At 67.4% G+C, this 110,531-nt stretch carries 100 protein-coding genes and 1 pseudogene (1 of these 101 only partly in view); 71 read left to right on the top strand and 30 right to left on the bottom strand.

The window, feature by feature from the left end; translation table 11 throughout:
- The 6 genes from BLA15945_RS16120 to BLA15945_RS16095 form a co-directional block, all read left to right on the top strand.
- On the top strand, positions 1 to 477 hold a 477-nt coding region (locus tag BLA15945_RS16120; RefSeq protein WP_233464237.1), incomplete at its 5' end, for an energy transducer TonB.
- A 41-nt stretch (positions 478 to 518) separates the two neighbouring features.
- Entirely contained in the window at positions 519 to 1,235 is a 717-nt protein-coding gene (locus BLA15945_RS16115; RefSeq protein ID WP_059237646.1) for a MotA/TolQ/ExbB proton channel family protein, read from the top strand.
- Positions 1,235 to 1,645, top strand: a complete 411-nt coding sequence (locus BLA15945_RS16110) for an ExbD/TolR family protein (protein ID WP_049036336.1) — start codon at positions 1,235 to 1,237, stop codon at positions 1,643 to 1,645. Before BLA15945_RS16115 ends, BLA15945_RS16110 begins: the two co-directional genes overlap by 1 nt.
- 34 nt (positions 1,646 to 1,679) lie before the next feature.
- Entirely contained in the window at positions 1,680 to 2,756 is a 1,077-nt protein-coding gene (locus tag BLA15945_RS16105; protein WP_174992909.1) for an ABC transporter substrate-binding protein, read from the top strand.
- Positions 2,753 to 3,970, top strand: a complete 1,218-nt coding sequence (locus BLA15945_RS16100) for an MFS transporter (protein ID WP_174992908.1) — start codon at positions 2,753 to 2,755, stop codon at positions 3,968 to 3,970. Before BLA15945_RS16105 ends, BLA15945_RS16100 begins: the two co-directional genes overlap by 4 nt.
- Before the next feature lie 192 nt (positions 3,971 to 4,162).
- Positions 4,163 to 6,478 carry a TonB-dependent receptor gene (locus BLA15945_RS16095; RefSeq protein ID WP_174992907.1) on the top strand — a complete coding sequence of 772 codons (2,316 nt, stop codon included), beginning with the start codon at positions 4,163 to 4,165 and terminating at the stop codon, positions 6,476 to 6,478.
- A gap of 80 nt (positions 6,479 to 6,558) precedes the next feature.
- Here BLA15945_RS16095 and BLA15945_RS16090 read toward each other — a convergent pair whose 3' ends face one another.
- Positions 6,559 to 7,518, bottom strand: coding sequence for a LysR family transcriptional regulator (locus tag BLA15945_RS16090; RefSeq protein WP_174992906.1), 960 nt, complete (start codon positions 7,516 to 7,518; stop codon positions 6,559 to 6,561).
- Between the two features lie 184 nt (positions 7,519 to 7,702).
- Between BLA15945_RS16090 and BLA15945_RS16085 the strand changes: the two genes are divergently transcribed.
- Genes BLA15945_RS16085 through BLA15945_RS16075 form a run of 3 tightly spaced genes read left to right on the top strand, consistent with a single transcriptional unit; the run spans position 7,703 to position 10,902 of the window.
- Entirely contained in the window at positions 7,703 to 8,824 is a 1,122-nt protein-coding gene (locus BLA15945_RS16085; RefSeq protein WP_407045106.1) for a M20 aminoacylase family protein, read from the top strand.
- A gap of 53 nt (positions 8,825 to 8,877) precedes the next feature.
- Entirely contained in the window at positions 8,878 to 9,666 is a 789-nt protein-coding gene (locus BLA15945_RS16080) for an ABC transporter substrate-binding protein (RefSeq protein ID WP_059237640.1), read from the top strand.
- Positions 9,667 to 9,717: 51 nt separating this feature from the next.
- On the top strand, positions 9,718 to 10,902 hold the full coding sequence (locus BLA15945_RS16075; RefSeq protein WP_174992904.1) for a porin: 1,185 nt from the start codon (positions 9,718 to 9,720) through the stop codon (positions 10,900 to 10,902).
- 47 nt (positions 10,903 to 10,949) lie between these two features.
- Here the strand turns inward: BLA15945_RS16075 and BLA15945_RS16070 are convergent, their stop codons facing one another.
- Positions 10,950 to 11,969, bottom strand: coding sequence for a zinc-dependent alcohol dehydrogenase family protein (locus BLA15945_RS16070; RefSeq protein ID WP_174992903.1), 1,020 nt, complete (start codon positions 11,967 to 11,969; stop codon positions 10,950 to 10,952).
- 126 nt (positions 11,970 to 12,095) lie between these two features.
- Between BLA15945_RS16070 and BLA15945_RS16065 the strand changes: the two genes are divergently transcribed.
- The 18 genes from BLA15945_RS16065 (at position 12,096) to BLA15945_RS15985 (ending at position 32,489) form a co-directional block, all read left to right on the top strand.
- Positions 12,096 to 13,049 carry a LysR substrate-binding domain-containing protein gene (locus tag BLA15945_RS16065; RefSeq protein ID WP_174992902.1) on the top strand — a complete coding sequence of 318 codons (954 nt, stop codon included), beginning with the start codon at positions 12,096 to 12,098 and terminating at the stop codon, positions 13,047 to 13,049.
- 29 nt (positions 13,050 to 13,078) lie between these two features.
- Complete coding sequence (locus tag BLA15945_RS37860; RefSeq protein WP_265095823.1) at positions 13,079 to 13,201, top strand: hypothetical protein; 123 nt, start codon at positions 13,079 to 13,081, stop codon at positions 13,199 to 13,201.
- Positions 13,202 to 13,271: 70 nt separating this feature from the next.
- On the top strand, positions 13,272 to 14,165 hold the full coding sequence (locus tag BLA15945_RS16060) for a DMT family transporter (RefSeq protein ID WP_174992901.1): 894 nt from the start codon (positions 13,272 to 13,274) through the stop codon (positions 14,163 to 14,165).
- A gap of 169 nt (positions 14,166 to 14,334) precedes the next feature.
- Positions 14,335 to 15,642, top strand: coding sequence for an MFS transporter (locus BLA15945_RS16055; RefSeq protein WP_174992900.1), 1,308 nt, complete (start codon positions 14,335 to 14,337; stop codon positions 15,640 to 15,642).
- A gap of 148 nt (positions 15,643 to 15,790) precedes the next feature.
- Entirely contained in the window at positions 15,791 to 16,510 is a 720-nt protein-coding gene (locus BLA15945_RS16050) for an SDR family oxidoreductase (RefSeq protein WP_174992899.1), read from the top strand.
- 136 nt (positions 16,511 to 16,646) lie between these two features.
- A complete protein-coding gene (locus BLA15945_RS16045) occupies positions 16,647 to 18,611 on the top strand; it encodes an arylsulfatase (protein ID WP_174992898.1) in 1,965 nt (654 codons plus the stop codon).
- 16 nt (positions 18,612 to 18,627) lie between these two features.
- Complete coding sequence (locus tag BLA15945_RS16040) at positions 18,628 to 19,677, top strand: formylglycine-generating enzyme family protein (protein ID WP_174992897.1); 1,050 nt, start codon at positions 18,628 to 18,630, stop codon at positions 19,675 to 19,677.
- Entirely contained in the window at positions 19,674 to 20,486 is an 813-nt protein-coding gene (locus BLA15945_RS16035) for a MetQ/NlpA family lipoprotein (RefSeq protein WP_174992896.1), read from the top strand. Before BLA15945_RS16040 ends, BLA15945_RS16035 begins: the two co-directional genes overlap by 4 nt.
- Positions 20,480 to 21,466 carry a YkgJ family cysteine cluster protein gene (locus tag BLA15945_RS16030; RefSeq protein ID WP_174992895.1) on the top strand — a complete coding sequence of 329 codons (987 nt, stop codon included), beginning with the start codon at positions 20,480 to 20,482 and terminating at the stop codon, positions 21,464 to 21,466. Before BLA15945_RS16035 ends, BLA15945_RS16030 begins: the two co-directional genes overlap by 7 nt.
- Positions 21,467 to 21,542: 76 nt before the next feature.
- The gene (locus BLA15945_RS16025) at positions 21,543 to 21,881 is read left to right on the top strand and encodes an antibiotic biosynthesis monooxygenase family protein (RefSeq protein WP_174992894.1); all 339 of its coding nucleotides are present in this window, start codon (positions 21,543 to 21,545) and stop codon (positions 21,879 to 21,881) included.
- Positions 21,882 to 22,065: 184 nt separating this feature from the next.
- Complete coding sequence (locus BLA15945_RS16020; RefSeq protein ID WP_174992893.1) at positions 22,066 to 23,751, top strand: hypothetical protein; 1,686 nt, start codon at positions 22,066 to 22,068, stop codon at positions 23,749 to 23,751.
- A gap of 432 nt (positions 23,752 to 24,183) precedes the next feature.
- Positions 24,184 to 24,702, top strand: coding sequence for an Hcp family type VI secretion system effector (locus BLA15945_RS16015; RefSeq protein ID WP_174992892.1), 519 nt, complete (start codon positions 24,184 to 24,186; stop codon positions 24,700 to 24,702).
- A gap of 92 nt (positions 24,703 to 24,794) precedes the next feature.
- Complete coding sequence (locus tag BLA15945_RS16010; RefSeq protein ID WP_174992891.1) at positions 24,795 to 26,882, top strand: type VI secretion system Vgr family protein; 2,088 nt, start codon at positions 24,795 to 24,797, stop codon at positions 26,880 to 26,882.
- A 14-nt stretch (positions 26,883 to 26,896) separates the two neighbouring features.
- A complete protein-coding gene (locus BLA15945_RS16005; protein WP_174992890.1) occupies positions 26,897 to 29,587 on the top strand; it encodes a glycoside hydrolase family protein in 2,691 nt (896 codons plus the stop codon).
- Between the two features lie 50 nt (positions 29,588 to 29,637).
- Positions 29,638 to 30,462, top strand: coding sequence for a lysozyme inhibitor LprI family protein (locus tag BLA15945_RS16000; RefSeq protein WP_174992889.1), 825 nt, complete (start codon positions 29,638 to 29,640; stop codon positions 30,460 to 30,462).
- Positions 30,463 to 30,467: 5 nt separating this feature from the next.
- The gene (locus BLA15945_RS15995) at positions 30,468 to 30,923 is read left to right on the top strand and encodes a bacteriophage T4 gp5 trimerisation domain-containing protein (protein WP_217468157.1); all 456 of its coding nucleotides are present in this window, start codon (positions 30,468 to 30,470) and stop codon (positions 30,921 to 30,923) included.
- 16 nt (positions 30,924 to 30,939) lie between these two features.
- Entirely contained in the window at positions 30,940 to 31,926 is a 987-nt protein-coding gene (locus tag BLA15945_RS15990) for a glycoside hydrolase family 19 protein (protein WP_174992887.1), read from the top strand.
- Positions 31,926 to 32,489 carry a hypothetical protein gene (locus BLA15945_RS15985; RefSeq protein WP_174992886.1) on the top strand — a complete coding sequence of 188 codons (564 nt, stop codon included), beginning with the start codon at positions 31,926 to 31,928 and terminating at the stop codon, positions 32,487 to 32,489. The genes BLA15945_RS15990 and BLA15945_RS15985 overlap by 1 nt, the downstream gene beginning before the upstream one ends.
- A gap of 1,030 nt (positions 32,490 to 33,519) precedes the next feature.
- Here BLA15945_RS15985 and BLA15945_RS15980 read toward each other — a convergent pair.
- On the bottom strand, positions 33,520 to 34,452 hold the full coding sequence (locus BLA15945_RS15980; protein ID WP_059237625.1) for a LysR family transcriptional regulator: 933 nt from the start codon (positions 34,450 to 34,452) through the stop codon (positions 33,520 to 33,522).
- Positions 34,453 to 34,658: 206 nt separating this feature from the next.
- On the opposite strand from BLA15945_RS15980, the gene BLA15945_RS15975 reads away from it, so the two are divergent.
- The 4 genes from BLA15945_RS15975 (at position 34,659) to pdeR (ending at position 43,143) form a co-directional block, all read left to right on the top strand.
- Entirely contained in the window at positions 34,659 to 35,432 is a 774-nt protein-coding gene (locus tag BLA15945_RS15975) for a putative hydro-lyase (protein ID WP_059237624.1), read from the top strand.
- An 82-nt stretch (positions 35,433 to 35,514) separates the two neighbouring features.
- Positions 35,515 to 36,813 (top strand): MFS transporter, encoded by a 1,299-nt coding sequence (locus BLA15945_RS15970; protein ID WP_059237623.1) that lies wholly within the window; start codon positions 35,515 to 35,517, stop codon positions 36,811 to 36,813.
- Positions 36,814 to 36,933: 120 nt separating this feature from the next.
- On the top strand, positions 36,934 to 40,578 hold the full coding sequence (locus BLA15945_RS15965; protein WP_174992885.1) for a hydantoinase B/oxoprolinase family protein: 3,645 nt from the start codon (positions 36,934 to 36,936) through the stop codon (positions 40,576 to 40,578).
- Between the two features lie 561 nt (positions 40,579 to 41,139).
- A complete protein-coding gene (pdeR, locus tag BLA15945_RS15960) occupies positions 41,140 to 43,143 on the top strand; it encodes a cyclic di-GMP phosphodiesterase (RefSeq protein ID WP_059237621.1) in 2,004 nt (667 codons plus the stop codon).
- 63 nt (positions 43,144 to 43,206) lie between these two features.
- Here the strand turns inward: pdeR and BLA15945_RS15955 are convergent, their stop codons facing one another.
- A complete protein-coding gene (locus BLA15945_RS15955; protein WP_059237620.1) occupies positions 43,207 to 44,070 on the bottom strand; it encodes a crotonase/enoyl-CoA hydratase family protein in 864 nt (287 codons plus the stop codon).
- Between the two features lie 182 nt (positions 44,071 to 44,252).
- On the bottom strand, positions 44,253 to 44,564 hold the full coding sequence (locus BLA15945_RS15950) for a hypothetical protein (RefSeq protein WP_217468156.1): 312 nt from the start codon (positions 44,562 to 44,564) through the stop codon (positions 44,253 to 44,255).
- A 413-nt stretch (positions 44,565 to 44,977) separates the two neighbouring features.
- Between BLA15945_RS15950 and BLA15945_RS15945 the strand changes: the two genes are divergently transcribed.
- The 14 genes and pseudogenes from BLA15945_RS15945 (at position 44,978) to BLA15945_RS15880 (ending at position 61,788) form a co-directional block, all read left to right on the top strand.
- Positions 44,978 to 45,700: a winged helix-turn-helix domain-containing protein gene (locus BLA15945_RS15945; protein WP_059237619.1), complete on the top strand. Its 723-nt coding sequence runs from the start codon at positions 44,978 to 44,980 to the stop codon at positions 45,698 to 45,700.
- Positions 45,701 to 45,722: 22 nt separating this feature from the next.
- Positions 45,723 to 48,308, top strand: a complete 2,586-nt coding sequence (locus tag BLA15945_RS15940) for an ATP-binding protein (protein ID WP_233464235.1) — start codon at positions 45,723 to 45,725, stop codon at positions 48,306 to 48,308.
- A gap of 157 nt (positions 48,309 to 48,465) precedes the next feature.
- A complete protein-coding gene (locus BLA15945_RS15935) occupies positions 48,466 to 49,743 on the top strand; it encodes an ABC transporter substrate-binding protein (protein ID WP_081051951.1) in 1,278 nt (425 codons plus the stop codon).
- A gap of 89 nt (positions 49,744 to 49,832) precedes the next feature.
- The gene (locus BLA15945_RS15930; protein ID WP_174992882.1) at positions 49,833 to 50,768 is read left to right on the top strand and encodes a carbohydrate ABC transporter permease; all 936 of its coding nucleotides are present in this window, start codon (positions 49,833 to 49,835) and stop codon (positions 50,766 to 50,768) included.
- 1 nt (position 50,769) lies between these two features.
- A complete protein-coding gene (locus tag BLA15945_RS15925; protein WP_174992881.1) occupies positions 50,770 to 51,600 on the top strand; it encodes a carbohydrate ABC transporter permease in 831 nt (276 codons plus the stop codon).
- Positions 51,601 to 51,635: 35 nt separating this feature from the next.
- Positions 51,636 to 52,772 (top strand): ABC transporter ATP-binding protein, encoded by a 1,137-nt coding sequence (locus BLA15945_RS15920; protein ID WP_059237615.1) that lies wholly within the window; start codon positions 51,636 to 51,638, stop codon positions 52,770 to 52,772.
- A gap of 91 nt (positions 52,773 to 52,863) precedes the next feature.
- Positions 52,864 to 53,673: a ThuA domain-containing protein gene (locus tag BLA15945_RS15915; RefSeq protein ID WP_059237614.1), complete on the top strand. Its 810-nt coding sequence runs from the start codon at positions 52,864 to 52,866 to the stop codon at positions 53,671 to 53,673.
- Positions 53,670 to 54,818, top strand: a complete 1,149-nt coding sequence (locus BLA15945_RS15910) for a Gfo/Idh/MocA family protein (protein ID WP_174992880.1) — start codon at positions 53,670 to 53,672, stop codon at positions 54,816 to 54,818. The genes BLA15945_RS15915 and BLA15945_RS15910 overlap by 4 nt, the downstream gene beginning before the upstream one ends.
- Positions 54,819 to 54,966: 148 nt before the next feature.
- Positions 54,967 to 56,385 carry a maltoporin gene (locus BLA15945_RS15905; protein ID WP_217468155.1) on the top strand — a complete coding sequence of 473 codons (1,419 nt, stop codon included), beginning with the start codon at positions 54,967 to 54,969 and terminating at the stop codon, positions 56,383 to 56,385.
- A 5-nt stretch (positions 56,386 to 56,390) separates the two neighbouring features.
- The gene (locus BLA15945_RS15900; RefSeq protein ID WP_233464233.1) at positions 56,391 to 57,314 is read left to right on the top strand and encodes an aldo/keto reductase; all 924 of its coding nucleotides are present in this window, start codon (positions 56,391 to 56,393) and stop codon (positions 57,312 to 57,314) included.
- A gap of 39 nt (positions 57,315 to 57,353) precedes the next feature.
- A pseudogene (locus tag BLA15945_RS15895) lies at positions 57,354 to 58,370 on the top strand (glucokinase); the annotation flags it as partial.
- Between the two features lie 183 nt (positions 58,371 to 58,553).
- Positions 58,554 to 60,524 (top strand): APC family permease, encoded by a 1,971-nt coding sequence (locus tag BLA15945_RS15890; protein WP_174992877.1) that lies wholly within the window; start codon positions 58,554 to 58,556, stop codon positions 60,522 to 60,524.
- Between the two features lie 158 nt (positions 60,525 to 60,682).
- Positions 60,683 to 61,159 (top strand): DUF3617 domain-containing protein, encoded by a 477-nt coding sequence (locus BLA15945_RS15885; RefSeq protein ID WP_059237609.1) that lies wholly within the window; start codon positions 60,683 to 60,685, stop codon positions 61,157 to 61,159.
- Positions 61,160 to 61,467: 308 nt separating this feature from the next.
- On the top strand, positions 61,468 to 61,788 hold the full coding sequence (locus tag BLA15945_RS15880; RefSeq protein ID WP_174992914.1) for a DUF1840 domain-containing protein: 321 nt from the start codon (positions 61,468 to 61,470) through the stop codon (positions 61,786 to 61,788).
- Between the two features lie 119 nt (positions 61,789 to 61,907).
- Here BLA15945_RS15880 and BLA15945_RS15875 read toward each other — a convergent pair whose 3' ends face one another.
- The 3 genes from BLA15945_RS15875 to BLA15945_RS15865 all read right to left on the bottom strand — a co-directional run bounded on the left by BLA15945_RS15875 (position 61,908) and on the right by BLA15945_RS15865 (position 62,649).
- Positions 61,908 to 62,066, bottom strand: coding sequence for a hypothetical protein (locus BLA15945_RS15875; RefSeq protein WP_174992876.1), 159 nt, complete (start codon positions 62,064 to 62,066; stop codon positions 61,908 to 61,910).
- A 45-nt stretch (positions 62,067 to 62,111) separates the two neighbouring features.
- The gene (locus tag BLA15945_RS15870; protein WP_059237608.1) at positions 62,112 to 62,387 is read right to left on the bottom strand and encodes a hypothetical protein; all 276 of its coding nucleotides are present in this window, start codon (positions 62,385 to 62,387) and stop codon (positions 62,112 to 62,114) included.
- A gap of 76 nt (positions 62,388 to 62,463) precedes the next feature.
- On the bottom strand, positions 62,464 to 62,649 hold the full coding sequence (locus BLA15945_RS15865) for a hypothetical protein (protein WP_174992875.1): 186 nt from the start codon (positions 62,647 to 62,649) through the stop codon (positions 62,464 to 62,466).
- 366 nt (positions 62,650 to 63,015) lie between these two features.
- On the opposite strand from BLA15945_RS15865, the gene BLA15945_RS15860 reads away from it, so the two are divergent.
- Both BLA15945_RS15860 and BLA15945_RS15855 read left to right on the top strand, forming a co-directional pair.
- Entirely contained in the window at positions 63,016 to 64,905 is a 1,890-nt protein-coding gene (locus BLA15945_RS15860; RefSeq protein ID WP_174992913.1) for a DUF3857 and transglutaminase domain-containing protein, read from the top strand.
- Positions 64,906 to 64,961: 56 nt separating this feature from the next.
- On the top strand, positions 64,962 to 65,129 hold the full coding sequence (locus tag BLA15945_RS15855) for a hypothetical protein (RefSeq protein WP_174992874.1): 168 nt from the start codon (positions 64,962 to 64,964) through the stop codon (positions 65,127 to 65,129).
- A gap of 70 nt (positions 65,130 to 65,199) precedes the next feature.
- Here BLA15945_RS15855 and BLA15945_RS15850 read toward each other — a convergent pair whose 3' ends face one another.
- On the bottom strand, positions 65,200 to 66,249 hold the full coding sequence (locus BLA15945_RS15850; protein ID WP_059237605.1) for an AraC family transcriptional regulator: 1,050 nt from the start codon (positions 66,247 to 66,249) through the stop codon (positions 65,200 to 65,202).
- A gap of 70 nt (positions 66,250 to 66,319) precedes the next feature.
- Between BLA15945_RS15850 and BLA15945_RS15845 the strand changes: the two genes are divergently transcribed.
- Positions 66,320 to 67,531, top strand: coding sequence for an MFS transporter (locus BLA15945_RS15845; RefSeq protein ID WP_059237604.1), 1,212 nt, complete (start codon positions 66,320 to 66,322; stop codon positions 67,529 to 67,531).
- Between the two features lie 30 nt (positions 67,532 to 67,561).
- Here BLA15945_RS15845 and BLA15945_RS15840 read toward each other — a convergent pair whose 3' ends face one another.
- The 4 genes from BLA15945_RS15840 to BLA15945_RS15825 form a co-directional block, all read right to left on the bottom strand.
- The gene (locus BLA15945_RS15840; RefSeq protein WP_174992873.1) at positions 67,562 to 68,407 is read right to left on the bottom strand and encodes a helix-turn-helix domain-containing protein; all 846 of its coding nucleotides are present in this window, start codon (positions 68,405 to 68,407) and stop codon (positions 67,562 to 67,564) included.
- 48 nt (positions 68,408 to 68,455) lie between these two features.
- Positions 68,456 to 69,013: a carboxymuconolactone decarboxylase family protein gene (locus tag BLA15945_RS15835; protein ID WP_174992872.1), complete on the bottom strand. Its 558-nt coding sequence runs from the start codon at positions 69,011 to 69,013 to the stop codon at positions 68,456 to 68,458.
- Positions 69,014 to 69,147: 134 nt separating this feature from the next.
- On the bottom strand, positions 69,148 to 69,909 hold the full coding sequence (locus tag BLA15945_RS15830) for an isocitrate lyase/PEP mutase family protein (RefSeq protein WP_059237601.1): 762 nt from the start codon (positions 69,907 to 69,909) through the stop codon (positions 69,148 to 69,150).
- A 135-nt stretch (positions 69,910 to 70,044) separates the two neighbouring features.
- Entirely contained in the window at positions 70,045 to 70,512 is a 468-nt protein-coding gene (locus tag BLA15945_RS15825) for a MarR family winged helix-turn-helix transcriptional regulator (protein ID WP_059237600.1), read from the bottom strand.
- An 81-nt stretch (positions 70,513 to 70,593) separates the two neighbouring features.
- Between BLA15945_RS15825 and BLA15945_RS15820 the strand changes: the two genes are divergently transcribed.
- Positions 70,594 to 70,962 carry a YciI family protein gene (locus BLA15945_RS15820; RefSeq protein WP_059237599.1) on the top strand — a complete coding sequence of 123 codons (369 nt, stop codon included), beginning with the start codon at positions 70,594 to 70,596 and terminating at the stop codon, positions 70,960 to 70,962.
- Between the two features lie 90 nt (positions 70,963 to 71,052).
- Positions 71,053 to 71,670: a glutathione S-transferase family protein gene (locus BLA15945_RS15815; RefSeq protein ID WP_174992871.1), complete on the top strand. Its 618-nt coding sequence runs from the start codon at positions 71,053 to 71,055 to the stop codon at positions 71,668 to 71,670.
- Positions 71,671 to 71,706: 36 nt separating this feature from the next.
- Here BLA15945_RS15815 and BLA15945_RS15810 read toward each other — a convergent pair whose 3' ends face one another.
- The 4 genes from BLA15945_RS15810 to BLA15945_RS15795 all read right to left on the bottom strand — a co-directional run bounded on the left by BLA15945_RS15810 (position 71,707) and on the right by BLA15945_RS15795 (position 75,752).
- A complete protein-coding gene (locus BLA15945_RS15810; protein WP_174992870.1) occupies positions 71,707 to 72,429 on the bottom strand; it encodes an HAD family hydrolase in 723 nt (240 codons plus the stop codon).
- Positions 72,430 to 72,452: 23 nt separating this feature from the next.
- The gene (locus BLA15945_RS15805) at positions 72,453 to 73,424 is read right to left on the bottom strand and encodes an ornithine cyclodeaminase family protein (RefSeq protein WP_174992869.1); all 972 of its coding nucleotides are present in this window, start codon (positions 73,422 to 73,424) and stop codon (positions 72,453 to 72,455) included.
- Positions 73,425 to 73,532: 108 nt separating this feature from the next.
- Complete coding sequence (locus tag BLA15945_RS15800) at positions 73,533 to 74,663, bottom strand: DSD1 family PLP-dependent enzyme (RefSeq protein WP_174992868.1); 1,131 nt, start codon at positions 74,661 to 74,663, stop codon at positions 73,533 to 73,535.
- Between the two features lie 129 nt (positions 74,664 to 74,792).
- Entirely contained in the window at positions 74,793 to 75,752 is a 960-nt protein-coding gene (locus tag BLA15945_RS15795; protein ID WP_407045105.1) for a LysR substrate-binding domain-containing protein, read from the bottom strand.
- Between the two features lie 133 nt (positions 75,753 to 75,885).
- Between BLA15945_RS15795 and BLA15945_RS15790 the strand changes: the two genes are divergently transcribed.
- The 3 genes from BLA15945_RS15790 to BLA15945_RS15780 all read left to right on the top strand — a co-directional run bounded on the left by BLA15945_RS15790 (position 75,886) and on the right by BLA15945_RS15780 (position 79,610).
- Complete coding sequence (locus tag BLA15945_RS15790) at positions 75,886 to 76,761, top strand: LysR substrate-binding domain-containing protein (RefSeq protein WP_059237593.1); 876 nt, start codon at positions 75,886 to 75,888, stop codon at positions 76,759 to 76,761.
- Between the two features lie 243 nt (positions 76,762 to 77,004).
- Positions 77,005 to 78,141 (top strand): iron-containing alcohol dehydrogenase PsrA, encoded by a 1,137-nt coding sequence (gene psrA / locus BLA15945_RS15785; protein ID WP_174992866.1) that lies wholly within the window; start codon positions 77,005 to 77,007, stop codon positions 78,139 to 78,141.
- 14 nt (positions 78,142 to 78,155) lie between these two features.
- Positions 78,156 to 79,610 (top strand): MFS transporter, encoded by a 1,455-nt coding sequence (locus tag BLA15945_RS15780; RefSeq protein WP_174992865.1) that lies wholly within the window; start codon positions 78,156 to 78,158, stop codon positions 79,608 to 79,610.
- Between the two features lie 19 nt (positions 79,611 to 79,629).
- Here BLA15945_RS15780 and BLA15945_RS15775 read toward each other — a convergent pair whose 3' ends face one another.
- A complete protein-coding gene (locus BLA15945_RS15775) occupies positions 79,630 to 80,544 on the bottom strand; it encodes an NAD(P)/FAD-dependent oxidoreductase (RefSeq protein ID WP_174992864.1) in 915 nt (304 codons plus the stop codon).
- 140 nt (positions 80,545 to 80,684) lie between these two features.
- On the opposite strand from BLA15945_RS15775, the gene BLA15945_RS15770 reads away from it, so the two are divergent.
- The 4 genes from BLA15945_RS15770 (at position 80,685) to BLA15945_RS15755 (ending at position 86,554) form a co-directional block, all read left to right on the top strand.
- Positions 80,685 to 81,125: an RrF2 family transcriptional regulator gene (locus tag BLA15945_RS15770; RefSeq protein WP_174992863.1), complete on the top strand. Its 441-nt coding sequence runs from the start codon at positions 80,685 to 80,687 to the stop codon at positions 81,123 to 81,125.
- A 250-nt stretch (positions 81,126 to 81,375) separates the two neighbouring features.
- Positions 81,376 to 81,966, top strand: coding sequence for a DUF2760 domain-containing protein (locus tag BLA15945_RS15765; RefSeq protein ID WP_059237590.1), 591 nt, complete (start codon positions 81,376 to 81,378; stop codon positions 81,964 to 81,966).
- Entirely contained in the window at positions 81,963 to 83,804 is a 1,842-nt protein-coding gene (locus BLA15945_RS15760; protein ID WP_174992862.1) for an Hsp70 family protein, read from the top strand. Before BLA15945_RS15765 ends, BLA15945_RS15760 begins: the two co-directional genes overlap by 4 nt.
- Positions 83,805 to 83,809: 5 nt before the next feature.
- Positions 83,810 to 86,554 (top strand): Hsp70 family protein, encoded by a 2,745-nt coding sequence (locus tag BLA15945_RS15755; protein WP_174992861.1) that lies wholly within the window; start codon positions 83,810 to 83,812, stop codon positions 86,552 to 86,554.
- A gap of 85 nt (positions 86,555 to 86,639) precedes the next feature.
- On the opposite strand, the gene ctlX is transcribed toward BLA15945_RS15755, so the two are convergent.
- Positions 86,640 to 87,641 (bottom strand): citrulline utilization hydrolase CtlX, encoded by a 1,002-nt coding sequence (gene ctlX / locus BLA15945_RS15750; protein WP_174992860.1) that lies wholly within the window; start codon positions 87,639 to 87,641, stop codon positions 86,640 to 86,642.
- 59 nt (positions 87,642 to 87,700) lie between these two features.
- Complete coding sequence (locus BLA15945_RS15745; RefSeq protein WP_059237586.1) at positions 87,701 to 88,780, bottom strand: ornithine cyclodeaminase; 1,080 nt, start codon at positions 88,778 to 88,780, stop codon at positions 87,701 to 87,703.
- A 295-nt stretch (positions 88,781 to 89,075) separates the two neighbouring features.
- On the opposite strand from BLA15945_RS15745, the gene BLA15945_RS15740 reads away from it, so the two are divergent.
- The gene (locus tag BLA15945_RS15740) at positions 89,076 to 89,507 is read left to right on the top strand and encodes an Lrp/AsnC family transcriptional regulator (RefSeq protein ID WP_059237585.1); all 432 of its coding nucleotides are present in this window, start codon (positions 89,076 to 89,078) and stop codon (positions 89,505 to 89,507) included.
- A gap of 35 nt (positions 89,508 to 89,542) precedes the next feature.
- Here BLA15945_RS15740 and BLA15945_RS15735 read toward each other — a convergent pair whose 3' ends face one another.
- The 4 genes from BLA15945_RS15735 to BLA15945_RS15720 are packed head-to-tail and all read right to left on the bottom strand — an operon-like array spanning position 89,543 to position 93,142.
- Positions 89,543 to 90,136, bottom strand: coding sequence for a peroxidase-related enzyme (locus tag BLA15945_RS15735; RefSeq protein ID WP_059237584.1), 594 nt, complete (start codon positions 90,134 to 90,136; stop codon positions 89,543 to 89,545).
- Positions 90,133 to 90,663, bottom strand: coding sequence for a CMD domain-containing protein (locus tag BLA15945_RS15730; RefSeq protein ID WP_174992859.1), 531 nt, complete (start codon positions 90,661 to 90,663; stop codon positions 90,133 to 90,135). Before BLA15945_RS15730 ends, BLA15945_RS15735 begins: the two co-directional genes overlap by 4 nt.
- A gap of 44 nt (positions 90,664 to 90,707) precedes the next feature.
- On the bottom strand, positions 90,708 to 92,132 hold the full coding sequence (locus tag BLA15945_RS15725) for an NAD(P)-binding domain-containing protein (protein WP_174992858.1): 1,425 nt from the start codon (positions 92,130 to 92,132) through the stop codon (positions 90,708 to 90,710).
- Entirely contained in the window at positions 92,129 to 93,142 is a 1,014-nt protein-coding gene (locus BLA15945_RS15720; RefSeq protein ID WP_174992857.1) for a LysR family transcriptional regulator, read from the bottom strand. Before BLA15945_RS15720 ends, BLA15945_RS15725 begins: the two co-directional genes overlap by 4 nt.
- A gap of 60 nt (positions 93,143 to 93,202) precedes the next feature.
- On the opposite strand from BLA15945_RS15720, the gene BLA15945_RS15715 reads away from it, so the two are divergent.
- From BLA15945_RS15715 to BLA15945_RS15695, 5 genes are read left to right on the top strand one after another with little or no spacing between them, the layout of a single operon-like run.
- A complete protein-coding gene (locus BLA15945_RS15715; RefSeq protein WP_174992856.1) occupies positions 93,203 to 93,484 on the top strand; it encodes a hypothetical protein in 282 nt (93 codons plus the stop codon).
- A gap of 13 nt (positions 93,485 to 93,497) precedes the next feature.
- Positions 93,498 to 94,691: an ABC transporter substrate-binding protein gene (locus BLA15945_RS15710; protein ID WP_059237580.1), complete on the top strand. Its 1,194-nt coding sequence runs from the start codon at positions 93,498 to 93,500 to the stop codon at positions 94,689 to 94,691.
- Between the two features lie 39 nt (positions 94,692 to 94,730).
- On the top strand, positions 94,731 to 96,542 hold the full coding sequence (locus tag BLA15945_RS15705) for an ABC transporter permease (protein WP_174992912.1): 1,812 nt from the start codon (positions 94,731 to 94,733) through the stop codon (positions 96,540 to 96,542).
- Positions 96,543 to 96,553: 11 nt separating this feature from the next.
- A complete protein-coding gene (locus BLA15945_RS15700; protein ID WP_174992855.1) occupies positions 96,554 to 97,411 on the top strand; it encodes an ABC transporter ATP-binding protein in 858 nt (285 codons plus the stop codon).
- A complete protein-coding gene (locus BLA15945_RS15695; RefSeq protein ID WP_059237577.1) occupies positions 97,408 to 98,172 on the top strand; it encodes an ABC transporter ATP-binding protein in 765 nt (254 codons plus the stop codon). Before BLA15945_RS15700 ends, BLA15945_RS15695 begins: the two co-directional genes overlap by 4 nt.
- Positions 98,173 to 98,186: 14 nt before the next feature.
- Here the strand turns inward: BLA15945_RS15695 and BLA15945_RS15690 are convergent, their stop codons facing one another.
- On the bottom strand, positions 98,187 to 98,852 hold the full coding sequence (locus BLA15945_RS15690) for a DinB family protein (RefSeq protein WP_233464240.1): 666 nt from the start codon (positions 98,850 to 98,852) through the stop codon (positions 98,187 to 98,189).
- Here BLA15945_RS15690 and BLA15945_RS15685 point away from each other — a divergent pair.
- On the top strand, positions 98,818 to 99,462 hold the full coding sequence (locus BLA15945_RS15685) for a TetR/AcrR family transcriptional regulator (RefSeq protein ID WP_174992853.1): 645 nt from the start codon (positions 98,818 to 98,820) through the stop codon (positions 99,460 to 99,462). The two genes, BLA15945_RS15690 and BLA15945_RS15685, sit on opposite strands and share 35 nt — an antisense overlap.
- A gap of 86 nt (positions 99,463 to 99,548) precedes the next feature.
- Complete coding sequence (locus BLA15945_RS15680) at positions 99,549 to 99,995, top strand: hypothetical protein (protein ID WP_174992852.1); 447 nt, start codon at positions 99,549 to 99,551, stop codon at positions 99,993 to 99,995.
- A gap of 37 nt (positions 99,996 to 100,032) precedes the next feature.
- Here BLA15945_RS15680 and BLA15945_RS15675 read toward each other — a convergent pair whose 3' ends face one another.
- Together BLA15945_RS15675 and BLA15945_RS15670 are read right to left on the bottom strand one after the other, a co-directional pair.
- Positions 100,033 to 101,454, bottom strand: a complete 1,422-nt coding sequence (locus tag BLA15945_RS15675; protein WP_174992851.1) for a sensor histidine kinase — start codon at positions 101,452 to 101,454, stop codon at positions 100,033 to 100,035.
- A complete protein-coding gene (locus BLA15945_RS15670) occupies positions 101,441 to 102,106 on the bottom strand; it encodes a response regulator transcription factor (RefSeq protein ID WP_174992850.1) in 666 nt (221 codons plus the stop codon). Before BLA15945_RS15670 ends, BLA15945_RS15675 begins: the two co-directional genes overlap by 14 nt.
- Positions 102,107 to 102,344: 238 nt before the next feature.
- On the opposite strand from BLA15945_RS15670, the gene BLA15945_RS15665 reads away from it, so the two are divergent.
- A complete protein-coding gene (locus BLA15945_RS15665; protein WP_174992849.1) occupies positions 102,345 to 103,361 on the top strand; it encodes an ABC transporter substrate-binding protein in 1,017 nt (338 codons plus the stop codon).
- A gap of 108 nt (positions 103,362 to 103,469) precedes the next feature.
- Positions 103,470 to 104,780, top strand: coding sequence for an MFS transporter (locus BLA15945_RS15660; protein ID WP_059237571.1), 1,311 nt, complete (start codon positions 103,470 to 103,472; stop codon positions 104,778 to 104,780).
- A 12-nt stretch (positions 104,781 to 104,792) separates the two neighbouring features.
- On the opposite strand, the gene BLA15945_RS15655 is transcribed toward BLA15945_RS15660, so the two are convergent.
- Positions 104,793 to 105,473, bottom strand: coding sequence for a hypothetical protein (locus BLA15945_RS15655; RefSeq protein WP_059237570.1), 681 nt, complete (start codon positions 105,471 to 105,473; stop codon positions 104,793 to 104,795).
- A gap of 525 nt (positions 105,474 to 105,998) precedes the next feature.
- On the opposite strand from BLA15945_RS15655, the gene BLA15945_RS15650 reads away from it, so the two are divergent.
- Both BLA15945_RS15650 and BLA15945_RS15645 read left to right on the top strand, forming a co-directional pair.
- Positions 105,999 to 106,274 carry a YlcI/YnfO family protein gene (locus tag BLA15945_RS15650; protein WP_059237569.1) on the top strand — a complete coding sequence of 92 codons (276 nt, stop codon included), beginning with the start codon at positions 105,999 to 106,001 and terminating at the stop codon, positions 106,272 to 106,274.
- Positions 106,271 to 106,570 (top strand): type II toxin-antitoxin system RelE/ParE family toxin, encoded by a 300-nt coding sequence (locus BLA15945_RS15645; protein ID WP_174992848.1) that lies wholly within the window; start codon positions 106,271 to 106,273, stop codon positions 106,568 to 106,570. Before BLA15945_RS15650 ends, BLA15945_RS15645 begins: the two co-directional genes overlap by 4 nt.
- A gap of 47 nt (positions 106,571 to 106,617) precedes the next feature.
- On the opposite strand, the gene BLA15945_RS15640 is transcribed toward BLA15945_RS15645, so the two are convergent.
- Together BLA15945_RS15640 and BLA15945_RS15635 are read right to left on the bottom strand one after the other, a co-directional pair.
- Positions 106,618 to 108,411 (bottom strand): sensor histidine kinase, encoded by a 1,794-nt coding sequence (locus BLA15945_RS15640; protein ID WP_059237568.1) that lies wholly within the window; start codon positions 108,409 to 108,411, stop codon positions 106,618 to 106,620.
- Complete coding sequence (locus tag BLA15945_RS15635) at positions 108,408 to 109,055, bottom strand: response regulator (RefSeq protein ID WP_174992847.1); 648 nt, start codon at positions 109,053 to 109,055, stop codon at positions 108,408 to 108,410. Before BLA15945_RS15635 ends, BLA15945_RS15640 begins: the two co-directional genes overlap by 4 nt.
- Positions 109,056 to 109,389: 334 nt before the next feature.
- On the opposite strand from BLA15945_RS15635, the gene BLA15945_RS15630 reads away from it, so the two are divergent.
- Together BLA15945_RS15630 and BLA15945_RS15625 are read left to right on the top strand one after the other, a co-directional pair.
- Positions 109,390 to 109,842 (top strand): hypothetical protein, encoded by a 453-nt coding sequence (locus BLA15945_RS15630; protein WP_059237566.1) that lies wholly within the window; start codon positions 109,390 to 109,392, stop codon positions 109,840 to 109,842.
- Positions 109,843 to 109,944: 102 nt separating this feature from the next.
- Positions 109,945 to 110,531: the start of a VTT domain-containing protein gene (locus tag BLA15945_RS15625; RefSeq protein ID WP_174992846.1), read on the top strand. The gene runs 1,432 nt beyond the window's last position; only the first 587 of its 2,019 coding nucleotides appear in the window; the start codon lies at positions 109,945 to 109,947; the stop codon falls past the right edge of the window.

Raw genomic sequence — 110,531 nt, 5'->3', positions numbered from 1 at the left:
CCGCCGGTTGTGCCGCCGAAGCCGTTGAAGCAGGCGCCGACACCGGCGAAGCCGCTGACGCCGCGCATGGCCGTTCCGCATCCGGCACCCGCGTTGTCCGCCGTGCCGCAGGCGTCGCGCGAAGCGGCGCCCGCGCCAACGGCGCCGGCCATCGCCGCTCCGGCACCGGCGCCTGCGCCCGCCGCACCTGCGCGCGAAACCGCACCGATCGGCGACGCGGCATACCTGCGCAACCCGGCGCCCGACTATCCGGCGTTCGCGCAGGACCAGGGCTGGGAAGGGCGCGTCGTGCTGCGCGTGCACGTGCTCGCGAACGGCACGCCCGATTCGGTCGACGTCCGCACGAGCAGCGGCCGCCGCTTGCTCGACAACGCAGCGATGGCCGCCGTGAAGCGCTGGACGTTCGTGCCCGCGAAGCGCGGCGACGAAGCCGTCGACGGCTGGGTCAACGTGCCGATCGATTTCAAGCTGGGCTGACCCGCCGGGCGGCCCGCCACATATCTCAAGGAACTCACATCATGAACGGTATTCCGACCACCTTCATCGTCCAGGGCGCGCTCTGGCTGCTCGTCGTCTTCTCCGTCGTCACGTGGACGCTGATCGTCGTGAAGGCGATCCAGAGCCTGCGGTCGAGCGCGCGCAACCGGCGTTACGTCAGCGCGTTCTGGGCCGCGAACAGCTTCCACGACGCGGCCGCGCTCGACGGCGCGAACAGCCCGGTGGGCGAACTCGCCGCCACGGGCTTCGACGCGCTGCGGCGCGCCGACGAGAGCAGCGCGCACGATCTCGAACACAGCTGGAGCCGCCACGACCTGCTCGAGCGCCATCTGCGGCAGCAGATCCACAACGCGCGCCGGCGCGAGGAAGCGGGGCTGGCCGTGCTCGCATCGATCGGCAGCACCGCACCGTTCGTCGGCCTGTTCGGCACCGTGTTCGGCATCATCCATGCGCTGACCGCGATCACGCACAGCGCGTCGGCGAGCATCGACGTCGTCGCCGGGCCGATCGGCGAGGCGCTCGTCGCGACCGGGATTGGCATCGCGGTCGCGGTGCCGGCCGTGCTCGCGTACAACTTCTTCGTGCGCCGCGTGAAAGCCGCATCGGCCGACCTCGATGCGTTCGCGACCGACTTCGTCACGCTCGCGCAGAAGGCCGGCTTCCGCGTGCCGGCCGCGCTGCCTGCTGCCGCACCGGCACGTCGCGCCGGCGACACCCGTCAGGAGGCGTTCGCATAATGGCCTTCTCGTCCTCCTCCGACAACGACGACGTGCTCAGCGAAATCAACATCACGCCGCTCGTCGACGTGATGCTCGTGCTGCTCGTCGCCTTCATCGTCACGGCGCCGCTGCTCAACAACGCGGTGCACGTGACTCTCCCGAACACCGTCGCCACCGCACCGGCCGACCGCAAGCCGAACGTGACCGTGAGTGTCGACGCGAAAGGCGTCGTGTATCTCGACAAGCGCGCGGTCGCGCTTGCCGCGGTGCCGGCCGAGCTGGCCGCGCTGAAAGCGGGCCGGCCCGACGTCGCGCTCGACCTGCAGGCCGACGAGCACGTGCCGTACGGCACCGTCGCGAAGCTGATGGCCGCGATCGAGCACGCGGGCATCACGCGGCTGTCGGTGCTCACCGCGCCGCGCGGCTGACGCGCCTTTCACGACTTCTTTTGCGAACGCATCCATGAGCACCACGGCTTCACACAACGTTCAGTCGATCTGGTACACGCGCTGTCCGGTGCCGACGCCGCTCGGCATCGCCGCGCATCTCGGCTGGCTCGACAGCGAATTCGCCGGCGACGGCATCACCGTGCGCGCGCTGCAGGAAAGCCAGCACGCGGCATTGCATCACGCGCACGTCGATCATTCGCTCGACAACGCGTTCCGGCAGGGCGGCAGCATTCCCGCGCTGTGGGCACGCGCGGCCGGCGCCGACACGCGCGTGGTCGCGCTGACCTGGGTCGACGAGGCACAGGCGATCGTCGCGCTGCCGGAAGCCGGCCTGACGCGGCCGAAGGACTTGCGCGGGCGCCGCATCGGCCTGCCGCGCCGCGACGGCGAGCGCATCGACATTTTCCGCGCGGCCGCGCTGCGCGGCTTCGTCAGCGCGCTGTCGCTCGACGGGCTCGGCCCCGGCGATGTCGAATGGGTCGACGTCCCGGCGTCTAACCTGCGCGCGCCGGTGGCGACGCCCGTGACCCGCGACGCGGCGTTCAGCCACCCCGCGAGCCTGTCGAGCCGGCGGCTCTATGCGGCGGAAGCGGCCGCGCTCGTGCGCGGCGATGTCGACGCGATCTACGTGAAGGGCTCGCTCGGGCTGGAAACCGCGCACCTGATCGGCGCGCAGCCGGTCGTCGACATCGGCTTTCATCCCGATCCGCAGATCCGCATCAACAACGGTTCGCCGCGCCCGCTGACCGTCAATGCGTCGACGCTCGAACGTCACCCCGGCATCGTCAGCCGCTTCCTCGCGCGCGTGACCGACGTCGAGGGCTGGGCGCGCGAGCACGAGCAGGAAGTGCTCGGCTATCTCGGCCGCGAGACGGGGTCGGGCCATGACTGGCTGCGGCTTGCGTACGGTGCCGACGTGCATCTCCGGTTGCGCACGGATCTCGACGAAGCGTCGATCGCCGCACTCGACGATTTCAAGCGCTTCCTGGTCGACTGGCGATTCCTGCCTGCCGACTTCGACGTGCGCGCGTGGATCGACCGGCGCGCGCTCGACGGCATCGCGACGCTGTCACGCGACGCCGCGCGGTGAGCACGCCGGCACGCGTTGCCGACGCGTGCCGGCGCGAGCGCTTCACCGGCGGCTTCATGCTGCTGGCGCTCGCGAGCGGCACGACGATCAGCATGGCGCAGCTCGCGACGACGCTGTATGCGCTCGCGCTCGGCGTCGACAGCGCGCGGCTCGGCATCATCGCCGCGATGGAGCCGCTCGGCATCGCGCTGATGACATTGCCGGCCGGGCTGCTGGTCGCGCGCTACGGCGCGCGGCGCGTGTACTTCGCCGCGAGCATGGGGCCGATGCTGCTCAATCTCGTCGTGCCGTTCACCGGCGCATGGCCGCTGATCGCGCTCACGCAGGCGCTGATCGGGCTGTGCATCCCGTTCCGGATCGTATCGATCAACGGTGTGTTCCTCGCGCGGCTCGCGCAGATCGGCCTCGCCCGCGCGGGCTGGTATCGCGCGGCCATGTCGGTCGGAACGGGCATGGCCGGGCCGTGGCTCGCGAGCTGGCTGATCGGCGCGCATGGCGCGGTCGCGACGTTCTGCGCCGCGTCGGCGAGCTTCGCGGGCATGGCGTGGTTCAGCCGGATGCTGCTCGGCGACGCGGAACCGCCGCCACGCGGCACGCAAACCGAAACCGGCGGCCTGCGTGCGTTGCTCGCGCTCGCCTGGAGCCGCGACGTGCGCGAGCAACTTGCGCTGGAAGCGGTGAACAGTGCGACCCGCTCGCTCGCCGGCACCTTTACGGTCGTGCTCGCCATCCAGTATCTGGGGTTGTCGCAGTCGGGAGCCGTCGCGCTGCTGACCCTGCAGGGCGTCGTTGCGGTGATCGCGCTGTTCGGACTCGGGCATGTCGCGCAGCGGATGACGGCGCACCGTTGCCATGCATTCAGCCTCGCGGGCGGCGTGGCCGGGCTGCTCGCGCTCGGCCTCGCGCACGACGCGTGGATCGTCGGCGCAGGGCTCGCCGCGCTGTGCGCCGGATCGTCGCTGCTGCATCTCGTCAACATGCAGCATCTCGGCCGTCATCCGGCCGACAAGAGCCAGGTGTCGAGCCTCTACAACCTCGCGTCGATGACGGGTGCGTTCTGCGGACCGCTGGCCGGCAGCGCGCTCGTGCCGGTGGTCGGGTTGCCGGCGGTGTTTCTGTGCTGGCTGCCCGTCGTCGCGCTGGTTGCGTTCGCGCTGCGGTTCGCTCACGCGCGGCGCGGAGCGATCCCGTCACTGCCTGCAAAGCTGTCCTGATGATTGTCGGTGCCGGTGTTGCGTGACAAGCAGTTTGCTTCGCTCCACAGATGCGCATGCAGCAACACCGGCACTGCATGCGTGCTGGAAGCCCCGTACGACGGGCCTCTCGATGCTGGCATCCGAATTGCAATAGAGAACCCGTGCGTAGCTCGCACGTGCGTTCAACCGATCAAACAGGATGACTCATCGATGTTCAGGAAAAAACTAATCGTCACCGCGCTGGGGGGACTGCTGACGGGCGGCACCGTATCGTTGCCGGCGTGGGCGGAGGACGGCGCGGCGACGGCGGGGGCGCCGGACGCGAAGCCGGCGCAACAGGCACCGGAAGCGGCGGCCACGGCCGCGCCGAAGGCAGCCCGTGCGAACCGCGGCGCGGCCGCGCGCGAAACGAACCTCGGCACGGTGACCGTGACGGCGCGCCGGCGCAAGGAGAGCATCCAGGACGTGCCGGTCGCGGTGAGCGCGCTGAGCGGCGATGCGATCAAGAACAACGAGCTGCGCGTCATCAACGACGTGACGAAGTACGTGCCGAACTTCACCGGGCAATCGACCGAAGGCCGCGAGCGGCCGCGCTGGTTCATGCGCGGGGTCGGCAGCAACGATCCGTCGGACCTGTCGCTGAGCCCGATCGGCGTGTACTTCGACGACGTGTACATCAACAGCGTGTTCGGGCAGGGCTTTCCGCTGTTCGACCTCGATCGCATCGAGGTGCTGCGCGGGCCGCAAGGCACGCTGTGGGGCAAGAATACCGTCGGCGGCGCGCTCAGCATCACGTCGCAGAAACCGACCTTCGACGTGAGCGGGTACGGCAAGCTCGGGCTCGGCCAGTACAACAGCCGGCTCGCGGAGGCCGCGATCGGCGGACCGATCGGCAAGAACGACGTGCTGGCCGCGCGCGTGTCGGTGTATCACGAGAATGCCGACAGCTTCTACACGAACACCGTGCAGCAGGGGCGCTTCGGCGGCTTCCACGACAACGCGGTGCGCTTCCAGGTGCTGGCCGTGCCGACGTCGGATACCGATTTCCTGTTCAACATCCACGGCCGCAACTACACGGGCGGCGGCAATGCGTGGCATGCGGAAGGCGCGGGGCGCGGCGGCGCGAACCAGTTCGGTTTCGTCGGGTCGAGCGATCCGTATACGGTGTCGCTCAATGCTCCGTCGAGCGATCACATCTCGTCGTGGGGCACGTCGCTGACCGCGCACTGGCGCATCAACCCGGCGGTGTCGCTGACGTCGATCACCGCGTTCGAAGGGCTGCACCGCTGGTACCAGGACGACGAGGACTACTCGCCGTTCGATGCGGCGCGTTCGCACGACCGCCTGTCGAGCCGCCAGTTCTCGCAGGAATTCCGGCTCGAATCGCCGCAAAGCGACCGGCTGAGCTGGCTCGTCGGCACGCACCTGTTCACCGAGCAACTGGCCGAGCAGGGCGCCGGCGGCGGGCTGCCGGGCTCGCCGTCGCCCGCGTACTACCATCTGACGGACCTCACGCAGCATACGCAGAGCGCAGCGATCTTCGGCAGCGTGAAGTACCGGTTCACCGACCGCTTCAACGTGACGGGCGGGCTGCGCTACACGATCGAGCGCAAGACCATCAACCTCACCGGGCTGCAGGATACCGGCAACGTGACGTTCAGCGATCCGAACAGCTGGTGGTCGCCGTCGTCGGTGTCGTCGCCGCTCGCGGTCAGCGCGCAGCAGAACCAGACGAACACGTGGCGCGCGCCGACCTGGGATCTCACGCCCGAATATGCGCTCAGCAACAACGTGCGTGCGTATTTCCGCTATGCGCGCGGCTTCCGTTCGGGCGGCTACAACGGCAACGCGTATACGCAGAGCACGGTGTCGACGGTATCGCCGGAGTACCTGACCGATTACGAAGTCGGCATCAAGAGCGAGTGGTTCGACAAGCGGCTGATCGTCAACGCGAGCGTGTTCCACTACGACTATCGCGACATCCAGGTGTTCGCGCTCGCGCCGAACCCGTTCGGCGGTCCGCCGGTGTCGACGCTGTCGAACGCGGGGCAGGGGCGTGCGGACGGCTTCGAACTGGAGCTGAAGGCGCAGCCCGTCAACAGCCTGTACCTGTTCGCGAACCTCGGGATGCTGAACACGCGCTACACGGAGTTCCGCTACGTGCCGACGGCGGTGGGCAACTCGTTCGCGCGTTCGCCGCATACGACGCTGAACGCGGGCTTCGACTATCGCGTGCCGGTGTCGTTCGGCACGCTGACGGCCGGTGGCGACGTGAACTACCGCAGCCGCGAGTACTTCAGCGCGACGCGGCAGACGATGCCGCAGCTGTGGCAGGGCGGCTATACGGTACTGAACGCGCATGTGTCGTACACGACGCCGGACCAGAAGTACATCGTGACGGGCTACGTGACGAACCTGACGAACAAGGTCTACAAGAAGCTCGAACTGCTGCCGTCATATGGCGCGTATCCGGTGCTGTACGGCGATCCGCGCACGGTAGGGATCACGCTGACCGCGAAGATCTGACGCGTGGTGCCTGCCGCGGCACCGGTGCGGGTGTGCCGGTGCCGCGGCGGGTGAGGTGAGCGGCCGGCGTCCCGCGGCCGTCAGATCAGCAGCGACACCGTCCTGAACAGCGCGAGATCCTCCTTGCGCGCGGATCGTGCATGCCGGCGGATCACCTGCAGCAGGCAGTCGATAAAGCAGCGCGCCGCGTCGCTCAGCGTGCTGCTGCGGCGCGTGACGATTCCGAGGTCGCGCGGTTCGAACGTTTCCTTCAGCGACAATGCGCGCATCCGTTCGCCGAACGGCGGCACGGCCGCGAGAATCGTCGGGCACCACGTGCACATGTCGGCCTGTTCGAGCATCGTCTGCAACATCGCGACCGACTGGGCACGAACGATGCGCCGTTCGTCGATCCGTGCGCCGTGGCGCGTGAACAGATAGTCGACGAGCGCGGCCTGCCCGTCGGCCGCGAAATTCAGCACCCAGTCGTTGTCGAGCAGGTCGTGGATCGACCGCGCGCGTTCAAGCGGGTGGCCGGCGCGCACCATGACCGACGTCTCGTAGCGCAGCATCGGTTCGCAGGAAAATTCCTGCGTGCCGCCCGGCGGCACATGCCCGAGCGCGAAATCCATGCTGCCGTCGCGCAGCAGCGGCTGCGCGACGGCGATCAGCGCTTCGTGGAGTTCGAGGCGCACGTCGGGCATCCGCTCGCGAAACAGCAGAACCGCCTCCGCGAGGAACGTCACCGTGAGCCACGGCGTCACGCCGATGCTCAGCCGGCCCTCGACGCGGCCGCGCATGCGTTCGAGATCGCTTTGCGCATGTTCGAGCTGCTTCAGCACGAGTTTCGCGTGCGTGAGCAGCGTCTTGCCGTATTCGGTGAAGCCGATGCCTTCCGGCGCGCGCACGAGCAGCGGCAGCCGCTCGCTCGCTTCCAGTTCGCGCAGCGCGCGCGTGACGGCCGCCTGCGACAGCCCCAGCGTACGCGCCGCGCCGCGGATGCTCCCAGCCTCCGCGCTCGCGACGAGCGCCTGCAACTGATGCAGTTTCATCGTACTCATGGGGCGATACCCGACAACGAAAGGTTGTCATCATAACGAAACCGCGGCTGTTCGCCGGGATTTTCGCTGCATACGATTCGGCCACGATCGGTCATCCGGGCGATCGACCCGCGGAACGCATCGAGGAGAATCGGGGTTGGACCATGAAAACATTCCGTCGGAAATGGCGGCCATCGAGACGGAGATGATTGCGCTGCGCCACCGGCTGCACGCCCATCCCGAACTCGGCTTCGAGGAACATGCGACGAGCGAGCTCGTGGCCGAATGCCTGACAACGTGGGGTTATCGGGTGACGCGCGGGCTCGGCGGCACGGGCGTGGTCGGCACACTGACGCGCGGCACCGGGAAGCGGCTCGGGTTGCGCGCGGACATGGACGCGCTGCCGATTCGCGAGACCACCGGGCTGCCGCATGCGAGCCGGCGCGACGGCGTGATGCACGCGTGCGGCCACGATGGTCATACGGCGATGCTGCTCGCGGCGGCCCGCTGCCTGGCGGAACGCGCGTGTTTCTCGGGCACGCTGAACGTGATTTTCCAGCCGGCCGAAGAAGGGCTCGGCGGCGCGAAGCGGATGATCGACGACGGTCTGTTCACGCTGTTCCCGTGCGATGCCGTGTTCGCGATGCACAACGTGCCGGGCTTGCCGGCCGGCGTGCTCGGCTTCTGCGACGGCCCGGCGATGGCATCGGCCGACGAGGTGCACGTGCGCGTGATCGGACGCGGCGGGCATGGCGCCGCGCCCCACACGACGATCGATCCGGTGGTGGTGTGTGCGTCGATCGTGATGGCGTTGCAGACGGTCGTGTCGCGCAACGTGAATCCGCAGGAACTGGCGATCGTCTCGGCCGGCTCGATCCATGCGGGCACCGCATCGAACGTGATCCCGCCGCATGCGGAGCTCGAACTCAGCGTGCGCGCGTTGTCGCCGGACGTGCGCGCGCTGCTCGAGCGGCGCATCCGCGCGATCGTGCAGGGGCAGGCCGCGAGCTACGGCGCGACAGTCGAGATCGACTATCGGTACGGCTATCCGGTGCTCGTCAATCATGCGGCGGAAACGGCCTTTGCGCGCGACGTGGCCCGCGAGTGGGGCGGCGACGCGGCGCTGATTCCGCATCTGCGGCCGATCGCGGCGAGCGAGGACTTCGCATTCATGCTCGAGGCGTGCCCGGGCAGCTACCTGTCGATCGGCAATGGCGACGGTGCAGCCGGATGCGGGCTGCATCACCCGGGTTACGACTTCAACGATGCGTGCCTGGCGACCGGCGCGAGCTACTGGATCGCGCTTGCGGAGCGATACCTCGCGTGATGCGATTGCCCGGTTTGGGGTCACGGTTCACGATTTACACAAGGAGACAGGCAATGAAACAGTGGAAGTTGATGGCGGCGCTCGCGGTGGCGCTGGCGGCAGGGACGGCGCATGCCGGCGACTGGACGGGCAGGGAGATCCGCCTCGCGGTCGATCCGACTTACCCGCCGCTTGAATACAAGCTGCCCGACGGCAGGCTGACGGGCTTCGGGATCGACATCACGAATGCGTTGTGCGCGGAACTGCACGCGCGCTGCGTGTGGGTCGAGTCGAGCTTCGACGGGATGATTCCGGGGCTGCTCGCGCGCAAGTTCGACGTGATCGCGTCGTCGATGACGATCACGCCGAAGCGGATGCAGCAGATCGCGTTCACGAACCGGATCTCGAACGCGCCGGCGCGACTGGTCGTGCACAAGGGGTCGCCGCTGCTGCCGAGCGCCGAGTCGCTGAAGGGCAAGCGCGTGGGGGTCGAGCAGGGTTCCGCGCAGGCCGACTACGCGGTCGCGAACTGGCAGCCGGCCGGCGTGCAGATCGTGTCGTACCAGAACCAGGATCAGGTGTACGCCGATCTCGTGACGGGGCGGCTCGACGCGGCGTTCCAGGCATCGATCGCGGCCAGCGACGGGTTCCTGAAGAAGCCGCAGGGCAAGGACTTCACGTTCGCCGGCGCACCGATCGACGACGTGAAGTACTTCGGGCAGGGCGACGGCCTCGGGTTGCGCAAGCAGGACAACGACCTGCGCGACGCATTCAACCAGGCGCTCGCAACGATTCTCGCGAACGGCACGTACCAGCGAATCAACCGCAAGTATTTCGACTTCGATATCTACGGCGGGAAGTAAGCGGCGCGCACGCGATGTGCGCGATCTGCCATAAATAAATAAGGAATACGGATGAACTGGAGATCGATTCTTGTCGCGATTCCGGCGCTGTGCGCAGCGCCCGCGTTCGCGCAAAGCAGTGTCACGCTTTACGGCCTCGTCGATGCCGGCATCGACTATACGAGCAACGTCGGCGGCCATGGCGCGTGGCAGATGGCAAGCGGCTTCGCTCAGGGCAGCCGCTGGGGGCTGAAGGGTACCGAGGACCTGGGCGGCGGCTACAGCGCGCTGTTCCAGATCGAGAACGGCTTCAACGTGAACAACGGCACGCTCGCACAGGGCGGCCGCATGTTCGGGCGTCAGGCCTACGTCGGGCTCGGCAGCACGCGCTTCGGCACGCTGACGCTCGGCCGGCAATACGATTCGGTCGTCGACTATCTTGCGCCGACGACCGCGAACGGGAGCTGGGGCGTCTATCCGTTCTCGCACCCGCTCGACAACGACAACACCGGCAATACGTTCCGCGTGAACAACACGGTCAAGTACGCGAGCCCGGACTTCTCCGGCTTCTCGTTCGGCGGCACCTACAGCTTCAGCAACGACACGGGTTTCGCGAACAACCGTGTATGGAGCGTCGGCGCGCAGTACGAGCAGGGCGGCCTGCTCGTCGGCGCGGCGTTCCTGAACGCGAACAACCCGGGTGCGACGTCGGGCGGGGCGATCGCCGGTTCGGGGTCGGTCGGCGCCGACGCGAATTTCGCGTCGGCACGACTGCGGATCTTCGGGGCGGGCATCAACTACACCGCAGGGCCCGCGACGGTCGGATTCGCGTACACGAACAGCAACGTCACGCGGCCGACCGCGAACGTCGGCTACCTGTTCGGCGACGAGACGATCGAACCGGTGACGGGGCCGCTCGCGGGCGGCACGGTCACGGCGATCAAGTATCAGAACTTCGAAGTGAACGGCAAGTACCAGTTCACGCCTGCATTCTTCGTCGGCGCGCAATACGTGTACACGACGGTGCGCTACGACGCGACGACGGGCGCCGCGAAGCCGAAGATCCATTCGATCGGGTTGATGGCCGACTACAACCTGTCGAAACGCACGGACGTGTACCTGATGGGCGCGTACCAGCGGATTGCCGGCGACGCGACCGGTTCGTCGCTCGATCAGGCGTATATCCCCGGCGCGGCCGATCTGTCGTCGAACGCGAAGCAACTGATGGTGCATGCGGGGATCCGGCACCGCTTCTGACGGACCCCGGCCGGAAGGCGGCGGAGGCGGCCCGCCGCCTCTTTCGATTACTGCGCGACGCGAATCACGACCTTCCCGAAATGCTGCCCCGACTGCAGGTACGCATACGCCTGCGGCGCTTCGTCGAAGCCGAACACGCGATCGATCACCGGCTTGAGCCGCTTCGCATCGACGAGCCGCACGACGTCGTCGAGCATCGCGCGGCTGCCGACCATGAATCCGTGCAACTGGCGGACGCCGCCGATCAGCGACAGCAGCCCGAGTTCCGGCCCGCCGAAGCTGCTGAGGCCGCCGATCACCGACACGATGCCGCCCATCTTTGTCGCGGCGACCGAGCGTGGCAGCGTGTCGCGGCCGCCCACTTCGACGACCAGGTCCGCGCCCACGCCGTCGGTGAGCCGCAGCACTTCGTGTTGCCACTCGGGCGTGGCGTGATAGTTGATCGTTGCGTCCGCACCGAGTGCGCGGGCGCGTTCGAGCTTCGCGTCGCTCGACGATGTCACGATCGTGCGCAACCCGGCCGCATGCGCGAGTTGCAGCGCGATGATCGAGACGCCGCCCGTGCCGAGCAGGACGACGGTCGCGCCCGGCCCCAGCCCGCCGTCGACGAACAGCGCGTTCCATGCGGTGATGCCCGCGCACGACAGCGTCGCCGCTTCGTCATAGTCGAGATGCGCGGGAATCGCGACCAGCGCGGCTTCGTCGGACACGAAGCGTTCGGCCAGCACACCGTCGAAATGCGAGCCGGCCGACCCCGAGACTTTGTGCGGCGTGGCCGGCCCGTCGATCCAGTGCGGGAAATACGTGTTGATCACGCGATCGCCGGGCTTGAAGCGCGTGACATCGCGGCCGGTTTCGACGACTTCGCCGGCGCCGTCGGCGACCGGGATCAACGCTTCCGTACCGATGCCGAGATAGTCGCCGCGCGCGAACATCAGGTCGCGATAGTTGAGGGCGGCCGAGTGGATCTTCACAACGACGTCGGTCGGCCCGACCGGGCGCGGCGTCGCGTCGATGCGCCGAAGCCCGGCAACGCCGTCGCCCGGTTTAACTTGCCATGCATGCATGTCCGCTCCTTTTCGAGATAGTCCGGACTATCATAGTGTTGCGCAGGGGGACGCATTGGCGAGAATTCGGCCAACGATTGTCGCCGGTGTGGACACAAGCCTGTCATCCCAACGGAGCGGAGTTGCATGGACGAACGGCTGAGAGGCGTCGCCGAATTTGTCGACGTGGTGGAATCGGGCAGCTTCGCGGCGGCGGCGTTGCGCCTCGGCATCACGCGTTCGGCCGTCGCGAAGATCGTCGCACGGCTCGAACAGCGTCTCGGCGCGCGCCTCCTGCAGCGCACCACGCGCCAGCTCGGCCTGACCGACGAAGGGCTCGTCTATTACGAGCAGTGCCGGCGGCTGCTGGCCGAACTCGGCGAGACCGAGGCCGCGCTCGACGCGGGTCGCCGCGAGCCGGCCGGGCGCGTGCGGATCAGCGTACCCGTGCTGTTCGGGCGGCAATGCGTGGCGCCCGTCGTGCGGCGCCTCGTCGAGCGGCATCCGCGGCTCGAAATCGACGTGTCGTTCAGCGATCGCGTGGCCGACCTCGTGAACGACGGTTTCGACATTGCAGTGCGCATCGGCGCGCTGGCCGATACGAGCGCGCTCGTCGGCCGGAAGCTGGGCGTGCAGCGCATGGGCATCTGCGCATCGCCCGCATATCTGGACCGTCATGGGCGGCCGTCGGGGCTCGACGCGCTTGCGTCCCACGTCGGCATTGCATACTCGCGCGCCGGGCAGCCGACGCCGTGGCGGATCATCGGTACGGACGGCGCGGTCCACGACCATCGCACGGCCGGCCGCCTGCGGTTCGACGACCTGCAGGCGATCGCCGATGCGGCCGCCGCCGGTGCGGGCCTCGCGTGGTTGCCGTGCTGGCTGATGGCGCCCTACGTCCGTGACGGCCGTCTCGCGCTCGTGATGGACAGCGACAGCGTGTCGGGCGCCGAGGTGTACGCGGTGCGGCCGGCCTCGCGTCATGTGCCATCGAAGGTGCGCGTGGTCATCGACGCGCTGGTCGACGAGATTCCGTCCATACTGGCGTCCGATGACGCCGATGGCGAGCGCGTGCCGCAGCGCAGCGCTCACGCTCCGTAGCGACGCGGCACGTTCGGTTGACGCGGCGTATGATCACCCGCACAACGCACTGGCGGGGGCAGGCGGTCATGAACAGGAAGCTGCAGGTCGCGATCGTCGTCGGCATCGTCGCGACCGTGATCAACGTCGCGTATCACCTGATCCGTCGATGATGCGCCGGCCCGCACGCTATCCCGGCACGAAAGCGGCGGACGCTCACGCGGCGCCGCGAGGCGAGCGCGCATGACCGCGATCGGCACCCCGATGGCCACACGCCAACCCGGCTGGCTGCGCATCGCGCCTGCACTGTTCCTGCTGCTGTGGGCCAGCGGTTTCGTGTTCCTGAAGCTCGGCCTGCGCTATGCCGATCCGCTCACCTTCCTCGCGCTGCGCTATGCATGCGTGGTCGCGCTGCTCGCCGGCCCGTTCCTGTGGCTGCGTCCGCCGTTGCCGCGCACGCGGCGCGAATGGCGCAACCTCGTCGTCGTCGGCCTGTTGCTGCAGGCCGGCTATTTCGCGTTCACGTACCTGAGCCTGAAGCTCGGCATGTCGGCCGGCGCCGTCGCGCTCGTCACGTCGCAGCAGCCGATCCTCGTCGGTCTGCTCGCGCCGATGATCGCCGGCGAACGCGTCGGCGCGCTGCGCTGGCTCGGGCTCGCGCTCGGCGCCGCGGGCGCGGTGCTGGTGATCCTCGCGCGCTCGTCGGTCGATATCGCTTCGCCGTGGGCGCTGGCCTTCGCACTGCTTGCACTCGCCTGCATCACCGGCGGCACGCTGTGGGAGAAGCGCTTCGGCACCGACGTGCATCCGGTCACCGCGAACCTCGTGCAGTACGCGGTCGGCCTTGCCGTTACCGCGCCGCTCGCGTTCGCGCTCGAACCGATGCACGTGGAATGGACGGCCGGCCTCGCCGGTTCGCTTGCCTACCTCGTCATCTGCAATTCGCTGATCGCGATCTCGCTGCTGCTCGCGATGGTGCGATACGGCGAGGCGTCGCGCGTGTCGGCGCTGTTCTTCCTGATTCCGCCCGCGACCGCGCTGATCGCGCTGGCGGTGCTCGGCGAGACGATCGGTGCGCTCGCCTGGCCGGGCATGGCGCTTGCCGCGGCCGGGCTGTTTCTCGTGATGCGTTACTGAGCGACGGGTCTCGTTCGCGTCTCACATATCGAGAAGGCGTCCCGATAATTGACGCGAATTTCACGCGGCTCCTAGACTGGCCTGCATGACGCCGCGCCTCACGCGGCGCGACGATGCCGCGCACCGTGCGCGCATCCGCACCGTCCCGCGAGACGATGGAGACATGCCGATGACCGCTGCCGCCCCGCAGTTGCATGCCGCGACGATGCGGCGCCTGAACCTGCGCCTGATTCCGTTCCTGATGCTGCTGTATCTCGTCGCATACATCGACCGGTCGAACATCTCGGTCGCGGCGTTGCAGATGAACGCCGACCTCGGCCTCAGCGCCGAAATGTACGGGCTCGGCGCGGGGCTGTTCTACGTGACGTACATCCTGTTCGAAATCCCGAGCAACCTGTTCCTCGCACGCGTCGGTGCGCGCCGCTGGATCGCGCGGATCATGATCACGTGGGGCATCGTCGCGGCCGCGATGAGCGCCGTTCATACGCCGGGGCAGCTGTACGCGATGCGGCTGCTGCTCGGCGCGGCGGAAGCGGGCTTCACGCCGGGCATCATCTACTACCTGTCCGCGTGGTATCCGCAGAGCGATCGGGCGCGCGCGATGTCGTTCTTCTACATCGGCGCGACGCTCGCGTCGGTGATCGGGCTGCCGCTGTCCGGTGCGCTGCTGAACCTGAACGGCGTGCTCGGCCTCGAAGGCTGGCGCTGGCTGTTCCTGCTCGAAGGCGTGCCCGCGCTGCTGCTCGGCTTCGTCGTGCTGCGCCGCCTGCCGGACACGCCCGCGCATGCGCGCTGGCTGCCGGCCGACGAGCGCGCGTGGCTCGAGGCGACGCTGCGCGACAGCGCACCGCGCGAGCACCTGTCGCACGGCGTCGCGCTGCGGCGTGCGTTCGGCGACGGCAAGGTGTGGGTGCTCGCCGCGTTCTGGCTGCTGCAGGCGTTCGGCACGATCGGGCTCACGCTGTTCCTGCCGCTGCTCGTGAAGAGCCTGTCCGGGCAATCGAGCTTTGCGGTCGGCAGCCTGTCCGCGCTGCCGTTCCTGTTCGCGTGCGTCGCGATGTATCTGAACGGCCGGCATTCGGATCTCGGCGGCGAGCGCGCGCGCCATCTCGGCGTGCCGATGCTGCTGGCCGGCGCGCTGCTGGTCGCGGCGATCTACGCGCCGGTGTTGCCGGTCGCGTATGCGCTGCTCGTGCTCGCGGTCGGCTTCAACTGGGCCGCGACACCGGTGTTCTGGGCCGTGACGACCGAATACGTGTCGGGCCTCACGGCCGCCGCGTCGATCGCGCTGATCAATGCGGTCGCGAACATCGCGGGGCTCGCGCTACCGCCGGTGATGGGGCGCATCAAGGACGTTACGCATTCGTACGATCTCGCGCTGCTGCTCGTCGCGGTCGCGTTGCTGGCCGGCGGCGTGCTGGCGTTGCGGATCGCGTCGCGGCGCGCGATGCCGGTCGCGGCGGGGCGGGCCGGCTGATCGACTGGCGTGTGCGTGAGGTCGACGGGTAGCCGGCGGCGACCGTACGCGTTTTGCGACGCTGCGGCACAATCGGGCGGAGCACGCGCGCGCCGGGTGACCACCGGTGCGTCGCGCCGTTTCCGGACTCCTCGTCAAAGGCACGCCCATGTCATCCCGCACTTTCCTCGTTACCGGCGCATCGCGCGGCATCGGCCTCGCGACCAGCGCCACGCTCGCTCGACGCGGCCATCGCGTCATCGGTCTTGCGCGGCATGCGCAGGGCATCGACTTCCCCGGCGAATTGCTTGCATGCGATCTGGCCGACATCGGACAGACGGCGGCGGTACTCGCGCAGATCGGCGAACGTCACGACGTCGACGGCATCGTCAACAACGCGGGCATCGTGTTGCCGCAGCCGCTCGGGAAGATCGATTTCCAGTCGCTGCAGACCGTGTTCGATCTCAACGTGCGGGCCGCGATCCAGGTCACGCAGCACTTTGCCGATGCGATGAAGGCGCGTGGCTACGGACGCATCGTCAACATCTGCAGCCGAGCGATTTTCGGCAGCCTCGATCGCACCGCGTATTCGGCCGCGAAGAACGCGCTCGTCGGTTGCACGCGCACGTGGGCGCTCGAACTGGCCGAGCATGGCGTGACCGTCAACGCGGTTGCGCCGGGCCCGATCGAGACGGAACTGTTCCGCCAGACGCGGCCGGTCGGCAGCGAAGCCGAGCGCAAGGTGCTCGCGACGATTCCCGCGCGCCGGCTCGGCACAGCCGGCGACGTTGCAGCCGCGATCGCGTTCTTCCTGTCCGACGAAGCCGGCTTCGTCACGGGGCAGGTGCTGTCGGTGGACGGCGGCGGCAGCCTCGGCGGGCGCAGCTGACGCACGGCGGCGCGGGGCGTGCCGGGCGCCGCGCATCGCATATTCCCGCGCCCCGTTAGCATGTGACGAATCCGACTTTGGGCGCCGCGCGGGCGACGCTAAGATCGCCGATCCCTTAGATCGAGCGTCAACAATAATGAAAAAGTCCGCTGCGCCGTTGCATGCTTTCCGTTTCCGTGTCGTCTGCGCCGCGATCGCCGGCGCGGTGTCGCTGGCGTCGTGCGGCGGCGTCGACAGCGATGCACCGCCGCCCCAGGCCGACGCCACGCCGACCCCGACCCAGGCCGCGAAGCGCCCGAACATCCTGTACATCATGGCCGACGATCTCGGCTACTCCGACATTCATGCATTCGGCGGCGAGATCAACACGCCGAACCTCGACGCGCTCGTCGCATCGGGCCGCATCCTGTCGAACCATCACACGGGCACGGTCTGCGCGATCACGCGCGCGATGCTGGTGTCCGGCACCGATCACCATCTGGTCGGCGAAGGCACGATGGGCGTGCCGACCGACGAACGGCGCGGGCTGCCCGGCTACGAGGGCTACCTGAACGATCGCGCGCTGTCGTTCGCGCAACTGCTGAAGGACGCGGGCTACCACACGTATATCGCGGGCAAGTGGCACATCGGCTCGGGGATCGTCGGCAGCGCGACGGGCAGCGGGCAGACGCCGGACCAGTGGGGCTTCGAGCGCAGCTACGTGCTGCTCGGCGGCGCAGCGTCGAACCACTACGCGCACGAGCCGGCCGGCTCGTCGAACTACACGGAAGACGGCCGCTACGTTCAACCTGGCCAGCCCGGGCAGCCGGGTGGCGCGGGCGGCAGCCCGGCCGTGTTCTATTCGACCGATTTCTATACGCAGAAGCTGATCTCGTACATCGATGCGAACCAGCGCGACGGCAAGCCGTTCTTCGCGTACGCGGCGTACACGTCGCCGCACTGGCCGCTGCAGGTGCCCGACCCCTGGCTGCACAAGTACGCGGGCGTCTATGACGCCGGCTACGACGCGATCCGCAACGCGCGGATCGCGCGACAGAAGGCGCTCGGCCTGATTCCCGCCGACTTCAAGCCGTTCGACGGCCTGCCCGAGACGACGGCCGCATCGCCCGCGACCGCGAACAACGGCAGCGCAGCCGCGAAGTACATCAGCGCCGTGCATTCGGCCGCGGACGGCTACAGCGACTACGGCGCGGGCAAGGTCGACAAGCTGTGGGCGAGCCTGTCGCCGGCCGAGCGCAAGGCGCAGGCGCGTTACATGGAGATCTACGCGGGAATGGTCGAGAACCTCGACTACAACATTGGCCTGCTGATCCAGCACCTGAAGGACATCGGCGAATACGACAACACGTTCATCATGTTCCAGTCGGACAACGGCGCGGAAGGCTGGCCGATCGACGGCGGCGCGGACCCGACAGCAACCGACACCGCGAACGCGCAGGACCCGGTCTATTCGGCGCTCGGCACCGACAACGGCAAGCAGAACGCACAGCGCCTGCAGTACGGGCTGCGCTGGGCCGAAGTGAGCGCATCGCCGTTCCGGCTGACGAAGGGCTATTCGGCCGAAGGCGGCGTGTCGACGCCGACGATCGTGCGGCTGCCGGGCCAGTCGCAGCAGTTGCCGACGCTGCGTGCGTTCACGCACGTGACCGACAACACGGCGACGTTCCTCGCGGTCGCGGGCGTCACGCCGCCGTCGCAGCCGGCACCGCCGCTCGTCAACACGCTGACGGGCGTCGACCAGAACAAGGGCAAGGTGATCTACAACAACCGCTACGTGTATCCGGTCACGGGGCAGTCGCTGCTGCCGGTGCTTACGGGCTCGGCAACGGGTGAGGTGCATACGGCGCCGTTCGGCGACGAAGCGTACGGCCGCGCATACCTGCGCAGCGCCGACGGCCGCTGGAAGGCGTTGTGGACCGAGCCGCCGCTCGGGCCGCTCGACGGTCACTGGCAACTGTACGACCTCGCGTCGGATCGCGGCGAGACGACCGACGTGTCCGCGCAGAACCCGTCGGTGATCGGCACGCTCGTCAACCAGTGGAAGGCCTACATGAGCAACGTCGGCGGCGTCGAGCCGCTGCGTCCGCGCGGCTACTACTGATACCGGGGACGACACGATGCGGTTCCGCTTCTGGACGACCGGCGCGGCGCTGGCCGCCACGCTGTTCGCCGCCGCGTTCGCGGTGGGCTATGCGAATTCGGCGGCGCCGGCCGGCGGCGCGTTCGACGACTTGAATCACGGCCGCGCGCTTGCGCCGCTCGGGTCGGAACGGCAGTGCGAGCGTTACTCGGGGCTGCCGGCGAAGTGGCGCGACGACCCGCAGGCCGGGATGGTGCACCTGCGCGGCGGCGCGTTCGTGTTCGGCAGCACGCGCGGCTATGCGGACGAGCGTCCGGTCGGCGACGGCCGCGCGCGCGTCGGCGGCTTCTGGATCGACCAGACCGACGTGACGATCGCGCAGTTCGCCGCGTTCGTGCAGGCGACCGGCTACGTGACCGAGGCCGAGCGGCAGGGCGGCGCGGCGGTGTTCCATGTGCCGACGCGCGACGAGATGAATGCGCGCGACCTCGCGTGGTGGTCGTGGGTGAAGGGCGCGTCGTGGCGTCATCCGCGCGGGCCGGGCAGCGACGTGGAAGGGCGCGGCAACCTGCCCGTCACGCTCGTCACGCAGCGCGATGCGTTCGCGTATGCGCACTGGCTAGGCCGCGATCTGCCGACCGAAGCCGAATGGGAATACGCGGGCAAGGCCGGCCGCGACGATGCGTCGCTCGATGCGGCGCCGCGCGATGCGCAGGGCAAGCCGGCCGCGAACTACTGGCAGGGTGCGTTTCCGGTGCTCGACACGGCCGAGGACGGACATGCGGGGCTCGCGCCTGTCGGCTGCTACGCGGCGAACGGCTTCCGGCTCTACGACATGATCGGCAATGCATGGGAATGGACGAAGGACGCGTACACGGGCCCGCATCAGTCGCACACGAACGGCGACACGGCGGCCGTCGCACCGCCGACACGCCGGCACGATACGCCGATGGTCATCAAGGGCGGCTCGTTCCTGTGCTCGCGCGATTACTGCGTGCGCTATCGCGCGTCGTCGCGCGAACAGCAGGAAGCCGATCTCGGTGCGTCGCATATCGGTTTTCGCACGATTCTGAGGGATGCATCATGACGAAGGGCTTCGTGCGATTCGTTTCCGTGTGGTTGCTGGCCGCGTGCGGCGTCGTGCATCAGGGCGCGGCCGTTGCGGCCGAAACCGCTGCACCGGCGGTGCGCGTCGGCGTCACGCGCGGCGTGCATGCGCAGATCCTGGACGAAGTGAAACGCGTCGCCGCTGCGCGAGGATTGGGTGTCGATGTCGTCGAATTCGACGATGCATCGCGCATCGACACGGCGCTGGCCGATGGCCGGATCGATGCGGCCAGCTTCGAGGATGCCCAGCAGCTGGCCGCGACGCGCACGCAGAAGCGCTACGCGCTGACCGAAGTCGCGCCGACCGTCACGTTGCCGATGGCGTTCTATTCGCGCAAGCTGAAAAGCCTGAACGAACTGCAACCGGGTGCGACGGTGGCGCTTCCCGCCGATCCGCGCGGGATGGCGCGTGCGCTCGTGCTGCTGCAGAACGACACGCTGGTGACGCTGCGCGAAAAAGCCGGTCTGCATGCGACGCTGCGCGATGTGACCGGCAACCGGCTCGGGCTGAAACTCGTCGCGCTGCGCCGCGATCGTCTGTACGCGGCGCTCGACACGGCTGCATTCGTCGCGATCGACAGCGACGACGCGGCACGCGCCGGGCTGCAACCCGCGCGCGACAGCATCAGCCTCGAGGATGCGCGCTCGCCGTATGCGAACGTGCTGACGGTGCGCGACGCCGATCGCGCGAAGCCGTGGGTCGCGCAGCTCGTTGCCGCGTATCACTCGGACGACGTCGCGCGCTTCATCCTCACGCGCTACCAGGATTCGGTGCGGCGGCCGTGGTAGAGACCTACCTGCTTGCGTGCAACGCATGCGGACGCTGCTGCAACAGCCCGCCGGCGCTGTCGTTGCGCGAGCTGTTCCGGCATCGGCATCGCTTCGTCGGCGCGCTGACGGTCCGCCGCGTGCCGAGGCGGCGGATCGGCGAGCGCTGGCGTGCGGGCGGGCGAGAGCATGCGCTCGATGCGGATGACGTCGCGGCGTCCGATGCGCTGGCCGACCGGCTGTTCCATCGCATCGGCGGCGCGCATGGCGAATGGGTCGCGCTGACGCTGCAGGGCTACGACTATCCGTCGCTCGGCCGTTGCGCGGCGCTGGCCGACGACGGCCGCTGCAGCGTGCATGCGAACAAGCCGTCGATCTGCGGCGCGGTGCCGCTCGATCCGCTGCTGCCGGACCGGTTGCAGTCGCGTGTGCTCGCCGCGCGGCGCGACGACGCGGCGTGGCTGGGCGCGAGCTGCATCGTCGACGCGGGCGCGGCACAGTCCTCCGTCGAGTCTTCCTTTCCGATTCCGCTGGTAACGGCCGGGCAGGTCGCAGACCGCGCGGCGCTCGACGCACATCGCGACGCACTCGTGTTCGAGCGCGCGGTGTGGCGCGATGCCGTGTTCACCTCATTGACCGATGGCGGGCAGGATGGGCGTCATGCGCTGTCGCGGCTTGCGCCAGGCGGCTACCTGACCGTGTCGATCGTGCCCGTCCTGCTGACGGTTGCATCGGTTTCCGCGCATTGCCGCGCGCTGTGCATCGACTTCATCGACGCGCAGCGTGCATTGATCGGCGCAAACATCGAAGCGGCACTCGCGCGCCGACGTGCCGACGACCGGCCAGCGACGCATGAGTTGCGCGGCTTCGCGCAGGCGCTCGAACGGGCGCGACTGGCGCTGGCGGCCATGCCGTCGCCCGCCGCCGGCGTGTGTGACGATGCACGAAGGATCGACGCGTGGCTCGACGACCGTCTCGTCACCGATCCGCTCGCCGCGTAGCCGCTGCGCGACGATCTCGGCATGCCGCGGGTGCCTTACACTTGGCGCTCTTTCAACCGTCTCCCATGGAGCGTGCATGTACGCGTCGACCTTCATTTTCCGTGCCGGGCAGTACGACGACGAGTTCCACCGGCTCGACCGGCAGATCGCCGACATTGCGCGTGCGACGCCCGGCTATCTTGGCGAGGAAACGTGGGAGAACGCCGAAGCGGGGCTGATCCAGAACGTTTACTACTGGGAATCCGAAGCTGCGCTTCAGCAGTTGATGCAGCATCCGGCGCATCTCGAAGCGAAAGCAAAGCAGGCACGCTGGCTGGACGGCTATCGCGTCGTGATTTCGAAGGTACTGCGCGAGTATGGCGACGGCAAGCTGACGCAGCCGCAGGCAGGACAATCCGCGTCGCCGGCTGTCTGATTCATTTCTTTCGCATTACATATAAATAACAAGCGAAGATTCCGACGCGCCCGCATTCGTCTGCGGGTTTCGGCGGCATCGCGTGCAATCAATTTTTCATCAAGCATGGCTAAGGTGGCGGGGCTTCACGTCGTCAGTCTGTCCACAACAACATCCCCACTCGATGTCGTACGGAGCCTTGTCCATGCCGAATGTCGCCTTGTCCGCGAAGCGCCGCCGCACGTTGCGCGATCGAACTGTTCCCGCCGTTGCACTCACGCTGATTGCCGCCAGCCTCGGTGCGCAGGCTGCCCCGACTGACGGCGGCGAAAGCCGCTTCGTACCGGGTTTCCTGGTGCTCAGCCGCAGCGTGTACGACAACGTGTCCGCCAACGTGCAGCCCGGCGCGATCCTGCCGCCGAACTGTGCAAAGACCACCGGCGGTTGCGGCGCGGCGTCCGGCGCGCCGAACGACGGTACCTATCCGTACGTGTGGAACAACGATCGTTACGACGGCAGCTTCGGCATCACGTCGCGCATCTTCCTCGACCAGATCACGCCGGCAGGCGGCACCGTCGGCACCCTCGAAGTGCCGAACAGCCTGCAGAAAGGCTTCGCGCACGACCAGATGGTGACGAGCTTCAGCTCGAAGTCGGAACTCGGCCTGCACCTGTCGGCCGACGGCAATTACCTGACGTTCATGGGTTACGTCGCGCCGGTCAACACGATCGACGTGTCGAACTCGAACACGCCGATCGCCGTCGATACGACGAACCCGGACGGGCAGAACTTCTACCGCGCGATCGCGCGCGTCGATCGTCACGGCCATTTCCGTTTCACCGAGACGAATGCGTACAGCGGCAACAACGGCCGCGCGGCGATCCTGAACAACCGCGACGGCCGCGAGATCTACTACACGTCGGGCAATGCCGGCAACGGTGCGAATCCGCAACCGGACAACGTGATCCTCGGCGCGGGCGCGCAGCTGATCGACGGCGCGAAGCATCGCGAAGCGCAGCAGGACCCGGGCGTGCCGACGCCGCTCGCGAGCTTCTCGGTCACGGAACTCGGCGCGAAGGCCGACAAGATCGGCAAGGACGACAACTTCCGCGGCATCGCGGTGCACGACAACGTCGTGTACTACACGAAGGGCAGCGGCGGCAACGGCGTGAACACCGTGTACTTCGTCGATACGACCGGCGCGGCATGCCCGTCTGGCGTCGGCGTGCCGTCGCCGAAGGCCGTGCTGCCGACGGCGCCGCTCGCAGTGAACGCCGCGACGTTGCAGGCGACCGGCCTGCCGAACAACATGTGCGTGCTGGCCGGCTTCCCGGCCACGCCGAACAAGACCGCGACGACGCTGTCCTACCCGTTCGGGATGTGGTTCGCCGACGCGAACACGCTGTACGTCGCGGATGAAGGCGACGGCTACACGGGGGGCGCGGACCTGTACACGCATGCGGCCGCGCAGACGGGCGCCGGCCTGCAGAAGTGGGTGTACGACGCGGGCGCGAAGCAGTGGAAGCTCGCGTACACGCTGCAGAACGGGCTGGACCTCGGCAAGCCGTATTCGGTGGCCGGCTATCCGGTCGGCAACAACGCGGCGACGGGGTTGCCGTGGGCGCCGGCGACGGCTGGCCTGCGCAACCTGACGGGGCGCGTCGAGCGTGACGGCACGGTCACGATCTGGGCGATCACGTCGACGGTCAGCGGCAACGGCGATGTCGGCGCCGATCCGAACCGGCTGGTCGCGGTGCGCGACGTGCTGCGCAACATGAGCGCGACGACGGCTGCCACCGAGAAGTTCGCGGTGCTGCGGACGGCGAAGTTTGCGGAAGTGCTGCGCGGCATCTCGTTCGCGCCGGGCACGGAACCGGGCCGGTCGCACTGACGCGGGTGATGCCCGGCTGACGCACGCGGCGTGCGCACCAGCGAACCCACGCAAAAATGCCCCGAAGGCCGGATGGTCTTCGGGGCATTTTTTGGTACTCCTGCGACGTATGTGTTCGCGATTGCTTTGATGATCGGGCCATTCGTGGCCCGGTCGGGCCAAAAGTGGCCCGGTAAATTTCTTTTACTTTCAAACGATTGGTTTTGAGCGGGCCACGAATGGCCCGATTTCCCCTCGAAAAAAACGATTTTCGCGGCTTCGCGTTCCCCGTCGCTTGTCCGAAAGGCAGGGTGTCGCTGCTAATGTTCTGATATGAAAGGATTAGTTATCGATTCACGGAGATTGGCATAGCAATTGCGTTAGCAATGCAGTCATCACTGATGGCAACACGGTCAGAGGGCCGTGTCGGTTCCAACAACAAGGACTGCATCCATGCCGACTCCCGCTTATATCAGCATTCAGGGCAAGACCCAGGGCAACATCACGCAAGGCGCCTTCACCGCCGACTCGGTAGGCAACGTCTATCAGGAAGGTCACGAAGACCAGATCCTGGTCCAGGAAGTCGAACACTTGATCGCCACCCCGACCGACCCGCAGAGCGGCCAGCCGTCGGGCCAGCGTGTGCACAAGCCGTTCACCTTTACCTCGCCGCTCAACAAGGCCACGCCGCTGCTGTATCAGGCGCTGGCCTCCGGTGAAATGCTCCCCGAAGTGGAAGTGAAGTGGTACCGCACTTCGACCGAGGGCAAGCAGGAGCACTTCTTCACCACCAAGCTCGAAGACGCCACCATCGTCCACATCAACACCGTGTTGCCGCATGCGCAGGACGCGACCAAGGCCGAGTACACCCAACTGGTCAAGGTCGCCATGGCTTACCGCAAGATCACCTGGACCCACGCCATCGCCGGCACCGAAGCCTCGGACGATTGGCGCAAGCCCCAGGAAGCCTGAGCCTGGTCCACTCCGTGCGACTGGCGCGAGCGCTGGTCGCTCACTTCAGCATGTAGATCGCCAGCCCGGTAACGGGCTGGTAAGGAATGCTCATGGTTGATCGAACCGACCTGCGTTTTACCTTCGCCGCTGGCGATGAATCGTTCGAAGTGGTGGAGTTCACGCTGCATGAGGGGTTGTCCGAGACCTTTTTGTTGCAGGTGGAACTGGCTAGCGCGAATCCCGCCATCGACTTCGGTCAGGTGTTCGACTGCAATGGCCTGCTCACGATCTGGCAGGGCGGCGCACCCGTGCGTTACGTGCACGGCGCGGTGTCAAGTTTCGTGCAAGGTGACACGGGCTTTCGACGTACCCGGTATTCCGCGGTCGTCGAGCCGCGCCTGGCGCGACTGAAGCTGTCCTCCGACTGGCGCATCTTCCAGACGTTGAGCGTTCCGGAGATTGCGCAGGCCGTGCTCAAGGCGCATCACCAGACGCTGGATTACGAGCAGCGCGTCACCGCCGAGCATCTGGCACGCGAATACTGCGTGCAGGCCGGCGACACCGATTACGATTTCATCGAACGCATCCTGCGCGAGGAGGGCTTTTTCTACGCCTTCCAGCACAAGGCCGACGGCCACCGGCTGATCCACTGCGATCGACTCTTTATCTTCGGTCGCCAGCAGGGCGAGCCGGTGCTGTATAACCCCACACCCGGCGGCGACCAGTCGCAGCCGTGCCTGCGTACGTTCGCCTATACCGAGAACGTGCGCACCGCGCGCCAGGTGCAGCGTGACTACACGTTCAAGAGCCCACGCTATCCGCACGAATATCCGCGTGAGGGCACTGACCTCGATCACCAGGGCCGCGGCTACGCGCGCTACGACTACCCGGGCCGCTACAAGCACGAACCCAGCGGCAAGGCCTTTACGCAGGACCGCCTGCGCGGCCATCGTCGCGATACGCGTATCGCGCGGGTTAGCGGCGACGATGCGCGCCTGCAGCCGGGCATCGCGTTCGACCTGACCGGCCACCCGCGTGAGGACATGAACCGCGGCTGGCGTCCGGTCAGCATCATCCATCACGGCAAGCAGTACACCAGCCAGGAGGAAGAGAGCGCTGACGCGCGGCAAGGCACGCACTACCGCTATGACGCCGTACTGGTGCCGGACGATACCGAGTGGCGCGCCGAGCCGCTGCCGCGCCCGCGCATCGACGGCCCGCAGCCGGCGACGGTGGTGGGCCCCGAAGGCGAAGAGATCTACACCGACGAGTACGGCCGGGTGAAGGTGCAGTTCCCATGGGATCGCGACGGCAAGCACGACGAGCACAGCTCGTGCTGGATCCAGGTTGCGCAGAACTGGGCCGGTGCGACCTGGGGACATATGGCGATTCCGCGCATCGGGCAGGAAGTGATCATGGTCAACCTGGATGGCGATCCGGACCAGCCTCTCATCATCGGGCGGGCGTACAACCGCCTGCAATTGCCGCCGTACGAGCTGCCGCGACACAAGACGCGGATGACGATCAAGAGCCAGACGCACAAGGGCGAGGGCTTCAACGAACTGCGCTTCGAGGACGAGGCTGATCAGGAGGAAATCTATGTCCACGCTCAGAGGGATCAGAACATCCACGTCAACCACGACGAAACCACCTTCGTGGGCAACGACCGCAGCGAGCAGGTCGAGCACGACGAAACGATCGCCATCGGCAACGATCGCAAAGAAACCGTGGGTCGCGACGAGCAGGTCACCATCGGTCAGGACCGGCGCCACGACATCGGGCAGGACGACTTCCAGGCTATCGGCCGCAACCACACGATCCACACCGGCAAGGATCGAACCGAGGAAGTCGGCAACCATCGCCGCGACAAGACCGTTGCCGATCACACGGTGGATATCGGTGGGCATCTAACGCAGCGCGTGCAGGGCCGTGCCGAACTGGAGGCGGGGCAAGCCATTCGGCATCGCACCAAGGTTGTCGAGTTGCAAGCCGGCGAGGTAATCCGCCTGCGTGGCCCCGGCGGCACGATCACGCTGGATGGCAGCGGCGTGGAGATCGAGGCCATCGCCATCCGCGTGAAGGGCCCAATGGTCCAGGATCGTAAGGGTGCTGGGCACGCGCTTTCGCTATCTGGCGATTCGGTATTCGGTGATCCGCCGGATGACGCTTTCTACCTGACCTTCTCGGGCGATGCCTAAGCACGCGGAATTTTATGGCTAACTACAAATACCCCTTCAAGGACAAGGCCGGAAAGGACGTGGTCGACGCCGATGTCTACTACAGCGCACTCGGCATGGCCAGCGGCGGCTATTACGTGTTCGGACCGTCGGGCGCACATAGCGGCATTCACTATGAGTCGGCGATGGCCAACCTACTGTCCCTCGACGAGGGCATCGGCGCCATGACCAAAGGCGAAGTGGTCGCCTACCGGATCAATCGTGACTACCCGACCTTCCCCGGGGCGGCCAAAGGGCCGACGACCGCCGAATCCACCTCGGCCGGCTTTAGTACCGGCTTTGTTCTGACACGGCATACGTTGGAATACCCGACCGGCAATAAGCTCACGTATTTCTGCTTGGCAATGCACCTGCGTTCGTTTGGCGAATACGAACGCATGGGGAGTGTGGTCAAGCGCCCCGCGTACTGGCCGGCCAAGATCTGTCGCGTCAAGGAAACCGCCAAAGAGAAACAAACTGTACCGAAAGGGGCCACCGATCAGCCGGTCATCGGTTTGAGCGTGCGTGCAAAACCTTCGTTCGCCAAAGACTCGCCCGTCCTTGGCTACCTGCCACACGGTGCTCGCTTCACGGTACTCCAGCGCGACAAACAGTGGGTCAAGATTAAGCGCGTGATCGAGAAAGCGATCGTGCCGCCATCGACCGCGCAGACGGAGGTGCCCGCCACCGCGCATAGCGGATGGGTCTCGATGAGCTGGCTGGAAGCACTAGGCCAGGCGCCGGAGGACTTTGATGTCGTGGTTACGCCAGCGAGCCCGCCGGCGGTCAAAGCTGAGGAACTGCTGGGCCACATGGGTGAGTACCGGCGAGTACAGGATCCGGGGCAGGGCCGCAAGCTGATGCACCACGAGATCATCGTCGGCCCGGAACTGCGCGCCTTTCTGGAAAAGAGTCGTGCTGCTGCGGCAAAGGCCACGCCTCAGCAGAAAACTCTGCTGCGGGTGGCGCCAGATACCCAGTTGCATAACCCGGTACTCGCACCACCGCAGGCTGGTTTGTTGCCGGTGAATACCATTGTCGCGCTGGATGGTACGCCGCCTGACGATGCGCTGTACGTCAAGGTCAAGCCTATGGGGGCGATGCAGTGGATCGACCGCAAAGCCAAGTTGCCGACGGGTGCCAAGGAGGCCAATCTGTTCCGTCTCAACGATGGGGCCGTGTACGCGGCAGCGGAAATTGTTCGCGTGCCGCGGCAGGGGACGGTCGGTCAACCTGGAGCTACGCGCTTCCGCGGGGTTTTCGTCGAGGCTATTAGTCAGACGCCCGTTTGGATCACCAAAGACACGTACGCCACGCTGGTCGGTATCCAAGGACGTAAATTGCTGACGGCCGATCTGCCGCAAGGGTGGGGAAGTTTTCCACTGACGTTCGCAGCCAACGGCCCCAAGAACGGTGTGCAGCCGCAGCATGTGTCGCGGCTCATGATGCAGCAATCGAGACCGGACAGACAAATCCCCACGGAACTACCCAAGGTGTTTGCCCTGGATGAAGCGGGTAACGGCTGGTGGCAGGTGCAACTGAAAACCAGTGGCACCACCGCCATCGGCTGGGTAGGCGAAGTGGGCCATGCTGGTGTTTCCCTGCACTCGCCGCATGAGTGGGTGGACTTCAAACTGATTGAGTCCAAGCCAACCACGGCCGCCTACGGCAGCTATTTTGCCGACTTCAAGCAGATGGAGGAGTTTCAGCGCGGGCGATTGGGAATGAAGGACGCCGATCTCGACGTGCCGCTGCGCGAAGTGCGAGCGCTGCTCGATGCCGATCACGACGGTCAGCTCACCTTGGCCGAAGTGAAGGCAGCTCAACGCGATCACGACACCATCCGCCAATTATCGCGTGTGATCCTGCGCTATCCGAGTGAGTGGAAGGCAGACAAGAAGGCGTGGGATGCCTACGATGCGCTGATTCCCCCGTCATCTAAGACGGCTTGGGAGGCGGAGAAAGCGCGTATCGCACAGTTAGTGTGGTGGGATCAAGTGGCAGGAAAAGTAAAGGGCTTTCCGGTTAAGCCGTTTGTCTTCCACATCCATCCCGTCGCCATGGCCTGCAGTTTCTCTGGATATGCGGCAAGTCGCTTGTCGCGGAAAGGTTTTTGGTTCATCTACTCGCAAGAGGCACGCGAAAACGTTTCGAATGTACTGCATTGGCCAGGTGGCGACAGTGGCGTGACTCTCGGACCTGGATATGACATGGGGGAAAGAAGTGCCCCGAGCATTCGAGGGCAAATGCTAAAGATTGGACTCTCCGAAGCCGTGGCTACCGGAATTTCAGGTGCAGCAGGTTTGACAGGTGCTGCGGCAAAGAAGTTTGCCTCGGAAAACAAAGGCCTGGTTCGGCTTGATCGCCAGCAAGAAGCGGAGTTGCTGCGTGTCGTCGTACCCGCATATGAAAAAATAGTGATAAGAGATATAGATCGGGTTCTCACTCAGAACGAGTTCGATGCGCTCACTTCATTTGCTTACAATCCTGCCGGTCGGTGGCGTAGTCTGGCGACACTGATTAATGCGGGGGATCTTAGCTCTGCCGTGAGAAAGATAAGGGAAGGGGCGTCGTCGGGTGGAGTGGTGCTAGGTGGTCTGGTGAAGCGGCGGGAAGATGAAGTTAATCTTCTGATCGATGGTCGTTACGAATTTCAAGGTGAGGCCATTTCGATTCCATATTTTTGATCAATATTGCATCTTGAAAAATCAAGGCATTTATAAAGCAAGGGTGGAGTGTGAGTAAGGTGCTCGTGGTCTTTCTATTTTTTATATCGCTACCAGTGGTGCGTGCGGGTGAGTTGCCTGGAGGGTTGATTGGGAAATGGGAGGTTGTTGAGATTCATGTGAACAAAAACTTTGGTGGGAGAGTGAATTACGGATGGGATGATCCGAGGCTTAAGTGGAGATTGTTTAACTTCAGTAGTATCGAGATATCCAATAATACACCAGAAGATGAGACGAATTGCGTGACTCCCGAGATTTCGCCGGAGGACGTGAATTTTGACGATTTCCTAAGGGTGTATCTCGGCGGATACGGAAAGAGTTCGTCAAGATCTCCGACCAAAGACTATGAACTTGGCGTGGCCGGAAACACGAACGTGCAAGTGATGCATGTGCTTTGCGGACAAAAGCATTGGAATGGCTTGCTTGGTGGTATTTACGACAACGATCGAGACAACAACGGTTCGTGGTTGCTTATGATGAGCAAACAGCGGGTGTTGCTAAGCTGGTACGACGAGACGATCTTGGTGCTCTCTAAGATCGCGTCAGGTGCCAAGCCCTCGCCCTCCTTTGCTTGCTCAAAGGCCACGCTCCCTACAGAGTGGGCTATTTGCGGGTCGTTTGAATTGGCGGGATTCGACAAGAGCGTCGATTCCGCTTATCGCGTGGCGTTGCGGGACGCGCAGCAGTCTTCGGAAAGTATTGTCGACATTCAGCGCCAGCAGCGCGCTTGGCTCAAAGAGCGTAACCGTTGTGGAAGTAATTCAAACTGCATCCAAGCGGCAATGAAGAAACAACTAGACGGGTATCGGGCCGCGTATTTAATGGAGAGTCGCTGACGATCATGAATGACGACGCGCGTTGCATTACCATTAGAGTCTGCATGCTTTGCTTCCTGCAAATCGGAGCGGTAGAGGCGGCGGAACCAAATTGCGTACACGAGCAAGTCACCAGCGGTCAGGACCGACGCCACGACATCGGGCAGGACGACTTCCTGAGCGTCGGCCGCAACCACACGATCCACACCGGTAAGGACCGAACCGAGGAAGTCGGCAACCATCGCCGCGACAAGACGGCTGCCGATCACACGGTGGATATCGGTGGGCGTCTAACGCAGCGCGTGCAGGGCCGTGCCGAACTGGAGGCGGGGCAAGCCATTCGCCAACGCACCAAGGTTGTCGAGTTGCACGCCGGCGAGGTAATCCGCCTGCGCGGCCCCGGCGGCACGATCACGCTGGACGACGGCGGCGTCACTCTCGACGCCGTGGTGATTCGGCTCAAGGGCCCGCTGATACGCTAAAGCGCAGGCGGGCGAAATGCGCGAGCGCTTGAGTTACTGCGTGGTCAAGATGCCCAGCGAATGGGCACGGAACGATTTCGACAAGCGCTGGAGCTGGCTAAAAGGCATCGAAGGAGAGAGCGCCGTTGCAAACATTGTGTTTCCGATGTGCCTGGGCGATCCGGCGTATGAAAGGCTTAAGCGCCATCACCAGGCCTTAGCGTTTTGGGAAGATGCGGTGGAGAAAGGGCTGACGCTCGAGAAGGAGCATTATCATTTTCATCCGCTGCAGTTTGTTGAGGCGTTCAAGATCTGCGGATGGCTGAGTGAGGATGAGTTAAGGCATGTATATCCAAGCACATATAAAAGAATAACTGATGGCGGGTCTGATGAGGTCGCGCCACGAGCGCTATCTGATAGTCGAAGAGAAAAATACAGAAAACAAATTAATAGAGTAATTCGAAAATACTTGATCATCCAAAACATGAAGAGAATGTCTCATTTATTTGGTCAGGGTGCGGAAGAGTCGAGAACTCTAACTTGGATGAGCGAGCAACGCACAGAGGCGAGTTGCAATCAACTATACGGAGGAAAACTTGGCAATGATCTCCCGGGAGACGGTTATAGGTATAGAGGTCGCGGCCTAAAACAGCTAACGGGTAAATATAACTACTCCGAATACTGGGTATATAGAGGGTGGATTGATCGACGTTCATTTACTGCTAACTGGTGGGCTCCTCATCATCCAAATGCCAATAGGCCAGTTATAGATGGTCCTGCACCTGATTACATTCTCAGTGACGATTTTACGACAATCGATGCGGGAGGGTGGTATTGGGAGGCAACGCCTAATCGTGGTGCGCCACATAATGGGAGCACTATAAATGTTCTTGCGGATGATAACGTAATGGACACGGCGGCCGTGCGGGCGATAACTGTTCAAATTAATGGTGCGGCTGGGGCTCTAAATAATCGTGTATATCATACGCTTCGAATCCATGAAATATTCGGCGACACTCTGTGATGAGAAAATTATTTGCGGCTGTAATTTCAATTTTACTCGCAACTCAGTATGCCTTTTCGGAGGAGGGCCGGGCGATTATTTTGCGAGGCGTAAAGTTTTCCTATCCGTCGGATTTTTATTTTGGGAGTCCGGTGCTGATAAATAAAAATGATTATGATGTAGTTGAGATAAGGGGGAAGGTTAAATCTCCGTTCCCTGTGGATAATCTAGAGCTGTGTTCTCTAGGGCTGGTGAGGTGCTCGGAGGTAACTGGTCAATATGTGATCGAGGAGTTGGGGCGACGAGTTATTTTGGGTGGATATGCTGATGAGGTTTATATTTCAAAAACTAATGGTTGGACATTGTATGAAAGTTATCCTCTGTGCCAAAATCCGGGGGTGGGTGGAAAGATTAATGGATTGGCCGGGCAATGCTATAAGTCTGTGCTTAACAACGGCGAGAAGGTTGTTGTCATTGGGGGTTTTCTTGGAGATGCAAGTTCATGTAGGCCTGACAAGAACTGCTGGAAGAGGCAAGTCATTCGATTTAGATTAATCCAGGATTCCGTTTATAAAGAAAATTAAGGATGGCTCATCTTCCTTGGTCGGTACTGCCTGTGGGCCACACCTAAGAAACACTCATCGTCACGCTGAGCGAATTGTGCGGGGCTATCACACTTGCCACGCACGGCACCAGCGGTACGCTGCGGGGCAGAACGGACGAAGTTGAAGGGGCCTACAACCTCTACAAGACTCTAACGGATATGGTCACTGCGCGCCTGCTCGGCGATCTGCTGGTAGCGGCGGACAACGGCAACTGTGGGAAACAACGTAAGTTTTACCAGGAGCCATCGCAAGTCTCTCTGAGTGCCGGCTAGAGTCCTCGGGGGCAACTAGCAGTTCGAAGGCGTACGGGGAAAGCGCCGATGATGGTTAAACAGACAACATCTGCAAGGACATCATGGAGGGATCGTGACTATCTTCGTGCGACGAAGCGTGCTTATCGCTGTACTGTTTTGGGTCTCCACAGCGACTGCGGGGGAGGTCTATCGCACCGTAGAGGATAAAGAACTGACTGGTCGAAGCCCCGATCTGACTCGGGTAATCATTAGTCATAGGTCGTTTTCTGTCTACAAATCCTTGGGTTGTCGTTTAATAGGCGAGCGAATCGATTTGGATGGCAGGGGCAAGGTATTTCTATTCACCACGGAAGATGCGTGTGGGTGGGGTTCCGCCCTTGGCCCTATTTGGATTGTGCGTGTGGGAAATGATCATGTTGGCAAGGTGGTTTTGGATGCCAGAGGCTACTCTGTTGTAGGTAAATCAGGGTCCTCGCGTGGGATGCTCAATATAGAAGTTCAAAGTGGCAATGCGGCGTTTATAGCAACCCAAAGCTACCGTTTTGATGGTGTGCGATACAGAGCCGTCGGTTCACGACGAGGCGCGGGGGCACCGGATGGTGTTGTTGATTGACAAAAAAGCATCGTGCTCTTTGCCGACAAAATGACGGATAGGTTCAGGCGACCGGATCGGGAAATAAAGCTGCGCCCGTCCGCGGCACCAGCGAGACATACTGTCAGGAAACCGAACAATGTAGATCGGTGCGACCCACGCCTCAAAGCGCTTCAACCAACCTCCGCGTACTCTTCTCGCAATACTCATGACACGCCGCCCGCGCGGCGATCGACGCGCCGTGCACGAACCTTGGCGCATCCGCGCGCCGCGACATCGACACGACGATCGACGGCGGCGACGGCTGCAGCGGCAGCTCGACAACCTCACCGCTTTCAATCAGCGCATCGACGAACAGCACCGGAATCGCGGCGACGCCGAAACCGTCGCGCACCAGCTGTACGATCACCGAGATCGACGGCGAGCCGGTGATGCGCGTCTCCGACAGCGGCACGCCGTGCGCGTGCGCGAGCGTGCGCACGATGTCTTCGAGTGCGCGATGGGGCGCGGTGCCGCGCCCGTAGGTGAGGATCGGCTGGCGCAGCACCTGCCGCGCGAGGCCCGTGCGCGTGTTCGGCAGCAGCCCGGTCCGGGCGATCCAGCGCACCGGGTAGTTCGCGAGCGCATCGCACACGACCGACGCCTCGTCGCTGCCTTCCACGCGGATGATCAGGTCGAGTTCACCGGCCATCAGCCGGCGCTGCAGCACGACGCTGACGTCGACGGTCAGGTCGATTTCCAGTTGCGGATAGTCGGCCGCCAGCCGCCGCATATAGTGCGGCAGCCAGCTGTGCACGACGGTCTCGATCACGCCGAGCCGCAGCTTGCCGCGCAGCGCGCTTTCGCCGGACGCGGCAGCCTGCAGCTCCTGCGTCGCCTCGACCACGGCTTTCGCGTAGCCGAGCAGGTACTCGCCGTTCGGCGTGAGCCGGAATTCACGGCTGTCGCGATCGACGAGTACCGTCTGCAGTTCGTCCTCGAGCGCCTTCAGGCGCTGCGAGATCGCGGCCGGCGTCGCGTGCAGCGCTGCCGCGGTCGTGCGGAAGTTGCGCAGCTTCGCGAGCGTGACGAAGGTTTCGAGAAAACGCGTGTTCATGGCGGTCGGACAAAAGGGTCGATGCGCAGCTTGCCGGTGAGGAAAAGTGAACGGGACCGGGGAAAACCCCAAGATCCGTTAAGAAATTCTATACAAGAGACGCAAAAAAACTCGTTGGCGACAAAATTTTTTCTTTTCTATTCTTCGCCGTATCCGATGACACGCCACCGTCATCCCGACGCCACCCCGATCTGCGACCGAACATCATGACGCCTTCCGAATTCCGCCAGTCCGTGCGCCACGGTGCGTTCCGCGGCCCGACCGCCGGCCACTGCGGCCCGTTTGCGCAAGCGAACCTTGCGATCCTGCCCGACGCGGCCGCGCACGATTTCCTGCGCTTTTGCCAGGCGAACCCGAAGGCATGCCCGCTGCTGGGCGTTGGCGAACCGGGCGCGTTCCGGATCGACGCGCTCGGCGAGGATCTCGACATCCGCACTGACGTGCCGAGCTACAACGTCTACCGTGACGGCCGGTTGACCGAGCGCGTCGAGTCGCTGGAAGCGCTGTGGCGCGACGACTTCGTCGTATTCGCGATCGGCTGCTCGTTCTCGTTCGAGGACATGCTCGCCCGCGAGGGGATCGGCCTGCGCCACGTCGAGGAGGGCCGCAACGTGCCGATGTACCGCACGTCGATCCCGAACCGTCGCGCGGGGATCTTCGGCGGCCAGCTGGTCGTGTCGATGCGGCCGATGCGCGGCGCCGACGCGATCCGCGCGGTGCAGATCACGAGCCGGTTCCCGGGCGTGCACGGCGCGCCGATCCATATCGGCCACCCGCAGGAACTCGGCATCGCGGACCTGAACGCACCCGAATTCGGCGACGCGGTGACGATCCGCGACGGCGAGCTGCCGGTGTTCTGGGCGTGCGGCGTGACGCCGCAAACCGCGCTGATGGACGCGAAGCTGCCGATCGCGATCGCGCATACGCCCGGCCACATGCTGATGACCGACATCACGAACGCGTCGCTGGCCGTATTCTGAAATCCGGGCCGGCAGAAAGACACGCATGACACACCGCACGCACGATCGCCATTCGAACGCGCATAACGACAGGAGTACCACCATGGAAAGCAAGACCCTCGCGGCGCCCGCCGCGGAGCCCGCGAGCCCCGAGCGCAGCGGCCTGTTCTCGTGGTACGCCGATGCGCAGCCGCGCGAGCGCCGCGCGTTCTGGAGCTGCAAGGTCGGCTACATGCTCGACGGGATGGACACGCAGATGCTGTCGTTCGTGATCCCGACGCTCGTCGCGACCTGGGGCATCTCGCTCGCGGACGCCGGCTTCATCGGCACGATCACGCTGCTCGCGTCGGCGCTCGGCGGCTGGATCGCCGGCATCCTGTCCGACCGGATCGGCCGCGTGCGCACGCTGCAGCTCACGGTGCTGTGGTTTGCGGTGTTCACCGCGCTGTGCGGGCTGGCGCAGAACTATCACCAGCTGCTCGCGGCACGCGCGCTGATGGGCTTCGGCTTCGGCGGCGAATGGACGGCCGGCGCCGTGCTGATCGGCGAAGTGATCCGCGCACGCGATCGCGGCAAGGCGGTCGGCCTCGTGCAGTCGGGCTGGGCGATCGGCTGGGGGCTGTGCGCATTGCTGTATGCGCTGCTGTTCTCGGTACTGCCGGCCGAGCAGGCGTGGCGCGCGCTGTTCCTCGTCGGGCTTGCGCCGGCGCTGCTGGTCGTCGCGATCCGCCGCTACGTGAAGGAGCCGGACGTCTACGAGAAGGAGAAGGCTGCGCAGGCGAAGGTGGCCGATGCGCCGCGCCTGACCGAGATTTTCGCGCCGAAGCTGATCACGACGACGCTGCGCGCGGCGCTGCTGACGACGGGCGCACAAGGCGGCTACTACGCGATCACGACGTGGCTGCCGACCTTCCTGAAGACCGAGCGTCACCTCACGGTGATGGGCACCGGCGGCTATCTCGCGATGATCATCTTCGGCTCGTGGGTCGGCTACCTGACGAGCGCGTACCTGACCGACCGCCTGGGCCGCAAGCCGAACTTCATCCTGTTCGCGGTCGGCTCGATGGTGATTGCGTTCGCGTACACGTCGCTGAACCTGACCAACGCGTCGATGCTGTGGCTCGGCTTCCCGCTCGGCTTCTTCGCATCGGGCATCTTCTCGGGGATGGGCGCGTTTCTCACCGAACTGTTCCCGACCCGCGTGCGCGGTTCCGGCCAGGGCTTCTGCTACAACGTGGGCCGCGCGATCGGTGCGCTGTTCCCGTTCCTGATCGGCGCGCTGTCCAAGCAGTACGGGCTCGGCACGAGTATCGGCATCTTCGCGGTCGCGGCATACGGCGTGGTGATCGTCGCCGCGCTGACGCTGCCCGAGACCCGCGGCCGCGAACTCGACGCCGCGTAAGCGGCGGGGCGGCCCGCCCTTCGTTTTCCTTCCCCTTTCATCGACACCGTGACACGGCGCGCGACGCGCGCCGTGCGGCGGCGTTCGTCCCTCGATTCAACGACGCATCGACCCGACATCATGACTGACCGACACCTTTCCCCCGTTCCCTCTGACGCCGCGCGCTGGCAATTCTGGATCGACCGCGGCGGCACCTTCACCGACATCGTCGCGCGCCGGCCCGACGGTACGCTCGTCACGCACAAGCTGCTGTCGGAGAACCCCGAGCAGTACCGCGATGCGGCCGTGGCCGGCATCCGCCACCTGCTCGGCCTCGCGGCAGGCGAGCCGATCACGCCCGCGCACGTCGACATGGTGAAGATGGGCACGACGGTCGCGACCAACGCGCTGCTCGAACGCAAGGGCGAACGCACCGCGCTCGCGACGACGCACGGCTTTCGAGACGTGCTGCGCATCGCATACCAGAACCGGCCGCGCCTGTTCGATCTCGACATCGTGCTGCCCGACGCGCTGTATGAAACCGTCGTCGAGATCGACGAGCGCGTCGGCGCGCATGGCGACGTCGTCGTGCCGCTCGATGTTCAGGGTGCCGAAGCGTCGCTGCGCCGCGTGTTCGACAGCGGTGTGCGTGCGCTCGCGATCGTGCTGATCCACGGCTACCGCTACACCGCGCACGAACGCGCGCTGGCGGAGCTGGCGCGCCGCATCGGCTTCACGCAGGTGTCGGTGTCGCACGAGGTGTCGCCGTTGATGAAGATGGTGTCGCGCGGCGATACGACCGTCGTCGATGCGTACCTGTCGCCGATCCTGCGTCGCTACGTCGAGCAGGTCGCGCACGAGATGCCGGGCGTGAACCTGCAGTTCATGCAGAGCAGCGGCGGGCTGACGCGCGCCGATGCGTTCCAGGGCAAGGACGCGATCCTGTCCGGCCCGGCCGGCGGCATCGTCGGGATGGTGCGCGCCGCGCGCGCGGCCGGCTTCGGCCAGGTGATCGGCTTCGACATGGGCGGCACGTCGACCGACGTGTCGCACTACAACGGCGAGTTCGAGCGCGAGTTCGAGACGCAGGTGGCCGGTGTACGGATGCGCGCGCCGATGATGAGCATCCACACGGTCGCCGCGGGCGGCGGCTCGGTGCTCGGCTTCGACGGCGCGCGGCTGCGCGTCGGGCCCGAATCGGCCGGCGCGAACCCGGGGCCGGCCGCGTACCGGCGCGGCGGCCCGCTGACGGTTACCGACTGCAACGTGATGCTCGGCAAGATCCAGCCCGATCATTTCCCGCGCGTGTTCGGCCCGCATGCGAACGAACCGCTCGACCGCGACGGCGTGGTCGCGAAGTTCGCGGCGCTCGCCGACGAAATCCACGCGGCGACCGGGCGGCGCGAGACGCCCGAGGCGCTGGCCGAAGGTTTCCTGGAGATCGCGATCGGCAGCATGGCGAACGCGATCAAGAAGATTTCCGTGCAGCGCGGCCACGACGTGTCGCGTTACGTGTTGACGACGTTTGGCGGCGCGGGCGGCCAGCACGCCTGTGGCGTGGCGGACGCGCTCGGGATGACGCAGGTGTTCGCGCATCCGCTCGCGGGCGTGCTGTCCGCGTACGGGATGGGCCTGGCCGACCAGACCGCGATGCGCGAGCGCGCGGTCGAGGCCGTGCTGTCCGGCGCATCGTTGCCGGCGCTGAACGCGGCGCTCGACCGGCTGGCCGACGAAGCCGTCGGCGCGCTGCTCGAACAGGGCGTGCCGCCGGAGCGGATCGCGACCGAGCGGCGCGTACACCTGCGCTACCAGGGCACCGATTCGGCACTCGACGTGCCGGCCGGCAGCGTCGACGCGATGCAGCAGGCGTTCGAGGCCGCCTACCGGCAGCGCTACGCGTTCCTGATGCCCGGCACGCCGCTCGTCGCCGAACTTGCATCGGTCGAGGCGATCGGGCGCTCGGACGCACCGGTCGACATTGCGCCGCTGGCGCCGCGCGGGGCGGGTGAGGGCACGACGCCGCGCGCGGATTCCGCGGTGCGCTTTTATTCCGGCGGCCAATGGCACGACGCGGCGCTGTACGTGCGCGACACGCTGCTCGCCGGCGACGCGATCGACGGCCCGGCGATCGTCGCGGAGAAGAACGGCACGACCGTCGTCGAGCCCGGCTGGCGTGCTGAAATGACCGCGCAGGGCAACCTCGTGCTGACGCGCACGACGCCGCTGCCGACGCGCCGCTCGCTCGGCACCGATGCCGACCCGGTGCGGCTCGAGATCTTCAACAACCTGTTCATGTCGATCGCCGAGCAGATGGGGCTGCGGCTGCAGAACACCGCGTACTCGGTGAACATCAAGGAGCGGCTCGACTTCTCGTGCGCGATCTTCGACGGCGACGGCAACCTGATCGCGAACGCGCCGCACATGCCCGTGCACCTCGGCTCGATGGGCGAGAGCATCCGCACGGTGATCGAGCGCAACCGCGACCGGATGCGCGACGGCGACGTGTTCATGCTGAACGACCCGTATCACGGCGGCACGCACCTGCCGGACGTGACGGTCATCACGCCGGTATTTGCCGACGGCTCGGACACGCCGCTGTTCTACGTCGGCTCGCGCGGCCACCACGCGGACATCGGCGGGACGACGCCGGGCTCGATGCCGCCCGATTCGACGCATATCGACGAGGAAGGCGTGCTGATCGACAACTGGCAGCTCGTGTCGGCCGGCGTGCTGCGCGACGCCGACACGCGCGCGCTGCTCGTGTCGGGCCGCTACCCGGCGCGCAACGTCGAGCAGAACATGGCCGACCTGCGCGCGCAGGTCGCCGCGAACCAGAAGGGCGTCGACGAGCTGCGCCGGATGGTCGCGCAGTTCGGCCGCGACGTCGTGCTCGCGTTCATGGGGCACGTGCAGGACAACGCCGAAGAAGCCGTGCGGCGCGTGATCGGCGCGCTGCAGGACGGCGCGTACCGTTACCCGCTCGACAACGGCGCGGAGATTCGCGTCGCGATCCGCGTCGACCGCGCGGCGCGGTGTGCGGAAATCGATTTCACCGGCACGTCCGCGCAGCTCGACAACAATTTCAACGCGCCAAAGGCCGTCTGCATGGCCGCCGTGCTGTACGTGTTCCGCACGCTGGTCGGCGACGACATCCCGCTGAACGCCGGCTGCCTGAAGCCGCTGACGGTGATCGTGCCGGCCCGCTCGATGCTGAACCCCGAGTATCCGGCGGCCGTCGTGTCGGGCAACGTCGAGACGTCGTCCGCCATCACCAACGCGCTGTACGGCGCGCTCGGCTGCGTCGCATCGAGCCAGGGAACGATGAATAACTTCACATTCGGTAACGAGAAGGTCCAGTACTACGAGACGATCGCGGGCGGCAGCGGCGCGGGCGACGGTTTTGCGGGCGTCGGCGCGGTGCAGACACACATGACGAACTCGCGGCTGACGGATCCGGAGGTGCTCGAATGGCGCTACCCGGTGCGGCTCGATTCGCACCGGATCCGTGCCGGGTCGGGCGGCGGCGGCCGCTGGCGCGGCGGCGACGGCGCGGTGCGGCGGATCCGCTTCCTCGAGCCGATGACCGCGTCGATCCTGTCGAACAACCGGATCCATGCGCCGTTCGGCGCGGCGGGCGGCGGCGCCGGCGCGCTCGGCCGCAACACGATCGAGCGGGCGGACGGCACGGTCGAGGCGCTCGACCATATCGGCCGCGCGCAGATGGCGCCGGGCGACGTGTTCGTCGTCGAAACGCCGGGCGGCGGCGGCTACGGCGTGGCCGGCTGATTCGAGCCCCCGGCGCGGATGCCCGCGCCGGGGGCTGAAAACATTGCAACGGACTGGGGAATAAAACCACGCATTCACGCGCAAACGGAATCAAAAATGGCCGAAAACCGGATCGCCGGAAAGCGATCCGACCCTGCCGGAACGGTGCGGAAGCGGTCGAATCCCGATATATCGGATCCGACCGGAAACGCCCGCCCGGCGGGGCTTTCGGTCAATCTCGCCGGCCCCGTTCCGCACTGCCGCAACCGATGTTTCGCACGCCGCCAATCATGAAAAATCCGGCTTGCCAATCGAGTCACGATTCCTTGACACTCTGCTCTAAATGTGAGTGCCAATCCTCATCGTCATTTGATAAGATGGCTCTCATCATTCGTTAGGCAGAACCTGCGCGCATCACGCGCGAACGCCGGGTCGCATTAGCTGGAAACAAGTACGGGACGAGGACCGCTGTCACGGCAATCGCGGCTGCCCTGCCGGGAACGCGCACTGCGCGGCCCGGGAAGGCGGTCGGCCAACTCGCCTCCGTCTACACTGTGCGTTTTTTCTGGATCGGGGCGCTCCATGGATGACGAAAACGATAGCGCGGTGCTCGAGGCGCACGTCGGTACGCGCAGCCCCTGCTGGCGCCTCGGCAGCGACAGCAATGCGCTCGAGCTGGCCGCCGTGCGCGGCCTGACCAACGTCGCCGTCGCGCTGACGGGCGAGCAGGCCGCGCGCATCCGTGCGCTGACGGGCGTCACGTCGCATCTCGTGCTCGAGATCGCGCTGTTCGGCAATCCGGTCAGCCTCCATCTCGTCGGCAAGAAGCTCAACACGACCGACTGGGCCGGCACGGCGTCGGCCTATTCCGATACGGTGTCCGTCGCGGGCGATCTCGCGCACGGGCTCGCGTTCGCCGAGCAGGTCGTGTCCGAAGTGAATTCGCTCGTCGTGATCCTCGACCGCAACGGGATGGTCCAGCGCTTCAATCGCCTGTGCGAGGAAGTGACGGGCAAGCGCGAGGTCGACGTGATCGGCCGCAGCGCGTTCGAGCTGTTCATGAGCCCCGAGCAGGGCGCGCAGTCGCGCACCAACATCACGGGCTTTTTCGCGAGCAACCAGTCGTACGCGGTCGAGCGCTACATCAATACGGTCAACGGGCCGCGTCTGTTCCAGTTCCGCAACAAGTTCGTGCAGAGCGGCAGCGGCATCGAAGAGCAGTTCCTGATCTGCTCGGGCATCGACATCACCGAGGAGCGCACCGCGCAGCAGCGGCTCACCGAGCTGGCGAACACCGACGTGCTCACCGGGCTGCCGAACCGCCATGCGATCAGCGAGCAGATCCGCGCGGCGATCGACGCGGAGAGCCCCGACACGCGCGGCCAGGTCGGCATCCTGTTCCTCGACCTCGACAACTTCAAGCGCGTGAACGATCACTACGGGCACATCACCGGCGACCGCCTGCTGCAGGATGTGTCGTCGATCATCAGCGGCTGCCTGCCGTCCGGCGCGACGCTCGCGCGGCTCGGCGGCGACGAGTTCCTCGTGCTGTTCGAGCACGGCACGCGTCCGCTGCTCGAAGCGACCGCGCAGATCATCCTCGAGCGGCTGCGCACGCCGATCCACCTCGGGCTGATGGAGGTGTACACGAGCTGCTCGATCGGCATTGCGATGCATCCGCAGCACGGCGATTCGCTCGAGACGCTGATCCGCAGCGCCGACACCGCGATGTACGTCGCGAAGGAAGAAGGCAAGCATACGTACCGCGTGTTCTCGCTGGAGATGAACCAGAAGGTCGCGAAGTACATGTGGCTCGACACGAACCTGCGCAAGGCGCTCGAGGAAGAGCAGTTCGTGCTGCACTACCAGCCGGTCGTCGATATCGCGACGGGCGACGTGCACGGCGTCGAGGCGCTGATCCGCTGGCAGTCGCCCGATCGCGGGCTCGTCGCGCCGATCGAGTTCATCCGCTTTGCGGAGGAGTCGGGGCTGATCGCGCCGCTCGGGCGCTGGGTGATGCGTACCGCGGCCGCGCAGGCCGCGGCGTGGAAGGCGAAGGGGCTCGGCATCCGGATCGCAGTGAACGTGTCTGCGCGGCAGTTGCAGGACATGAACATCGTGCACCAGTTCGCGTCGATTCTCGACGGTGCGGGGCTCAAGCCCGGCCTGCTCGACATCGAGCTGACCGAGAGCTGCTTCATCGAGGACGAGGAATCGGCGATCGGGCTGATGCGGCAGTTTCGCCAGCTCGGAGCGGAGATCCATCTCGACGATTTCGGCACCGGCTATTCGTCGCTGTCGCAGCTGTCGCGCCTGCCGCTCGATGCGATCAAGCTCGACCGCACCTTCATCACCGGCATCGACCGCAATCCGCGCTCGCAGGCGCTGGTGCGCTCGGTCGTGTCGCTTGCGAAGGCGCTGAATTTCGCGGTGATCGCCGAAGGCGTCGAAACGCATGCGGAAGCCGATTTCCTCAAGCAGCTCGACGTCGATCACGCGCAGGGCTACTACTTCGCGCGGCCGATGCCGGCGCAGGCATTCGAGGCATGGCTCGCGGAGACGAGGAAGCTCAGGCTGATCGCCTGAGCATCGTTCGCCTGAGCGTCGTTCATGAAGGGGCGCCGCCCGCAAGCGGCGGCGCCCGTCGCGTTACACCGTGCGCAGCTTCGACACGCGCCGGTTCTGCAGCATCACGAGGCGTTCCATGTACGCGAGATCCTTCGGCTCGATCGTGAACGCCGCATGCACCCATGCTTCCGTGATGTCCATCAGCTCGGAGCGCGTCAGCTGGAACACCCGCTCGCGCGCGCGCAGCATCGCGCGCACGCCGTTCAGCTTCGGCTTCATCACGTCGATGAAGGTGCGCGTCGCGAGATACGCGTCACCCGCGTCGAACGTCTGGTCGACCAGGCCGCGATCCTCGTACCACTCGGCGGCGTGCGCTTCACCGGTCGCGATCAGTTGCTCCGCAATGCCCCGATCGGCCTTGCGTGCGACGAGCGAATAGCCACCCATGCCGGGGAACAGGTTGAACGCGATCTCGGGGAACCCGAGCTTCACGCCCTTCTGCGCGAGCATGTAGTGATGCGCGAGCGCGGCCTCGAAACCACCGCCGAGCGCGCTGCCCTCGACCATCGCGATCGAGATCGCCCCGGTGCCGAAGCCCGTGTAGATCTCGTACACGCCGTCGATGCACGAGCGCGCGTAGGCCATCAACTGGTCACGCCGGCCGCTGCGGATCGCGTCGACGAAGAAGCTCAGGTCGCCGCCGACGTTGAACAGCTCGGGGACGAGCGAGCCCGTCACCCAGAAGTCGAACGTGAGGCCCGAGTCGCGTGCGACGCGCGCGAGATGGATGATGTCGGTAACGAGTTGTTGGTTAAAGCACGGCCGCGGCTCCGATCGCAGCATCATCCACATGACATTACGGCCCTCTTCGTAAAAGGCAGTCAGTTGCGACAGTTCGCCGGCTTCGTAAAACGGGCGGCACGCCGGATGGGATTGGAGTTGCATGGTATGTCCTCGTGAGATGTGGTTTTTGAAGACCGCCGCGCCCGGTGCCCTGCGGGGAATCGGGGTGCCCGCAGGGCGCCGGGGGCGAGGCATCGCCATTGTTGCGCGCACAAACTCGACGGATGTGTTGAGTGGGTCACCCGATCGCGCCGTCGGCGATCACGCGGCGGCGGGAAAGCCGGTTACACGCGAATGCATCGGTGCACGACCTGCGTGCAAGGCGGGAAGCCGGTTTCGGGCGGATTTGGCGCGGGACGGGCGTGACTTGGCGGGCTGCGAAGGTATTTCGCGTGTGAATCTATTTCGGGGCGGCCGGCAGCGACGGCGATGCAGAACGATCGTCGCTGCAACGGAAACCGGATGGCCGCGATCGCGGTGCGCGGCACCGTGACGTTGCACACGGCGCGGGCGATCGTGATCGGGGCATCGGCAACGAGACGTCGAATTCGTTCGTCATGCAGATCGATTGGCGAAATCGTCGTGGATCGATGCATGCGTCGGGCGTGCGTGACGTGCCGGTGGCCCGATCGGGTTCGGGCACGGGTCGCAGTACGGCCCGCGCACCCGGTGCAACGGCGGGGCATTCCGTACCGTCGGCTCGTCCGTCCGGGCCGCAATTCGGGCAGGGTATTCACCGATCGCGGCGCGGTTGCATCGAAATTTTTCGACGTTAGAATCCCGCGCGCGTCCTGATTGTGCCGCGCGAAGGCGCGCGCGGCGCCCCGCCCATCCTCATGCCGATGCGCGTTCACGGGAACTTGCCAGGATCGGCCCGGATCGGCCACCATTCGCTTCCGGCCCGACTGCGTCATCCCGCCGCGGTCCGGCCACATACCGACAGAAATGCCAGCTTGCACCGCGCGGCCGACCGAATCGGCGCGCGCGACCGGCTTGGAGGAGAACACCCATGTCAGAAAAACATCGGATCCTGGTGCTGGACGACGATCCGGAAGTGCGCGTCTGGCTGAAGAGCGTGCTGGAAGAGGCCGGGTTCGACGTGTCGGCCGTCGACAGCGCGGCCCGGATGCAGCAGCAGCTCGCGGCCGCGCCGCACGCGCTCGTGATTCTCGACCTGAAGCTGCGCGGCGAGGACGGCCTGACGGTCGCCCGCGAGCTGCGGCGCCGGTCCGACGTATCGATCATCATGATCAGCGGCCTGGGCGACGAGACGGATCGGGTGCTCGGCCTCGAGACCGCGGCCGACGATTTCGTCACGAAACCGTTCTCCGGGCGCGAACTGATCGCGCGGGTGCGCGCCCAGCTGCGGCGCACGATCGAGCTGTCGATGCCGCGCCCCGCGTCGAACGGCGGCGGCCCGCGCTACTGCTTCGACGGCTGGACGCTGGACCTGGCCGCGCGCACGCTGACGCACAACGGCGGCCCGTGCGCGCTGACGCAGGGCGAATTCGAGCTGCTCGCGGCGATGGTGCAGCAGCCGTCGCGAGTCTGGTCGCGCGACCAGTTGCTCGAACATACGCGCGGCTTCGGCATCGACGTGTACGACCGGACGATCGACGTGCTGATCCTGCGCCTGCGCCGCAAGATCGAGCCGAACCCCGAGCAGCCCACCTATATCCGCACGCAGCGTGGCATCGGCTACGTGTTCGCGGTGCCCGTCGTGCGCGTGTGATGCGATGCGCACGACGGTGAGGATGTTGCCGCCCTGGAGTGTCCGGGCCAAGCTGACCGCGACGTTTCTGCTGCTGTTCGGCATCACGCTCGCGGTCGTGGTGGTCGGCGTGCTCGGCATGCGCGCGAACCAGAACGCGCTCGACGAATACGAGGCGAACGTCGTGCCCGAGATCGCCCGCGCGCTCGAGCTGTCGGACAAGGTCGCACAACTCGCCGCGGTCGCGCCGAGCATGATGCTGACCGATTCGCCGGACCTGCTGCACAACGACACCGAGCTGATGCGCGGCCTGCTCGGCGATATCCGGCGGCTGTCGCCGGGCTTCGGCAAACAGCCGGGCCCCGCCGCGAAGGCGGGCGAGCAGCTCGCGGTGATCGACGATCTCGACGCGATCGACCAGGATCTCGCCCGGCTGCTGATCGTGTCGGGCCGGCAGCGACAGCTCAAGGAGGAGTTGAGCGCCCTGCGCCTCGCGAACGACCGCATCGGCGACGGCATCGCGCGCGACAAGAGCGTGATCGCGCAGCAGGCGCCGACGCTGCTCGAGATCTGGGCCCGTACGGCCGGTGCGCTGCAGGCGGCCAACGCGGCGGAGCTCGGCAGCGCGGAAAGCGACAACGAGGCACTGTGGCTGCGCGTGCGCGAACGCGCCGAAGACCGCCGCCAGCCGGTGCTTGCCGAGGCGCTGCAGCAACTCGACGGCGGCGCGCGCAGCGTGTTCGCGGTGCGCCGCGAGTTTCTGTCGAGCGAAGCGCAGACGGGTTATCTCGTCACGCTCCTGCGCGGCCACGCGGATCACCTGAGCGGCAAGTCGGCGCGCTACGTCGAGCGCTTGCGGCAGATCGCCAGCGAGCGCAGCGACAAGGTGCGCAAGGTCGCGGTCTCCAGCCAGTCGGGCCTGTTGCTGCTGGCCGTCGCGGGCGTCGTGGTGGCGTTGCTCGGCGTCGCGTATGCGAGCCGCATCCTGCACAAGCTGCAGGCGATGACGCGCGTGATGGCGCGACTCGCGAAAGGGATCACGTCCGACCGGATGCCGTCGACGCACCGGCCGGACGAGATCGGCGAGCTGGCGCGCGCGTTCGAGGTGTTCCGCACCAACCTGATCGAGAAGGAGCAACTGACCCACGGGCTCGAGTCGCAGCGCCGCCTGCAGGAGTCGGTGCTCAACTCGATGAACGACGGGGTGTCGGTTCACGACACGCACGGCAGCCTGATCGCGTGGAATCCGACCTTCGCGACGCTGCTCGGGATCGACCCGGGCACGCTGTACGCGGGCCTGTCGCTCGCGATGCTGCGGCAGGCCATGCATCAGCCCGCGCGCTGGCGCCAGGTGTCGCGCGAGACCGCGACCCGCACATCCGACGGCGCGCGCATCGCCGCGTCGGCCGAACTGCACCTGCGCGACCAGCGGACCCTCGAATTCCACTGCCAGCCGCTTCCGGACGGCGGCTGGGTGGCGGTCTGCCGCGACCTGACGAGCCGGCGTGCGGTCGAGGCCGAGTTGCGTCAGGCGCAGAAGATGGACGTGCTCGGCCAGTTGACGGGCGGCGTCGCGCACGATTTCAACAACTTCCTGGTCGCGATACTCGGCAACCTCGAACTGCTGCTGCCGCGGCTCGACGGCCAGCAGGATGCGCAGACGATGGCCGAGCGGGCGCGCCGCGCGGCCGAACGCGCGTCGCGGCTCACGCGGCGGCTGCTCGCGTTCGCGCGGCGCCAGCCGCTGCAGGCCGAACGCGTGTCGGTCAGGGCGATGCTCGCGGAGATGCTCGATCTCGTCGAATACTCGGCGGGCCAGCGGGTGGCCGTCGTGCTGGAGCCGGCCACCGACGCGATGTGGGTGAACGTCGACCGCGGCCAGCTCGAGAACGCCGTCCTCAACCTGGCGCTCAACAGCGCCGCCGCGATGCCGGTCGGCGGGACGCTGGCACTGGCCGCGCGCCGCGCACCGGCGTCCGACGGTGCGTCCGCGCCGCACGCGATCGTGCTGAGCGTCACCGACACGGGTTGCGGGATCGCCCCGGTGCTGCTCGACAAGGTAATCGAGCCGTTTTTCACGACCAAGGCGGCCGGCGAGGGGAGTGGGCTCGGGCTCAGCAGCGTCTACGGCTTCGTGCGCCAGAGCGGCGGCGATCTGCGCATCCACAGCGAGGTCGGCCAGGGCACGCGCGTCGAGCTGTGGCTGCCCGAGAGCGCGCCGCCCGAACGGCGCGCCGCGCCGGCCGTCACGGTGGCCGCGCCCGTTACCGGGCAGGCCGGTGCCCGTGTGCTCGTGGTCGACGACGATCCGGAGGTGCGCGACACGGCGCTCAGCCAGTTCGCGGCGCTCGGCGCGCGGGCCGACGCAGTGGCGACCGGCGACGCGGCATTGCGCTGGCTGGCCGAGCACGGCCCCGTCACGCTCGTGCTGTCGGACATCTCGCTCGGCGCGGGCGGCAGCGGCATCGCGTTCGCGGCGCGGCTCGCCGAGCGCTGGCCGGCGCAGCGCGTCGCCCTCACCTCGGGCCTGCCGCCCGAGATTCATCAGACCCATCCCGACTGGCGCGCCGACCTGCCGTTCGTGCCGAAGCCGTTCGATCTGGCGGCGCTCGCCGCGCTGCTGGGCTGACGCGCGACGGCGATTGTTTCGATTGTTAATGGCGCGGCGCGTTTCCGAAATTTTCGATTAACCGGACTGGAGTCTCATAGACCCACGGCACCCGGCGACGCGCTTGCGACACCGCGGCGCACGATTCGAACGATTCGAAAAAAACTGGAGACACCGAATGATGAAGCTCAAGGCAGGTTTGCTGACGATGGCGCTCGCGATGACGGCCGCCACGGCCGCCAGTGCCGGTGCGGCGACGCTGCGGATCGCATGCGGCGCAGCCGGCGTCGACCAGGACATTTGCCAGGTCTCGGCGAAGCGGTGGGCCGAGAAGACCGGCAACGAGGTCGAGTTCATCAGCATGCCCAATAACTCGAGCGAAACGCTGGCGCTCTATCAGCAACTGCTCGGCGGCGGCTCCGACAAGATCGACGTGATGCAGATCGACACGGTCTGGCCGGGCATCCTAGCGAACCACCTGATCGACCTGAAGCCGTACAGCAAGGGGCTGGAAAGCCAGTCGTTCCCGAGCATCGTCGCGAACGATACGGTGAACGGCAAGCTGGTCGCGATGCCGTGGTTCATCGATACGGGGCTGCTTTACTACCGCAAGGACCTGCTCGACAAGTACCGCGTGAAAGTGCCCGCCACGTGGGAGGAACTCGATGCCACCGCGCGCAAGATCCAGTCGGGCGAGCGCGCCGCCGGCAACGAGAAGGTCTGGGGCTACGTGTGGCAAGGGCGCGCATACGAAGGGCTGACCTGCGATGCGCTCGAATGGGTCAGCAGCTACAACGGCGGCACGGTGGTCGACGACAAGGGCCGCGTGACGATCGACAACCCGGGTGCGATCAAGGCGCTCGAGCAGTCGGCGAAATGGGTCGGCACGATCAGCCCGAAGGCCGTGCTGAACTACGGCGAGGAGGAAGCCCGCGGCGTGTTCCAGGCCGGCAACGCGGTGTTCATGCGCAACTGGCCGTACGCATGGGCGATCGCGAATCGCGCGGGCAGCCCTATCAAGGGCAAGGTCGGCATCGCGCCGCTGCCGAAGGGCGGCGCCGACGGCCGCCCGGCCGCCGCGCTGGGCGGATGGCAGCTCGCCGTGTCGCGCTACTCGCCGAACCCGAAACTGGCCGCCGATCTCGTGATGTACATGGCGAGCGCGGACGTGCAGAAGCTGCGGGCGATCCAGGGGTCGTACAACCCGACGATGCCGGCGCTCTACCGGGACAAGGACATCCTGCAGGCCAACCCGTTCATGGCCGATCTGCTGCCGACCTTCAGCACGGCGGTCGCGCGGCCGTCGACCGTGACCGGCGCGAAGTACAACCAGGTCAGCAACCAGTTCTGGAATGCCGCGCACGACGTGCTCGCCGGTAGCGACACCGCGGCGGGCGCGCTCGCGCGGCTCGCCGCCACGCTCAACCGGCTCGCGCCGGGCGGCAGCTGGCACTGAGCGCCGCGGCGCGCGATTGATCGATCGGGCCGGCTTCCGCAGGGCGCCGGCCTGACAGGAGACATCGAATGAGAACCGGAAGCATCGAAATGAGTAGCACTCCTGCATTCGTGCAGGCACCCGTGCGGGCCCGGGCCGGGCTTGCCCGCGCACGCCGGCGCCAGGCGTGGCTGCTGGTGGCGCCCGCGTTGCTCACGCTGGCGGCCATTGCCGGCTGGCCGTTGCTGCGCACGGCGTGGTTCAGCCTGACCGACGCGCAACTGTCCGACCTGTCGCAGCGTCATTTCGTCGGCCTCGACAACTATCTCGGCGCAGCGGGCGTGCTGCGCGACCCGGCGTGGTGGCAGGCCGTCGGCAATACCGTGCTGTTCGCCGTCGTGTCGGTCGTGCTCGAGACGGCCACCGGCCTCGGCGTCGCGCTGCTGCTGGACGTGCCGTCGCGGCTGCGGACGCTGCTGCGCGCGGCCGTGCTCGTGCCGTGGGCGATCCCGACCGTCGTGTCGGCGAAGATCTGGAGCTGGATGCTCAACGACCAGTTCGGGATCGTCAATGCGATGCTGATGTCGATCGGCGCGATCCAGGAGCCGCTCGCTTTTACCGCCGATGCGCGCCTCGTCTTCCCGACCATCGTGCTCGTCGATGTGTGGAAGACCACACCGTTCATGGCGCTGCTGATGCTCGCCGCGCTGCAGACCGTGCCGCGCGATTGCTACGAGGCTGCGCGTGTCGACGGCGTGCCGCGCTGGCGCGTGTTCCGTTCGGTGACGCTGCCGCTGATCCTGCCGGGCGTGCTGGTCGCGATGATTTTCCGCTCGCTCGACGCGTTGCGCGTGTTCGACCTGATCTATGTGATGACGTCGAACAGCCGGATCACGAAAAGCATGTCGATCTATGTGCGCGAACAGCTGATCGATTTCCAGCAGGTCGGGTTCGGGTCGGCGTCGGCGATGTTGCTGTTCGTCACGATCGTGCTGTTCACCATCGGCTACATGGCGGTCAGCCGCCGCCGGATGCAGGAGGCTTGACGTGAAGAAGCATCCGCTCGATATCGCGATTCACGGGCTGCTGTCGGCGCTCGTGCTGATGATCGCGCTGTTCCCGTTCGTCTACATGATCGGTACGTCGATCAAGCATGGCGATGCGCTGTTCGACACGTCGCTGTTCCCGGCGAGCCCGTCGCTCGACAACTATCGCCAGTTGTTTCGCGACCAGCCGTTCGGCGCGTACCTGCTGAATTCGGCGCTCGTCGCGGGCGGGGCGGTCGCGCTGTCGCTCGCCGTGTCGGTGCTCGCCGCGTATGCGCTCGGCCGCGTGTCGTTCCGCGGGCGCGGCGTGCTGATGATGTGCATTCTCGGCGTGTCGATGTTTCCGCAGGTCGCGATCCTGTCGGGCCTGTTCGAGCTGGTCCGCTCGCTCGGCCTGTACGACCACCTCGGCGCGCTCGTACTGTCCGACCTGATCTTCACGCTGCCGTTCACGATCTGGATTCTCGTCACGTTCATGCGCGAGTTGCCGCGCGAGCTGGAGGAGGCGGCGCTCGTCGACGGCGTCGGCGTGTTCACGCTGATCTTCCGGATCTTCATGCCGCTGCTGCGGCCGGCACTGGCCGCGACGTCGCTGCTCGCGTTCGTGTCGGCCTGGAACGAGTTCCTGTTCGCGCTGACCTTCATGATCTCATCGAGCCAGCGCACGGTGCCCGTCGCGATCACGATGATCTCGGGCGCGAGCAGCTACGAGTTGCCGTGGGGAACCATCATGGCCGCGTCGGTCATCGTCACCGTGCCGCTCGTGCTGCTGGTGCTGGTGTTTCAGCGGCAAATCGTCTCCGGCCTGACTGCCGGTGCGGTCAAGGGTTGACGCGTTTCGGCCCGAACAGGATCAAGAGGGAAAACATGAGTCAGATCAAGTTGAGCGGTCTTCGCAAGCAGTTCGGCACGACCCCCATCCTCAGCGACGTGAATCTCACGGTCGAGCCGGGCGAGTTCTGCGTCTTCATCGGCCCGTCGGGCTGCGGCAAGTCCACGTTGCTGCGGATCGTCGCCGGTCTCGAGGAACAGAGCGCGGGCGACGTATGGATCGACGGCCGCTGCGTCAACACGTTTGCGCCCGCGCAGCGCGACATCGCGATGGTGTTCCAGAGCTATGCGCTCTATCCGCACATGTCCGTCTACGAAAACATGGCCTTCGGCCTGCGTCACCTGCGCTTGCCGAAAGACGAGATCGACCGGCGGGTGCGGCTCGCTTCCGAATCGCTGCGCCTCGGCGAGCTGCTCGAACGCAAGCCCGGCGCACTGTCCGGCGGCCAGCGGCAGCGCGTCGCGATCGGCCGGGCGATCGTCCGCAAGCCGAAAGTGTTCCTGTTTGACGAGCCGCTGTCGAACCTCGATGCGGCGCTGCGCGTGAAGACGCGCGTCGAGATCGCGAAGCTGCACCGCAGCCTCGACAGCACCAGCATGATCTACGTGACGCACGACCAGGTCGAGGCGATGACGCTCGCCGACAAGATCGTGCTGCTGCGGCCGCTCGAAGGGCGCAGCGGGATCGCCAGCGTCGCGCAGATCGGCACGCCGCTCGACCTGTATCACCGTCCGGCGAGCCAGTTCGTCGCCGGATTCATCGGCTCGCCCGCGATGAACTTCCTGCCGGCAAGCGTCGCGGCGGCCGGCAGCGGCGAGGTTCGCGTGCTGGTCCGCGGCCATCCGCTCGGCGCCGACGTGTCCGGCGACGGCCTCGAGACGGGCGCCGGCGTGACCCTCGGCATCCGCCCAGAACACGTACGGGTCGGTACCGGCGCCGTGGCGGGTCAGGTCGCGCACGTCGAGCAGATGGGCGAACACACCTATCTGTATCTCGACACGCCGCTGTGCGACCAGCCGATCGTCGCGAAGACCGATGCCGCCGGCGCGCGGGTCGGCGAGCGCCTGCGCGTCGATCTGCCGGCCGCCGCGTCGCATCTGTTTCATCCGGACGGACGCGCGGCGGTACGCACGCCGCGCGAGCCTGCCGCACCGGCGCTCGCGATCGCCTGAGCGGCGCGCGGCACATCCGGCCACAGGTTTCAGGCGGTCAGGGCGCATGGCCGCTGTCGAATTGGCGCCAAATCATCGATAAAGGATAGTCATGCTAAATAAAAAACTTTCAGTGATCGTATGGAACGAGTTCGAGCACGAACGGGAGAACGCGGGTGTGCGCGCGATCTATCCCGACGGCCTGCACCGGGTGATCGCCAGCGCGCTTGCCGAGACGCCGGCGCTCGGCCACGGTGCATTGCCGCTCGAGATCGGCACCGCGACGCTCGACGAGCCCGAGCACGGCCTCAGCGAAGCGCGGCTTGCCGCGTGCGACGTGCTGATCTGGTGGGGGCACAAGGCGCACGCGAAAGTCTCCGACGAGATCGTCGAGCGCGTGCAGCGCCGCGTGCTCGAAGGGATGGGCCTGATCGTGCTGCATTCCGGGCACTTCTCGAAGATCTTCCGCCGCCTGCTCGGCACGAACTGCTCGCTGAAGTGGCGCGAGGCGGCGGAGAAGGAACGGCTGTGGGTCGTCGAGCCGTCGCATCCGATCGCGGCCGGGCTCGGCGAGTACTTCGAGCTGCAGCACGAGGAAATGTACGGCGAGCGTTTCGACATCCCGCAGCCGGACAGCACCGTGTTCATCTCGTGGTTCGAGGGCGGCGAGGTGTTCCGTTCGGGCTGCTGCTGGGAGCGCGGTCACGGCCGGATCTTCTATTTCCGCCCCGGGCACGAAGCCTACCCGACCTATCACGACCGCAACGTGCAGCGTGTGATCGCGAACGCGGTGCAGTGGGCCGCGCCGCGCGTGAACCTGGCCGACCGCTGCCCGAACTCGCCGCCGCTCGAGACGCTCAGCGAGAAGAGCGGGCAATTCGCGCACGTCGGTATCCAGCAGACCGCCGGAGACCTCGCATGAACGACGACTACAAGGTGGAACTGCCGGAAGCGGCGGCGATTGCGCGCGGCCGTCGCCTGCGCGTGGGCGTGATCGGGCTCGGGATCGGCCGCAAGCACATCGAAGGCTGGCGCGAGCATCCCGATGTCGACGTGGTTGCGATTGCCGACCCCGATGCGAAGCGGCTCGCGAAGGTCGGCGACGCGCTCGGCATCGATGCGCGCTACGCGTCGGCCGACGCGATGTTCGCGGCGGAGAAACTGGACGTCGTCAGCGTGTGCACGCCGAACAAGTTCCATCGCGAGCTGACGCTCGCCGCGTTCGACGCCGGCTGCCACGTGCTGTGCGAGAAACCGATGGCGATGAACGCGGACGAGGGGCGTGACATGCTGATCGCCGCGCATCGCGCCGGCAAGCGGCTGATGATCAATTTCTCGTACCGCTTCAGCGCGCAGTCGCGCGCGCTGAAGGCGCAGGTCGACAGCGGCCTGTTCGGCGATTTCTATTTCGGGCGCACGGTCTGGCATCGCCGGCGCGGGATGCCCGGATTCGGCGGCTGGTTCGGCACGAAGGCGCTGGCGGGCGGCGGGCCGCTGATCGATCTCGGCGTGCATCGTCTCGATCTCGCGCTGTGGCTGATGGGCTATCCGAAACCCGTGTGGGTGATGGGCAGCACCTACGATCCGATCGCGCGCGAGCTGGCGGCGCGTGCGGGCAAGACGTTCGACGTCGAGGATCTCGCCGCCGCGCTGATCCGTTTCGACAACGGCGCGACGCTCGCGCTCGAGGCATCGTGGGCGACCAACATCCAGGAAGCGGAGCTGATGGAAACGCGTCTGCTCGGCACGCGTGCGGGGCTGCTGCAGAAGAACCTGAACGAGGGCTACACGTTCGACGCGCACGTGTTCATCGAGCAGAACGGCGCGCAGTTCGACATGCGGCTGAATCCGCCCGCGGAGGGCGCGCATTCCGCGATGTACGACTACGCGGAAGCGATCCTGTGCGACGTCCCGCATCCCGCCCCCGGTGAAGAAGGTCTGATCGTGATGGAAATTCTCGACGCGATCTATGCGAGCGCGGCCGCGGGCGAGCCGATCCGCATTCACGCGCCGGGACCGGCGGCCGTCGACGCGTCGCCGGTAGTGGACCTCGACGTCGCGGGCTGACGTCGCGGGTTGGATTCGTACCGGGCCGGCGCGCGGAGCGTCCGCCACGCCGGCCCGTCGGCAGCATGACGGACGACGCAGCACATACACCTATTCGATGACGCCGCGCATCGCACGCGACGCACTGACAACGTTTGGAGACACGTTCATGATCGACGAAGCAGGCCGCGTCGCGCGCGGCCCGGCACGCACCCCGTTCAGGCTCACGCGGCTCGCCGCCGCTTTCTCGCTCGCGGTCGCATCGGCCGCGCTGCACGCGGCGCCGGATCCGGCGACGACCCTCGCCGCGGACAGCGCACCGGGCGGCCTCTCGCAGGCCACCGGCGTCGTACCGGCCGACACGAGCCCCGCCAACGTGGCGACGCCGACGCCGTCGTCGGCCTGGAACCAGCTGACGCCGTGGACGCAGTTTCACGGCTACCTGCGGGCCGGTGTCGGGACCAGCGACAGCCATTCGCAGGCCTGCTTCCAGTTGCCGGGTGCGCAGAGCAAATACCGGCTCGGCAACGAATGCCAGGTTTACAGCGAGCTGGAGATCGACCAGACGCTGTACAAGTTCTCGAACGGCATGCAGCTGTCGGCGGTGGGGATGGCGAGCCTCGTCAACGATCTCGATCGCGCGCCGACCTTCAATGGCGATCACGGCCGCGTGCGCCTGCCGCAGTCGTACGTGCAGCTCACGAACCTTCCGGGGCTCGACGACATGCGGATCTGGTTCGGGCGCATCTACTACCGGCGCAACGACGTCCACATGAACGACTTCTATTACTGGAACCCGAGCGGCCTCGGCGCGGGCATCGAGAACGTGCCGATCGGCGGCGGCCTGAAGCTCAGCTATGCGTTGTTCCGCGAGGATTACATCGACCAGCCCAACTACGCGACGCGCCACGACCTGCAGCTGTCGGGCGTACGCCCGAACCCCGGCGGCGAACTGCAGTTCGGGCTGTCGTACATCCCGGCCCGCGCGCCGGTGCTGAACACGAGCGGCGTGCTGCAGGACGCGCACGGCGGCTGGTCGTTCACGGTTCAGCACATACAGACCAACCTGTTCGGCGGCAAGAACAAGCTCGCGTTCCAGTACGGCGTCGGTCCGGGCACGGGCCTGGGCTACACGGGAACGCTGACCAACGACAACCGCTACAAGAGTGTCCGCGTACTCGACGCGTTCGACTGGCAGGCCACGCGCGACTTCAGCGGACAGGTGGTCGGCATCTACCAGCGCGACATCGCGCCGTCGGGCGGGTCGCAGACCTGGATATCGATGGGCGTGCGGCCGGTATACGCGTTCACGCAGCACATCAAGCTGCAGGGCGACCTCGGGCACGATCGCGTAACGCCGTCCGGCGGCCCGACGCGCACGCTGCTGAAGGCGAGCGTCGCGCTGACGCTTGCGATGGACCGCTCGTTCTGGTCGCGGCCGGAATTCCGCGTGTTCTACACGTATGCGCGCTGGAACCAGGCCGCGCAGGATGCGGCGGCGCCCGGCGATCCGCTGTCGACGACGGGCATCTTCGGCACGTCGCGCACGGGCTCGACCGTCGGCGCGCAAGTCGAATGGTGGTGGTGAGCGCGATGACGGAACGCTGTACGACGATATCGATGGGGGCCGATGCCGCGCCGTTCTCGCGCATCGTGTTCGGGATGTGGCGGATCGGTGACTGGGCGTTGTCGGTCCGCGCGCGACGTGAGCTGATCGAGGCGGCGCTGGAACTCGGCGTGACGAGCTTCGACCATGCGGACATCTATGGCGACTACATGGCCGAGGGCCTGTTCGGCGACGTGCTGGCCGATGCGCCGCACTTGCGCGAACGGATGCAGATCATCACGAAGTGCGGGATCCGGCTCGTGTCCGCGCGTCGGCCCGCGCACGGCATCAAGCACTACGACACGCGCGCCGCGCATGTCGTCGCGTCGGTCGAGCAGTCGCTGCGCGCGCTGCGTACCGACCGGCTCGATCTGTTGCTGCTGCATCGTCCCGATCCGCTGATGGATGCCGACGAAGTCGCCGCGACCTTCGCCGCGCTTCGGCGTGACGGCAAGGTGAGGGCATTCGGGGTATCGAACTTTACGCCGGCGCAGGCTGCGTTGCTGCAGGACCGCATGGCGGCGCACGGCATGTCGCTCGCGACGAACCAGGTCGAATGCTCGCTACTGCATCTCGCGCCGCTCGACGACGGCACGTTCGACCAGGCGCAGCGCTGGCGCTGTCCCCCGATGCTGTGGTCGCCGCTCGCGGGCGGACGGCTGCTGACGGAGGCGTCGCCTGCCGCGACGCGGGTGCGCGAGCGCGCGGCGCGGATCGGCGAGGCGCTCGGCGTGCCCGCGACGACGGTGCTGTTCGCGTGGCTGCTCGCGCTGCCGTGCCGGCCGCTGCCGATCGTCGGGTCGAGCCGGATCGCGGCGCTGCGCGAAGCGGTTGCGGCGACCCGCATCGCGCTCGGGCGCGAGCACTGGTTCGAGCTGCTGGACGCGGCGCGCGGCGCGGAGGTGCCATGACCGTTGCGATCGACACACGATGACTATTCGGGAGATGCGATGAGCGTAGCAACCCTCAACAGCGCTCCGGGCACGCCGTGCGGCCTGCGCACCGGCGAACCCCGCTTGCTGGCCGACATCGGCGGCACGCATGCGCGCTTCGCGCTGGAGACCGCGCGGGGCGGGATCGGCGACGTGCGTGTCTATCGATGCAGCGCCCATGCCGGCGTGGACGATGCGGTGCGCGCGTTCCTGCGCGACACGGGCGGCGCGCGGGTGCGGGATGCGGCGATCGCGATCGCCAATCCCGTAGATGGCGACCTGATCAGCATGACCAATCATGACTGGCGCTTCTCGATCGACGCGACGCGCCGTGCGCTCGGGTTCGACACGCTGCACGTCTTCAACGACTTCGCGGCGCTGGCGATGGCCGTGCCGCATCTGCCCGCGGAGCAACGGCGGCAAGTCGGCGGCGGGCGCGCGGTGCCCGCGGGTACGATCGGCGTGCTCGGTGCGGGAACGGGGCTGGGCGTCTCGGCGCTCGTGCGCGCGGGCGACGCATGGGTGCCGGTGTCCGGCGAGGGCGGGCATGTGTCGTTTGCGCCCGCCGATGCACGCGAAGCCGACGTGCTGCGGTACGCGCGGGCGTGCTGGCCGCACGTGTCGTTCGAGCGGCTGGTCGCGGGCCCCGGCATCGCGGTCATTCACGCGGCGCTCGCCGCGCGCGACGGCTGCGACGCACCGCGGGCCGGCGCGGCCGATACGGTCGATACGGCTGCCATCATCGATCGCGCGCTCGCCGGCGACGCACGCTGCATGGCGACCCTGGATTGCTTCTGCGGGATGCTCGGCACGTTCGCGGGCAATCTGGCGCTGACGCTCGGCGCGACCGGCGGCATCCATATCGGCGGGGGCGTCGTGCCGCGCCTCGGGGTATTGTTCGATGCATCGCCATTTCGAGCCCGCTTCGAGGCGAAGGGCCGCTTTGCCGGTTATCTTGCGAAGATTCCGACCTTCGTGATCACCGCGCTGCATCCGGCCTTCGTCGGCGTGTCGTGCCTGCTCGCCCGCGCGTTGGGCGAGGCCGGCTGACGCGAGTCCGGCTCGCAGGGTTGTATTGCGACTGTCTGCAACGCGTCGGCATGTTGAAAGCAACCCCGCGCGCGACGCGCCCTATGGAATACGCCGACTGGAAGTCGTCCCGGAACTCATTTAGTTTTAGAGGAGTGTCGCCGAGGCGTCGTGCGTTCCGGAGGAATCGTGACCGCATTCCAGAAGGTGTGGCAGTTGCTCGTCGGAAAGCCGCTCGACCCGCTCGATCCGCGCACGAGGCATGCGATCGCCGTCACGCCGCTGCTCGCCTGGGTCGGGCTCGGCGCCGACGGGCTGTCGTCGTCGTGCTACGGCCCGGAGGAGGCGTTTCTCGCGCTCGGCCAGCACCACGCGCTCGCGCTGTTCCTCGCCCTCGCGACGGCGGCGACCGTGTTCATCATCGCGCTCGGCTACAACCAGGTGATCGAGCTGTTCCCGACCGGCGGCGGCGGCTACCGGGTCGCGACGTCGCTGCTCGGGTCGAAGCCGGGGCTGGTGTCGGGCGCGGCGCTGCTGGTCGACTACGTGCTGACCGTCGCGACGTCGCTCGCGAGCGGTGTCGATGCGTTCTTCAGCCTGCTGCCGGTCAGCGCGCAGGCGTTCAAGCTCACGACCGAGATCGTGCTGATCCTGATGATGACGGGGCTCAATTTCCGCGGGATGCGCGAATCGATCATGGTGCTGCTGCCGATCTTCATCGGCTTCGTGATCCTGCACTTCGGGCTGATCGTGTACGGCGTCGCCGTGCACGGCGGCAGCCTCGCGATGGTGGTGCCCGATGCGGTGCATGAAGCGCACGGCATGTCGCAGTCGCTCGGCCTGTTCGTGCTGCTCGCGTTGCTGATGCGCGCGTTCTCGCTCGGCGGCGGCACGTATACCGGCCTCGAGGCCGTGTCGAACAACGTCAACATGCTCGCCGATCCGCGCGTGCCGAACGGCAAGGTGACGATGTGGTACATGTCGACGTCGCTCGCGTTCACGGCCGGCGGCATCATCCTGCTGTACATGCTGTGGCAGGCGAAGCCCGTCGACGGCGAGACGCTCAACGCAGTCGTGTTCGGCAGCGTGATCGACCATCTTGGGCTCGGCTCGGCGTTCGCGCGCCACGCATTGCTCGCGGCCGTGCTCGCGTTCGAGGCCGGGCTGCTGCTGGTCGGCGCGCAGACGGGCTTCCTCGACGGCCCGGCCGTGCTGTCGAACATGGCGTCGGATTCGTGGGTGCCGCGCCATTTCCGCGACCTGTCGGGGCGCCTCGTGCGGCAGAACGGCATCATCGTCGTCGGGCTGTCGAGCCTGCTGATCCTCTTGTGGACGCACGGCAACGTCGACGTGCTCGTCGTGCTGTACAGCATCAACGTGTTCCTCACGTTCAGCATGTCGCTGCTCGGGCTGTGCACGTACTGGTGGCATCATCGCAGCCAGCAGGGCTGGTTCAAGCACTTCTTCCTGTCGGCGCTCGGGCTGAGCGTGACGGCCACCGTGCTCGTCATCACGCTGATCGAGAAGTTCACGGCGGGCGGCTGGCTCACGGTGCTCGTGACGAGCGCGGTGATCGCGCTGTGCTTCATGATCAACCGCCACTATGCGTATACGCGTGCGCAGCTCGCGAAGGAAGATGCGTTGTTCTCCGGCAAGCCGCCCGAAGTCGACGAGGCGACCGCGCCGGGCAAGCCCGATCCGTCGCAACCGACGGCCGTGCTGCTGGTCGGCAAGCATCGCGGCGCGAGCATGCACGCGCTGCTGTGGGTCAACCGGCTGTTTCCCGGGCACTTCCGCAACGTGATCTTCCTCGCGGTCGGCGAGGTCGATGCGAAGGCATACGACGGGCACGAACATCTCGAACGGCTGCGTCACTCGATCACCGAAGCGCTGGACTACTACGTCGCGCACTGCCGTCGCAGCGGCATCGCGGCCGACTACCGGATCGCGTTCGGCACGAACCCCGTCGTCGAGTTCATGAACCTCGCTTCGTCGACGCTCGACGAGTACCCGAACGCCGTGTGCTTCGCGAGCAAGCTGATCTTCCGGCGCGTGAATTTCCTCACGGCCTGGCTGCACAACCAGACGCCCGTCGAGCTGCAGGCACGCCTGCACGTCGAGGGCAAGCAGATGGTGTTGTTGCCGATGAACGTCGGGTAGCGGGCGCGTGAAACGGCTCCTCCGGTCGATGAAAACGATTCGATCTGACGTGTCGCGTCAGATCGTAAGCAATAGGAAACAATGCTCCGGTTTCGCCGGAAAGGTTTGATAAGATTCGCGCGCTTCGAATCAACAACAAATCCTTTCCGGGAGACTTCATGACGATCGTCGCCACGACTGCCACCCGTTTCCTGCGCCACGGCCCGCACGCGTTGTCCGCCGCCGTGCTCGCCGGCTTCGCCATCTCGTCCCTTGCGCAGACCGTATCGCCGGGCATCTGGCACGACGACACCGAGTACACGCTGAACGGCAAGCCGTTGCCGCAAGGCACCGATCCGATGCCGGACCAGTGCCTGAGCGACGCAGACGCGAAGAACCTGCGCAAGACGATGGCCGCCCGCCTGCAGCGCGATAACGTCCGCTGCACGATCACGAACTGGGACTACGCGGGCACGACGCTGAAGGTCGCACTGTCCTGCGCGAACGAACAGGGGCGCGGCAACGGCACGGTGACGGGCGCCGTCACGCCGACGAGCTACGACCTGAAGGGGCAATTGCACGGGCAGCATGCGCAGGCTGGCGCGTACACGCTCGCGTGGACGTGGCGCGGCAAGCGCGTGGGCGACTGCAAGTAACGGAGCGAAGCGGCGCGCATCGCATGGCGCGTGCCGTACCCATCGGTGAACCTGCCGCAAGATTGCAGGCATTCAGGGTCCGTATGCTTGAATACATCACAATGTGATATAAAATCAAGGCAGGCCTTCGCGTCATCCAGCCTCCACGCCACACACGAATCCGGCCGCGCGACGCGCATCGTGCGGGGCGAACGTCCGGTTCAGAAGAACGGGCGGCGCTCACGCGCAGCGGGATGGCCACGGGGCCTCGCCGCGACCGGCGGCACGATGCGCCGTACGGTTCGCGGCCACGACAAGGGGAAATGACGATGCTGATCACGTTTCGCTCTTCCGCCGCACCCGACATCGTGATGTTGCGCGATCTGGCGCAGTATCTGCTCGGGCTGGTCGGCAAGGGGCTCGACGTCCGTGGCGTGATTTCCACCGACGAACTGCCTGAGGCGATCGCACGGCTCGAACAGGCCATCAGGGACGATGCGGCGCGCGAACGCGCACACGAGCATTCGACGCAGGCGCTGCGCGACGACGTGTCGCCGCATGCGGGCGGGCTCGCGCAGCGCGCGTGGCCGCTGCTGGACATGATGCGTGCGGCCCGCGAACAGGGCCGGCACGTGATGTGGGGCGTGTAGGCGCGCAGCGCGCGTGCCGCCTGCGGTACCGGACCTCCGCTGGAAGGCCGGCGGCTTCGTGTCGAAAGACGCGTGTGCCGTCGGCCGATTTTTTTTGCGTGGCGGGATCGCCGGCGCGATTACGAATGATGATGCGTATGCGAGCGCGACGAGCGCCGCGCGGACCTGTGCAGCAGTCTGTCGCGCGTGCGGTCGCGGCCGCGTTGGGCCGCGAAGAACAGCACCGCGAACACGAGGACCGCGAGCAGCACGAGGGTCTGGACGATACCGTTTTCCATGTCGCCTCCGGGCAGGATGGGGGACGAGGGATGCGCAACCGGCCGTCAGCCGGCGGGCGTGCAGGCGCCGGCGAGCTGCGTGTCGATGAAGCGCTTGGCCAGCGCGATCGAAATCCGGAGCGCGTCCGAGTCGTTGCGAAACACGTGATGCTTCGGGTCGAGCAGATGCGTTTCGTGGCAGCCGCGCGCATCGCGCCAGTACACAACGGCGAGCGGCTGGTACAGCGCGCCGAGCTCGAGCCCTTCGCCGGCCATCGGGTCGACGAGCGCAACCGCGCGGATCGCGCACTGGCGATAGGTCAGGCAGAGCGGCGACGCCATGACGGTCTCCGCGCCGGGCGCCGGCCGTTCCGACCCCGCGTGGTGCGTGATCGGACGAATGGGCGCCGGGGCGTGGTCACGAGAGCATCGGCATCGCTTCGATCAGCACGATGCCGAGCAGCGCGCCGAGTGCGGCGCCGACCAGTTTCGGGTGCCACCGTTCGAGATGCAGCGCCGTCAGCAGCGCGCCGAACAGGATCACGCCCAGCAGCGCGAACGCGATCACGAGGTACCCGATTTCGAAATCGTTGTTGATCAGCATGATGTCTCCTTCCCATGTCGGCGGGTCGCGTTCGGCTGTGCTTTGCCTGCGCAGCCGACGTCGTACGCCGGATGTTCCTGAATCGATTATATATCACGACATGATATAAATGCCGCTCGTACGCGGAAGCGGTTGTTGGGCGGCGATATTCGGGGGCCGAGCGGCGTGGAGTGTCGCCGTGTCCGGCCGGATGCGGCGCGTGACGGCTTCCGGCCGGACGGCTTGACGCTCGGCGGCACGTCACCCACACTGGGTCGCACGACGGGCAGGCGGCGCGGGGCCTGTCATGTGCGCGTCACGTGTGGCATGTCCCCGCACCGGTGCGCGGCCCAGGCGTCCAGCCGCGAACGCGCGGAGAGCTTCGACGTGGTGCATTTTTCTTCCCGATGGACTGGCTGCCTGCTGATCTGCGCGGTTGCATTTGGCGCGGGAGCGGCTGTGGCCGATACGCGCGACACCGGCAGCGATGCGCCCGTCACCGTCGTCAGCGATGTCCACGAATTCGTGATCCAGCACGACGGTTCGCTCGACGAGCACGACGATTCGACGCTGCGCGCGAACAACGCGAGCGGTATCGATGCAATCGCGCAGCGCTACGTGTGGTTCGACAAGAACCTCGAGAAGGTGGACCTGCTCGCCGCCGAGACGATCGACCGCGACGGTGTCGCGCATCCGGTCGACGCGGGCGGCATCCGCGACGTGCAGGAGCCGCGCTCGGCCGGCGCGCCGACGTTCCAGGACGGGCTGTTGCGCACCGTCGTATTTCCCGGCGTCGAAGCCGGGTCGAGCACGCGCGTGGCGTTCCGCAAGACCCGCACGAAGCCGGTCAACTGCGGCTACTTCGGCTACACGGTCGAGCCGTCGCGCGAGCCGGTCGACAGCCAGCGGCTGATCTTCGACGTGCCGGCCGACATGCCGCTGTACGCGGATGCGCGCGGCTACGTCGCGCTGCCGCCGGTCACCGCGAACGGCCGCACGCGCTACGCGTTCGACTACCGGCACGGCCCGTACGACCGCATCGAGAGCGGCGCGGTCGGCTACCCGACCTACGGCGACCGGCTCGTCGTGTCGACGCTGCCCGACTATGCGGCGTTCGCCGCGCGCTACCGCAACGCGGCCGTCGATCCGGCCGCGGACGATCCGGCCGTCGAGCGGCTGGCGCGCGCACTCACCGCGGGCGTTGCCGATCCGCGCGACAAGGCGCGCATCCTGTACGACTGGGTGCAGGCGAACATCCGCTACGTCGGGTTGTTTCTCGGTGAAACGGCCGCCGCGCCGCATCGCGTGACGGACATCCTGCGCAACCGCTACGGCGACTGCAAGGATCATGTCGCGTTGTTCGGCGCGCTGCTCGCGGCGGTCGGCATCCGCAGCGAGCCGGTGCTGCTCAATCTCGGGCCCGTCTACACGCTGCCGTCGGTGCCGGGCTACGGCGGCGGTGCGATCAATCACGCGATCACGTGGCTGCCCGATCTCGCGCTCTATGCGGACACGACGACGGCCGGCATCGCGTTCGGTTATCTGCCGCCGATCGTGATGGACCGTCCCGCGCTGCTCGTCGACACGGGCGTACTGTCGCGCACGCCGGCCACGCAGCCGCGCGGGCGCATCGCGCGGGTCGAGATCGATGCCGCCGGGCCGGGGGCCACGCGTTTTCATGCGTACATCGAGGACGACGGCTGGACGGCCGAACTCGAACGCAACCTGTTTCGCCGCGCGACGCCCGACCTCATCGCGCAGCTCGCGAACAACCGTCTGCGGCAAAGCGGCTTGCGCGGCCGCGCGCAACTGTCGACCAGCGACCGGCACGTGACCGACGGGCCATTCGACGTGACGATGTCGGGCACGCTCGACCATTTCGTGTGGCCCGACGGCACGACCGCGTTACCCGCGCTGTCGAGCCTGACGGGCGGCATCGCGACGCAGGTTGAAGGCTGGCTGGCCGAACCCGTGCGCACGCAGCCGTGGGGCTGCATCGGCGGCACGTTCGACGAAACCGGCGAGATCGCGCTGCCGGCCGACGTCGCGGTGACCGACCTGCCGGCCGATACGGCCGTGCACGACCGCTTCGTCGACTTCACGTCGCATTACGTTTTCGACGACGCCGCGCGTGTCGTGCAGGTCACGCGGCGGATGACGGCGAATTTCGGCCGCCAGGTGTGTACGCCGGACGAATTCACGGCGCTGCGCGCGTCGCTCGAGCGCATCGAACGCGACACGCAGGCGCAGATCGTCGTGCGGGCGAAAGGGCGCTGAACGGGCAGGGGAAGTGAGCGCATCGATGCGATCGGTCGACGCGCAGGAGGGACATCATGACGGAACGGGATCACGAGATCGCCGATCTCTCGAAGGAATTGCTGGGCCGGATCGTGCAAGGCACCGTGGCGAGCGGCGCGGTCGTCGATGCGGAGCACTGCGCGGCGCTTGCCGTGCAGTGCGCGACGGCGCTGGTCGACCGGCTGGAAGCGCGCAGCGGCTGAGCGCTGCCATCGTGCGTGGCGGTGACTTGAGCGACGCCTGGCGGCCGTCGCGAGCCTCACGCGCGACGCATCATGCTTCGACGCGCACCTCACCGTCCGCGCGCACCGCACCCGGCGGCTTGCCGACCACGCGCTTGAACGCACGGCTGAACGCGGCCAGCGAGCCGTAGCCGAGCCGGTACGCGACGGCTTCGATCGTCTCGCGGTCGCGCGCGATCCACTGCGCGGCGAGCCGCATCCGCAGCTCGGTCAGGTAGCGCACGGGCGTCATCCCGGTCGCCGCGAGAAACCGTTCGGCGAACACCGAGCGCGACACGCCCGCTTCGGTCGCGAGTTCCGCGACGCTCCAGTTGCGACCGGGGTCGCGATGCAGCGCGACGATCGCGCGGCCGAGCTTCGGCTCGCGCAGCGCCTGCACCCAGCCCGTCGCGTCGCCGCATCCGCACTCGACCCAGCCGCGCACGATGAACGCCGCGACCACATCCGCGAGCCGCGCGAGAATGCCCGCGAAGCCCGCGCGCGCCGTGCATGCTTCGCGCTCCATCGCGTCGAGCATCGGGCGGATTTCCGGGTAGCGCGCGAGCAGCGTGCCCACATGCATGAACTCGGGCATCGTGCCGACCAGCGGCTGCATGCCGCCGAGATCGAGTTCCATGCACGCGCTGAAGATCAGCGCATCGCCGGCGCCCGGCTCGGTCGTCGCGCAACGGGCCGGCGACGCACCGGCCGATGCCACCGACGCGACCGTGTCGCAGATCTTCGCGACCTCGAAGCCGTTGAGTTCGTGGCACGGCGCATCCGCGTCCGACACCAGCGCGTGCACGCGGCCGTGCGGCAGCAGGATCGCGTCGCCGGCCTCGAGCCGCATCGTCTCGCCCGACGCATCGCGCAGCAGCACGGGCCCGCGCACGACGAAATGGAACTGCGCGCGGCCCGTCACATGGCCGAAATTCAGCCCGAACGGCCGCGCGACCTGGATGCGGCGGTACTGCACGCCGCTCAGGCGCATCCCCAGCAGCAGCTCGCTGACGAGGTCGTGCACATCGGGAATCGGGGGCAGAAGAGGCTCGGACATATCGAGATTCGGACGTTCGATCAATAAGCACGGATTGTATGTCATAGACCGTCCTGACGTGGTTCCTTACGATACGCCCTCATCAGTACTTTCCCTAACCGACACGGAACCACGCATGAATCCCGGAATCTCCTCGGCCGCCTCGACGGCGGCCCCCCGCGAACCGGCCTGGGGCGCGGTATTCGCGATGGCGCTCGGCGTGTTCGGGCTCGTCACGGCCGAATTCCTGCCGGCGAGCCTGCTGACGCCGATGGCCGACAGCCTCGGCGTGACCGAAGGCGTGGCCGGGCAGGCCGTCACGGCCACCGCGACGGTCGCGCTCGTCACGAGCCTGCTGATCTCGGCGCTGACGCGCACGATCGACCGGCGGCGCGTGCTGCTCGTGTTCTCGGTGCTGCTCGTCGCGTCGAACCTGGCGGTCGCGTTCGCGCCGAACCTGACGACGCTGCTGATCGGGCGCGTCGTGCTCGGCATCGCGCTCGGCGGCTTCTGGACGATGGCGACGGCCACCGCGATGCGGCTCGTGCCGACGTCGATGGTGCCGCGCGCGCTGTCGATCATCTTCAGCGGCGTGGCGGTCGCGACGATCGCGTCCGCGCCGATGGGCAGCTACTTCGGCCACCTGATCGGCTGGCGCAACGTGTTCCTGATCGCGGCCGCGCTCGGCGGCCTCTCGTTCGTGTCGCAGATCCTCACGCTGCCGTCGATGCCGCCGAGCGGCACGACGCGGCTGCGTACGCTGATCGACGTGCTGCGCCGGCCGACCGTCGGCCTCGGGATGTTCGCGACGATCCTCGTGTTCACCGGGCATTTCGCGTTCTTCACGTATCTGCGGCCGTTCCTCGAACAGGTGGCAGGTGTCGGCGTGAACGGGCTGTCGGCGATCCTGCTCGGCTACGGCATCGCGAACTTCGTCGGCACGTCGCTGGCCGGCCGCGTGCTCGAACACCGACTGCGGCCGATGCTGATCGGCATGCCCGCGTTGATGGTCGTGCTCGGCATCGCGCTCGTCGCGCTCGGCCGTGCGCCGATGATCGACGCGGTGCTCGTCGCGTTGTGGGGGATGGCGTTCGGCGGCGTGCCGGTCGCGTGGTCGACGTGGGTCACGCGTACCGTGCCCGACGAGGCCGAGAGCGCGGGCGGGCTGATCGTCGCGGCCATCCAGCTCGCGATCGCGACGGGGGCGGCGGCCGGTGGCGTCGTGTTCGACGCGAACGGCGCGGCCGGCGTGTTCGTCGGCGCGGCCGTCGTGCTGGCGGTCGCGGTCGCGACGATCGTGACCGGCGTGCCGAAGCGCGTCGGCGTGGTGTCCGCGCTGGCGGAATGACGGATGCCGGCGGGCCGCCCGGCCCGCCGCTCAACGTACCGGCGCGTGCGCGTCGAGCAGTTGCCGGTGACGCGCTTCGGTCGCGTCGTCGGCCGGAAACATGCACTCCATGCGCAGTTCCTGCGCAGCCGCGCTTTGCGGCGTACCGACCGTCGTGATCAACGAGAAGTAACGCAGCACGACGCCTTCGTGGATAAAGCCGATCGGGATGACCGGCAGCGACGGCGCGGCGGCCGGCGCCGGCGGCGTGTTCCAGTCGCGCGGCGCATCGGGGCTGGCGAGCAGGTCGTCGAGCAACTGCCGGGTTTCGTCGTCGAGCACGCGGCCGACCGATTCGCGATGCACGCGCTGCAGCAGGCTGCGCGACACGGTGCCCCAGTCGGCCACGAACGGCCGCATGCCGTGCGGATCGAACATCAGGCGCAGCAGGTTGCGCGGGCCTTCGCGCGCAGCCATGTCGATGAAGCAGCCGAAAAAGCGCGGCGCCGCATCGTTGGTCATCAACACGTTCCAGTGGCGGTCCATCACGATCGCCGGAAACGGCTCGTGCTGCCGTACGACGCGTTCGAGCGCGCGGATCACGCCATGCATCTCCTGCGCATCCCACGGCGCTTCCGAATACACCGGCGCATAGCCGGCCGCGAGCAGCAGCGCGTTGCGCTCGCGCAGCGGCACGTCCAGCGCCTGCGCGAGCGTCAGCAGCGTGTCGCGGCCCGGCACGCTGCGTCCGCTTTCGATGAAGCTGATCTGGCGCTGCGAGATGCCCGCGTCGAGCGACAGGTCGAGCTGGCTCACGCCGCGCACGTCGCGCCAGTAGCGCAGCAACTGGCCCAGTTCGTGCGGCGGCGTGTCCGGATCGCGGCGGCTGGCGTTCATCGGGGGGGCCTGATCGTTCCGTGATCGACGCGAACGACTATATCGGACTCACGCGGCATGCGCATGCCACGCGAATGCGTCGAACGGCGCTTCGAGCGCGGGCTGCGCGACGCTGCCGACGTAGTTCGTGATCGTCGACGCGGCGACGACGGCGATCACTTCCAGCAACTGCCCGGCGCCGAATCCCGCGTCGAGAAACGACTGCCGGTCGGCGTCGGCCAGGTGGCCGCGCGTGTCGATCAGCGCGCGCGCCGTGGCCGACAGCGCGGCCAGTTTCGCGTCGGCGGGCAGGTCGCCGCGCCGGATCGCATCGACGTCGGCGGGCGCCACCCCCTGTTTCAGCGCGAGCGCGGTATGGAACGCGACCGGCCATTCGCTTGCGTTCGTCACCGCGTTGGTGAGCAGCAGCGTCTGGATCTGCGGCTCGGTGAGGCTGCTGGCATGCACGCGCTCGAACAGGCCGATGAAGCCGTTGATCAGCACCGGCGACGCGGCCATGGCTGCCGCGATGTTCGGGACGATGCCGAAGGTGTGCTGGAGCTGCCGGAGGACAGGCTTCGATTCGGCCGGCGCGGAATCGATCGTATGAAGCGGATAGGCGGACATGATGTTCCCGGGCGAGGAGCGCCGCCGGAATGGCGGCGCGACACCCGAAGCGTAAGAGCGTGCGTGTCGTGCGCCAATTACATGCAATGTAATCGTTCGATGCACACCCGGCGCGCGACCGCTCCGCGAATCCGCTAGCCGCCTTGCTTGACCATCGAAGCCAGCGTCTTCATCGCCTGCAGATACGGATAGGGCCCGTGGCTGATGCGCGCCACGCCGTATTCCGCGAAGTCGGCGAGCGTCGGCGTTTCCGCGACGCGCATCACGTTCACGGGCAGCGGCGACGCGGCCGTCAGCGCGCGAATGAGCGCCGGCGAGCGAAGGCCCGGCACGAACAGGCCGTCGGCCCCGGCTGCCGCATACGCACGTGCGCGCGCCAGCGTCGCGTCGAGCAGGCGTTCGTCGTGCGTATCGGCCGCTGCCTTGAAGAACACGTCGGTGCGCGCATTGATGAAGTAGTCGGCACCCGCACGATCGGCCGCCTGCCGTGCCGCGGCGATCCGGGCTGCCGCTGCTTCGGTGTCACGCAATTCGCCCGTTGCCGGAACACTGTCTTCGAGGTTGCAGCCGATCGCGCCGGCCTGGATGCTCAGCGTGATCGTGTCGCCGACATCGTCCGGCCGCTCGCCGTACCCGCTTTCGAGATCGACGGTGACGGGCAGGTCCGTTGCGCGCGTGATTCGTTCGAGCACCTCCATCATCAGCGCGCGCGGCATCTGCTCGCCGTCGACGAAACCGTTGGCCACCGCGACCGACCAGCTGCCGGTTGCCAGTGCGACGGCGCCCGCGTCGGCGACCGTGCGCGCACTGCCGGCATCCCACACGTTGAACAGCGCCAGCGGCTGGCCCGCGCGGTGTAGCGACCGGAAATACGCGCCTTTCTCGTTGCTGCTCATGCTCGCTCCTCCTTGTGAAGACCGGATTGGTTGTCGTGCCGAGCGATATTGCCACCGAATCGGGTGCCGTGAGGCATTCGTACGATGACAACTGACAAGGAATGGCAGGAGACCGGCAACCGGTCGCGCGCCGGTTCAGTCGCGTGCCGCCGGATCGACCGATAGCGCACGCAACTGGCCGCGCAACTGATCGACTTCGCCCGGTGCGAACGGGCGCTCGATGTCGGCATGGGTCTGCTGCCACAGCGGGAACGCGTCGGCCAGCAGGTCGTGGCCGGCCGGCGTCAGTTCGAGCAGGCGGCTGCGCCGGTCGTCCGGGTCCTGGATGATCGTCACGAGGCCGCGCCGCTCGAGCGGTTTGAGCGCGGCGGTGAGCGTGGTGCGGTCCATCGCGAGCAGCGACGCGACCGATTTCATCGGGGCCGGTTGAGGCCGGTTCAGCGACATCAGCAGCGAGAACTGGCCGTTGGTGAGGTCGAGCGGGCGCAGTGCATCGTCGAAGATGCGCGCAAGATTGCGCGCCGCGCGCTGCATGTGCAGGCACAGGCAGCAATCGCGCACCATCAGCGTCGTTTCGAAAGGAAGCGTTTCTTTTCGTGCCATGTTGCAATTGTGTTGATATCAACCTATCTTGTCAAGGTCGAGGCGCGGCAGCCCGCCGCGCCCGTCATCGGAGGAGAAGGCATGAGTGCTCAACAGCAGTTGTATCTCGCCGTATTTCTCGGGACCAAGGATAGTCCGGCCATGAAGGCGTGGGTGGCGCTTCCGGAGGAGGCGCGGCGCACGCGCGAGCGGGACGGCATTGCCGCATGGCATGCGTGGGTCGACCGTCATCGCGACGCGATCGTCGAGATGGGCGGGCCGCTCGGCAAGACCAAGACCATCGACGCGGGCGGCATCAAGGACACGGCCAACGCGCTGAGCGGCTTTACGGTCGTGCGCGCGGCGTCGCACGAGGCGGCCGCCGCGCTGTTCGAAGGCCATCCGCATTTCACGCTGTTCCCGGGCGTGGCGATCGACGTGATGCCGGTGCTGGCGATTCCCGGCGCGTGAGCGACCCGTCGTGCCGGGCGCCGCGCGTCGCGTCGATGCGCCGTGGCCGGCAGGCGGATATTTTCCCGACATTCTGGATGGAGATTGGCGATGAAGCTTTACGGATTTGCCGGCACGCGTTCGCAACGCGCGCTGTGGGGGCTGAAGGAACTGGATGCGGACTTCGAATTCGTGTCGGTCAATCTGCTCGAGGGCGAGCACCGGCGGCCCGAGTTCCTGCGCCTCAACCCGGCCGGCAAGGTGCCCGTGCTGGTGGACGGCGACCTCGTGATTCCCGAGTCGGCCGCAATCGTGCTGTACCTCGCGGACAAGTACCCGGAAAAAGGGCTGCTGCCCACCGACCCGGCGCTGCGTGCGGAGGCCTACCGGTGGGTCATGTTCGCGGTGACGGAGCTCGAGCAGCCGCTGTGGCGAATTACGCGGCATTCGTTCATCTATCCGCCGGAGAAGCGCTCGCCGGCCGATATCGAGCTGGCGCGCGAGGATTTCACGACGATGGCCGCGATCCTCGACAAGCATCTCGAAGGGCGCGACTTCATCGTCGGCGATTCGCTGACGGTGGCCGATTGCGTGACGGTCTACCTGATCGACTGGGCGAGCGAATGCCACCTGATCGAACCGTTCCCGCAACTGCGCGCGTATCTCGAGCGGCTGTATGCGCGGCCGAAGGCGCCGCAGCGGATCGCGGATGCACGCAAGGCGGCGTGACGGCGCGATGCGGGCATGCGCCGCACCCGGTTGCGGTCACGACACGTCGTCGGGGCCGCCGAGTGCGCGACACAGCATCGACAGGTCGCGCAGTGTGAGGTGCGGCGTCGCGGCCTGCTGCGGGGTGGGTTCCGTTGCCGGCCGCGGGTCGCGAACGACCCATGCGGCCTGAAGCCCCGCATTCAGCGCGCCGACGATATCGAGGTGGAAGTCGTCGCCGACGTGCAGCAGTTCGGCCGGACGCACGCCGAGTGCGTCCGCCGCCGCATGGAAGATCTCGGGTTCCGGCTTCGCGAAGCCGAATGCGCGCGCGCTGAGCGTCGTGCGGAAGAATTCGCCGCCGCCGGTCAGCCGGAGATCCGCGTTGCCGTTGGTCACGGCAATCAACGGAAAACGGGCGCTCAACCACGCGAGTGCTGGCAATGCGTCTTCATAGAATTCGACGCGGTTCCGCGCGGCATAGAACACGTCGTACGCGGCGTCGGTCAACGCGACATCTTCGTTCGCGCGCGCCAGCGCCAGCTGGATCGAGCCGATTCTCATCGCGCGAAAATCGCCGGCGAGGTCCGGGCGCAGCCGTTCGTATTCCTCACGGAGCTCGCTCAATGCCTGTTGCGTGGGCAGCACACGCCCGGTATTGGGTGCGCGCTCGATCAACCATGCGCGCAGCAGCGCCTCGGCTCGTATGACGGAAGGCCCGAACGGCCACAGGGTGTCGTCGAGATCGAACGAGACGGCGGAAACTTTGGCGAGACGCATGGCGGTTGAAAGAGGAGGGTTGCTTACCAGGGCCACGGAACGGAGGTTCCGGTGCCGTTGTCGAGGGCGTGCCGATACAGGAAGCGTGCGACGGTCAGGTCCTGAAGCGCGAGCCCCGTCATGTCGAACACGGTGATGTCGTGCGCGGCACGGTCGACCGACGCCGCACCGGCGAGGATGTCACCGATTTCCGTGCGCGGCAAATCCGGCGCCCACTGGCACTCGCCGATGCGGCGCGCCTGGTCGTGATCGTCCACGAAAATGCGCGCGCGTTCCAGCACGCCGGCCGGCAGCTCGCGCTTGCCTGCGGTATCGGCGCCCACGCAGGTCAGATGGGTGCCCGGCTGAACCGCGGCCGCGTCGAACAACGCACCGCCGCCGGGTGTTGCCGTGATGACCACGTCGCTGTTGGCCACCGTGTCGTTCCGGTCGCGCGCCATGCTGATCGTGCATCGCTCCAGGAAGGCCGATTCGAACTCCGGGTCCGGCTCGCCGCTGACGTTCACGTACCGCACCGTGCACCGCTGCGGCAGCAGGCTCAGCGCGTAGTCGAGCTGGACGCGCGCCTGCACGCCCGTGCCGAACACGCAGATCCGCGTGCTGTCGGGGCGGGCGAGCTGTTGCAGCCCGAGGCCGCCGGCTGCGCCGGTCCGCGCGGTGGTGATCGCGTTGCCGTCCATGATGCACAGCGGGCGGCCCGTCGCCGGATCGAACAGTGCGACGGTGGCCTGATGCGGCTCGCCGCCGACGCGCCGGTTGCCCGGCCAGAACCCGGCCGCCTTGAAACCGAGCAGATCCTGGCCGGCGACGTCGCCCGACTTGATGCCGAACACGCCGCCGGTGTGCAGCTTCTCGCGCACCACCGGGAATACGCGTCCGGCCCGCCGACTGTGCAGCACGAAGGCTTCGCGGACCGCCGTCATGACTTGTCCGGCCTGAAGGGCGGGCGCGACGGCATCGCGGTCGAGAAGCAGGAGTCGGGCGTCTGTCGGCATGGTCGGGAGCGCCTTTTCGGCGCAAGACGAATCGAAGGTGTTTAAATTTTGTCCAGATTTGGATAAATAGTCAATCCGTGGCGGAGCGGCGTGGACCCCGGGCGTCGCTCACCAGCCGTAGAAGCGCGGCCATGTTTGTGCGGCGCCGTCTTGGCCGATGGCCTGGTATTCGGGATGTTGCGCGCCGGTCGCGCACGCATGATTCGGCAGGATGCGCAGGCGCGTGCCGATCGGAAACCGTTGCGCGATGCCGGTGTCCGGCGAGCCCGTGCGCGATACGATCCCGTGCTCCTGGTTGGCCGCGCTCATCACGTAGTCGTCGAGCACGTCGCCGGCTTCGGCGCAGACCTGCCCGTAGCCGAAATCGTGCGCCTGGCGCTGCGTGCCGCGGTCGCGGCTCATCGCCATCCAGCCTGCATCGACGATCGCCCAGCCTTTCTCTTCCTGATGGCCGATCACGGTGGTCAGCACCGACAGTGCGATATCGGACAGTCCGCATACGCCGATGTTGTGCATCACCAGGTCGAACATCACATACACGCCGGCGCGCACCTCGGTCACGCCGTCGAGGCGTTGCGCCGACAGCGCGGTGGGCGTCGAGCCGATGCTCACGACCGGGCAGGGCAGCCCGGCGGCTCTCAGGCGCTCCGCGGCCCGCACGGTGCGGCTGCGCTCCTGTTCGGCGACCGCCGCCAGCGCGTCGGGCGTGTCGAATTCGTAGCTGGAGCCCGCATGGGCCAGCACCCCGCCGAGCACCATCCCGCCGTCGACCAGTGCGCGGCCGACGTCGATCAGCAGGTCGGCTGCGGGCGGGATGCCCGAGCGGTGGCCGTCGACGTCGACCTCGATCCACACGTCGAAGCGTTCGCCGTGCTCGCGCCCGAACGCGGCGATCGCGTGCGCGGCCTGCAGGCTGTCGGCGACGATCTTCAGGTCGCAGCCTTGCCGGCGCAACGCAAGCGCCTGGCCGAGCTTGGCGGGCACCATGCCGACCGCATAGACGATGTCGCGTACGCCGCCCGCGAAGAACTGCTCGGCTTCCTTGAGCGTCGACACCGTGATGCCCGGTGCGCCCGCCGCGATCTGCGCATCGACGACGTGCCGGCATTTGGTGGTTTTGACGTGCGGCCGGAACGTGACGCCGAACGTGTCCAGATGCGCCTGCATGCGTGCGATGTTGCGATGCATGCGGCCGACATCGATCAACGCGGCCGGGGTGTTGAGGGTTTGAAGGTCCACGATGGGTTCGATTGCGAGGTTGCCGATGCGGACACTGTAGGACGATTGGCATGCACCGTGTTTAACGCGGGACTAATCCATCATTAAATGCGACTTAATCAAGCGGACCTCGCGGACGCGTGGCGCGACTCATGCGTTGGCACGCCACGGCGGCGGATCGAGAAACTGCCGCGCGGCTTCGAGAAAGACCCGCTGGCGCGCCGAACGGCCGGTGCGCGACGGCAACAGCGCCGTCACCGGCGCGGACGGCAGGTGCCAGCCGGGCAGCAGCCGGACGAGCTTGCCGTTCGCGAGTAGCGGCGCGACGTCCCACTCCGAGCGTTCGACGATGCCGAGCCCGGCCAGCGCCCATTCGGTGATGACGGTGCCGTCGTTCGACGACAGCGCGCCGGAAACGCGAATGACGGCGGACCGCCGCGACTCACCCTTGACGTCACCATCGGGCGAGAAACGCCAGCGCGGAATGTCCTCGTCGTTTTCGCGCAGGCACAGGCAGTCGTATCGCGCGAGGTCGGACGGATGATTCAGGTCCTTGATGCGGCGCGCATAAGCCGGGCTCGCACACAGGAAACGCTCGTTGGGCGCGAGCGGATAGCCGATCCACGACGACGACCTGAGGCTGCCGACATGGACGACCACGTCGGCTCCCGGCGCGCTGGTCAGCGGGCTCTCCGACAGGTGCAGCGAGATTTCGAGCTTCGGGTGCGCGCGCTGCACATCGCGCACGATCCGCGCGACGTACTGGCGGCCGAAGCCGAGCGGAGCGACGACGCGCAGCGTGCCCTGCACGTCGCCGTGATCGCCCGCGATGCTGACCGGCAGCGCCTCCACGCGCTCGAGAATGCCGACGGCCTCCTGGTAGAGCCGCTGCCCTTCGTCGGTCAGCGCAATCCCTTTCGGCTGCCGCACCGCGAGCCGCGCGTTCAGGCGCGCTTCCATCCGCTGCAGGCGAATCGTGACCGCGGGCGGCGTGAGGTCGAGCAGGCGCGCGGCAGCGGCCAGTGAGCGCGACGCGCCGATCGCGCGGACGAGCCGCAGGTCGTCGAGATCGAGCATTTCATGTCTCTTAATGCTGGGGGCGTCGGTCATTAAACCGCATATCACGCGGCGAAGCCATCGACGCGGCGGGACCGCGCTTGTCACATTCGGCCGATACATTGAATTTCCCGATGCCGTCCGGCATTCGGCACGAATTTTCCGATCGATTGACCGACCGTCCGTCATGACCCTCACCCAGCTTCGCAGCTTCATCGCCGTCGTCCAGCACGGCGGCTTCACCGCGGCCGCCCGTGCGCTGTCCACCAGCCAGACGACGATCACGTCGCAGATCCAGACCCTCGAACACGAACACGGCGTCGAGCTGTTCCACCGGCGCGGCCGGCGCGTCGAACTGTCGGCGGTCGGCCTCGAATTCCTGCCGATCGCGCGCCGCATCTGCAGCGACGAGAGCGACGCGGCCGCGCTGCTGCGCGACAGCGGTGCGTTGCAGCGCGGCTCGCTGAGGATCGGCGCGGTCGGCCCGTTCCACGTGACGGAGATGATCGAGGCGTATCACGCGATTCATCCGCGCCTGCACCTGTCGGTCGCGCTCGGCAATTCGGAAACCGTGCTGCGCGATCTCGACCAGTACGTGTGCGACGTCGGCGTGGTGGCGCGTGCGTTCGAGGACGCGCGCTACTTCACGCAGCGCTATGCGAGCTTTCCGGTGATCGCGTTCGTGCGCGCGACCCATCCGTTCGCGACGCGCGACGCGATCACGCTGCGCGAACTGGCCGGCGAGCCGCTGCTGATGCGCGAACCGGGCTCGACGACGCGCCGCGCGCTCGAAGACGCGATGGAGACGGCCGGCCTGACGCCGCGCATCGCGATGGACATCGGCAGCCGCGAGGCGTTGCGCGAGGCCGTCGCGCGCGGGCTCGGCGTCGGCACCGTGTCGAAGGCCGAGTACGTGCCCGACGAGCGGCTGCGGCCGCTGCGCATCGACGGCGATCCGGTCGAAACCCATATCCACGTGTGCTGCCTGAGCGAGCGGCGCGACAGCCGGCTGGTCGCGTCGTTTTTCGAGGCGGTCGCGCGGTGCCGGCCGCTCGACGCGTGACAGCGGATCGTCCGGTGCCGGCCCGCGGCGGCGATCGATCGAAAATTTCGGTCGATCCATCGTCGATCACCGGGATTTTCGATCATGAACGCGTCATCGCGGATGCCTAACCTGCTGCTCAACCCCATTCCATCCAGGGACGAGCATGAACTTCGCTGCAGATTGGCCTTCCCGCATGATTCGTCATGCAGATTATTGGGCCGTGCACGTGCACGGCACGCCGTGTCGCGCGGGAGCGGCGGCATGAGCGACTGGCGCTTTCACAATCCCGTCCGGATCCGCTTCGGCGTCGACGCGCTGGCGGATCTGAACGAGGCGCTCGCCGGGCGCAGCTACGCGATCGTCACGTATCCCGACGCGGTGTTCGCGCGGATCGCCGACCGTGTCGAAGCACAGCTCGGGCCGGCGCTCACGCGGATCGACTGCGTCGAGGCGAACCCGTCGGTGCCGATGCTGCGTCGCGCGTGCGACCGGCTCGCCGCATTGCCCGGCAAGCCGGACGTGCTGATCGCGCTCGGCGGCGGCTCGGTGATCGATTCGGCGAAAGTGCTGGCCGCCGAACACGGCGACTTCGACCGCGTGCTGCGCATCCTGTCCGGCGGCGCCGGCAATGACGATACCGCGCGGCCTGCGCTGCCGATCGTCGCGATCCCGACCACGGCCGGCACCGGCAGTGAAGTGACGCACTGGGCGACCGTCTGGGATCCGCACAACGCGCGCAAGCTGTCGCTGTCGCGGCCCGATCTCTATCCGGAAACGGTGATCGTCGATCCGCGGCTGATGGTCGGCCTGCCGATGCAGCCGACGCTCGCGAGCGGCCTCGACGCGCTGTCGCACGCGCTCGAAAGCATCTGGAACATCCATGCGAACCCGGTGACACGCGGCCTCGCCGTGCAGGCGGCGCGCGAACTGATACGCGGCCTCGGCCGCGTGAATGCGCATCCCGACGATCTCGACGCGCGCAGCGACATGGCGCTGGGCGCGCTGCGCGCGGGGCTCGCGTTCTCGAACACGCATACCGCGCTCGCCCACAACATTTCCTACGCGATCACGCTGACGCGCGGCGTCGCGCACGGCATCGCGTGCTCGTTCTGCCTGCCGGCCGTGATGCAGGCGGCGCTCGGCGTCGACGCCGCGTGCGACGCCGCGCTGCGCGAGATCTTCGGCGATACGGCGACGGCGCCCGCGCAGCTCGGCGCGTTGCTCGACGCGCTCGGCGTCGCGCGCCACCCGGCCGCGTACGGGATCGGCGCGCACGAATGGGCGCAGATCGTGGATCACGCATTCGACGGCGCACGCGGGCGCAACTTCATCGGCACGCGCGCACGCTTTCCGCATTTCGACTTCAGCCCGGAGCAGCCCGAGCGGGCGCTTCACTGACGAGGACTTCCATCATGACACCGTCTCACCCGATCGAAACCGACGCGCTCACGCGTCTCGACAACCTGCCGTGGACACGCTTTCACACGCTGATGCTGGTCGCGCTCGGCGTCGGCTGGGCGCTGGATTCGTTCGAAACCAACATCATCGGCAGCGTGTTCGGCGTGCTCAAGTCGCACTGGCACCTGAGCGCCGCGCAGGGCTCGCTCGCGGTCAGCATCTGGGTGTTCGGGATGCTCGTCGGCGCGATCGCGTTCGGCTATCTCGCCGACCGCTACGGCCGCAAGCGCCTGTTTCTCGCGACGCTGCTCTGGTACGCGTTGTTCAGCGTCGCGACCGTGCTGTCGTGGAACTACGATGCGTTCCTGTTCTTCCGCGCGATGACGGCGCTGGCCGTCGGCGGCGAATATTCGGCGGTGACCGCGACGATGGGCGAGTTCATCCCGAAACGCCATCGCGGCCGCACCGACGCGCTGATCCTGTCGGGCTTCCCGGTCGGTGCGTTGCTGTCGGCGGCCGTGTCGTATCTCGTGCTGAACCAGTTGCCGGCCGAGTGGGCGTGGCGCGTGGGCTTCGGCCTCGGCACGACGATGGCGCTGGTGTTCTTCTGGATTCGCCGCGTGGTTCCGGAGTCGCCGCGCTGGCTGATCCAGCAGGGGCGCGTGGCGGAAGCCGAAGCGATCGTCGCGCAGATCGTCGAGCGCGAGGCACGCGATCCGCGGGTGCAGAACGATCGCGCGCAGCTGACGAAACGTTATACGCCGACCCGTTTCGCGCACCAGGCGCCCGCGTTCTGGCGCAACGTCGGCGAGCTGTTCGGCGCGTACCGCGCGCGCTGCGCGCTGGCCGGGGCGCTGAACTTCTCGCAGGCGGCCGTCGTGTACGGCGTGCTGTCGCTGATGGCGCTCGTGATCCTGCCGTACATGAAGGTACCGTCGACCGACATGCCGGTCTACTACATGATCGGCAACGCCGCGGCGCTCGCGGGCGGTATCGTCGCGGCGCTGCTCGTCGAGGCGTGGGGGCGGCGCGCGTCGCTGTTCGCGAGCTACACGTTCACCGTCGCGGCGATCGTGTTCATCTACGCGATGCATGCGCTGCCCGGCATGGTGCTCGGCTACTGCCTGATCCAGTTCGGCGTCACATGGGCGTACATCTCGGGTTATGTCGTGTCGTCCGAGATCCTGCCGACGCGGATTCGCGCGACGGGGCTCGGGGTGTCGGTCGCGATCGGCCGGCTCGGCGCGGTGATCGCGCCGCTGATGCTGACGAACGTCTACGCGATGTCCGGCGCGCCGTCGGCCGCGCTGATCGTGCTGCTCGTGCTGCTCGTGCTCGCGTTGCCGGGCCCGCTCGCGGCCGGCCTGTGGTGGATCAACGGGCGCGAGACGCGGCGGATTTCGCTCGAGGCGTGCAGCGCGGAAGCCGACGCGCAGCCGGCGGTGGACGCCGCGCCGCGCATCGCGTGACACCCGGCTGCCTGCCAGCCTACGCGTGCAGCCCGAAAATCAGCGACCGGTGTGCGCCCACGCCGGCCGCGACGCCCGATGCCGATGCGAACGTCGCGTTGGTCATCAGGCTCGACGCGTCGCCGGCCGCATACACGCCGGCGACGCTCGTCTGTTTCCACGTATCGACGCGAATCGCGGTGCCGAGCGGCCCTTCGTCGAACGCGCAGCCGAGCTGCTGCGCGAGGTCGCTGGCCATGTCGGTGCGCGCGCCGATGAACAGCGCCTCGACCGGCACGATTTGACCGTCGGCGAGCCGCAGTGCGTCGATACGCGGTGCATCGCCGAGGATCTCGACGACCGGCGAGCGCGCGATGCGCACGCCGCGCGCGGCGAGCAGCGCGGCTTCTTCGTCGTTTTCCTCGACGACGCCCTGCGTGAACCACGTCGTCGGGCCCCAGTCCGGAATCAGGATCGCCTGATGGACCGAGAGCGGATGGGTGGCGAGCACGCCGAGCCGCTGGCCGCTTACTTCGTATCCATGGCAGTACGGACAATGCAGCACGCTGACACCCCAGCGTTCGGCGAGCCCCGGCAGCGCGGGCAGCTCGTCGCGGATGCCGGTCGCGAGGATCAGCCGGTCGGCGCTCGCGCGGCCGCCGTCGGCCAGCGTCACGTGAAAGCGGCCGTTCGCATCGCGTTCGGCCGTGCGCGCCTCGCCTTCGATCAACTGCACCGTCGGATACGCGGCGAGCTGCGCGGTCGCTTCCGCGACGATCTGCGCGGGCGGCTTGCCGTCCTGTCCGAAGAAACCGTGCGCGTGTTCGGCAAAGCGGTTGCGCGGCCGGCCTGCGTCGATCACGAGCACGCGACGGCGTGCCCGTGCCAGCTGCATCGCGGCCGACAGTCCTGCAAAGCTGCCGCCGACCACGATCACTTCATGATGGGTATCCATGTATCCACTCCTTTCTGAACCTGCGTGAATGACACACGTGCTCCGCTGGCGGCCAACTCATGAAACACGAGAAGTTGCATGATAGGGCGATGGTATCATTCATGCAACTTCAGAAGTTTCGAGAGAGGGGAGTGCCGCCCGTGAGAACCGACAGCCGTTTGTCGCGCATGCTGCATGCGCTGATCCACATGGACCAGGCCGACGGCCCGCTGACGTCGGAGACGATCGCGACGATGCTGTGCACGAATCCGGTCGTCGTGCGGCGCTTGCTCGGCGGCCTGCGCGATGGCGGCTACGTGCAGTCGGAGAAAGGGCACGGCGGTGGCTGGGCGTTGAGCGTCGCGCTCGACGACATCACGCTACTCGACGTCTATCGCGCGGTGGGCGAGCCGCCGCTGTTTTCCGACCTGGTGCCGGAGGACGAGCCCGAATGCCTGGTCGAACAGGCCGTCAACGCACATCTGTCGGCCACGCTGAAGGATGCCGAAGCATCGCTGCTGGCGCGCTTCGGCGAAGTCACGCTCGGCATGCTGTCGCGCGATTTCGAGGCGAAGGCGGCCCGGCTGCGCCAGCCGCGCTGACGCATCGCAGCATCGCGGTCGCTCGCGCCTGACGTGCGATCCGGCGCGGCTGAAACTGCCGTGCCGCGATGTTCTGTCCCCCAACTTCTGCCCGGTTCGCCCGCCACAGGGCAAAATACGGGTTTTCCGCACCCGCGAGGGCGCGACCGAATCACGCGCCGGGCGGCGGCAGTGCGCAATCCGCACGCCGCCGCCCGGCGCCCAGGCAAGATCGCTCGCCATGTCGCGAGCCCACAGGAGTCCAGACCCCATGCCCGAATCCAACCTGTCCTTCTTCGGCCGGCTGTCGCTGGCCGTCGGCACGTTCTTCTCCGTGCTCGGCAACCGCGAGTTCGCGGCCGGCGTGCTGCGCGTCCGCGATGGCGCCCCGGCGCCGGTCGCGCCGACCCCGGCCCCGGCTGCCGCGCCGGTTGCACCGGCGCCCGCACCCGTGAAGGCGCCGGCGCCCGAGCTGCGCGAAGCGAGCCCGCAGGCTGCGCTGCAACTGCTCGGCCTGCTGCAGCGCGATGCGCGCTTCATCGATTTCGTCGAGGAAGACATCGCCGGCTACGCGGACGCCGATATCGGTGCCGCCGCTCGCCTCGTGCACGACGGCTGCCGCGCTGCGCTGCGCGAACACTTCACGATCGTGCCGGTGCGCGATGAAGCGGAAGGCAGCCGCGTGACGCTGCCGGCCGGCTTCGACGCGACGGCCGTGCGCGTGACGGGCAACGTGGTCGGCTCGGCACCGTTCACGGGCACGGTCAGCCATCGCGGCTGGCGTGTGGCCGACGTGCGCCTGCCGAAGCTGACGGGCAGCCACGACGCTTCGGTGGTCGCACCGGCGGAGGTGGAACTGTGAGCGATCCGCGCTATTCGATCGGTATCGACCTCGGGACGACCCACTGCGCGCTGTCGTATGTCGACAGCAGCGCAAGCGACGGCGAAAAGATCACGCAGCAAGTGCTGCCGATCGCGCAGCTGACCGCGCCCGGCGCGCTGGAATCGCGCGACCTGCTGCCGTCGTTCCTCTATCTGCCGCATGAAAGCGAACTGACGCAGGGCGACCTGACGCTGCCGTGGACGGCATCGCGCGCCTTCGCGGTTGGCGAAATGGCACGCACGCGCGGCGCCGGCACGCCGATCCGCCTCGTGTCGAGCGCGAAGAGCTGGCTGTGCCACCCCGGCGTCGACCGCCGCGCGGCGATCCTGCCGAGCGATGCGCCGCCGGAAGTGTCGCGCGTGTCGCCGCTGGAAAGCTCGATCCGCTACCTGACGCACCTGCGCGAAGCGTGGGACCACGCGCATCCCGATGCGCCGTTCGCCGACCAGGACGTAACGGTCACGATCCCCGCGTCGTTCGATCCGGCCGCGCGCGAACTGACGGCCGAGGCGGCACGCGCCGCCGGCTACTCGCGGATGACGCTGCTCGAGGAGCCGCAGGCCGCGCTGTACAGCTGGATCCAGAAGAGCCAGGGCGGCTGGCGCAAGCAGGTGCAGGTTGGCGACCTGATCCTGTGCGTCGACGTCGGCGGCGGCACGACCGACCTGTCGCTGATCGCGGTGGTCGAGCGCGACGGCAATCTCGAACTGCATCGCGTGGCCGTTGGCGAGCACATCCTGCTCGGCGGCGACAACATGGACCTCGCGCTCGCGCACGTGGTCGCACGCAAGCTCGCGCAGCAGGGCACCCAAGCCGATCCGTGGCAACTGCGCGCGCTCACGTACGCGTGCCGCGCCGCGAAGGAAACGCTGCTGTCCGACCCGTCAGCCGATGCGGTGCCGCTCGTCGTGCCGAGCCGCGGCTCGAAGCTGATCGGCGGCTCGATCCGCACGGAGCTCACGCGCGCCGAACTCACGCAGACGATCCTCGAAGGCTTCTTCCCGCAGGTCGATGCCGCTGCGCGCCCGGTGAGCCGCGCGCGGGTCGGCCTGACGCAGCTCGGCCTGCCGTATGCGCAGGACGCGGGCATCACGCGCCATCTCGCGGCGTTCCTCGGCCGCCAGGTCGCGGCGCTCGACTCGCTCGAAGGCGTGCAGCGCACGCTGCCGCAGGGCGCGACGTTCCTGCATCCGACCGCCGTGCTGTTCAACGGCGGCGTGTTCAAGTCGACGCTGCTCACGCAGCGCGTGCTCGATACGCTCAACAGCTGGCTGGCCGCCGAAGGCGCGCCGCCCGCGCGCCTGCTCGAAGGCGCCGATCTCGACCTCGCGGTCGCGCGCGGCGCGGCGTACTACGGCTTTGTGAAGCGCGGCCGCGGCGTGCGCATTCGTGGCGGCACGGCGCGTGCGTACTACGTCGCGATCGAGTCGGCGATGCCGGCGGTGCCGGGGCTCGAACCGCCGGTGCAGGCGCTGTGCGTCGCGCCGTTCGGGATGGAGGAAGGCTCCGACGCCGCGCTGCCGCCGCAGGAGTTCGGCCTCGTCGTCGGCGAACCGGTGCAGTTCCGCTTCTTCGGTTCGTCGGTGCGCCGCCAGGACCAGGTCGGCACGCTGCTCGACTACTGGTCGCCGGAAGAGCTGCAGGAACTGGAAGAAATCCAGGCGACGCTGCCCGCCGAAGGGCGCACGATCGGCGAAGTCGTGCCCGTGAAGCTGCATGCGCGCGTGACCGAAGCCGGCACGCTCGAACTCGAGGCGATCCCGAGCGGCACGAACGAGCGCTGGAAGGTCGAGTTCGACGTGCGCGGCGCCGCCTGAGCGCGATGAAGCGTTATACGGTCGGCATCGACCTCGGCACGAGCAATACGGTCGTCGCGTACGTCGAGGCCGGTTCCGACGCGATCCGCGTATTCGACGTCGAGCAACTGGTCGGCCCCGGCGCGGTGGCCGCGCAGCCGCTGCTGCCGTCGGTGCGCTATCACCCGGCGGCCGGCGAATTGCCGCCGGACGCGTTGCGGCTGCCGTGGGCGGCCGATGCGAAGGCGAACGCCGCCGGTGTGCCGCCGGCCGTGATCGGCCGCTATGCGCGCACGCTCGGCGCGCAGGTGCCGGGCCGGCTCGTGTCGAGCGCGAAGAGCTGGCTGTCGCACGCAGCGGTCGACCGGCTCGCGGCGATCCTGCCGTGGGGCGCGGCCGACGGCGTCGACAAGGTGTCGCCGGTCGATGCGAGCGCAAGCTATCTCGCGCATGTGCTCGATGCGTGGAACGCGCGCTTTCCCGATGCGCCGCTCGCGCAGCAGGACGTGATCCTGACGGTGCCCGCGTCGTTCGACGACGGCGCGCGCGCGTTGACGATCGAGGCCGCGCGGCGCGCGAAGCTGCCCGCGCTGCGGCTGCTGGAAGAGCCGCAGGCCGCGTTCTACGACTGGTTGTACGGTCAGCGCGACACGCTGCGCGATACGTTTGCCGCCGCGCGGCGCGTGCTGATCTGCGACGTCGGCGGCGGCACGACCGACCTCACGCTCGTCGATGTTGCGCCAGGCGACGACGGCGAGCCGGCGTTTACGCGCGTCGGCGTCGGCAATCACCTGATGCTCGGCGGCGACAACATGGACCTCGCGCTTGCGCGCCTGGTCGAAACGCGGCTGACCGAGCCCGGCACGCGGTTGTCGGCCGCGAGCCTGTCGCAGCTCGTCGAGCGCTGCCGCGCGGCGAAGGAGCGGCTGCTCGGCGACGACGCGCCGGCGTCCGTCACCGTCACGCTGCTCGGCGCAGGCAGCAAGCTCGTCGGCGGCGCGCGCTCGGCCGAGCTGACGCGGCAGGAAGTCGAGCAGATCGTCGTCGACGGTTTCTTTCCGCAGGTCGAAGCCGGCGAGCTGCCGCGCCGTGCGCGCGCGGCGATCGTCGAATTCGGGCTGCCGTATGCGAGCGACGCGGCCGTCACGCGGCACGTCGCCGCATTCCTGAACCGTCATGCGGAAGGCCCGCTGCCCGACACGCTGCTGCTCAACGGCGGCGTGTTCCGCGCGGGCGCGCTCGCCGGCCGTCTCGCGCAGACGCTCGGCGCGTGGCGCGGCGCGCCGCTCGACGTGTTGCACAACGCGCATCCGGATGTGGCCGTCGCGCGTGGTGCCGTCGCATACGGGCTTGCGCGAGCCGGGCGTGCGCCCCGTATCGGCGGCGGCTCCGCGCGCAGCTATTTCCTTGTGCTCGACGACGGTGCGGCCGATTCGGCCGCGCGCGGCGTCTGCCTGCTGCCGCGCGGTACGGAAGAGGGCCGCGAGATCCGGCTCGACGATCGCACGTTCGCGTTGCAGCTCGGACAGCCGGTGCGTTTCCACCTCGTGTCGACGGTGGCCGAGACGAAGTATCAACCCGGCGATCTCGTCGATCTCGACGGCGGCGATTTCGTGCGGCTGCCGCCGATCGCGACGGTCGTCGACGCAAAGGCGGGCAGCGACGCACGCGAAACGCCGGTGAAGCTCACCGCGTCGCTGACGGAGGTCGGCACGCTCGAAATGCACTGCATCGCGACCGACGACGCGGCGCGCCGCTGGCGGCTCGAATTCCAGTTGCGCGGCGATGCGCCGGTGCAAGGCGACGATGCCGGGCCCGCGCGGCATCCGCGGCTCGACCAGGCGATCGAGCTGATCGAGCGCTCGTTCGGCAGCAAGGCCGCGGACGTGACGCCGAAGGACACGCGCCGGTTACGCGTACAACTTGAGCACGTGCTCGGCGCGCGCGAAGCGTGGGATGTGGCGCTCGCGCGAGAACTGTTCGACGCGTTGCTCGCGCGCGCACGGCGCCGACGCCGCTCGGCCGATCACGAACGCGCGTGGCTGAACCTTGCCGGTTATTGCCTGCGTCCGGGTTTCGGTCATCCGCTCGATGCATGGCGCATCGAGCAGCTGTGGCCGCTGTTCGACGACGGGATTCAATACGTGACCGACGGACAGGTGTGGTCCGAGTGGTGGACGCTGTGGCGGCGCGTGGCCGGCGGCCTCGACGACGATGCGCAGACGCAGGTGCGTGACGCGATCGCGTTCCTCGAACCGTCGGACGACAAGCGCCGCAAGCTGCCGTTCGATCCGGGCAAGGTCGGCCCGGCCGACATGACACGGCTGTCCGCGTCGCTCGAACGGCTGCCGGTCGAGCGCAAGGTCGAACTGGCCGAGCGCCTGATCGCGCAACTGCAGAAGCCGGCCGAGCGTGCGCTTTGCGCGTGGGCGCTCGGGCGGATCGGTGCGCGCCGGCCGTTCTACGGCAGCGCGCACAGTGTGGTGCCGGCGGAAGTGGCCAATGGCTGGCTCGATGCGCTGTTCGCGCTCGACTGGAAACAGGTCGAGCCGGCCGCGTTCGCGGCCGCACAGATTGCGCGGATGACCGGCGATCGTTCGCGCGATTTGCCCGACGCTATGCGCGAGGCGGTCATCAAGCGCCTGTCGGCTGCGAATGCATCGTCGGCCTGGATCGACATGGTGCGTGAAGCGATCGCATTCGACGAAGCCGATACGGTGCGCGTGTTCGGTGAGACATTGCCGGCCGGATTGAAGCTGCTGGCCGTTTGAACGGCGTGCAGGATGCTTCGGCCTCGTTCGCAGGTCGAAGCATCCGGTTGCGTCGGCGGTAACGTGAGGCCGATGCGCTTTCCCTTCAGGCGTGCGATACCGCTTCGCGTTGCCGGTCCACTGCTTCGATTTCCGGCGCATCGTGCGCCGCATGACGCCGCGCGAGATGAATCCCCGCGAGCATGCAGCGCACCGACCCGCCGGCCAGTTCGATCGTCGGCACGTCGAGCGGTAGCAGCCGCGCGGAGCGTTCGATCACCGTTCGCTGGTCGCGCGTGAGGCAATCGAACGCACGTCGCGACAGCGCGAGCACGCGGCCGTCCTTGCCCGACAGTTCCAGCGTATTGCCGGCGAAATTCTCGATTTGCGATTGATCGAGCGCGATCACCGCGCGTCCCGTTTCGGTCAGGCGTTGTGCGATTTCGCCGCGGCGCCGGCTGTCGGCGATCAGGTCGAGGCCGACCATCGCGAATTCGGTCGCGACGCTCATCATCACGTTCGTGTGATAAATCGGCCGCCCGCTCGCATCGGCGGTATCGAAGCAGATCGGCTCGAAATTGAAGTTCGTGCAGAAGCGTTCGAGCGCGACCGGATCGGCGCGGCGCGAACGCGCCGTGTACGCGATCCGTGCGACGTGGTCGAGCACCATCGCGCCGGTGCCTTCGAGAAACACGTCGTCGTATTCGAGCCCCGAGTAGTCGATCACGTCCTGCACGCGATACTCGGCCTTCAGCATCTCGATCACGTCCGCGCGCCGCTCGCGGCGGCGGTTTGGGCTGTACATCGGAAACAGCGCGACATGGCCGCCCGGATGCGTCGAGAACCAGTTGTTCGGGAACACGGAGTCGGGCGTGTCGCGCTCGCCGTGGTCGTCGAACACGTGCACGCGCACGCCCGCGTCGGCAAGCGTCTGCGCGGCGGCCGTGACTTCGTCGCGCGCGGCGGCCGATACCGACGGTGTGTCGCCCGCGCCGCCGCCGGCCGTGCGCTGGAACGCATTGTCGGCCGCGGTCTGCGGGTTCGGCAGGAAGCGGTGCGGCCGGATCATCACGACGGCGGCCGGCGCCTGGATCGATACGAGATTCATGAAAGGCAGGAGCGAAGGGCAGGAAAACGGGCGGCGCACGGGCCGCCCGCGGATGACGGTCAGCGCGCGAACGCGGCGACGGCTTCGGTCACGAACGCAGCGTGACCCTGCGCGATCGCAGCGGGGTCGTCGATCAGCGCGAACAGGTTCTTCGGATCGACGGCCGGCGGAATCAGCGCGATCTCGACGCCCGCGTTGTGCTGCTGCGCGAGCGCGTACAGGTAGCGCAGCGCCGAGTAATCCTCGAGCGCGAAGCCGACCGAATCGAACACGGTGACTTCATCCGCGCGTTCGCGGCCGGTCGTCTCGCGTTGCAGCACGCGCCACAGTTCGGTGACGGGGAAGTCGGCCGGCATCTGCTGGATCTCGCCTTCGATGCGCGACTGCGGCTCGAATTCGACGAACACGCGGCCTGCGTGCAGCACGCCCGCTTCGAGCTCGGTCTTGCCGGGGCAATCGCCGCCGACGGCGTTCAGGTGCATGCCGGGCTCGATCATGTCGGCCGTGACGATGGTCGCGTACGCCTTGTCGGCGGTGACGGTCGTCACGATGTCGGCGCCGCGCACGGCGTCGGCGGTCGATGCCGCGCGCACGACGCGCAACGCCGGATACGCGGCGAGGTTCTGCACGAGCTTGTCGGTCGCGAGCGGATCGACGTCGAATACGCGGATTTCGTCGATGCCGAGCAGCGTGTGGAACGCGATCGCCTGGAATTCGCTCTGCGCGCCGTTACCGATCAGCGCCATCTTGCGCGAATCGGGCCGCGCCAGCAGCTGGGCGGCGAGCACCGACGTGGCGGCCGTGCGCAGCGCGGTGGTGAGCGTGAGTTCGGCGAGCAGCAGCGGGTAGCCGGTATCGACTTCGGCGAGCGCGCCGAACGCCATCACCGTGTGCATGCCGCGCGCCGCGTTGACGGGGTGGCCGTTCACGTACTTGAACGCGAACAGCGACGCGTTCGCGACGGGCATCAGCTCGATCACGCCGTCGCGCGAATGGCAGGCGACGCGCGGCGACTTGTCGAAATCGGCCCAGTGCAGGTAATCGGCGCGCAGCGTGTCGACGAGTTCGCGCAGGAACGTCGTCACGCCGGTCCTGGCGATCAGGCGGGCGGTGGCGGGAACGTCGAGGAAGCGGGTCATCGGTCTGTCTCCATATTCAGTGCCGGTACGGGTGTCCTGGCGTTCTGGTCGACCGGGCGGGGCTTCGGCGCGCGTCCGGGCTTCCTGGAAAAGCCTCGGCGCGGCGTGGTCGGCCGGTCGATGGAGTCATTATTTCCGTGAGTCGAGCCAACAAAAAGACAGCAAAAGTGGCAGATTTCTCGATAGACTTGGCAAATTGCCAGCCCATTCCGGCAATGTGTCCGGTTTGCACTGGCCGGAATGCGCAGTCTCCGGCACGCTGGCGGCCGGCTCACGCTCAACTGGAAGCCCGTTCATGATCACGCTCGACGACGTCGACCGTCAGCTCATCGCACTGCTGCGCGACAACGCGCGACTGCCCGTCGTCGCGCTGGCGAAGGCATTGCGCGTCGCGCGTGCGACCGTGCAGAACCGGCTGACGCGGCTGGAGAAAAACGGCGTGATCGTCGGTTATACGGTGCGGCTCAAGCCGGCGGCGGAACGCCACCGGATCCGCGCGCTGATGTCGATCGCGGTGCAGGGCAATCGCGGCGCGGAGGTGGTGAAGGTGCTGCGCGGGCATCCGAACGTCGCGTCGATCCACAGCACGAACGGGCGCTGGGATCTCGTCGCCGAGCTGCATGCCGATTCGCTCGAGCACTTCGATCGCGTGCTCGGTGCGATCCGGCTGATCGACGGGATCGCGAATACCGAGACGAGTATCTTGCTGTCGACGCACAAGGCGTAACGCGGGCGGGGCCCGCAGCCCGTCTTTCCGTGCAGTCAGGCGCTGGCCGCCGGTTCCGGAAACACCGGTTCGCCCAGTGTCAGCATCAGCCGGTTCGCCCACGCGAAGATCGCAACCGCGTGCGACAGATCGAGAATCTCTTCGTGCGTCAGCCCTTCGGCTTCGAGCGCCGCGATGGCGCGTTCGTCGATCGCATCGGGGTGTTCGGTCAATGCGATCGCATAACGGACGATCGCGCGTTCGCGCGTCGTCGTGCCGGCCGTCGCCGGATCGTCGAACACCTGCTCGATCGCATCGGTGCGTTTCGCGAGTTGCGCGAAGCGCTGCGCATGCACCGACGCGCAATACACGCAGCCATTCACGCGCGATACGGCCGTGCTGGCCAGTTCGCGCTCGGCGCGTGAGAGTCCGCCGGGACCGTACATGATCGCGTTGAACACGCCCGAGCGTTGTCGCAGGATCTCGGGCAGATGGACGAGCAGCAGGTAGTAGTCGGACGTCTTCGCCTGCGGGTGGCTCGCTTCGAGCACCGCAAGCTGATCGGGCGTCGCGGCATCGAGCGAGACCGTGTCGAGCCAGGCGCGCCAGCCGAGCGTGTCGGACGTGAAGCCGTGCGTTGCCGTCGTCATGCAGCCTCCCTGGTCTTGCGTGCCTGAAGCGCACGGGCGGCAACGGCAACGCGCAACTGATAGGCGACGAACGCCACGAGCTGCGACAGCGCGACGATCGCGGGCGTCGTGAGGCCGGCCGACTTCAGCGCGTCGAGATCGGATGCGCGCGCATCGACAGCGGAGAGCGCCAGGCGCTTCGCGTGCGCGAGGATCGCGCCAACGCGTTGCGGCAGTGCGTCGAACGCGTCGGCATCGGCCTGTTCGATGTCGCCGGCCGAGCCGCCCGCGTCGAGCAGCCGGGCGCGATAGGTGTCGGCCAGCGCGGATGCATTCGACTTCCGCGCGACATACCGTGCCGCATGCAGCCGCTCGACCAGCGAAAGATCGGGCAATGCGGGATCGAACAACGCGGCTTCGCTCAACTGCGTATGCAGCAGCACCTTGGCGCGTGCACGGCGCAGCGCGGCGACGGCGTCGCCGTCGCGCAGGCCCGCGACCGCGTCGATCGTATCCGGCACGGCGGCCGGCGTGATGGAATCAGTCATCGTTTCGTTTTTCCTTCTTCGTCGGTGTGATCGATGGCGCGCGGTCACGCATCGGCGTCGCGCCATTCGTCGCCTTGCAGTTCGGCATTCGCGTAAGCAACGAGCGCGTCGTAGTGGCGGTCGCGGTCGGCGTCGAACAGCCGGCTCGCGATACCGCGCGCCAGCCGCTTCGCGCCCGCGCTGATCGCCGGAATATCACCGGACAGCTTGCCGTGGCTCAGGCTCGCCGCATGGTTGAAGCAATGGATACGCGTGACGGCCGGGCATGCCCCGCGCTCGCGCTCCTGGAACGCGAACGCGGGGCCGAGGTCGGGTGACTCGGCAAGCTCGTCGAGCCGCAGATCCGGTTCCGGTCGATAGCGATCCTTCCAGCGCCGCACGTGCGCGCCGAACGATGCGAATTCCGCGCGCGTCGTCCAGTCCGAATGAAAGCCGGTCGCGAAAATCAGGAAGTCCACCGTGTAACGTCCGCGCGGCGTCGTCACATCGAGGCCGCCCGCGTGGCCGGCAAGCGTCTCGATCGGGCTGCCCGCATGGAAATGCGCATGCGCGTGGCGCGATACGCGCAGCACGCTGTCGCGCGGCGGCGGCGTTTGCGACGTCAGCGCGTAGTGCATGAAGCGCCACTTCGTCGCGTCGTCGAGATCGGCATAGCCGTACACGAGCCCCGGGCTGCCGATGCCGGTCAGCTTGTTGATGCGCGGGATGTCCGCGCGGCGGAAGAACAGGTCGACGCGCGCGGCGCCCGCTTCGAGTGCGGTGCCCGCGTTGTCGAATGCGGACGCGCCCGCACCGACTACGCCAACGCGCTTGCCTGCGAGCGCCGCAAAGTCGATCGGCTCGGATGAATGGGCCCAGCGCGTGCGCGGTGCGCGTTGCGCGACGGGCGGTACATACGGGCCACCGAGACCGTCACGGCCGGTCGCGAGCACGACGTGCCGCGCGAGCAGCGTCTGCGCCTCGCCGTTGCCGCGCACGTCGAGCGCGAGCAGGCCGTCGTCGCGCGGGCGCAGCGCGACGAGCGTCGTGTCGTTGCGCACCTGCAGGTCGAGCACGCGCCGATACCAGCGCAGGTAGTCCATCCATTGCGTGCGCGGAATCTTGTAGAGCGCGTCCCACGCGTCGCGGCCGAATTGCGCTTCGAACCACGCGCGGAACGTCAGCGCGGGCAGGCCGAGCGCGGGGCCGGCAAGTTGTTTCGGGGAACGCAGCGTTTCCATCCGCGCGAACGTGACCCACGGGCCTTCATAACCGGCCGGCGCGCGGTCGATCACGCACTGGTTGTCGATGCCGAGCAGGCGCAGTTCGGCGGATGCCGCGAGCCCCGCCATGCCGCCGCCGACGATCGCGACGTCGAGCACGCGTGCGCCGTCCGCTTCGCGCGGCGGCACCCACGACGGCGCGGGCAGGTCGAGCCAGCGCAGATCCTGCGCGAGCCGTGCTTCGAGTGCGTCGAGCGGTGTCGTCACGCGGCCTCCGGTCGTGTGCGGCGCGCACGTGCGGCGCGTGGCGGGCGTGCGGCCCGCTCGCTGCGCAGCCGGTCGCCGCGCAGCAGCGCATCGTGCGCGGCGGCGTCGTGAAAGATCACGTCGTCGAGCAGTGCGCGCGTCGTGCGATGCAGCGCGTCGAGCAGCGCATCGACGGCGGCCGTGCGCGGCTTGCCCGCCGGGGTTGCGACGCCGAATGCGAACGGGATGTCGACGTCGAGCGGGCGTGCGACGACGCCGTCCACCGGCAGCGCGACGCCCGTCGCCGGATCGACGATGCCGATTCCGATGCCCGCGCGCGCGGCCATCACCGCATTCAGCGACGCATTGGTTTCGATGAACACGCGCGCATCGACGCGCGCGGCGGCGAACGCCGCGTCGATCCGCTGGCGCAGCCGGTGCCGGTTCGCGACCGTCACGATGCGACGGCGCGCGAGATCGCGCAGCGCGATACGTGGCTTCGCAGCGAGCGGATCGCCGGCGGGCAGCACGGCGACGCAAGGGGTCTGTGCGATCCAGTGCACGTCGAGCCCGGCATGCGCCATCGGCAGCGTGACGACGCCGACGTCCGCCGTGCCGGCCAGCACTTCGTGCACGACATGCTCGGCCGATTCGCTGCGCAACTGGTAATGCGGCGCGTGTGCGTCGTCGGGTAGCGCGGCGAGCGCGGCCGGCACGAGCGTGGCCGCGAGCGACGGCGTTGCCGCGATGCGCACGGGTTCGGCCGTTTCGTTGCCGAGCGCGCGTGCCCGCGCCTCGATCGCGCGCAGGCCGACCAGCGAGCGCTCGACTTCCTCGTACAGCAGGAACGCGCGCCGTGTCGGTGTGACGCGCGGGCCGTGCCGGTCGAACAGCGCGTAGCCGAGATCGGCTTCCAGCTCCTGGATCTGCCGCGTGACGGCCGGCTGCGAGCGGCCGAGCAATTCGCCCGCGCCGGTCACGCTGCCGGCCGACATGACCGCGGAAAAGGCTTCGAGTTGATGCAGCTCCATGACGCGTTCCGATGATGCGATTTGCGCATTGTAGGAGTGTGAGCATGCGTGATTCATATAATGATTTTTGCTATCGACAGCGTGAAAACTGCGAAGCGTGTGATCGCTGCGGTGGCCGGTTGCACACGCATGCGCACCGAATGTGTGGGGCGACCCGAAGGAAACACCCATCGAATCAACGCGATGCGACGTATGTCGATGCAGCGTGCAAAGCGGGTCGAACGGATGACCGTTCGCGTATGTGATCCGCTTCGCGTCGCACGCGATATCGATATGCGCAAAACTTCGTTGGATCGTCCTGAACCGGATGGTTACATGCCCTCACTCTTTTCGACCGATTGAAGCTGGGGGACGCATGAACGTTTCGGGGAACGACACACGCGGCGCATGGCGGCGCGTACTGGGCACGGTGGCGGCGCTCGCTGCCGCATGGAGTTTGTCGGCCGGCGGCGCGCTCGCGGCGGGCGTGTCGGGCGAGCCGGTGGTGGTCGGCGTGAGCGGGCCGCTGACGGGCCAGGACGCGCAATACGGCGAACAATGGAAGCGCGGCTTCGATCTCGCGCTCGACGAGATCAACGGCAGCGGCGGCATTCACGGCCGGCCGCTCGCGATCGACTTCCAGGACAGCCGCAGCGACCCGCGTCAGGCAGTGGCGATCGCGCAGAAGTTCGTCGCCGATCCGCGCATCGCGATCGAGCTGGGTGACTTCTCGAGCGCGACGTCGATGGCCGCGTCGCCGATCTATCAGCGCGGCCAGCTGGTGCAGTTCGGCTTTACGAATTCGCATCCGGATTTCACGAAGGGCGGCGACTATCTGTGGAGCACCGCGCTGAGCCAGGCCGAAGAGCAGCCGCTGCTCGCACGCTATGCGGTGAAGGAACTCGGCTTCAAGCGGATCGCGGTGCTGTACCTGAACACCGACTGGGGCCGCACCAGCAAGGACATCTTCGCGAAGGCGGTCGCCGGGCTCGGCGCGCAGGTCGTCGCGGCCGAGGGCTACCAGCCGGCCGAGAAGGATTTCCGCTCGACGCTCGTGCGGATCGGCGCGTCGAAGCCCGATTCGATCGTGCTGATCTCGTACTACGCGGACGGCGCGCAGATCGTGCGGCAGGCGCGCACGTCGGGCGTCACGCTGCCGATCGCGGCGGTCGGCTCCGTGTATTCGCCGAAGTTTCTCGAGCTGGGCGGCACGGCCGTCGAAGGCGTCTACACGGAATCGAACTTCTTCCCGGCCGAGCCGCGCCCCGAGGTGCAGGCGTTCGTGCAGCGCTATCGCGCGAAATTCCATGCCGATCCCGATTCGTTCGTCGCGCGTGCGTACGACGCGCTGATCCTGTCGGCGGAAGTGCTGCGCCGCTACGGCACGACGCGCCAGGCCGCGCACGACGGCTTCGCGAAGGTCGGCGACGTGCCGAGCGTGATCTTCGGCAAGGTGCGCTTCGATCCGCAGACACGCCGTGTTGCAGGCGCGCGCACCGTGTACCTGGTCGTGAAGCAGGGGCAGTGGGCGCTGTGGGATGGCGCGAAGCCGCAGCTCGCGGCGCGCTGAACCCGACATGAACCGCATGCAAGTGACGGACGCATCGTGATGGCTTCCTGGCTCGACTACACGCTCAACGGCCTCATCGTCGGCAACATCTACGCGCTGCTCGCGGTCGGGCTCGCGCTGATCTTCGGCGTGTCGCACCTGATCAACTTCGCGCACGGCTCGGTCTACATGGTCGGCGCGTTCATCGGCTGGCTGTGCCTGACGCGCTTCGGGCTGCCGCTGCCGGTCGCACTGGCGGCGGTCGTCGCCGGCTGCGGCGCGCTCGGCGTTGCGATCGAGCGGATCGGGCTGCGGCCGCTGCGCCACGCGGCGCGCATCGCGCCGCTGCTCGCGACGATCGGCATCAGCTTCATCCTCGACCAGCTCGCGCAGCTCGCATTCGGCGCGGACCCGCGCGCGGTGCCGACGCCGCTGCCCGACTGGCACGTGCGGATCGCCGGCGCGACGCTCGGCTCGCTCGACCTGCTGATCGCGGGCATCGGTATCGCGGCGGCCGCGCTGCTGTACGGCTTCCTGCGTTTCACGCGGCTCGGCTGGGCCGTGCGCGCGACCGCGCAGGATCGCGATGCGGCGCTGCAGATGGGCGTCGACGTCGATCGTGTGAACCAGACCGTATTCGCGATCGCATGCGCGCTCGGCGGCGTGAGCGGGCTGCTGGTCGGCATGTACTACAACAGCATCGATCCGGCGATGGGTTTCCAGGCGACGCTGAAGGGCGTTGTCGCGCTGCTGATCGGCGGGCTCGGCAACGTGCCGGGCGCGATCGCCGGCAGCCTGCTGCTCGGCCTCGTCGAAAGCTACGGCGTCGCGCTGTTCGGCACGAGCTATCGCGACCTGTTCGCATTCGGGCTGCTGATCGTGTTCCTCGTGTGGCGGCCGAACGGCCTGTTCAGCGCGAACCGCGCGCTGCCGCCCGAGCCGATGACGGGCACGTTCCTCGCGGCCGCGAAAGCCGTGCGCGTGCCGCGTCCGGTGCTCGTCGCGCTGATCGCGCTGGCGGCCGTGCTGCCGTGGCTCGGCGCGTCGCCCTATGTGCTGCAGACGCTGACCAACGCGTGGCTGTACGGGCTGCTCGCGCTGAGCCTCACGCTCGTCGCGGGCACGGTCGGGCAGATTTCGCTCGGCCATGCCGCACTGCTCGTGATCGGCGCGTATGCGTCGGCGTTGCTGTCGTCGGATCTCGGCTGGCCGCCGGCCGTGACGATCCCGTGCGCGGGCGTCATCACGGCTGTGCTCGGCACGCTGCTCGTCTATCCGGCATTCCGGCTGCGCGGGCACTATGTATCGATCGCGACGCTCGGCATCGGTGAAGTGGTGAGCCTCGTGATCCTGAACTGGGACGGCTTGACGCGCGGCCCGCTCGGCATCACCGGCATCGCGCCGCTGCCGTGGGCGACGACCGCGCGCGCCGCGTACTGGTTCACGTTCGCGGTGCTCGTCGGGTTTGCGCTCGTGCAAGCGCGGCTGCTGCGCTCGCATCTGGGTCGCACGCTGCGCGCGGTGCGCGAGGACGATGTCGCCGCGCGGGCGCACGGCATCGCGCCGAACCGTTACAAGGCGATCGCGTTCGCGGTCGGCGGTGTCGCGGCCGGCGTGAGCGGCGGCATTGCCGCGCACCTGTACAGCTACATCAATCACCAGACCTTCGATTCGCAGGTATCGATCCTCGCGCTGACGATGGTGATCCTCGGCGGGCTCGGCAACGTGCCCGGCAGCATCGCGGGCGCGATCGCGCTGATCGGGCTGCCCGAACTGTTCCGCTGGGCGGCCGACTACCGGATGCTGATCTACGGCCTCGTGCTGCTGCTGCTCGTGCGGTTCCGGCCGCAGGGCCTGCTCGGTACGGTGTAAGAGGGAATGCGATGACGACCCCCCAACCCTTGCTCGACGTGCAGGGCCTGACGCGCCGCTTCGACGGCGTGACCGCACTCGACGACGCGAGCCTGACGCTCGCCGACGGCGAGCTGCTGAGCGTGATCGGGCCGAACGGCGCCGGCAAGTCGACACTGTTCAACCTGATCGCGGGCGCCGACCGGCCCGATGCGGGCCGCGTGACGTTCGACGGCCGCGACATCACGGGCACGGCGCCCGAACGGCTGGCGGCGCTCGGTATTGCGCGCACGTTCCAGCACGGCCGCGTGTTCGGCAACCTGAGCGTGCTCGACAACGTGCTGATCGGCGCGCATGCGCGGCTGCGGGCGGCGCGGCCCGGCTGGCCCGCGCTGGGCGCGGCGGCCGAGGTGCTGCGCGCGCTCGTGCGGCCCGCGTCGGTGCGGCGCGAGGAAGCCGCATTGCGCGAAGAGGCGCGCGCGATCGTCGCGGGGTTCGGCGAACGGCTCACGCCGCGCATCGATCATCCGGCACACAGCCTGTCGTATGCGAACCGGCGGCGCGTGGAGATCGGCCGCGCGCTCGCGCTGCATCCGCGCCTGCTGTTGCTCGACGAACCGACGGCCGGGATGAACGAGACGGAAACGGCCGAGATGTTGCAGCTGATCCAGTCGCTGAAGGCGCGTGGCCTGACGATCCTGCTGATCGAGCACAAGCTCGAACTCGTGATGCGCGTATCCGACCGCGTGATGGTGCTCGACAACGGCGTGAAGATCGCCGAAGGTGCGCCGCGCGACGTGCGGCACGATCCGCGCGTGATCGAAGCCTATCTCGGCCGCCGCCATGCGGGCGGCGCGAGGGCCGATCGTCCTGCGCAGGCGGCGGCATGACCCTGCTTTCTTCCGGATCCGTTACGACGATGACCGACGCGCTGCTGAAACTCGAACACCTCGACACGTACTACGGGCCCGTGCAGGTGCATTTCGACGTGAACTTCGAAGTCGGCCGCGGGCAGATCGTCAGCCTGCTCGGTGGCAACGCGAGCGGCAAGTCGACGACGATGAAGCTGATCCTCGGGTTGATGCGGCCGCGCCGCGGTGTCGTGCGTTTCGACGGCGACGACGTGACGACGCTCGCGACGCCGCAGCGCGTGCGGCGCGGAATCGCGGCCGTACCCGAGGCGCGGCGGCTGTTCGGCGACATGAGCGTGCGCGAAAACCTGCTGATGGGTGCTTACACGCGTGGCGATCGCACGGCCGTGGCCGAGGATGTCGAGCGCGTGCTCGACCTGTTTCCGCGGGTACGCGAGCGCTTGACGCAGCGCGCGGGCACGCTGTCGGGCGGCGAGCAGCAGATGCTCGCAATGGCGCGCGCGTTGATGGCGCGGCCGAAGCTGATCTGCATGGACGAGCCGACGATGGGGCTGTCGCCGCTCTACGTCGACAAGGTGCTCGAACTGATCGACGCGATCAACAAGCAGGGCGTGACGGTGTTCATGGTCGAGCAGAACGCGAGCCTCGCGCTCGAGATCGCGCATTACGGGTACGTGCTGCAGACGGGGCGCGTCGTGCTCGAAGGGCCCGCGAAGGCGCTGCTCGACGACGAGCGCGTGCGCGATGCGTATCTGGGCGGGGAGGCGGTGGCGGCGTAGCAGGCGTACCGCCTTCATCGCCCGGCATGCGTCGGGGCCGCCTCATCGATCCGGCGTTCAAGCCTGCGCCCGGGCTCCGTCCGGTGCAGGTGAACGGCGTAGGTGTCCCACGGGAGCCTGATATCCTGCGCCGAGCGCGCGGCCGCCTGGATCATCAGTCTGCCGACTTCGCCGCGATGGTAGCCGCCGTGCGTGACGACATGGGTCAGCATCTCTTCGCGCGTCATGGCGCCGTTGTCGCCGTCGGTGAAGGCGAACGGAATCGACTCGGACAGCATGTCGGGCGTAGCGGTCTCGACATAGTCGAGGTACCAGCGATCGAGCGCGGCAAATGCCGCGCGCAGCGCATCGGGTTCCGGCGTTTCGGGCGTGTTGTCGGACGCGAACCCATGACGCTCGCCGCTCAGGTGCGCGGCAAAAATCCGGTTCACGACGAGGCAATGATTCATCAGCCGCAGCGCGAGATGGCGCGTGTCCGCGTGCTGCACCGGGTCGAGCGCCGACACGGCCTCGAGCATTTCGTCATGGGCCCATGCCTGGTAGCGCAGCATGCGGGACAGGAGTGCGTTCGCGCTCATGGTCGTTTCCTTGTCGGTTTCACCTAATATGTGAGCTTCGCCACCATTATTTTCAGTCGGAGTCCGCATGTCCACTCGCGTTTCCGGGGCGGCCGCCGCGATGCGGAAAGCCCCGCGCCAGGCCCGCTCGCGCGCGACGGTGGACGTGATCGTGACGGCCGGGGCTCGCGTTCTGGACCGCCACGGTTGGGCGGGATTCACGACCAACGAGGTCGCGCAGGTCGCCGGCGTGAGCATCGGCTCCGTGTATCAGTATTTCCCGAACAAGCTCGCGTTGGTCGATGCGATCCGGCGTCGCCATTTCGACGACGTGCTCGCCGTGCTGCAGCGCGCGCATGACCGCCGGGCGAGCGCCGGGCGCCGGCTCGAAGGCCTGATCGGCGATCTGATCGCCGCGCACCGCGATTACCCCGCGCTGCACCGGGTGCTGCTCGATCTGCCCGATCCGGGCGGTGCGAAGGATGCTTACGATACGTTCCAGAAGGAATATTTGCGCCGGTATGCGCTGATCGTTGCCGCGTGCCGCGGGCGTGCACCGGTCAAGGCCGACACGTTGACCGCGCAGGTGCTGTCGTCCGCGCTCGAAGGCGTCGTGCACAACGCGGCCCGGCGCGGGCTGCTGACGGATCCGAAACTGAAGCGCGAGCTCGTCGGGCTGGCGCGCCGTTACGTCGAAGATCCATGTGCTGCGACCACGAATTCGCGTTCATGAGCGGCGCGGGAAAATCATCACGGATACCGAAATTCAGGGTAGATTGACGGTCTCCTGATCTCGAACGCCACGGGGGCTGCCGCGTCATGTTGACCTACTCCATCCAGAAAGTCGGCTACGATTTCAATCAGCTCGATCAGCAAGGCGCGACCGACTATGCGTCGTTCGTTCATGCCTTCGATGCGTTCCCGTGGGCGGCCCAGCACGTTGAATGGAACGAGACGCAGGACGGCCCGTTTCCGGCGCTCGTGCTGCAGCAGGCCGACGATCAGCGCGAGCTGTGGGTGACAGCATTGAGCGACGCGCATTCGGACGGCTTCCAGCTGAATGCGCTGTCCATGCGGATGAAGAAGGGTCTCTTCGGGATCGGGAAGGGCAAGCTGGAGCAGCACGTCGACACGATCGACGTCGACGCGCGCGCGGATGTCGATACGTTGTGCCGGTTGTTCTGCGATCGCCGGTACGACGAACTGGACGAGCTGGTGGCGCGGCATGCGGAGCGCAACCGGTTCGACGACGGCAACGACGACTGAGCGTCGGCTGCGCGTGGCACGGCACTGATTCGACGGCTTATGCCTTTTTCGCGTCGGTTCCCGCTGCGCGCGGGAACGTCAGCACCACCGAAAACCCGCCCGCATCGGGAAACGCAAACCCCACGCGCCCGCCGTGCGCCTTCATCACTTCCTGCACGATCGCCAGCCCGAGGCCCGACCCCGTGCGCCGCTCGCTGCCGTCCGGCGCGATCCGCACGAACGGTTGCAGTGCTGCTTCCCAATGCTCGCGCGGGATCCCGCGGCCGTTGTCGGTCACCGTCATCGTGACCGCGCCGTCGGCATTGCCCGTGGTTGCGACCGACACGACGATGTCGTCCGCATGACCGTGCAGCAGCGCGTTGTGCAGCACGTTCGACAGCGCTTCCTGCAGGCTGATCGCGTCGCCGTCGATCCATGCCAGCGACGCATCGCTCGCGAACGCAACGGCCACGTCGCGCTCGCCCGCGAGCGGAATCGTGCGGCCCAGCACCTCCTTCGCGAGCGCGACGAGTTCGACGGGTTGCAGCGGCACGACCTCGGTGCGATGAATCACCATCGCATGATTGAGCAACTGCCCGGTGAGCCGGCCGACGTCCGACGACGTCGCGCGCAGCGCATCGAGCCGCGCCGCGTGACGCGCGGGATCGGATTCGCCGTCGAGCAGCTCGATCTGCGCGTCGAGCCGCGCAAGCGGCGTGCGCATCTGGTGCGCGGCGTCGGCGATGAAGCGCTGCATCGCGTTGATGCGTTCGGCGAGGCGGCGCATCAGCCCGTTGATCGACCCGATGATCGCGTCGATCTCGCTCGGCGTATCGACGGCCACCGGCCGCAGGTCGGCCGGATCGCGCGAGGCGATGATCGTGCCGATCTGCGCGAGCGGGCGCAGGCCGCGCCGGATCGCGAGACCGCTTGCGCCGATCGCGAGCACGCTCATCAGCAGGATCAGCGTCCACACCTTGATGCTCATGTCGTTCGTGAGCTGCTGGCGCGCGTGGGTGGTTTGCGCAACCGTCACGAGCGCCCAGCCCGGCGTGCTTTCCTCGGGCATGTAGCGTGCGATCGTCGCGGTGCGGATGCGGTGCCCCTGGTAGACGCCATTCGCGAATGCGGGGCCCTGTTTCGCGGCGGCGAGCGTCGCGGGGCTCGCGAGATCGTTGTAGCCGGCCACGACGATGCCGCGCGAATCGACGACCTTGTAATAGACGAGGTCGTAGCGCGACAGCGTCGACAGTGCGGCGACGGGCGGATTCAGCGCGAGTACGCCGCCCTGTACGTAGAGATTCTCCGCGACCTGGATCGATGCGCCTGCCAGCAACTGGTCGTAGGCGCGTTCGGCCGCGACGCCCGCGTAGTAGCGCGCGATCGCCGCGAGCGCGAGCGCGCCGGTCGCGACGACCAGCGCGATGAAAAGCAGCGTCCGCCCGAACAGCGTCTTCGGGAACCAGTCAATGCGCGGCAATCTGATACCCCATCCCGCGTGCGGTGCGGATCTCGACCGAGCTGCCCTGCAGCTTCTTGCGCACGCGCGTCACGTATTGCTCGACCGCGTTCGCGGTCGGCTCGTTGCCGAAGCTGAACAGCTGGTTCAGCAGTTCGTCCTTCGAGAAGATGCGCTGCGGCCGGCTCGCGAGGATTTCGAGCAGCGCGAACTCCTGGCGCGACAGCGACAGCGGCTGGCCGTCGAGCTCCGCCAGGCGGCTGCTGCGGTCGATCACGAGGCCGCCGAGCGTCAGCACGTCGTTCGCATGGCCGCTGTTGCGGCGCAGGAGCGCCTGCACGCGCGCGTCGAATTCGCGATAGTCGAACGGCTTCACGAGGTAGTCGTCGGCGCCGAGGCCGAGGCCGCTCACGCGGTCGTCGATCGCCGAGCGCGCGGTGACGAGCAGCACGGGCGTCGTGCTGCCCGACGCGCGCAAGTGGCGCAAGACCGTGAAGCCGTCCATGCCGGACAGGTTCGCATCGAGCACGACGAGGTCGAAGCGCTCGACGCGCAGCAGTCCGTTCGCGGTCGCGCCGTCGGTTTCGAGATCGGCCGCGTGGCCGAGCCGCGCCAGGCGGCTGCGGATCGCCGCGCCGATTTCGGCATCGTCCTCCACGACGAGAATGCGCATGGTGCCGTTTTGCAGGTAGGTGGATTAGGGGTTTTCCCGGGGCCGGGATGTCAGCATTTTCTCAGACTCGATCGATAACCTGTGTCGAGCCGGAAGCAGCAGGCAAGGACGGCATTAATACCAGAAATATTCAAGGAGACGGCAACATGCAGCATGTCACGGGAGCGACGAACGTGCGACGCCGCGCGACGGCGGCCTTCGCGTGGCCGTGTGCCGTCCGTCGCACGGCGGGGCGCGCATGACCGCGTCGCCGCGGCGCCGCGCGCTGATCGCCGCCGGGCTCGGCGTGCTCGCCGCACCGTCGCTCGTACGGGCGAAGCCGCGCACGGTCCGGATTTCCAAAGGCTATGGCGTGCTGTACCTGCCGCTGCTCGTGATGGAGAAGCAGCGGCTGTTCGAGCAACACGCGGCGCGCCACGGCGTGCGCGACGTCGCGGTCGACTGGGTGCTGCTCGACGGCGGCAACTCCGTCAACGACGCGATGATGGCCGGCACGCTCGATTTCGCGGGCGCCGGCGCACCGGGTTTCATCGAGCTGTGGGCGCGGGCGCGCGGCATTCCGAATGTCGAGGTGATCGGCATCAGCGGGCTGTCGACCACGTCGCTGTCGCTGAATGCGAACCGTCCGGGCCTCGTGTCGTTGCACGACTTCACGCCGTCCGACCGGATCGCGGTGCCGGGCATCCGCACGTCGCTGTCGGCGGTCGTGCTGCAGATGGTCGCGAGCCGGCAACTCGGCCCGAAGCATTTCGCGCAGCTCGATTCGATCACCGTGAACCTCCCGCATCCGCAGGCGATGCAGGCGCTGATCGGCCGCGAGAACGGCGTGACCGCGCACTTCACGTCGCCGCCGTTCTCGACGCTCGAGTTGCGGCAGCCGGGCATTCACCGCGTCGTGAGCTCGGTCGACGTGCTCGGCCCGATGACGCTCGACGTCGTGTTCGCGCCGAAGCGGCTCGTCGATACGGAGCCCGCGCTGGCCGTCGCGTTTCTCGGCGCGCTCGACGAAGCGAACCGCCTGATCGCGCAGGACCCGCGCGCGGCGGCCGCGCTGTATGCGGCGTCGTCGGGCGTCGGCGTGTCGCACGACGACGTGATGCGGATGCTCGCCGCACCCGACACGCGCTTCTCGGTGCTGCCGAACCAGCTGATGGACTACGTCGAATTCCTGTACCTCGCCGGCACGATCAAGGCGAAGCCACGTGTGTGGCACGAGATGTTCGCGCCGATGCTCGACGACTACCGGTCGGGCTGAGCGCCGCCGCTCCGTCAACGAGACATCCTGCGCCCGCGCACGCTGCGCGCGGTGCCGGTTCAAACGATATGCAACCGATACGCAACCGATTCACGCAAGGAGCCTGAAGTGAACGCTACCGACACCCTGGACCCCGCGTCCGCCGAAGAACAGCGCATCATGTCGAAGATGGCGCGGCGCCTGCTGCCCATCCTCGTCGTGATGTTCCTGATCGCGTTCATCGACCGGCAGAACGTCGGTTTCGCGAAACTGCAGATGGTGCACAGCCTCGGGATGACGGAGGCCGCCTTCGGGCTCGCGTCGTCGCTGTTCTTCATCGGCTACCTGCTGTTCGAGGTGCCGAGCACGCTCGCGCTGCATCGCTACGGCGCGCGCGTGTGGCTCGCGCGGATCATGCTGACGTGGGGCCTCATCACGGTGCTGATGGGCTTCACGACGTCGATGCCCGCGTTCTGCTCGCTGCGCTTCCTGCTCGGCATCGCCGAGGCCGGCTTCTATCCGGGCGTGATCTACTACCTGACGCTGTGGTTTCCGCAGAGCTACCGCGCGAAGGTGCTCGGCATCTTCACGCTCGGCAGCGCGCTCGCGAACATGCTCGGCTCGCTGGTCGGCGGCGTGCTGCTGAGCCTGAACGGCGTGTGGGGCCTCGCGGGCTGGCAATGGGTATTCATTGCGACAGGCATTCCGGCCGTGATCGTCGCGATCGTTGTGTTCCGCGTGCTGCCGGCATCGTTCCGCGAAGCGCCGTTCCTCGACGAGCGCGAGAAGCAGATCGTCGCGGCCGCGCTGGAGCGCGAGAAGCCGGCGCAGGCCGAACACGGTCAGCCGTGGAAGGCGCTGCTCGATCCGCGCGTGATGCTGTTCGCGGCCACCTACATGCTGATGTCGACGTCGCTGTACGGCGTCACGTACTGGCTGCCGACGCTCGTGAAATCGTTCGGCGTGTCGAGCAGCATGAACGGCTTCCTGAGCATGCTGCCGTGGGCGCTCGCGGTGCTGCTGCTGCTGTGGCTGCCGGCGAAGCTGCGCCGCGCGAAGAGCATCCTGCGCACGATCGCGATCGTCGCGGCGCTTGGCGCGCTCGGCTTCCTGCTGAGCCTCGTGTTGCCGTCGACGCCGCTGCGCTTCATCGCGCTCGTGCTCGGCGGTGCATGCATCCCGCTGCTGTATCCGTGCTTCTGGTCGATGCCGCCGCGTTACTTCACCGGCGCACGGGCGGCGGCGAGCGTCGCGGCGATCAACTCGATCGGCAACCTCGGCGGCTTCTTCAGCCAGAACCTGATGCCGTTCGCGGGCAAGGTGACGGGCAGCGCGTTCGGGCCGATGATCGTGCCGATCGTGTGCCTCGCGCTGCTCGGGATCGGCGCGCTGGTCGCGTGGACGCGGTCGGAGCGGGGGATGGTCGCGGCGCGGGTGTGAGGACGGGCGGCGCTACCGCTTCATCACCTGGTTCCCGACGACCGCGAAATTGGCCGACGCGTGCGTGTTCGACAGCAGGTATTTGAGCGCGTGGATGTCCGGCGCGGTCGTCGTGAAGCGGTTGTCGCCGTCGAAGATGAAATCCCACGTGATGATGCTGCGGCTGCCGCCGGGGTTGTCCACGCGGATTGCCTGCAGCGATGCAAGCGGATACGCGCGTTCGTGCCAGTCGAACAGGTGTCGCACGTAGAGGTGATCCGGCGTCACGATTTCGTAGCGACGCAGGAACGGCGTCGCGACGACGAGCACGGCGACGGTGAAGACCAGCAATGAGCGCGCCCCGCGCCACAGGACGGCCCGTGCCGACGGGCGGCCGCGCACCATGACGCGGTATCGCGCGCAGGTCGTCGGTACGATGATCGCAACGCCCAGCCACCAGGCGATCGCGATGAACCCGAGCGGCACGTTCATGAACGGCACCGAATAGGCGCCGACGAAGCTGGTCGGAAAATCCATGAGCCGGGCGGTCGATACGAACCCGAGCCCGATGTAGCTGCCGGCCGGATGCGGAATGAACAGGATCTTCGTCAGCGCCTGCAGCGCGAGCAGGGTGGGCCAGCACAGCAGCGATACCGCAAGCCAGCCGACCACGACGATGAAGAAGGAAAGGACGTAGTTGCGGAGGGTTTTCATCGTGGCGATGGGGTGGAATCCGGTTGGCCGGTGCAATGGAACGGCCGATGTCGAGGGCCGCGACGAATTGTAGCGTCGCGCGTCGCGCCAGGGCCGGTACGAATCCTGTTGCCACGGGATGATGGCAAGCGCGAAGTGTCGGGTAGCGAATGAGTCGTGGTCGCCGGACCGGTGAACATGTCGAAGCTGCAAACGTTCAGGCGGAACACGAGCGCATGTTGAAAGTGGCAGGTGTGACGAAGGCGGTCGACCAAGCCATCGCGCCCCGGCGTTTTCCATCGCCTGCGGCATTCACCCGGCCTACCTCCGCGAATCCCGATTCCCGCCATGCGCGACCGCCGCCGGCGCATGCGTCAGCGGAATCTCGACCGCGACCGCCGTGCCTTCGCCGAGCGTCGTCGCGATCCGCAGCGTGCCGCCCGCCGGATGGCGGTTCCGGATAAGTTGGTTAGGCCGAATGGCCGACTGCCCGCGAAAAAGCGGGTGTGCTACCATGCATTACATATGTAATACATGGGGTGTGCGATGAAAACCGCGACCATGCCGGCGCTGCGTGTCGATCCGCAATTGCGGGAGGCGGCAGAGTCGGTCCTCGAGGAAAACGAGACCTTGTCCGCGTTCATGGAGTCGGCGCTGCGCGATGGTATTGCGCGCCGCCGCCTGCAGCGCGAGTTTGTGACCCGTGGCCTCGCATCGCGCGACGAGGCGCGTCGTACCGGTGAATACGTCGATGCCGCCGACGTGCAGGCCGAACTCGAGGGCATGCTGAAGGCTGCGCGTGCAACGAAGGCGGCCGGTTGATCTATCAGGTCCGATATACGCGTGCGGCGCGTGAAGATCCGGTCCGGATGTATCGATACCTGCTCGAACGTGATGTGGATGCTGCGGCGCGCGCCGCGGACGCGATCGAACACGGTATCGCCATGCTGCGAATGTTTCCGTTCACATGCCGCAAGATCGACGATGGAAATCCGTTTTTGCGCGAGCTGATCGTGTCCTTCGGCACATCGGGCTATGTCCTGCTGTTCGAGATCGAAGCGGCCGAGCAAGTCACGATTCTCGCCGTACGTCATCAACGGGAAGATGACTACCACTGATGCGTGATCGACGCGGCAGCCGGCATTCGCCGGCATTGCCGCCTCGGTCAGCGATCGATCCGCACCCCCCCATTCCCGCCATGCGCGACCGCCGCCGGCGCATGCGTCAGCGGAATCTCGACCTCGACCGTCGTGCCTTCGCCGAGCGTCGTCGCGATCCGCAGCGTGCCGCCGACCAGATACGCGCGCTCGCGCAATCCCACCAGCCCGAACGAACCTGACTTGCGCGGCACGGCAGGATCGAATCCCGCGCCGTCGTCGCGGATCGTCAGCGCGATCTCATCGCCGCCGTACAGGAGTTCGACGCTCGCATGCGACGCGGCCGCGTGCCGTGCGATGTTGGCCAGCGCTTCCTGCGCGATGCGGAACACGGCCGTCGCATACGGCTCGTCGAGTTGCAGCTCGGCCGGCTCGACGTGCAGCGAGCACGCAATCCCGTGACGGTGCCGGAAATCTTCCACGAGCCATTGCATCGCCGCGGCGAAGCCGAGGTCATCCAGCATCAGCGGGCGCAGGTCGGACGCGATGCGCCGCGTCGCGGCCACCGCGCCGCGCGCCAGCGTATGCATCGCCGCGATCTTGCGTGCGAGCTGCGCGTCGTCCTGCGGTACGCGGTCGATCAGCCATTCGAGATCGTTCTTCAGCGTCGCGAGCGTCTGCGCGAGTTCGTCGTGCAGTTCGCGCGCGATGCGGCGCTGCTCGGCTTCGCGTGCGCTGGCGCTGATCGCGGCAATCTCGCGCAATTCTTCGCGCGAGGCCTGCAGCGCCCGCTCCGCGCGTACGCGCTCCTCGACTTCGCGCCGCAGGTCGCGGTTCGACGCGCTCAGTTGCGCGGTGCGCGCGGCGACGCGCTGTTCGAGCCGTTCGTTCGCATCGTTCAGCTGCGCGCTCTTCTGCACGACGAGCAGATGCTGGTAACGTGCGCCGGCCAGCGCGCGCACCGTCTGCGCATGCAGCCGGCCGTTCTCGAACAGCATTGCGAACAGCACGACGCCGGACGCGACGAGACCGTATGCGCGCCCCGCGTAGAAGCCGAGATCGTAGCGGCCGTGATTCAGCATCGACGACAGCGCGATGTCGAACAGCCACGCGACGAGCACCGTCATCACCCACAGGTCGAGCACGGAATGGCGGCGCCGCTGCCACCACATCAGCATCAGCGCGATCAGGTTCAGCCCCCAGACGACCGTGATCGCGTTCGTCATCGTCGCGGCCATCCGGTTGCCGTTCATGATGCGCGGCAGCAGGTCGTGGCCGGCGGTCGCGAGCAGCGCGAGCGCGACCGTCGCGGCGACCGCCGACGCGATGCAGAACACCACCGGAATCGCCGCACGGCGCTGCGGGGTCGGGATCGGGCGTGCGCGCGACGTCGCGCGCAGCAGCGCATAGGCGGAAACCGCCAGCGGAAAGCCGCCATGCCAGAACAGGTACAGCCACGCGGTGGTCTGGTCGCCGGCGCCGAGCAGGCCCTTCGGCGCGAACAGGCCAGGAAAGGTCAGCATGTGCGTGCCGGCCATGAAGCCCGTGAACAGGTAGCCGCCCGCGAGCACGAGCAGCGGCTTCTGGCGCAGGATCGCGTACTGGCCGAGCAGCAGGCCGGCCGTCACCATGTCGTTGACGACGATCGCCGACTGGTACACCGGAATGAATGCCCAGCCGGGCGCGAGCGGCATGCCCGCGAACGGCGCGAGCACGGCGAAGATCGCGGCCGACACGAGCACGGTCGCGAGCGCGAACCGCCGTTCGCGCCGGCCCGGCGGCAGCGACGACATGAACAGGCGCGACGCGTCGGGATCGTCGTCGTCCGGCGGCGCGGGCGGGAAGGGGAAGGCGGTCGTCATGCGTCGTCGGAGCCGGGGTCGAGGTCGTGGCGCACCGCATAGCGGACCAGTGCGGCTTCGTGCGGCAATTCCATTTTCTCGAGGATCCGAGTCTTGTACGTGCTGACCGTCTTCGCGCTCAGCGCGAGTTCGGACGCGATCTGCGTGACGGTCTGGCCCGCGACGATGCGGCGCATCACGTCGAGCTCGCGGGCGGACAGCCGTTCGTGCGGCAAGGTCTGAGCCGGCGCACGCAACGTGCGCGCGAGGCTTTCGGCCGCGGACGGGCTCACGTACACGCCGCCCGCCGCAACCTTGCCGACGGCCTCGACGAGCTCGGCCGTCGCGCTGTCCTTCGTCAGGTAGCCGGTGGCGCCGGCCTTGAACGCACGCGCCGCGTATTGCGCCTCGGCGTGCATCGTCAGCACGAGCGTGCGCAGCGACGGCGCATGGCGCTTGACCAGGCGGATCAGCTCGATGCCGGTCGGCGCGGGCATCGACAGGTCGAGCAGCAGCACGTCGGCCGCGGCGCGTTCGGCCAGCGCGAGCGTGGCCGAGCCGTCGCTCGCCTCGCCGACGATCTCGAAACCGCCGGCCATTTCCAGGATGTAACGCAGTCCGTCCCGCATGACTGCGTGATCGTCAGCCAGAATTACCCTGATCATCTAGCGACCCTCTTCGGGATGACGCCGCGAACTGCTTGTCAGGTTGTCGCCGCGGCCGTTCTTCTGACCAATATATTCCGTCGGACCCAAAAACGGTACTCATCCGGGAAATTTTCGAGATAGCTTGGAGCCGAATGTGTACTGAAACGAAATAATCAGCCGGAAAGGGTACGATGCGAAGCGCTTGCGGATCAGGGTATTCCCGGGTGACTGCTGCGCAATGGGCGGGCCGGCACGGCGTCACGGGAACCGCTCCGCGAACCGTCCTGATTCGGGACTAAACTGGTGCCCGATGCCAATGCACTCGCCACGCCACCCGCCGAGGAGCCCCGCGATGATCGACCTTGCCGATATCCTGCCGTCCGCCCTGCCTGCTGCGATCGCATGGGCCGATGCGGAGGCGGCGCGCGGGATCGCGCAGGGCGCGCCGCTGACGCCGGCGCAGGCCGACGACGCGCGCACGGTGGGCGTTGCGCGGCCGGAGCGGGTCCGCCTCGTGATCGTCGACCGCATGCCGTTTCCCGAGACCTCCACACTGGCCGCGATTGCCCGCGACACGGGGCTGCTGTCGCCGGGGACGATTGGCCTCACGCTCGGTCATGCGGTGTACGTGCTGCGCGGGCAGGACACGCGCCGCCTGCTGACCCACGAATTCCGTCACGTGCATCAATACGAGGCCGCCGGCTCGATCGGCGCGTTTCTCGCGCGCTATCTGCAGGAGATCGCGACGGTCGGCTACCACGACGCGCCGCTCGAGGCCGACGCGCGGCAGCACGAGTTCGATTGACCGTTCACGCCGGCGCGACCGCGCGCACCTCGCCATGACCGTTCCCCATGCCTTCGCCGACCCGGTGTTCGTCCGCCGGATCGTTTCGCCACGGTGCGTGCCATGAGCGACACGATCCACGCGTGGATCGGGACGATCGGCGCGCATCCGCTGCTCGTGCTGGCGATCGTGTTCGTGACGGCGTGCGCCGAGGCGATCGCGCTGATCGGCACGGTCGTGCCGGCCGGCGCCGTGATGTTCGCGGCCGGTGCGCTGATCGGCGCGGGCGCACTCGACGGGTGGACCACGATCGGCGTCGCGGCCGTCGGCGCGGTGATCGGCGACGGGATCAGCTACGAGCTCGGACGGCATTACCGCGGGATGATCCGCAATGTGTGGGCACGCTTCGGCTATGCGAACGCGTACGCGCGCGGCGAGGAGTTCGTGCTGCGTCACGGGATGAAGAGCATCGTGCTCGCGCGCTTCCTTGCGCCGGTGCGTGCGGTCGTGCCGGTGGTCGTCGGCTGTGCGACGCTGCCGCGCCGGTCGTTCTATCCGGTCAACGTCGTGTCGGCCCTCGTATGGGCGCCCGTGCACGTCGCACCCGGCATCTTGTTCGGCGCGTCGGCCGCGCTGGCCGCGGCGATCAGCGTGCGGGTCGCCGCGATCCTGCTGGTCGTCGCCGCGCTGGTCGCGCTCGTGTGGATCGG

Source organism: Burkholderia arboris, assembly GCF_902499125.1.
Classification (GTDB): domain Bacteria; phylum Pseudomonadota; class Gammaproteobacteria; order Burkholderiales; family Burkholderiaceae; genus Burkholderia; species Burkholderia arboris.
The sequence above is the reverse complement of the archived record's forward strand: the minus strand, read 5'-3'. Positions and strand labels throughout refer to the sequence as shown.

Excerpts from the sequence above, each read along its gene's own strand:
- BLA15945_RS15730 (WP_174992859.1), bottom strand. The coding sequence starts at position 90,663 with ATGACTGATTCCATCACGCCGGCCGCCGTGCCGGATACGATCGACGCG.
- BLA15945_RS16055 (WP_174992900.1), top strand. The coding sequence starts at position 14,335 with ATGACCGCTGCCGCCCCGCAGTTGCATGCCGCGACGATGCGGCGCCTG.
- BLA15945_RS15930 (WP_174992882.1), top strand. The coding sequence starts at position 49,833 with ATGAGTAGCACTCCTGCATTCGTGCAGGCACCCGTGCGGGCCCGGGCC.
- BLA15945_RS15775 (WP_174992864.1), bottom strand. The coding sequence starts at position 80,544 with ATGGATACCCATCATGAAGTGATCGTGGTCGGCGGCAGCTTTGCAGGA.
- BLA15945_RS16085 (WP_407045106.1), top strand. The coding sequence starts at position 7,703 with ATGATTGCGCTGCGCCACCGGCTGCACGCCCATCCCGAACTCGGCTTC.
- psrA (WP_174992866.1), top strand. The coding sequence starts at position 77,005 with ATGAGCGACTGGCGCTTTCACAATCCCGTCCGGATCCGCTTCGGCGTC.
- BLA15945_RS15805 (WP_174992869.1), bottom strand. The coding sequence starts at position 73,424 with ATGCCGACAGACGCCCGACTCCTGCTTCTCGACCGCGATGCCGTCGCG.
- BLA15945_RS15755 (WP_174992861.1), top strand. The coding sequence starts at position 83,810 with ATGAAGCGTTATACGGTCGGCATCGACCTCGGCACGAGCAATACGGTC.
- BLA15945_RS15740 (WP_059237585.1), top strand. The coding sequence starts at position 89,076 with ATGATCACGCTCGACGACGTCGACCGTCAGCTCATCGCACTGCTGCGC.
- BLA15945_RS15900 (WP_233464233.1), top strand. The coding sequence starts at position 56,391 with ATGACGGAACGCTGTACGACGATATCGATGGGGGCCGATGCCGCGCCG.
- BLA15945_RS15640 (WP_059237568.1), bottom strand. The coding sequence starts at position 108,411 with ATGACGACCGCCTTCCCCTTCCCGCCCGCGCCGCCGGACGACGACGAT.
- BLA15945_RS16005 (WP_174992890.1), top strand. The coding sequence starts at position 26,897 with ATGGCTAACTACAAATACCCCTTCAAGGACAAGGCCGGAAAGGACGTG.
- BLA15945_RS15695 (WP_059237577.1), top strand. The coding sequence starts at position 97,408 with ATGACCCTGCTTTCTTCCGGATCCGTTACGACGATGACCGACGCGCTG.
- BLA15945_RS15870 (WP_059237608.1), bottom strand. The coding sequence starts at position 62,387 with ATGGCGTCGCCGCTCTGCCTGACCTATCGCCAGTGCGCGATCCGCGCG.
- BLA15945_RS16035 (WP_174992896.1), top strand. The coding sequence starts at position 19,674 with ATGACGAAGGGCTTCGTGCGATTCGTTTCCGTGTGGTTGCTGGCCGCG.
- BLA15945_RS15680 (WP_174992852.1), top strand. The coding sequence starts at position 99,549 with ATGTTGACCTACTCCATCCAGAAAGTCGGCTACGATTTCAATCAGCTC.
- BLA15945_RS15650 (WP_059237569.1), top strand. The coding sequence starts at position 105,999 with ATGAAAACCGCGACCATGCCGGCGCTGCGTGTCGATCCGCAATTGCGG.
- BLA15945_RS15810 (WP_174992870.1), bottom strand. The coding sequence starts at position 72,429 with ATGCGTCTCGCCAAAGTTTCCGCCGTCTCGTTCGATCTCGACGACACC.
- BLA15945_RS15700 (WP_174992855.1), top strand. The coding sequence starts at position 96,554 with ATGACGACCCCCCAACCCTTGCTCGACGTGCAGGGCCTGACGCGCCGC.
- BLA15945_RS15850 (WP_059237605.1), bottom strand. The coding sequence starts at position 66,249 with ATGACATACAATCCGTGCTTATTGATCGAACGTCCGAATCTCGATATG.
- BLA15945_RS15630 (WP_059237566.1), top strand. The coding sequence starts at position 109,390 with ATGATCGACCTTGCCGATATCCTGCCGTCCGCCCTGCCTGCTGCGATC.
- BLA15945_RS16105 (WP_174992909.1), top strand. The coding sequence starts at position 1,680 with ATGAGCACCACGGCTTCACACAACGTTCAGTCGATCTGGTACACGCGC.
- BLA15945_RS16095 (WP_174992907.1), top strand. The coding sequence starts at position 4,163 with ATGTTCAGGAAAAAACTAATCGTCACCGCGCTGGGGGGACTGCTGACG.
- BLA15945_RS16025 (WP_174992894.1), top strand. The coding sequence starts at position 21,543 with ATGTACGCGTCGACCTTCATTTTCCGTGCCGGGCAGTACGACGACGAG.
- BLA15945_RS15840 (WP_174992873.1), bottom strand. The coding sequence starts at position 68,407 with ATGAACGCCAGCCGCCGCGATCCGGACACGCCGCCGCACGAACTGGGC.
- BLA15945_RS16115 (WP_059237646.1), top strand. The coding sequence starts at position 519 with ATGAACGGTATTCCGACCACCTTCATCGTCCAGGGCGCGCTCTGGCTG.
- BLA15945_RS15980 (WP_059237625.1), bottom strand. The coding sequence starts at position 34,452 with ATGAACACGCGTTTTCTCGAAACCTTCGTCACGCTCGCGAAGCTGCGC.
- BLA15945_RS15920 (WP_059237615.1), top strand. The coding sequence starts at position 51,636 with ATGAGTCAGATCAAGTTGAGCGGTCTTCGCAAGCAGTTCGGCACGACC.
- BLA15945_RS16080 (WP_059237640.1), top strand. The coding sequence starts at position 8,878 with ATGAAACAGTGGAAGTTGATGGCGGCGCTCGCGGTGGCGCTGGCGGCA.
- BLA15945_RS15780 (WP_174992865.1), top strand. The coding sequence starts at position 78,156 with ATGACACCGTCTCACCCGATCGAAACCGACGCGCTCACGCGTCTCGAC.
- BLA15945_RS15635 (WP_174992847.1), bottom strand. The coding sequence starts at position 109,055 with ATGATCAGGGTAATTCTGGCTGACGATCACGCAGTCATGCGGGACGGA.
- BLA15945_RS15910 (WP_174992880.1), top strand. The coding sequence starts at position 53,670 with ATGAACGACGACTACAAGGTGGAACTGCCGGAAGCGGCGGCGATTGCG.
- BLA15945_RS15815 (WP_174992871.1), top strand. The coding sequence starts at position 71,053 with ATGAAGCTTTACGGATTTGCCGGCACGCGTTCGCAACGCGCGCTGTGG.
- BLA15945_RS15665 (WP_174992849.1), top strand. The coding sequence starts at position 102,345 with ATGACCGCGTCGCCGCGGCGCCGCGCGCTGATCGCCGCCGGGCTCGGC.
- BLA15945_RS15875 (WP_174992876.1), bottom strand. The coding sequence starts at position 62,066 with ATGGAAAACGGTATCGTCCAGACCCTCGTGCTGCTCGCGGTCCTCGTG.
- BLA15945_RS15940 (WP_233464235.1), top strand. The coding sequence starts at position 45,723 with ATGTTGCCGCCCTGGAGTGTCCGGGCCAAGCTGACCGCGACGTTTCTG.
- BLA15945_RS16010 (WP_174992891.1), top strand. The coding sequence starts at position 24,795 with ATGGTTGATCGAACCGACCTGCGTTTTACCTTCGCCGCTGGCGATGAA.
- BLA15945_RS15995 (WP_217468157.1), top strand. The coding sequence starts at position 30,468 with ATGAATGACGACGCGCGTTGCATTACCATTAGAGTCTGCATGCTTTGC.
- BLA15945_RS15790 (WP_059237593.1), top strand. The coding sequence starts at position 75,886 with ATGACCCTCACCCAGCTTCGCAGCTTCATCGCCGTCGTCCAGCACGGC.
- BLA15945_RS15710 (WP_059237580.1), top strand. The coding sequence starts at position 93,498 with ATGAACGTTTCGGGGAACGACACACGCGGCGCATGGCGGCGCGTACTG.
- BLA15945_RS15955 (WP_059237620.1), bottom strand. The coding sequence starts at position 44,070 with ATGCAACTCCAATCCCATCCGGCGTGCCGCCCGTTTTACGAAGCCGGC.
- BLA15945_RS15735 (WP_059237584.1), bottom strand. The coding sequence starts at position 90,136 with ATGACGACGGCAACGCACGGCTTCACGTCCGACACGCTCGGCTGGCGC.
- BLA15945_RS16050 (WP_174992899.1), top strand. The coding sequence starts at position 15,791 with ATGTCATCCCGCACTTTCCTCGTTACCGGCGCATCGCGCGGCATCGGC.
- BLA15945_RS16020 (WP_174992893.1), top strand. The coding sequence starts at position 22,066 with ATGCCGAATGTCGCCTTGTCCGCGAAGCGCCGCCGCACGTTGCGCGAT.
- BLA15945_RS15865 (WP_174992875.1), bottom strand. The coding sequence starts at position 62,649 with ATGCTGATCAACAACGATTTCGAAATCGGGTACCTCGTGATCGCGTTC.
- BLA15945_RS15975 (WP_059237624.1), top strand. The coding sequence starts at position 34,659 with ATGACGCCTTCCGAATTCCGCCAGTCCGTGCGCCACGGTGCGTTCCGC.
- BLA15945_RS15830 (WP_059237601.1), bottom strand. The coding sequence starts at position 69,909 with ATGAGCAGCAACGAGAAAGGCGCGTATTTCCGGTCGCTACACCGCGCG.
- BLA15945_RS15685 (WP_174992853.1), top strand. The coding sequence starts at position 98,818 with ATGTCCACTCGCGTTTCCGGGGCGGCCGCCGCGATGCGGAAAGCCCCG.
- ctlX (WP_174992860.1), bottom strand. The coding sequence starts at position 87,641 with ATGAATCTCGTATCGATCCAGGCGCCGGCCGCCGTCGTGATGATCCGG.
- BLA15945_RS37860 (WP_265095823.1), top strand. The coding sequence starts at position 13,079 with ATGATCACCCGCACAACGCACTGGCGGGGGCAGGCGGTCATGAACAGG.
- BLA15945_RS15885 (WP_059237609.1), top strand. The coding sequence starts at position 60,683 with ATGACGATCGTCGCCACGACTGCCACCCGTTTCCTGCGCCACGGCCCG.
- BLA15945_RS15765 (WP_059237590.1), top strand. The coding sequence starts at position 81,376 with ATGCCCGAATCCAACCTGTCCTTCTTCGGCCGGCTGTCGCTGGCCGTC.
- BLA15945_RS16060 (WP_174992901.1), top strand. The coding sequence starts at position 13,272 with ATGACCGCGATCGGCACCCCGATGGCCACACGCCAACCCGGCTGGCTG.
- BLA15945_RS15655 (WP_059237570.1), bottom strand. The coding sequence starts at position 105,473 with ATGAAAACCCTCCGCAACTACGTCCTTTCCTTCTTCATCGTCGTGGTC.
- pdeR (WP_059237621.1), top strand. The coding sequence starts at position 41,140 with ATGGATGACGAAAACGATAGCGCGGTGCTCGAGGCGCACGTCGGTACG.
- BLA15945_RS16070 (WP_174992903.1), bottom strand. The coding sequence starts at position 11,969 with ATGCATGCATGGCAAGTTAAACCGGGCGACGGCGTTGCCGGGCTTCGG.
- BLA15945_RS15820 (WP_059237599.1), top strand. The coding sequence starts at position 70,594 with ATGAGTGCTCAACAGCAGTTGTATCTCGCCGTATTTCTCGGGACCAAG.
- BLA15945_RS15835 (WP_174992872.1), bottom strand. The coding sequence starts at position 69,013 with ATGTCCGCCTATCCGCTTCATACGATCGATTCCGCGCCGGCCGAATCG.
- BLA15945_RS16040 (WP_174992897.1), top strand. The coding sequence starts at position 18,628 with ATGCGGTTCCGCTTCTGGACGACCGGCGCGGCGCTGGCCGCCACGCTG.
- BLA15945_RS15990 (WP_174992887.1), top strand. The coding sequence starts at position 30,940 with ATGCGCGAGCGCTTGAGTTACTGCGTGGTCAAGATGCCCAGCGAATGG.
- BLA15945_RS16110 (WP_049036336.1), top strand. The coding sequence starts at position 1,235 with ATGGCCTTCTCGTCCTCCTCCGACAACGACGACGTGCTCAGCGAAATC.
- BLA15945_RS15970 (WP_059237623.1), top strand. The coding sequence starts at position 35,515 with ATGGAAAGCAAGACCCTCGCGGCGCCCGCCGCGGAGCCCGCGAGCCCC.
- BLA15945_RS15845 (WP_059237604.1), top strand. The coding sequence starts at position 66,320 with ATGAATCCCGGAATCTCCTCGGCCGCCTCGACGGCGGCCCCCCGCGAA.
- BLA15945_RS15720 (WP_174992857.1), bottom strand. The coding sequence starts at position 93,142 with ATGGAGCTGCATCAACTCGAAGCCTTTTCCGCGGTCATGTCGGCCGGC.
- BLA15945_RS15825 (WP_059237600.1), bottom strand. The coding sequence starts at position 70,512 with ATGGCACGAAAAGAAACGCTTCCTTTCGAAACGACGCTGATGGTGCGC.
- BLA15945_RS16015 (WP_174992892.1), top strand. The coding sequence starts at position 24,184 with ATGCCGACTCCCGCTTATATCAGCATTCAGGGCAAGACCCAGGGCAAC.
- BLA15945_RS15965 (WP_174992885.1), top strand. The coding sequence starts at position 36,934 with ATGACTGACCGACACCTTTCCCCCGTTCCCTCTGACGCCGCGCGCTGG.
- BLA15945_RS15745 (WP_059237586.1), bottom strand. The coding sequence starts at position 88,780 with ATGACCCGCTTCCTCGACGTTCCCGCCACCGCCCGCCTGATCGCCAGG.
- BLA15945_RS16090 (WP_174992906.1), bottom strand. The coding sequence starts at position 7,518 with ATGAGTACGATGAAACTGCATCAGTTGCAGGCGCTCGTCGCGAGCGCG.
- BLA15945_RS15795 (WP_407045105.1), bottom strand. The coding sequence starts at position 75,752 with ATGACCGACGCCCCCAGCATTAAGAGACATGAAATGCTCGATCTCGAC.
- BLA15945_RS15855 (WP_174992874.1), top strand. The coding sequence starts at position 64,962 with ATGACGGAACGGGATCACGAGATCGCCGATCTCTCGAAGGAATTGCTG.
- BLA15945_RS16075 (WP_174992904.1), top strand. The coding sequence starts at position 9,718 with ATGAACTGGAGATCGATTCTTGTCGCGATTCCGGCGCTGTGCGCAGCG.
- BLA15945_RS15715 (WP_174992856.1), top strand. The coding sequence starts at position 93,203 with ATGATTTTTGCTATCGACAGCGTGAAAACTGCGAAGCGTGTGATCGCT.
- BLA15945_RS15705 (WP_174992912.1), top strand. The coding sequence starts at position 94,731 with ATGGCTTCCTGGCTCGACTACACGCTCAACGGCCTCATCGTCGGCAAC.
- BLA15945_RS15670 (WP_174992850.1), bottom strand. The coding sequence starts at position 102,106 with ATGCGCATTCTCGTCGTGGAGGACGATGCCGAAATCGGCGCGGCGATC.
- BLA15945_RS16045 (WP_174992898.1), top strand. The coding sequence starts at position 16,647 with ATGAAAAAGTCCGCTGCGCCGTTGCATGCTTTCCGTTTCCGTGTCGTC.
- BLA15945_RS15905 (WP_217468155.1), top strand. The coding sequence starts at position 54,967 with ATGATCGACGAAGCAGGCCGCGTCGCGCGCGGCCCGGCACGCACCCCG.
- BLA15945_RS16065 (WP_174992902.1), top strand. The coding sequence starts at position 12,096 with ATGGACGAACGGCTGAGAGGCGTCGCCGAATTTGTCGACGTGGTGGAA.
- BLA15945_RS15945 (WP_059237619.1), top strand. The coding sequence starts at position 44,978 with ATGTCAGAAAAACATCGGATCCTGGTGCTGGACGACGATCCGGAAGTG.
- BLA15945_RS15985 (WP_174992886.1), top strand. The coding sequence starts at position 31,926 with ATGAGAAAATTATTTGCGGCTGTAATTTCAATTTTACTCGCAACTCAG.
- BLA15945_RS15880 (WP_174992914.1), top strand. The coding sequence starts at position 61,468 with ATGCTGATCACGTTTCGCTCTTCCGCCGCACCCGACATCGTGATGTTG.
- BLA15945_RS15935 (WP_081051951.1), top strand. The coding sequence starts at position 48,466 with ATGATGAAGCTCAAGGCAGGTTTGCTGACGATGGCGCTCGCGATGACG.
- BLA15945_RS15915 (WP_059237614.1), top strand. The coding sequence starts at position 52,864 with ATGCTAAATAAAAAACTTTCAGTGATCGTATGGAACGAGTTCGAGCAC.
- BLA15945_RS15950 (WP_217468156.1), bottom strand. The coding sequence starts at position 44,564 with ATGCATCGATCCACGACGATTTCGCCAATCGATCTGCATGACGAACGA.